Origin of the sequence: Streptomyces sp. NPDC048275, assembly GCF_040652275.1 — a bacterium.
Classification (GTDB): domain Bacteria; phylum Actinomycetota; class Actinomycetes; order Streptomycetales; family Streptomycetaceae; genus Streptomyces.
The window spans coordinates 1-111,210 of sequence record NZ_JBEZLR010000003.1 but is presented as its reverse complement, the minus strand read 5'-3'; the positions used below and the strand labels follow the sequence as shown (position 1 = coordinate 111,210).

Genomic DNA, 111,210 nt, shown 5'->3' with positions numbered 1-111,210 from the left:
CCGCCCCTACCCGTCCCATCCGTACCTGGGGGCTCCGCCCCCAGCCCCCCGTTCGGCCTGAACGGCCTCGTCCTCAAACGCCGGACGGGCTGAGACACCTAGGGGCGCGGGGAACTGCGCGCCCAGCCCCCACCGCCCTGCAGCCAAAGAACCACCTGCCGGGGGTCCGGGGGCGGAGCCCCCGGGGGACGGGACGGGTAGGGGCGGCGGGGGCGAGAACAGCCGAGGCCCGCCGGAGGCCGGGCGCAGACTACCCTTGAGGGTCGATCGTCCCCCTTGTCAGGAGAGAAATGGCCGTCAACCTGGTCAATGTCGAGTCCGTCAGCAAGGTGTACGGCACCCGTGCCCTGCTCGACGGAGTCTCCCTCGGCGTCAGCGAGGGCGACCGCATCGGCGTGGTGGGCCGCAACGGCGACGGCAAGACCACCCTCATCCGGATGCTCGCCAAGCTGGAGGAGGCCGACACCGGAAGGGTCACGCACTCCGGCGGCCTGCACCTCGGCGTACTCACCCAGCACGACTCGCTCGACCCCACGGCCACCGTCCGCCACGAGGTCATCCGCGACCTGGCCGACCACGAGTGGGCGGGCAACGCCAAGATCAGGGACGTACTGACGGGCTTGTTCGGAGGGCTGGACCTCCCCGGGTTCCCGCAGGGCCTCGACACCGTCATCGGCCCCCTCTCCGGCGGCGAACGCCGCCGCATCGCCCTCGCCAAACTGCTCATCGAGGAGCAGGACCTGATCATCCTCGACGAGCCCACCAACCACCTGGACGTCGAGGGCATCGCCTGGCTCGCCCAGCACCTGCGCGAACGCCGCTCCGCCCTGGTGTGCGTCACCCACGACCGCTGGTTCCTCGACCAGGTCTGCACCCGCATGTGGGACGTGCAGAAGGGCGATGTGTACGAGTACGAGGGCGGCTACTCCGACTACGTGTTCGCCCGTGCCGAGCGCGAGCGCATCGCCGCCACCGAAGAGGTCAAGCGGCAGAACCTGGTCCGCAAGGAGCTGGCGTGGCTGCGCCGCGGCGCCCCCGCCCGCACCTCCAAGCCCCGCTTCCGCGTCGAGGCCGCCAACGAGCTCATCGCGGACGTACCGCCGCCCCGCGACAAGAGCGAGCTGATGAAGTTCGCCAGCTCCCGGCTCGGCAAGACCGTCTTCGACCTCGAGGACGTGACCGTCCAGGCGGGCCCGAAGGTGCTGCTCAAGCACCTCACCTGGCAGCTCGGCCCCGGCGACCGGGTCGGCCTCGTGGGCGTGAACGGCGCCGGCAAGACCTCCCTCCTGCGCGCCATGGCCGAGGCCGCCCGCAGCGAGGGCGAGCAGCAGCCCGCGGCCGGCCGGATCCTCACCGGCAAGACCGTCAAGCTCGCCTACCTCTCCCAGGAAGTAACCGAACTCGACCCGGCCTTGCGGGTGTTGCAGGCCGTCCAGGCCGTGCGCGACCGCGTCGACCTCGGCAAGGGGCGGGAGATGACCGCGGGGCAGCTCTGCGAGACGTTCGGCTTCAACAAGGAGAAGCAGTGGACGCCGGTAGGAGACCTGTCCGGTGGTGAGCGTCGGCGGCTCCAGCTGCTGCGTCTGCTGATGGACGAGCCCAACGTCCTCTTCCTCGACGAGCCGACCAACGACCTCGACATCGAGACGCTGACCCAGCTGGAGGACCTGCTCGACGGCTGGCCCGGTTCGATGGTCGTGATCTCCCACGACCGGTTCTTCGTCGAGCGCACGACGGACAACGTGTTCGCGCTGCTCGGCGACGGCGCGCTGCGGATGCTGCCGCGCGGGATCGACGAGTACCTGGAGCGGCGCAAGCGGATGGAGGAGGTCGCCGCGGCCGCCGTACTCGCCGCCGCGCCGGCGTCCGCCAAGACCGCGTCCGCCGTGTCCGCCGCGGACGCGCGCGCCGCGAAGAAGGAACTGCAGAGGATCGAGCGGCAGCTCGACAAGATCTCCGAGAAGGAGACCAAGCTGCACGCCCAAATCGCCGACAACGCCACGGACTTCGGGAAGGTGGCCAAACTCGACGCCGAGCTGCGGGAGTTGGCCGGCGAGCGCGAGGATCTGGAGCTGCGCTGGCTGGAGCTCGCCGAGGACGCTTAAGACCGAAGACCGACCGGTGCGCGCACGTCCCGTGGAGGGGGTGTGAAAGCGCATAAAGAGGGCATCGCGGGCCGGTCCTCCCTTGGGGACAGGGGGAGGATCGGCCCGGGTCGTGCGCTTACCTCTCATCACACCCGTATGCGAGGAATTTTGATATTCCGGGGCACTTCTCTCCAGTAGGGGAAGCGCAACGTCGAACAAGCGTGTAGCTTCCGGGGATGGAGAGCCGGGGGGCTTCTAATCCGCGGGGAACCAGTGGGGATGTCTGGGGGGACTGGGGGGTTGCTCGATGGGAGTGCGGCTCATGGTGGTCGACGACCACCGATTGCTCGCCGAGGCGCTTGCCTCGGCGTTGAAGCTGCGGGGGCACCGGGTGCTCGCCGCGGCGGCGCCCGCCGCGGGTGCGGCGGAGCTGGTGATCACGAGGGCACCCGAGGTGTGCCTGATCGGTACGGCGACACCGGCCGAGCCGGGAATCTTCGACCCGGTGATCAAGATCAAACGGGAGCGTCCGCAGGTGGCGATCCTGGTCCTGGGCCCGGTCCCGAACCCACGCGGTATCGCCGCCGCGTTCGCGGCCGGCGCCTCGGGCTACGTACGCCATGACGAGCGCATAGAGGGTGTCGAGCGCGCGATCATGAAGGCGAGGTCGGGCGAGGCGGCGGTGGCCCCGGCTCTGCTCCAGGGCGCCTTCAGCGAGCTCCTCAACCCCGCCGCCCAGCCGGACGACGAGGGTCAGCGCCTGCTCCAGATGCTGACGCCGAGGGAGGTGGAGGTCCTGGTGCGGGTGGCCGACGGCGAGGACACCCGCCTGATCGCGGCCGGCATGGGCATCGCCCCGTCCACGGCACGGACCCACGTCCAGCGGGTCCTGATGAAACTGGGGGTGGGCTCGCGGCTGGAGGCGGCGGCGCTGGCGGCGCGTACGGGGCTGCTGGACCGGGCGGGGCCGGTGGCGCCGTCGCCCGCGCAACCGTGAACACCCTGGCGGAAAGTGTTCACGGTTTCCGGCACTCATGGGGTGGGGCGCACGTGTTACTGCGACGGTGGCCGCTCCTCCTCGGGCGCCGGCACCGGTACCGGCGCAGCCAGCGGGCGTAGCCACAGCCACACCAGGAAGAACAGGCCCAGGGCGAGCATGCCCAGGCCCGTCCAGAGGTTGATGTTGACGCCCTCCGCCTTGTCGAGGTCGGCGTCGGAGACGGTGAGGCCGGCGATCGTGACGATGATGCCGTAGACGACGAACAGGCCGCCGATGATGGTGCGGATGTCGAAGAGGCGGGCGGCGGTCGCGGACTGGTGCTCCAGCTCCGTGACCTCGCGCTGGAGGTCGCGGTCCGAGTAATGGTCGTGATGGTCGGACATGGTTTCTTAATCCTCCCTCGTCAGAATGAGATCGAACGAGACGAACGAGACGAACGAGATCAGAACGAGAACGGGATGTAGCAGGCCGCGGCCAGGATGATCGCGCCCCAGCCCAGCAGGGCCGGCTTGCGGTACCAGGCGTCGTCGCCGACGGCGGGCGGCTCGGCCATGCCGGGGGAGCGGGTGCCGTAGACCAAGCCCTGGAGGTCCTCCGTCGGCTTGGGAGCGGTGAAGAGCGAGACCGCCACCATCACCACCGCGCCGGCCACGAAGCCCGCGATCGCCGAGACGAAGTTGGCGCCCTGGTCGGAGGGGATGCCGATGATTCCCTGCTTGTAGATGACGAAGTAGTTGATCATCGCTGCCGTCGTGCCCGCCAGCAGGCCCCAGAAGCCCGACTTCACCGACGCCCGCTTCCAGAACATGCCGACGATGAAGACCACGAACATCGGCACGTTGAAGAAGGAGAAGAGGGTCTGGAGGTAGCTCATGATGTTGGAGAAGGACGAGGCCAGGAACGCCGTGCCGATCGAGGCCAGGACGCCGATCACGGTGATGAGGCGGCCGAAGCGGACGTAGTAGGTGTCCTCCCGGTCCTGCACCACATACCTCGCCCAGATGTCCGTCGTGAACACCGTGTTGAAGGACGAGACGTTGGCCGCCATGCCCGCCATGAAGGCCGCCAGCAGGCCGGTCACCGCGATGCCGAGCACGCCGTTGGGCAGGAGCTCCTGCATCAGGTAGGGAACCGCGTCGTTGTACTGGAGGCCCGAGCCCGCCGTGCCGATCTTCGGGACCAGGACCGCCGCCACCAGGCCCGGGATCATCACCAGGAAAACGACGAAGATCTTCGGGAACGCCGCGATCAGGGGCGTCCGCTGGGCCGCGGAGAGGTTCCTGGCCGACAGCGCGCGCTGGACCTCGGCGTAGTTCGTCGTCCAGTAGCCGAAGGAGAGGACGAAGCCGAGGCCCAGGACGATGGTCAGCCAGTTGGCGCCCAGCGGGTTGTCGCTGCCGATGCCCGTACCGCCCCACGCCGTCATGAAGTTAGCGCCGTGGCTCGCTTCGAGTGAGTCCTCCAGGCCGCCCCAGCCGCCCACCCGCTTCAGACCGAGTACGGCGATCGGGATCAGCGCGGCGAGGATGACGAAGAACTGCAGCACCTCGTTGTAGATCGCGGACGACAGACCGCCCAGCGTGATGTAGGCGAGGACGAAGAAGCCCGCGACGACGATCGCCACCCACTGCGGCCAGCCGAGCAGCGCCTCGACCACGATCGCCAGCGAGTAGAGATTGACGCCCGCGATGAGGATCGCGGCGAAGGCGAACAGGATCGAGCTCAGCAGATGCGCCGCTTTGTCGAAGCGGAGGAGCAGGAACTCCGGGACCGAACGGACCTTCGAGCCGTAGTAGAACGGCATCATCACCAGGCCGAGGAAGACCATGGCGGGAATGGCGCCGATCCAGTACCAGTGCACGGTGTAGACGCCGTACTGCGCGCTGTTCGCGGCCATGCCCAGGATCTCGGTGGCGCCCAGGTTGGCCGAGATGAACGCGAGGCCGGTGATCCAGGCGGGCAGCGAGCGCCCGGAGAGGAAGAAGTCGAGGCTGGTCTTGACCGAGCGCTTGGCGGCGAAGCCGATGCCGAGCACGACGACGAAGTAGATGCCGAGGATCGCGTAGTCGAGTCCGTTCGTGGGGAGCCGGAGCTCGGCAGCCAGGTGGGTCCCGGCTCCGTCGGCCAGGTAGGTGGAGGTGGGGGTAGGCATGCCGGTATCTATGCCCCATACGCCTCATAACGCTGCCCAAGCTTCACAGACACCCCCCCAAACCCCCAGGGCCATTGACGTTGCTGTTGCTTTGTGGTTTGTTGTGTTTGGTTATGTTGGGTGGTTTGGTGCGGTGTGGATGAGGAGTCCAGCGGTGAAGAAGACCTCGACCCGGTTGGCCGACGGTCGTGAGCTGATCTACTACGACTCACGCGACGACGTGGTGCGCGACGCCGTCGACCGACGTCCGCTCGATCGGACCGTCACCACCTCCCAGGTGCGCCGGGACCCCCTGCTCGGCGACTCGGTGGCGATCGCCTCGCACCGCCAGGGGCGCACCTATCACCCCCCGGCGAACGAGTGCCCCCTGTGCCCGTCCCAGGGCGACCGGCTCAGCGAGATCCCCGACTCCTCGTACGACGTCGCGGTCTTCGAGAACCGTTTCCCGTCCCTGGCCGGTGACTCCGGCCGCTGCGAGGTCGTCTGCTTCACCTCCGACCACGACTCGTCCTTCGCCGACCTGACCGAGGAGCAGGCGGGGCTCGTCCTGGAAGCGTGGACCGACCGGACCGCCGAGTTGTCCCACCTCCCCGCCGTCGAACAGGTCTTCTGCTTCGAGAACCGCGGTGCCGAGATCGGCGTCACCCTCGGCCACCCGCACGGGCAGATCTACGCCTACCCCTTCACCACCCCGCGTACGGCGCTGATGCTGCGCTCCGTCGCTGCGCACAAGGAGGCCACCGGCGGCGAGAACCTCTTCGACGAGGTCGTCGCGCGCGAGCTCGCGGAGGGCGAGCGGGTCGTCCTGGCGACCGAGCACTGGGTGGCCTTCGTGCCGTACGCGGCCCACTGGCCGTACGAGGTCCACCTCTACCCGCGCCGTCGCGTGCCCGACCTGCTCGGGCTCGACGAGGACGCACGCAAAGAATTCCCTCAGGTGTATCTGGAACTCTTGAGGCGCTTCGACCGGATCTTCGATGGGCCGGGTGGAAAGAAGGAAGGGGCGGGCGAACCTCCGACGCCGTACATCGCCGCCTGGCACCAGGCACCCTTCGGCGCGCTGGAGGAGTTCGAAGGCGTCAACCGGGACGACTTCGCGCTCCACCTCGAGCTTTTCACCATCCGCCGCACTTCCGGCAAGCTGAAGTTCCTCGCGGGCTCAGAGTCCGGCATGAGCGTGTTCATCAACGACGTGCCGCCGGAGTCCGCGGCCCAGCGACTGCGAGAGGTAGCGAGTTCATGAGTGGGAAGTACCTGGTCACCGGTGGCGCGGGCTATGTCGGCAGCGTCGTCGCGCAGCATCTGATCGAGGCCGGCCACGAGGTCACCGTCCTCGACAACCTTTCCACCGGCTTCCGCGAGGGCGTCCCGGCCGGGGCCTCCTTCATCGAGGGCGACATCCGCGACGCCGCCAAATGGCTGGACTCGTCGTACGACGCCGTGCTCCACTTCGCCGCGTTCTCACAGGTCGGCGAGTCCGTCGTCAAGCCCGAGAAGTACTGGGACAACAACGTCGGCGGCACGATGGCGCTGCTCGCCGCGATGCGCGAGGCGGGCGTCCGCAAGCTGGTCTTCTCGTCCACCGCGGCGACGTACGGCGAGCCGGAGCAGACCCCGATCGTCGAGTCCGCGCCGACCAGGCCGACCAACCCGTACGGCGCCTCCAAGCTCGCCGTCGACCACATGATCTCCGGTGAGGCGGCGGCGCACGGGCTGGGCGCGGTCTCCCTGCGCTACTTCAACGTGGCGGGCGCGTACGGGGAGTGCGGCGAGCGGCACGACCCCGAGTCGCACCTCATTCCGCTGGTGCTCCAGGTCGCGCAGGGCCGTCGGGACGCGATCTCCGTCTTCGGCGACGACTACCCGACGCCGGACGGCACCTGCATCCGCGACTACATCCACGTCGCGGACCTGGCCGAGGCCCACCTGCTCGCGGTCGAGGCCGCCACCTCCGGCGAACACCTCATCTGCAACCTCGGCAACGGCAACGGCTTCTCCGTCCGCGAGGTCATCGAGACCGTCCGCCAGGTGACCGGGCACCCGATTCCCGAGGTCATGGCCGCGCGCCGGGCCGGTGACCCGGCGGTGCTGGTCGCCTCGGCGGCGACCGCGCGCGAGCGGCTCGGCTGGAACCCGTCCCGCGCGGATCTCGCGGGGATCGTCGCGGACGCGTGGGCGTTCGCTCAGAACAGGGAGCAGTAATTCGGTGGGCGTACGCGAGGGCTTCGAAGAGCTGTACGGGGTGGAGCCGGAGGGCGTCTGGGCGGCGCCCGGCCGGGTCAACCTGATCGGCGAGTACACGGACTTCAACGAGGGGTTCGTGATGCCGCTCGCCCTGCCGCACACGGCGGTCGCGGCGGTGTCCCGCCGGGATGACGGCGTGCTGCGGCTGCACTCGGCCGACATCGAGGGGCCGGTCGTCGAGCTGCATGTCGACGAGCTGGCGCCGCTGACGAACACCAGCTGGGCCGCGTACCCGGCGGGTGTCGTCTGGGCGCTGCGCGAGGCGGGGCACACGATCACCGGTGCCGACGTGCATCTCGCGTCGACCGTGCCGACGGGCGCGGGCCTGTCCTCTTCCGCCGCCCTCGAGGTCGTGATGGCGCTCGCCCTCAACGATCTGTACGAACTCGGCCTCACCCGGCCCGAGTTGGCCCGGCTCGCGCAGCACGCCGAGAACGACTTCGTCGGGGTGCCCTGCGGAATCATGGACCAGACGGCGTCGGCGTGCTGCGTCGAGGGGCAGGCCCTGCACCTCGACTGCCGCGACCTGTCCATCCGCCAGGTCCCCTTCGACCTGGCCTCCCACGGGCTGGAGTTGCTGGTCGTCGACAGCCGCGTCAAGCACGCGCTGGGCGACGGCGAGTACGCCGAGCGGCGCGAAGGGTGCGAGGAGGGCGCACGGTTGCTCGGCGTCTCGCACCTGCGGGATGTCGCGTACGACGAGCTCGACGCGGCCCTCGCACGCCTCGACGACGAGCGCGTACGCCGTTACGTACGCCATGTCGTCTCGGACGATCACCGGGTGGAGCGCGTCATCGCGCTGCTGGACGCCGGTGACGTCCGGGCGATCGGCCCCGTACTGACGGACGGGCACGCCTCCCTCCGCGACGACCTGCGCATCTCCTGCGACGAGCTGGACCTGGTCGTCGCCACCGCCAACACCGCCGGCGCCCTGGGCGCCCGCATGACGGGCGGCGGCTTCGGCGGCTCGGCGATCGTGCTGGCCGAGTCCGCCGACGTGGACACGATCACCAAGGCCGTGACAGAGGCCTTCGCCGCCGCGGGCTACACGGCACCCCGGGTCTTCCCGGCGGTGCCTTCGGCGGGGGCGCGACGGGTGAGCTGAACCCCCGGGATCAGACCCCATCCACCCGCGCCCAGAGATTCAGCGCAGATATTTGGTCAATGTGTACTCGGTGATCCCCGGCGGATAGTCGGGGATCACGCACACGACCTCATACCCCTGCTTCTTGTAGAACTCGGGCGCCTGGAAGTCCCATGTCTCCAGGCGGGAGCCCGTGCAGCCGCGCTCCTCACGCGCCACGCGCTCCCCCTCGGCCAGCAGCCGGGAGCCGAGCCCCGCGCCCCGGTGCCGCTCGTCGACCCACAGATACGTCACGTGCAGCCACGTCGTCCAGGTGTGCCCGACCAGTCCGCCCGCGAGGGCGCCGGTGGCGTCCAAGAGCCAGATGTGGAGCGGAAGTTCCCGTTCACCAGGGCTTCCCCGCAGGGCACGGAGGACCGGAGATGCCTGTGTGTTGGTGTCGAGCAGCCGTCGGCGGAGCAGTTCACGCCGTTCTTTGTCGACTCCTGTCTCCATACGAAACATACGTCTCACCTTAAACGTGCTGGCCAATCAGTTCTGCAAATTGCCTTCCCCTCCCGGCCCCCGGCCTTACTCTGTGAACAGCGCCGGTGGGGGCCGGTGCTGATCAGGGGGCGAGACAGTCGGGTACGACGCCCGAAGTGGGGGTAGCAGTTCCGGTACGGCGGCGGCCGTGCGGCTGCGGTACCCCGTTTCCCGGCCCGGAGTTCGGGCTCGGAACACTTCGGGTGTCGTACCTGCGCCGGTCGTCCCCCGACCAGTGGGGGTTTCAGTGGTTCGCATTCGTGTCCTGGTCGTCGACGATCACCGCATCTTCGCCGAGTCGCTCGCCGCGGCCCTTGCCGCCGAGCCCGACGTCGATGTGTCCGCGGCCGGCAGTGGCCCCGCCGCGCTGCGCTGCCTGGACCGGGCGGCAGCGGAGGGCCGCAGATTCGACGTGCTGCTCGTGGACGCCGACCTGGGCGGAAATCTGCCCGGCGCCCGGCCCGCCGTACCTGTCCGGGAGGGCAATGAGGACGGGCTCGTCGACGGGATCTCACTGGTCGCGGGCGTCCGCGCCGGTCAGTCGAGCGTCCGCACCGTGGTCCTCGCCGAGAAGGACGATCCGCGACGGGCGGCCCTCGCCCTGCAGGCCGGTGCCTCGGGGTGGGTCGCCAAGGACTGCTCCCTCTCGCGACTCCTCACCGTCATACGAGGTGTGCTGCGCGACGAGACACATCTGCCGCCCGCCCTGCTCACGGGGGTCCTCAGGGAACTCACCGCCGCGCGCAAGCACCGCACCGAGAGCGAGCGGCTCGTCGAGTCGCTCACGCCCCGGGAGCGGGAAGTGCTGCGGTGCATGGTCGCGGGGCTGGGAAGGAAGGCCGTGGCCGAGCGGTTGTTCCTCTCCCCGCACACCGTCCGCACGCATATGCAGAACGTCCTGGGGAAGTTGGGCGTGCATTCCACTCTCGCCGCCGTCGCCCTTGCGCGCCGGGCCGGGGTCGGGCCCGTCGACCTAGCCGGGGATGTTGTCGAACGGGGCGGTCAACTGGCGTAGCAGCGCCGCCAGTTCCGCGCGCTGGGCGCCGCTGAGCTCTGCCAGGATCGCGCGCTCCTGTTCGAGGAGTCCGGCCAGTGCCTGGTCGGCGCGGTCGCGGCCCTCGTCGGTGAGGCGGACGAGCACGCCGCGACGGTCGCTCGGGTCGGGGAGGCGCTCCACCAGACCCTTCTTCGTCAGCCGGTCGATGCGGTTGGTCATCGTGCCGGAGGTGACGAGCGTCTGCGTGAGCAGTTGGCCGGGCGAGAGCTGATACGGCGATCCCGCGCGCCGCAGCGCGGTCAGGACGTCGAACTCCCAGGGCTCCAGGCTGTGTTCTGAGAACGCCAGCCGACGGGCGCGGTCCAGATGCCGGGCCAGCCTGCTCACGCGACTGAGCACCTCGAGCGGTTCCACGTCGAGGTCGGGGCGCTCCCGGCGCCATGCTGCGACCAGCCGATCGACCTCGTCCTCCATGACGATCAGTGTAATGGTTGTGTCGACGTGAAGTCTCTTGATGTGGAGTCTCTTGACGTCGAGATAATGCGGGTGTGACTGTGGAGGCGTTCAGATGTGAATGTGTGAACGCGAGGAGGCCCACCCATGTCCACGCCCACCTGGGACCCGAACCAGTACCTGCGCCACGCGGACCACCGCGCCCGCCCCTTCGCCGACCTCCTCTCCCGCGTCCCGGCCCTGCCCGCGGACCTGGCCCGCATCGCCGACCTCGGCTGCGGCCCCGGAAACGTCACCGTCCGGCTCGCCGAACGCTGGCCCACCGCCCACATCACCGGCTACGACAACTCCCCGGAGATGCTCGCCAGGACCGAGGAGCACGAGGGTCGCACGCCGGGCGGTGGCCGGCTCGACTTCGCCCACGCCGACCTCACGAACTGGGTGCCCCCGGAGACGTACGACCTGATCGTCTCGAACGCGGCGCTCCAGTGGGTGCCGGGCCACCTGGACGCCTTCCCCCGCTGGCTCGACGCGCTCGCCCCCGGCGGCACCTTCGCCTTCCAGGTCCCCCACAACATCGACGCACCCCTGCACGCCCTGATGCGCGAACTCGCCGCCTCCGCCCGCTGGAAGGACCTCCTCGGCGACGTCCTGCGGCGCGAGGACTCCGTCCACGACCCGCTCGTCTACCTGGACCGGCTGACCCGCCTCGGCTGCGCGGTGGACGTCTGGGAGACGACGTACCTGCAGGTCCTGGCGGGCGAGGACCCGGTGCTGGACTGGGTGAAGGGCACCGGCCTGCGCCCCGCCCTCACCGCGCTGGCGGACGAGCCGGAGGCCCGGGACGCCTTCGTGACCGAGTACCGGGACCTGCTCCGGGACGCCTATCCGGCGGCCCCGTACGGCACGGTGCTGCCGTTTCGCCGACTGTTCGCCGTGGCACGGAAGGGGGCCTGAGACCCGATGCTCAGCGCCGTCGACCATGTCCGACTCGCCACCCTGCCCGGTAGTTGGAACCGGTCCTCAGGGTGTACGGCCCAGGTGAGTGACGAGGATGTGGATCACGTCGTTGTCGATGACATACAGAACTCGGTAGTCACCGATGCGCAGGCGGCGGAGGTCGGCTGATCCGTACGGAGTCGAACCTGCCGGGCGAGGATCGGTGGCCAGCTTGTCGATGGTGTCCAGGACCAGCGCGAGGCCGCTTGGGTCCTCCCGAAGGAACCGGGCCGCAGAGTCGAGGGCGTGCGGCTCAAAGATGATCTCGTAGGTCACTGTTGCTCGAGCCCCAGTCGCCTGCGCACCTCGTCCATGGGGATGCCGGGCTCAAGCGTGCCCTCCGCCTTGCGCCGCTGGTAATCGGCGAATACGAGGGCGTCCTCGAGATCCTCTATCACGTGCGGAGATACGAGAAGCGCCGCCACGTGCCCGTGGTCGGTGAGGGCGATGGTCTCGCGGCCGTGGGCCGCGCGGCGGACCAGGTCACCGAGCTGGGAGCGGGCCGCGCTGATCGCAATCTCAGTCATGGACACATGGTTCCACAAGGTGAACCTTTGCGTCTATTGCGTCCACTGATTCAGCTCTTCCGGCGCCCTATCAAGTGCGGCTTCGCCTCCAGCCCGTCCAGCCCGTGCCACGCCAGATTCACCAGATGCGCCGCGACCTCCGCCTTGCGGGGCTTGCGGACGTCGAGCCACCACTGGCCGGTCAGAGCGACCATGCCGACCAGGGCCTGGGCGTACAGCGGGGCCAGCTTCGGGTCGAAGCCGCGGCTCTTGAACTCGCGGCCCAGGATGTCCTCCACCTGGGTGGCGATGTCCGAGATGAGAGACGCGAAGGAACCCGTCGACTGGGGGATGGGGGAGTCGCGGACCAGGATGCGGAAGCCGTCCGTGTACTCCTCGATGTAGTCCAGGAGAGCGAACGCGGCCTGCTCGCACAGCTCGCGGGGGTGCCCGGCGGTGAGGGAGCTGGTCACCATGTCCAGCAGGCGCCGCATCTCGCGGTCCACCACCACCGCGTACAGGCCCTCCTTGCCGCCGAAGTGCTCGTAGACCACCGGCTTGGAGACCCCGGCCTTCGCCGCGATCTCCTCCACCGACGTGCCCTCGAAGCCCTTGGCCGCGAACAGGGTGCGGCCGATCTCCAGCAGCTGCTGACGGCGCTCGGCGCCGGTCATGCGGGTGCGGCGCGCACGCCGCGGCTTTTCACTGCTGCTCGGGGTGCTACTGGAGTCGGTCGCCACGCTGTCAATCATGCCGCGTCAGCGGTTTCCGTCTTGCGGCGGGAGTCCGACCCGTCCGTGTTGCGACGGGAATCGATACGCGAGCGTGACGGCCAGCGCACGTCGTACGCCCAGCCGAGCTGCTCGCACCAGCGGATGATCCGGGCCGAGGAGTCGATCTGGCCGCGCTCCACGCCGTGCCGCGCCGAGGTCGGGTCGGCGTGGTGCAGGTTGTGCCAGGACTCACCACAGGACAGCACAGCCAGCCACCACACGTTGCCCGAGCGGTCGCGCGACTTGAAGGGACGCTTGCCCACCGCGTGACAGATCGAGTTGATCGACCAGGTGACGTGATGGAGCAGCGCCACTCGAACGAGTGAGCCCCAGAAGAAACCGGTGAACGCACCCCACCAGGACATCGTCACCAGACCGCCGATCAGCGCCGGGAGGGCGAGCGACAGCATGGTCCAGTAGATGAAGTGGCGGGAGATCGCGCGGATCACCGGATCCTTGATCAGATCGGGGGCGTACTTCTCCTGCGACGTCCGCTCCTCGTCGAACATCCAGCCGATGTGGGCCCACCACAGGCCCTTCATCAGCGCCGGAACCGTCTCGCCGTAACGCCACGGCGAATGCGGGTCGCCCTCCGCGTCGGAGAACTTGTGGTGCTTGCGGTGGTCGGCGACCCAGCGGACCAGGGGGCCCTCGACGGCCATCGACCCCGCGATCGCGACCGCGATCCGCAGCGGGCGTTTCGCCTTGAAGGACCCGTGCGTGAAGTAGCGGTGGTAGCCGATCGTGACGCCGTGGCAACCCAGGTAGTAGAAGAACACCAGCAGGCCGATGTCCAGCCAGCTCACACCCCAGCCCCAGGCCAGCGGCACCGCCGCGAGCAGGGCGAGGAACGGGACGGCGATAAAGAGGAGAAGCGTGACCTGTTCGAGTGACCCCTTCTTCTCGCCGCCCAGGGTGGCGGAGGGGAGAGAGGCGGCGTTGTTCGCCTGCGGGGCATCGTCGATCACATCGGAGCTCGTGGGCATGGGCGTCCCCTGTGGGTTCGAGGGTGGGGAGAGGCGGAGACAAGTGAAGCGGAGCGAAGCGAAGGGGAGACGAGGGCCGGATGTCGGTCCCAGGGTCCTCCCGGTGTCCGAAGGGAGACCCTACGCTTCCGTAACCTACGGCATCGTAAGTATGGCAGCGCGTTGCTGGGCGGCAAGAGCCCGTGAGCCTGCGCGTCCACACGGAGACCTATCCTTGGAGTCGGTCGGACAGCGCGGTCCGTTCTGTTTTCTTCCCGGATGCCACGTCCCTAAGCGGCACCCGCCGCGCGGTCGCCACCCGGGTTCCCTCCCAGAAGAGCTTCAGACGAGCTTCCACACTCTTCAGACGAGCTTCAACACTGCAAGGAGCCGCACCTGTGAGCAGTGCCGACGACCAGACCACGACGACCAGCAGCGAGCTGCGCGCCGACATCAGGCGCCTGGGTGATCTGCTGGGTGAGACCCTCGTTCGACAGGAGGGACCCGAGCTTCTGGAACTGGTCGAGAAGGTCCGCCGCCTGACCCGCGAGGACGGTGAGGCCGCCGCCGAGCTGCTGCGCGGCACAGAGCTGGAGACCGCGGCCAAGCTGGTCCGCGCCTTCTCCACGTACTTCCATCTGGCGAATGTCACCGAGCAGGTGCACCGCGGCCGCGAACTGCGCGCCAAGCGGGCCGCCGAGGGCGGACTCCTCGCCCGTACGGCCGACCGGCTCAAGGACGCCGACCCCGAGCATCTGCGCGAGACGGTCAAGAACCTCAATGTGCGCCCGGTGTTCACGGCGCACCCGACGGAGGCCGCCCGCCGCTCGGTCCTCAACAAGCTGCGCCGCATCGCCGCGCTGCTGGAGACCCCGGTCATCGAGTCCGACCGCCGCCGCTACGACACCCGGCTGGCCGAGAACATCGACCTCGTGTGGCAGACCGACGAGCTGCGGGTCGTACGCCCCGAGCCCGCCGACGAGGCCCGCAACGCCATCTACTACCTGGACGAGCTGCACGCCGGCGCGGTCGGGGACGTACTCGAGGACCTCACCGCCGAGCTGGAGCGCGTCGGCGTGACGCTGCCCGAAGGGACCCGGCCGCTCACCTTCGGCACCTGGATCGGCGGCGACCGCGACGGCAACCCGAACGTCACCCCGGCCGTCACCTGGGACGTCCTGATCCTCCAGCACGAGCACGGCATCAACGACGCGCTCGACCTCATCGACGAACTGCGCGGCTTCCTGTCGAACTCGATCCGCTACACCGGCGCCACCGAAGAACTCCTCGACTCCCTCCGGACCGACCTGGAGCGCCTCCCCGAGATCAGCCCCCGCTACAAGCGACTCAACGCCGAGGAGCCCTACCGGCTGAAGGCGACGGCGATCCGGCAGAAGCTGGAGAACACCAAGCAGCGCCTCGCCAAGGGCACCCCGTACGAGCCCGGCCGCGACTACCTCGGCACCGCCGAACTCCTGCGCGACCTCACCCTGATCCAGACCTCGCTGCGCGCACACCGCGGCGCCCTGTTCGCCGACGGCCGCATGAACCGTACGATCCGTACGCTCGCCGCTTTCGGCCTGCAGCTCGCCACCATGGACGTACGCGAACACGCGGACGCCCACCACCACGCCCTCGGCCAGCTGTTCGACCGCCTCGGCGAGGAGTCGTGGTGCTACGCCGACATGCCCCGCGACTACCGCGCCAAGCTCCTCGCCAAGGAACTGCGCTCCCGCCGGCCGCTGGCCCCGTCCCCGGCACCGGTCGACGCCGCCGGCGAGAAGACCATCGGCGTCTTCCAGACGGTCAAGCGGGCCCTGGAGGTCTTCGGACCCGAGGTCATCGAGTCCTACATCATCTCGATGTGCCAGGGCGCCGACGACGTGTTCGCCGCCGCCGTCCTCGCCCGCGAGGCCGGGCTGCTCGACCTGCACGGCGGCTGGGCGAAGATCGGCATCGTGCCGCTCCTGGAAACGACGGACGAGCTCAAGGCCGCCGACACCATCCTGGAGGACATGCTCTCCGACCCCTCCTACCGGCGGCTCGTGGCGCTGCGCGGGGACGTCCAGGAGGTCATGCTCGGCTACTCCGACTCCTCCAAGTTCGGCGGCATCACCACCTCGCAGTGGGAGATCCACCGCGCCCAGCGGCGCCTGCGCGACGTCGCCCACCGCTACGGCGTACGCCTCAGGCTCTTCCACGGCCGCGGCGGCACGGTCGGCCGCGGCGGCGGCCCCTCCCACGACGCGATCCTCGCGCAGCCCTGGGGCACGCTGGAGGGCGAGATCAAGGTGACCGAGCAGGGCGAGGTCATCTCCGACAAGTACCTGGTGCCCTCGCTGGCCAGGGAGAACCTCGAGCTCACGGTCGCCGCCACGCTCCAGGCATCCGCCCTGCACACCTCCCCGCGCCAGTCCGACGAGGCGCTGGCCCGCTGGGACGCGGCGATGGACCTGGTGTCCGACGCGGCGCACTCCACCTACCGCCGACTGGTCGAGGACCCGGACCTCCCGGCGTACTTCTTCGCCGCCACCCCCGTGGACCAGCTCGCCGACCTGCACCTGGGCTCGCGGCCTTCGCGCCGCCCCGACTCCGGCGCCGGCCTGGACGGACTGCGGGCCATCCCGTGGGTGTTCGGCTGGACCCAGTCGCGGCAGATCGTGCCCGGCTGGTTCGGCGTCGGCTCCGGCCTCAAGGCGCTGCGCGAAGCCGGTCTCGACACCGTGCTCGACGAGATGCACGAACAGTGGCACTTCTTCCGCAACTTCCTCTCCAACGTCGAGATGACGCTGGCCAAGACGGACCTGCGGATCGCCACCCACTACGTCGACACCCTCGTCCCGGACGAGCTCAAGCACGTGTTCGACACGATCCGCGCCGAGCACGAGCTGACCGTCCGTGAGGTGCTGCGGGTCACGGGCGGCGAGAAGCTCCTGGACACCAACCCCGTGCTCCAGCAGACCTTCTCGATCCGCGACGCCTACCTGGACCCGATCTCCTACCTCCAGGTCGCGCTGCTCAAGCGCCAGCGCGACGAGGCGGCCGCCGGTGCGGAGCCCGACCCGCTGCTGTCGCGCGCGCTGCTCCTGACGGTCAACGGTGTGGCGGCGGGACTGCGCAACACCGGCTGAGCAGGTGCGAAGGCGCCCCCGTTGCCCGGGGGCGCCTTCGCTTCTTGCAGGTCACAAGGCCACGAACGTCGCCGTCAGCAGGGCGATCCCCGCCCCCGCCAGCACCCACGCCGCCCGCGTGAGCCGCAGGCCGCCCGCGACCACCACCGAGGCGAGCAACAGGGCGCCGCCGAGGGGAACCCAGGCATAGAGGACCCCGGCGGGGCCGGTGCGGACGACGTCACTGCTGCCGGGCTTCACGGCGACCGTGTACGTCTGCCCCTTCTTCACCGCGACCGGCTCCTCGATGGTGACCCGGGCCCGCGCCCGCGAACCCTCCGAGGTCGGCGCGTACGGCCCCGTGCAGATGTCACCGGAGCACGCCCGCACGGTCATCGTCCCCTGCTCCCGGCCCTTGCTCAGCATCACGTGCTGGGCGGTGCCCCAGGAACCCCAGACACCCGCGATCAGGATCAGCACCACGACCGCACCCATCGCCGCGAGCCGCCCGAACCGCAGCGCCGTGCGCGTGCTCTTGGCGCTCTTGGGGGAGGCACGACGGGAACCGGTGGCAGGCATGGCGGGGATCATTGGCCATGGCCGTACGCCCGGTCAACCCCGGGCAGGTTCCGGCGGGGGACAAGTCGGCAGTTGTACGAGTACATCGACCGCCTATGAGTTGTACGTGCCCTGCGCCCGCTCCAGTCCCTCGATGACGAGGCACTCCACGGCGTCCGACGCCCGGTCCACGAAGTAGTTCAGCTCCTTGCGCTCCGCCGACGCGAAGTCCTTGAGCACGAAGTCGGCGACCTGCATACGCCCCGGAGGGCGCCCGATACCGAAGCGCACCCGGTGGTAGTCCGGGCCCATCGCCTTCGTCATCGACTTGAGCCCGTTGTGCCCGTTGTCGCCACCGCCGAGCTTCAGACGCAGCACGCCGTAGTCGATGTCCAGCTCGTCGTGGATCGCGACGATGTTCGCCGTCGGCACCTTGTAGAAGTCCCGCAGCGCGGTCACCGGGCCGCCGGACAGGTTCATGTACGACATCGGCTTGGCCAGGATCACGCGGCGGTTCGCCGGACCGGGCGGGCCGATGCGTCCCTCGATCACCTGCGCCTGCGCCTTCCCGGCCCGCTTGAACTTGCCGCCGATCCGCTCCGCCAGCAGGTCGGCGACCATGAAGCCCACGTTGTGCCGGTTCATGGCGTACTCGGGGCCGGGATTGCCGAGGCCCACGATCAGCCAGGGGGCGGCTGCGTCGGTAGTCGTCACGCCCGTGTCTCCCATCTCTGCGTAGTACGCTTTTCGTCTGCCTCGGCAGCGGTCAGGGCTTGGCCGTCATGAGACCCGTGGGGTCGAGTGAGAAGCCGCCTCGTTCACGAGGGGGAGGAGTCACGTGTCCTTGATACGCGCAGGATAGGACAGCACAGCAGTACAGCAGCAGCCGCCGCTCCCCCGGGAGCGGCGGCGCGCAAATGATGACCCGGTGAGGGATCAGGCCTCGGTGGTCTCGGCCTCGCCCGTGGAGGCCTCCTCCGCCTGGGCGGCCAGGACCTGGAGGACGACAGCGTCCTCGTCGATCGCCAGCGTGGTGCCCTCGGGGAGCGGGATGTCCTTGGCGAGGATGGCGGCGCCGGCCTCGAGGCCCGCGATGGAGACGGTGACCGACTCGGGGATGTGGGTGGCCTCGGCCTCGACGGTCAGCGTGCTCAGCACGTGCTCGAGCAGGTAGGCACCCGGGGCCAGCTCGCCCTCGGTGTGGACGTAGACCTCGACGTTGACCTTCTCGCCACGCTTCACGAGGAGCAGGTCGACGTGCTCGAGGAAGCCCTTGATCGCGTCGCGCTGCACGGCCTTCGGGATGGCCAGCTGGGTCTTGCCCTCGATGTCCAGGGTGAGCAGGACGTTCGGGGTACGCAGGGCGAGCTGCAGCTCGTGGCCCGGCAGCGTGATGTGGACGGGCTCCGAGCCGTGGCCGTAGACGACCGCGGGAACCTTGCTGTCACGGCGGATGCGGCGGGCGGCACCCTTGCCGAACTCGGTGCGGGTCTCGGCGGCGAGCTTGACCTCGGACATGTTCACTCCTCGTAGAAATACTCTGGGGAAGGTGGTCACCCGGCCAAAACCATCGGCCTGCTACGAAGAGCGCGTCGATAACGGACCGCCGCACACGCTCCTTAAAGCGGTACGGCCTCCCTCGCCGAGCAACTTGGGCAGTCTACTCGGCAGGAAGGCCACACCCAAAAGGATCTCTACTGCAGGATCTCTACTGCTCGGTGCCTAGTGCTCCTCGAAGAGGCTCGTCACCGAACCGTCCTCGAAGACCTCGCGCACCGCGTTGGCGATCGTCGGCGCGATCGACAGCACCGTGATCTTGTCGAGCTCCAGCTCGCCCGGGGTCGGCAGGCTGTTCGTGAAGATGAACTCGCTGACCTTGGAGTTCTTCAGACGGTCGGCGGCCGGGCCGGAGAGCACACCGTGCGTGGCGGTGACGATGACGTCCTCGGCGCCGTGCGCGAACAGGGCGTCGGCGGCGGCGCAGATCGTGCCACCGGTGTCGATCATGTCGTCGACCAGGACACAGACGCGGCCCTTCACATCACCGACGACCTCGTGGACGGTGACCTGGTTGGCGATGTCCTTGTCGCGGCGCTTGTGCACGATCGCGAGCGGGGCGTCGAGACGGTCGCACCAGCGGTCGGCGACGCGCACGCGGCCGGCGTCGGGGGAGACGACGGTGAGCTTCGCCCTGTCGACCTTCGCACCCACGTAGTCCGCGAGGATGGGCAGGGCGAAGAGGTGGTCGACCGGGCCGTCGAAGAAGCCCTGGATCTGGTCGGTGTGCAGGTCGACCGTGAGGATGCGGTCCGCGCCCGCCGTCTTCATCAGGTCGGCGATCAGACGCGCCGAGATCGGTTCACGTCCGCGGTGCTTCTTGTCCTGCCGCGCGTAACCGTAGAAGGGCACGATCACGGTGATGCTCCGCGCGGAGGCCCGCTTCAGAGCGTCGATCATGATCAACTGCTCCATGATCCACTTGTTGATCGGGGCCGTGTGGCTCTGCATCAGGAAGCAGTCGGCGCCGCGGGCGGACTCCTCGTAGCGAATGTAGATCTCGCCGTTCGCGAAGTCGAAGGCCTTCGTCGGGACGACCCCGACACCCAGCTGGTGGGCGACCTCCTCGGCAAGCTCGGGGTGGGCGCGGCCGGAGAAGAACATCATCTTCTTCACGCCGGTCGTCTTGATCCCGGTCACAGCACTGTCTCCTCAGAGGTGTCTCAGCTGGGGTGCGAGAGGACGCTCTCGGCCGCATGCGGCTGCCTGCGCTGACTTGCTGCGCAGCCTGCCGTGCAACGTGCTGTGAGAGGTCGTCTCAGCTGGGGGTGCGGGTGTGCATCTATCACGGTACGCCGTGTCGGACGCACCTGTTTTTGGTCAGGCTTCGCCTTCCGGTTCCCGGGACGCCACTTCCGCCGCCTTCGCGGCCGCGCTCCCCGGGCGCTTGCGGGCCACCCAACCCTCGATATTCCGCTGCTGGCCACGGGCCACGGCCAGTGAACCGGGCGGCACGTCCTTGGTGATGACCGAGCCCGCGGCGGTGTACGCGCCGTCCCCGATCGTGACAGGAGCCACAAACATGTTGTCCGAACCGGTACGGCAGTGCGAGCCGACCGTGGTGTGGTGCTTGTCCTGTCCGTCGTAGTTCACGAAGACGCTGGCGGCACCGATGTTGGAGTACTCGCCGATCGTCGCGTCTCCCACGTAGGACAGATGCGGGACCTTGGTCCCCTCGCCGATCGTCGCGTTCTTCGTCTCGACGTACGTGCCGACCTTGGCCTTGAGACCGAGGCGGGTGCCGGGACGGAGGTAGGCGTACGGGCCGACGTTGGCCTGCGGGCCGACCTCGGCGCTGTCGGCGACGGTGTTGTCGATCCGGGCGCCGGCGCCGACCTTCGTGTCCTTGAGCCGCGAGTTGGGGCCGACCTCGGCGCCCTCGCCGATGTGCGTGGCACCCTGCAACTGGGTCCCCGGGTGCACGATCGCGTCCTGCTCGAAGCTGACGGCGACGTCGATCCAGGTGGTGGCCGGATCGACGACGGTGACGCCGGCGAGCATGGCCTGATTCAGCAGCCGGTCGTTCAGAATCCGACGGGCCTCGGAGAGCTGCACGCGGTTGTTGATGCCGGCGATCTCACGGTGGTCGGCAGCGACGGAGGCGCCCACGCGATGCCCGGCCTCGCGCAGGATCCCCAGCACGTCCGTGAGGTACTCCTCGCCCTGACTGTTGTCCGTACGCACCTTGCCGAGCGCGTCGGAGAGCAGTTGCCCGTCGAAGGCGAAGACCCCGGAGTTGATCTCGCGGATCGCGCGCTGCGTCTCGTCGGCGTCCTTGTGCTCGACGATCGCGGTGACCGCGCCGCTGGTGGCGTCCCGCACGATACGGCCGTACCCGGTCGCGTCCGGGACCTCGGCGGTGAGGACGGTGACGGCGTTGCCGTCGGCGGTGTGGGTGGCGGCGAGATGCTTGAGCGTCTCGCCGCTGAGCAGCGGCGTGTCGCCGCAGACCACGACGACGGTCCCGTCGACGCGCCCGCCCAGCTCCTCCAGGCCCATCCGTACGGCGTGCCCGGTCCCGTTCTGCTCGGCCTGCACGGCTGTCCGTACGCCGGGGTCGATCTCGGCGAGGTGCGCGGTGACCTTCTCGCGGGCGTGACCCACCACGACGACCAGGTTCTCGGGCTCCAACTCGCGCGCGGCGGCGAGCACATGGCCGACGAGGGAGCGGCCGCAGATGTCGTGCAGGACCTTGGGTGTGGCCGATTTCATACGGGTGCCCTCACCCGCTGCGAGTACGACGACGGCTGCCGGGCGATTGGCGCTCACGGGTATGCCCTTCGGCTTCGGATGGCTGGGGTGTGGACATCCGCAGGATACCGGGGGGTTCCAGGGGGGGGCATGAGAGCGGGCCCTGACTGAGCTGTCAGGGCCCGAACGTGAGCAGCTCCCCCATCAGGATTTGAACCTGAACATACGGTACCAAAAACCGCAGTGCTGCCTGATTACACCATGGGGGAATAAACTCGACTAAACCGGACATTCGGTCAGGTCGCCGAGTCGGCACCCAACACTATGCCGTACCAAGCGCCTTCCACGCGACGGTACAACTCCGCGCTCTGCAGAACGTAGATCACGAGGCAGCCTCTGTAGGCGTCGCCGACGTTCTTGCGGACCGTCTTCGGGTTGTGCTTCTTGAGCGTGGTCTTGTTGAAGGCGTGGCTGTCGGCCCCGACGTGATTCGCCCAGTAATGCTCGGCGGCGGCCACGTCGGCGGACTCGTGGATCATCACGCGGAAGCGCAGGCGGTCCCGTTCGACTTGCAGGAGGTCGAGCCAGGCGAGGAACACGGAGATCATCCCCGGGTCGCTGTTGACGAAGAGGATTTGCTCTCGCCGGCTGTAGGGCTTGTCCTTGGCGCCCTCGGCCCAGTACAAGCCAACGCCGACGAGGAACAGCTCGCGATCGGAGAGTTCCCCGACCGCTGCGGCTGCTGCCCGCTTGATTTCCTCGCGCTCGCGGTCCTGGGAAGCGCGTAGCCGTGCCAGCCCCGCGTTCATGCGCGCTCGCTGTTCTTCCGGGGTGCATCGGGGTTCCGGGTGGGTCAGGTCCCGTACCCACAGCGATACCGAACTCTTGGAGCAGTCCAACTCCGCCTGGATCTGGTTGTACGTCCAGCCCTGTCGGCGTAGCTCGCGAGCCCTCTCGCGGAGGTCGTCCTTTGCGCGGGGGCGCTTTGTCCACTCCGGGGGCGGCTCGCCCTCGACGAGGCGCTGAAGGATCTCCTTGTTGTGGACCTGAAGCTCGTCCCGGATCTGCCGAAGGCTCAGCCCCGCCCGCCGCAGCGCCACCGCCCGCTCCCGCAGCCCCTCGAAATCCGCGTACTTGCTCTGTGGATGTGCCATAGGCATACCGTCACCCCGGAATGTGATCTTCCGGGGTCGAACGGTGATCGATTCAACAGTTCGAGGGATATCGGCAGGTTTCGCTTCTGTTCGATGGCAGGGTGTGGTGTAGGCCAGTACCCGAAACTCACCGGAAATGGGGCGGCCGGCGACCGTAGGCTGGAGGCATGACCACGACGGGGGAAGAGCACATCGCGGCCGGGATCGGGCCGTGGTGGTGGGTCAGGCGGCGCGGCGCGGTACTCGACGCGAGCCTCGCACTGGTGTCGGCGACCGAGTGCGCGACGGAGGGGATCCGGTTCGCGCAGGACGCGGGGCTGCCGGTTCCGGTGGGGATGGGGTTCGGGCTGTTCGCCGGGTCCGCGCTGCTGTTGCGGCGGCGCTGGCCGATCGCCGTCGTACTGGTGTCGATCGCCATCACCCCTGCTCAGATGGGCTTCGTGATGGGGCTCGTCGGGCTGTACACGCTCGCCGCGTCCGAGCTGCCGCGGCGGATCATCGGGGCGCTCGCGGGGATGTCCTTCGCCGGGATGCTCATCGTGACGTTCGTGCGGGCGCATCAGGGAGTGGTGCGCGGGGACGTGCCGATGGGGGACTGGTTGGTCCCCTTCGCCTCCATCACGACCGCCATCGGCATGACCGCTCCGCCCGTCCTGCTCGGGCTGTACGTGGGGGCGCGGCGGCGGCTGATGGAGAGCCTGCGGGAGCGGGCGGACTCGTTGGAGCGGGAGTTGCAGTTGCTCGCCGAGCGGGCCGAGGAGCGGGCGGAGTGGGCGCGGAACGAGGAGCGGACGAGGATCGCTCGAGAGATGCATGACGTGGTCGCGCACCGGGTGTCGTTGATGGTCGTGCATGCGGCGGCTCTTCAGGCGGTGGCCCGGAAGGATCCCGAGAAGGCCGTGAAGAACGCGGCGCTGGTGGGGGACATGGGCCGCCAGGCACTGACCGAGCTGCGCGAGATGCTGGGAGTGCTGCGGACGGGGGAGGGGCGGGCCGTGCGGGTGCAGCCGGTGCCGCTGGCCGCCGTGGGTGTGGCCGCGGCCGCCGCGGCGTCGCGGGCGGCCGAGGATCCGGCGGACGGGCCCAGCCTCGCCGAGCTGGACGAGCTTGTCGGGCAGTCGGCGGCGGCGGGGATGGTGGTCGAGCTGTCGGTGGACGGTGATGTGCGGATGTACGCGCCGGAGATCGAGCAGACGGCGTACCGGGTCGTCCAGGAAGCGCTGACCAACGTGCACAAGCACGCGGCCGGAGCGAAGACGCATGTGCGGCTCGCGCACCGGGTCGCGGAGATCGCGATGCAGGTCGAGAACGAGTCCCCGCCCGAGCCGGGTTCGGCGTCCGATGTGCATCTGCCCAGCGGCGGCAACGGGCTGCTGGGCATGAAGGAGCGGGTGGCCGCGCTGGGGGGCGTTTTTGTGTCCGGGCCCACGGACGCGGGTGGGTTCCGGGTGTCGGCGGTGATTCCGGCGCAGGCGTGAGCGGGGTGGGGGCCGGGCCTTTTCTTCGCCCCCGCCGCCCCTACCCGTCCCATCCCGTTCCTGGGGGCTGCCGCCCCCAGACCCCCGCTTCGGCCTGGACGGCCTCGTCCTCAAACGCCGGACGGGCTGGGATACCTGGCGGGGGTCTGGGGGCGCTGCATCCATCAGCGGCTCCGCCGCGGGCCCCAGGGATGGGACGGGTAGGGGCGGCGGGGGCGAGACTCACCCAGCCGTGAGACGCACCGGCTCGATCCCCGACAGCAACGTCGTCAGCGCCGAGTCGATGTCCGACCCCAGATACCAGTCCCCGGTGTGATCCAGCGTATAAACGCGCCCCTCCGCATCGATGGCCAGCAACGCCCGCGAGTCGGACTCCTCGCCCAGCGGGCAGACCTCGGTGTCCAGGGCGCGCCCGAGGTCACCGAGGGTGCGGGCCATGTGCAGACCGTGCAGCGGGTCGAAGTGGAGCGCGGCCGGCGCGAGCTGCCGCCCCGGCCCCGTCGCCGCGACGAGCAACCCGCCGAACTCGGCCCACGCCTCCACCGCCGCGGGGAACACGACGTGCCGGTGCCCCGCGGGTGACTCGTGTTCCCGCAGCGCGTCGGCCCAGTACTCGGCCTGCTGTATGTCCCAGCGCCCGGGCTGCCAGCCCGCGGAGCGCAGCGCGGCGTCCACGGGGACGGAGAAGCGTGTGGTGGAGGTGCGGTCGGGGTGCATCTGCCCTTCGATCGTCGAGTGACATGGAGTTGAGAGACCTGGCCCGGCGCTGTCACCGTAGTGAGCGAGTCAGGCTGAGGGGTGGGGGAGTTCAGACGCCGGGTGTCTCGGCCGGGTCGACGACGAGGACGCCGAAGTGGTCGCTGAGTGCCACGCAGGCGCGGCAGGGTGCGGCGAAGCTGCCGTGCAGCGGGTCGCCGTCCTCGCGGATGCGGCGGGCGGTGAGCTTGGCCTGTTTGAGCGCTCTGCGGGCCTCGCCGTTGGTCATCGGCTTGCGCGCGGCGCGTTTGCTGCGGGTGGCGTCGATGGAGGCGATGTGCCGGGAGATGAGGATCGCCTCCGCGCAGCGGCCGGTGAAGCGGTCGCGCTGGGCGCTGGTGAGGGTGTCGAGGAAGTCCTGTACGAGGGGGTGGAGGGCGGGGGGCTGGTCGCCGCGCGCCGCCGTGCCGGTGAGGGTCGCGCCGCGTACGGAGAGAGCGGCGGCGACGGTGGGAAGTATGCCGTCGCGACGGTGCAGGAGGGTGGGGGCGTGGGGCGCCTCGGCGCTGCTCCAGCCGACGCGCGGGTCCCCGGACGTGCCTGTATGTGTCTCTGTATGCGTCGCGTTCATGATCGTTCTTCCCTCCCGTGCATCCCCCGGTGCGGAGACAGACTGCCAAATGGCGTGGCGGATGCGGAAGCTGGGGCGGTGCGACACGCCCGGGCTTAGTCGCACCGTCACGGCCGGGTGACGGCAGGTCACGGAACCGGAGGCCCGGTGACCGGTGTCTTCCAACCGCATAGGCTGTCGACATCCGCGATCCATACAGCTATTGAGAACGCCGCAGGGGGCAACCGCCATGAGGACAGGTCGGCTCGGGCAGCAAGCCGCGCCGCCGAACGCGGCCTACGCCGGGCAGGTCGTGCACTTCCCGGACCCGGTCCGGGCGGCTCGCCATCCCAGGGGCGTACGGGTCGACGCGCACGGCTACCCCGACTTCTCGGCGTACGCGCGCGGTGCCGCGGAGATTGCCGAGCCCCCGGACGGCTTCGGCGTGGACGAACTGCGGCTCACGGACTACGTTTCCGCGAACGCCGCGCTCGCCGCGTCCGGCCATGACCTGTGGGACACGATCCCGCCGGTGACGACTCCGCACGGCTGGACCTGGCACCACGTGCCGGGCACCCGGCGGCTGGAGCTCGTTCCGGTCGAGGTCAAGGCGCTGCTGCGGCATCACGGCGGTATAGCGACGGCTGCCGTCGACCAGAACAAGCGGGGGACGCGGCCGTTGCAGGAGACGCGGCCCGCGCACTTCGGGCTGCCGAAGTCGTCGGTCGCGGTGACCGAGCAGCAGGTGCAGGGTGTGGAGGAGGACCTCGGCTACCGCCTTCCGGGTGCGTACCGGTCCTTCCTCAAGGCGGCCGGCGGCTGCGCGCCGATCGGTGCCGCGCTCGACGCGGAGCTCGGACTCCTGGTCGACCAGCCGTTCTTCACGGTGCGTGAAGAGGCCGCCGTCAACGATCTCGTCTACATCAACAAGTGTCTGCGCGACCATCTGACCAAGGATTACCTGTGTGTCGGGTTCGTGCAGGGCGGTCTGCTCGCCGTGAAGGTGAAGGGCGACGCGATCGGGTCGGTCTGGTTCTGCGCGTACGACGACGCCCGTGACCAGGATGCCTGGCCGCCGGCCGAGCGGGTGCAGCGGCTGTTGCTGCCCTGCGGCGCCGACTTCGACCAGTTCCTGTCCCGGCTGGCGGGCAATCCGCCGGAGCTGGAGACGGTGGCGAACCTGATGGTGGACGGCGGTTTCGCGCGTGCCGTGCCCGTCTCTCCGATGTCTTCGGCGTCTTCGGTGGGGGAGTGAACGTCCGATGGTGACCTTCGCGCAGGCGCAGGAGCGCGCGGAAGAGTGGATCAACGGCGATGTGGCCGGATACCAGCACCGTGAGGTGCGGGTGAGGGAGTTCGAACTCGGCTTCGTCGTCTGGGCGGAGGACCGCGCCGACGGCCCGCGTTCCGACGGGGGCGCGCAGCGGCTCGTCATCGCGCGGGACAGCGGCGAGGCGACGCTCTGGCCCGGGCTGCCGGTGGGTGAGGTGATTCGCCGGTACGAGGAGGAGTACGGGGTCCGGGACACGTCCCCGGAACCGGCGCCGGCGCCTCAGGCTCGGGTCGACCTGAACCAGACGTCCTTCTTGCTGACCCCTCCGGAGTGGTTGCAGGAGGCCGCGGACAAGCTGGGGATTCCGGACCGGCGGGCGGGGGCGTCCGGCGGTCCGCCCGGTGGTACGTCCGGTGGTCCGGGGCCCGGCGCGACGCCGTCCGACGGGGGTTGGATTCGCCCGGCTCCGGCTGGGGCTACAGCGGCTGGGGCCGCCGGTCCGGCTTCCCTGGGCGGCGGCTCCGCCAACGGGGTTTCCGGGAGGGGCGGTTCGACGGCTCCGTCGTCGGGGTCGCACACCACGCCTCCGCCCGCGGTTCCCGGCGGAGCCACACCGTGGCCTGCCGCGGCCGGTGACGAACAGGACTCGGGTCCGCAGGACGTCGTAGGAGCGCCGGGCGTGCCGAGCGATGTGACGCCGTGGGCGGGGACGGACATCACCGCGGACGCGGGCGAGGACCGTTCCGTACCGCTTCCGGCGACGGTGTTCGCGCCGCCGCTGACCGACGTGGACGACGACGGTACGCCGCCGGGTGCGATCCCGGACGCCAAGACGGCCCTGATGTCCGGCGGCAGCCAACTCCCGCGCACGGCGCAGACTCCCGCGATCGACGACGCCGCCCCGGCACCCCGGTCCGGCTTCCCGCAGGATGCGGCCGCAGCCGGCCCCGGCGCACCGCAGACTCCCGTCGCGCCGCCCGCGGCCCCGCCGCGGGGCCCCGGCGCCCCCCAGGGCCCACCGTCGTACGGCTACCCGCAGGGTCCGGGCGCGCCCGGCACTCCGCCCTCCGCTGCTCCTGCTCCCAACGGCCCGCAGGGTGCGGCTGTTTCGGGTGCGTCGGGTTACGGCTTCCCGCAGGGTCCGGGCGGTGTTCCCGCGGCTCCGCCTCCGCCCCCGGGCGCTCCTGCTCCTGCTGGCCCGCAGGGTGCGCCTGTTTCGGGTGCGTCGGGTTACGGCTTTCCGCAGGGTCCGGGCGGTGTTCCCGCGGCTCCGCCTCCGCCCCCGGGCGCTCCTGCTCCTGCTGGCCCGCAGGGTGCGGCTGTTTCGGGTGCGTCGGGTTATGGCTTTCCGCAGGGTCCGGGCGGTGTTCCCGCGGCTCCGCCGCCCGGTGTGCCGGGTACTCCGCCTCCCGGTGCGCCTGCGTATGGGTTCCCGCAGGGGCCCGGTGGCGCTTCCGCGACTCCGCCTCCGTTCCCGGGTACTCCTGCTCCCGTCGGTCCGCAGAGCACGCCTCCTCCGGGTGCGTCCGGGTACGGCTACCCGCAGGGGCCGGGTGGCGTTCCGAACTCCCCGCAGCCGCCCGCAGGTTCGAGTGCCCCCGGGGCGCCCCCGCGACGGCTGCCCCCGAACGCCGGTGACATCGCCGACGCCGCGACGAGCAAGGCGCAGGCGCCTCCGCGGGGCGCGCGGGGCGGTGGCCCGAGCGCGCCGCCTCCGCCGAGCGCCCCGGGCGTGCCGGGTGTGCGGCCGGGGAGTACGCCTCCGTCGTCCGGGCCCGGTGCTCCGGGCACCCCGGCGGGCGGGTACGTACCGACGCAGTTCGTCTCGCAGCTCGGTTCGGACGGGCCCGAGAGTCCGGCAGCGCCTGGTGGGCCTGGCGCACCCGGCGCCCCGAACTCTCCGGGCACGCCGCCTCCCCCTGGTGTCCATCACGCCGCGACGGTGCTGTCCGGCCCGCCGGTCGGCGGCCCCGGCGCACCCCAGCCCCCGGCGGCCCCGGGAATTCCGGGCGCCCCCAAGCCCCCCGGCGCGCCCGGTGCTCCGGGCACGCCGCCTCCCCCTGGTGTCCATCACGCCGCGACGATGCTGTCCGGCCCGCCGGTCGGCGCCCCCGGCGCACCGCTGCCCCCACAGGCCCCCGGTGCCCCCCATGGCGCCCCGCAGCCGATGCCGGGTCAGCCGCCGATGCCGGGCCAGCCCATGCCCTCCGGCCAGCCCATGCCCCCGGGTCAGCCCATGCCCCCCGGCTCGCAGCCCCCGGCGTACGGTTACCCCCCGACCGGTCAGCCGACCGTCGGCCCCGGCTACCAGGCCGTACTGCGCTACCGCGCGCAGGACGGCTCGGAGCAGCAGCTGATCCGGCGTTCGGCGCCGGGCGCCCCGCACCCGGAGTGGCAGATCCTGCACGAGCTGCGCGCGATGAACGTGCCGCCGCAGCAAGTGCTGGAGCTGCACACGGAGTTGGAGTCGTGCGAGCTGCCGGGTGCGTACTGCGCGCGGATGATCCGGGAGACGTGGCCGCAGGCGCGGATCACGAGCATCGCGCCGTACGGCACGGATCAGGCGAGCCGGCAGCAGGGAATGCGCCAACTCCTCGAGCATCAGGGCGAGTTGCACCAGGTGGCGGACGGCCCGGCACGCCCGGCGCCGGTGCGTGCGCCGATTCCGCCGGTGCAGCCGGCGCCGCCGATCCCGCCGGAGGCGATCGGGCAGGAGTTGGCGGCGGCGTTCGGGCCGGGCCTGTTCCGGTTCGACCAGGGCGCGGTCTCCCGGCAGGGGGTGCCCAACATCGTGGCGCACACCCTGGTGGTGGCCGGGCTCCCGGTGGACATGGGCCCGTTCTTCTGGGCGCAGGCCCAGCCGGGCCGCCCGGTCCCGACGCTCGCCGAACTGGCGCAGGAGCGCGGGGTGAAGCCCGCCCCCGACGCGGGCTCGTACCTCGTCATGGGCAGCGACTTCGGCAAGGCGATCTGTGTCCAGTACGGCACGGCGAACATCGTGGCCGTGCCGGTGGAGGCGGGTCCCGGCGGTGCCGTGGTGCCGCCGCAGTTCGTCAACTCGAGCCTGCCCGAGTTCGCCCGCTGCCTGGCCCTGCTCGGCCGGATGTGGAGGCTGCGCTACGGGCTGAACCAGGAGCAGGCGGGCCGCTGGACCGTCGACTTCCAGGCGCAGCTCGCCTCCCTCGACGCGGCGGCGCTCGGCTCCCCGGAAAGCTGGTGGTCGGTGCTGCTGGAACAGATGTGGGACGGACTGCTCTGATCCGACGGTAAATCTGACTGCGAAAGGGCCGGGCCTGGTCAATCGACCGGGCCCGGTCCTTTTGTGTCCCAACGTCGACTGAACGAATGGGCGGAGTGTCGCGTTATGAACACTTCAGTCCGATCCGCCAAGATGTGCGCCAAATCATGTTGTACGTCGCATGTCGAAGCATGTCGAGCATGTCGAAGAGGGGTTCGAGGATGAGCAACGCACCGGTGTCCCCGCACGGCTTCGTGGCCGTACGGGGACGCGGTTACCGTCCCGAGCAGGCCGACGCGTACGCCGCGGCCCTCTCGCGGGACCGCGACGCCGCCTGGGAACGGGCGGCCCGGCTGACCGTTTTGGCCAAGGAGATGGACGCGGAGGTGCAGCGGCTGCGCGAGGTCGTGACGCGGCTCGCCCCGCAGACGTACGAGACGCTCGGCGAGCGCGCCCGCCGGCTCTTCGAACTCGGCGAGGAGGAGGCCGCGTCCGTACGGGACACCGCGCGCCGCGAGGCCCGACGCGTCGTCGACGAGGCCCGGGCCGCGGGGCACCAGATGTGCGAGGCCGCCCAGGCCTACGCCGACGAAGTGCGCGCCGAGGCCGAGGAACGCGCCCGTCAGCGGCTCCTCGCCGCCCGCGCCGAGGCCGACGAGATGCGGATCTCGGCCCGCCGCGACATCAAGGAGAACCGCGGGGAGGCGCTGGCCGCGCTGCGCGAGGTGCGGCAGCGCACGGAAGGGCTCCTCGCCGAGCAGGAGAAGGAGCATGCCGAGCGCTGGGAAGAGGAGGAGCGCGCGGCGCTCGAGCGGGAGGCGGCGCTCGACGCGCATCACGTGGAGCGCGCGGCGCACGCCGATACCGCCCTCGCCGAGGCCAAGCGCGCCTTCGCCGAGGTCGAGGAAGCGACCCGGCACGGGCAGGAGGACGCGGCGGCCCGTGCCGCGGAGGTGCTTGCCGAGGCTCGCGTCCGTGAGGACCGCATCGCCCGCGAGACCGAGCGGGTGCTGCGCGAACACGGGGAGCGGTGGGACGACGTACAGGAGCACATGGACCACGTACGCACGAGGCTCACGACCCTGACGGGGCGCGCCCCGGTGGAGTGACGTCACACTCACCGTCGCCCGGCATGAACGTGCAGGTCCTCACCGATCCGTTCGGACGGCTGCTCCGGGCCTCGCCAGCTCTGCCCGGCTCGACTCACGACCTGACGGCCGCCCGACAGCACAGAATCATCGAGGCCCTCACCGCGGCCGGGCTCAAATGCTGGGCAGACAAGGCTTATCAAGGAGCCGGCGGACCCGTCCGGGTTCCGTTCCGGGGCCGCCGCCTCAAGAGATGGAGGCGCCGTCACAACAGCACCCACGCCAAGATCCGGTGCCTCGGCGAGCAGGCCATGGCCACCCTCAAGGGCTGGCGTCTCCTTCGGAAGCTCCGCTGCAGCACCAACCGGATCACCGACATTGTGAAGGCCGTCGTCGTCCTTCACCACGCCTCGGCCTGAGGTTGGAAAAGGCTCAAGGGAAACCTGGACAACTCCCAGGAGTATCAGCAGGTCGACCATGTCGTCGTCAACTCGGGGGGAAATATCATCGGCCGCGACGGCAAACCCGTGGTTGGTAAAAGCAAGGGGAACGACCACAACGCCTACATGGCACACATCCCTCTCGATGAATGGCTGAAGTGGGAGAAATGGGACAGCCCCACCTGATGGCGAGCGACGTGGAGTTCCCGAACGCTCGGATCAACGTAGTAGCGGCGTTGGAGTCCCTCGCTGACCCGGACTACCAACAGCGGGTCTGGCGGGACCGTAGGCCCAGGGCGGACGACGAGGTGGACGACTTCGACCTGGTCGTGCATGTGCTCTTCGACGACACACGAGTCTTGGACGACCCGGAGCCGCCGGTCGGGGAGGTACTGGCGTCCGCGCGCGAGGTGCGCGCCGCCCGTGAACTGGCCGAGGTACTGGGGAGGCTCATCGACGAACTCGGCGACGTGGGCGACGAGGTCTATCTGGCGTCGCCCCGGTGGCCGGCCGTCGTGGCGGCGGCGCAAAACGTGCTCGAGGCGATGCGCGCCGACCGCTGAGGGAAGTGGTCCCCGAGGGGCCAGGCCACCGCACACGGTGGCCTGGCCCCTCGGCGTTCACCGCGGTGCGGGGGCCCGCCGATCGGTCTGCGGCCGACCCTTGACACGGCTCGCGGAAGCACGACACTGACCAAGAAGCGGGCGGCCCAACGGCAACCTCACCAACAGGCGCCCACAGCGCCAACCCCCAGTCCCAACCGGCGTGCAGCTGACCCGCAAGATGGGCTTAGCGCGTGGTTGCGGTGAGCGCGGTGACGAACGCAGTCCAGGCGGGCGCCGAGAAGACGAGGGCGGGACCGGTGGGGTTCTTGCCGTCGTGGACGGGGACGTGGGTGGGGCGAGCCGCGTTGTTCACTTCGAGGCTGCCGCTGCTGCTGCCGCCGCTGTAGCTCGACTTGCGCCAGGCGGGCAGCACCGAGGCGTCAGCGCTCACCACTCGCCAGTTCCTCAGTCCCCAGGGCTGTCGAGCACTGGAAAGCGTCGCGGTGCCACGAGCAGCAGGGCCAGGAAGGCGAGCGCGGCGGCGCCGGCCGCGCCCAGGTACACGGCGTGGACGGCGTCGGCGACCGCGTGCCGTACATGCTCGGTCGGCGTGCCCGTGTCCAGCGTTTGGGTCACCGCGTCCAGGTCCCCGGCGCCGCCGAGCCGCGCGGCCAGCACCCCGTTGGCGACCGCGCCGAACAGTGTCGCGCCCACCGTCTGGCCGGTCTGGCGGCAGAAGAGGATCGACGCCGTCGCCGTGCCGCGTTCGTCCCAGTCGACGGTCGACTGGACGCCGATGATCAGGGGGAGTTGGAAGAGGCCGAGGGCGCCGCCCAGCAACAGCATCAGCAGGGCCGGTTGCCAGGGGGAGCCCGGGTAGGGGAGGAACGGGAAGGCCAGCAGGATCAGGGTCGCCGTGCCGATGCCGAACAGTGCGGTGTTGCGGAAGCCGATCCGGCGGTAGACGTGCTGGCTGAGCGCCGCCGACACCGGCCAGCTCAGCGTCCATACGGAGAGGACGAACCCGGCGGCGACGGGGGCCAGTCCGAGGACCGCCTGCGCGTAGGTGGGGAGGAAGACAGTGGGGGCGACCATCAACAGGCCCAGCGCGCCCAGCGCCAGGTTCACCGCCGCGATCGTGCGGCGCCGCCACACCCACCCGGGGATGATCGGCTCGGCCGCCCGGCGCTCGATCACCACCACGACGCCGACCAGCGCGAGTCCCGTACCGAACAGGGCGAGGGAGGGGGCGGAGAGCCATTCCCACGCCACCCCGCCCTGCACCAGCGCGGTCAGCAGGACACCGCCGCAGGCGAACACGGCGAGCGCGCCCGCCCAGTCGATGCGGGGCCTGGGGCCCGGTTCGCGCCGGGGCTCGTGCAGGTGGCGGACGATCAGCCACAGTGCCAGCGCGCCGATCGGCAGGTTGATCAGGAAGATCCAGCGCCAGTCGGCGTACGCCGCCAGGACCCCGCCGAGTGCCGGGCCCGCGATCGCCGAAGTCGCCCACACGGTGGACAGCTTGGCCTGGATCTTCGGGCGTTCCTTGAGCGGGTAGAGGTCGGCGGCGAGTGTCTGCACCGTGCCCTGGAGGGCGCCGCCGCCCAGGCCCTGGACGATGCGGAAGGCGATGAGCGCGGCCATGTTCCAGGCGGTGGCGCAGAGGAGGGAGCCGAGGAGGAAGAGGACCGCGCCCGTGACGAGGACCGGTTTGCGGCCGAAGGTGTCGGAGAGCTTGCCGTACACCGGGAGTGTGACCGTCACGGCCAGTAGGTATCCCGAGAACAGCCAGGAGAAGACCGAGAAGCCGCCGAGGTCGCCGACGATCTGCGGTACGGCCGTCGACACGATGGTGGAGTCGAGCGCGGCCAGCGCCATGGAGAGCATGAGTGCGGCGACGACGGCACGGCGTCGTCGGATGTCGGTGCGCTTCGTGGTGAGCGCGTCCTCCTGTGCGGCCGGTATCTCGGTGTCTTCCTGGCTGTCTCTCTGACCCACTGGATTCCTTCCCCATGCACCTATCTGCCGCACGACAGCCTCCCACTTGACCCTCACGTCGCGGGAGGGGCGACGCTGGCTGGGCTTGCGGGTGGAGGTGGCCCCGAGGCGGGGTCCACCCAAGGGTGGAGATCCCCTAGGGGTTCCTCCGTACTAGGGCTCGGGGAGGGGTCGTACCGCCGGAGGAGGAGACGGGGTGGTCGCCCTCCTTAACCTGGCTTTACGCCGCGGGGGTGGGGTTTTCCCCAGCAAAAGACTGCGCTGAGCACCAGCGCGCCGGAGCACCCCCCGACGCCAGACTTATCGGCGTAGCCAAGCACGCGGAAGTAGATGCAGAAGCGCACGCACAAGCCATCAACCGGCATAGGAGACATACCGTGACATCGGCTGTGACCATTCCCAGGCACGGGGGCACTGGAGGGCGTACGGCCGTTGCCGCGCGGGCGCGGCAGGTCGTGAAGGCGTACGGGTCCGGTGAGACCCGCGTCGTCGCCCTCGACCACATCGACGTGGACATCGCGCGGGGCCAGTTCACCGCGATCATGGGCCCCTCCGGGTCCGGCAAGTCCACGCTGATGCACTGCCTCGCCGGGCTCGACACCGTGACGAGCGGTCAGATCCACCTCGACGAGACCGAGATCACCGGCCTCAAGGACAAGAAGCTCACGCAGCTGCGCCGGGACCGGATCGGCTTCATCTTCCAGGCGTTCAACCTGCTGCCGACGCTGAACGCCATAGAGAACATCACGCTGCCGATGGACATCGCCGGGCGGAAGCCGGACAAGGGATGGCTGGCCCAGGTCGTCGAGACCGTCGGCCTCGCCGACCGGCTCAAGCACCGGCCGAACCAGCTCTCCGGCGGACAGCAGCAACGTGTCGCCGTGGCACGGGCGTTGGCGGCTCGGCCCGAGATCATCTTCGGTGACGAGCCGACCGGAAACCTGGACTCCCGAGCGGGCGCCGAGGTGTTGGGCTTCCTGCGGCGGTCCGTGACCGACCTCGGGCAGACCATCGTGATGGTCACGCACGACCCGAACGCCGCCTCGTACGCGGACCGTGTGCTGTATCTCGCCGACGGCCGGATCGTCGACGAGATGTACCAGCCGACGGCCGATCAGGTCCTGGACCGCATGAAGGACTTCGACGCCCGGGGGCGTACGTCATGACCGTCCTGAAGACCTCGATGCGCAACTTCTTCGCGCACAAGGGGCGGATGGCTCTGTCGGCGGTGGCGGTGATGCTGTCGGTGGCCTTCGTCTGCGGCACGCTGGTGTTCACGGACACCATGAACACGACGTTCGACAAGCTCTTCGCCGCCACCTCGTCCGACGTCACGGTCAGCACGAAGGACGCGTCGGACACCGGTGAGACGCAGGCCGACAACGGCAAGCCGCCGGTCATGCCCGCCTCCGTGCTCGGCCGGGTGCAGGGGGCCGACGGGGTCAAGTCGGCCGAGGGCACCGTCTTTACGACCTCGGTGACCGTCATCGACGCCGACAAGGACAGCCTCTCGCCCACCAGCGGCGCCCCGACCATCGTCGGCAACTGGAACACCAACGACGCCCGGACGATGAAGATCTCCTCCGGGAACGCGCCGCGCGGCCCGGACCAGATCATGGTCGACGCGGACACCGCCGACAAGCACGACCTCAAGCTCGGTGACGAGATCGGTGTCATCACGGCGGTCGGTACGCACAAGGCGAAGATCTCCGGCATCGCGGACTTCACCGTCACCAACCCCGGTGCCGCGATCTTCTACCTCGACACGAAGACCGCCCAGCAGGCCCTGGTCGGCGAGTCCGACGTCTACACCAACATCAACGTCACCGCGGCGGCCGGGGTCAGCGACGCGCAGCTGAAGAAGAACGTCGCGGCCGGCCTCGACGGTGCCTACAAGGTGCAGACCGCCAAGGAGGTCGCGGACGCCAACTCCGAGGACGTCCAGGACCTCATGGGCGTCTTGAAGTACGCGATGCTCGGTTTCGCCGGGATCGCCTTCCTCGTCGGCATCTTCCTCATCATCAACACCTTCTCGATGCTGGTCGCCCAGCGCACCCGCGAGATCGGCCTGATGCGGGCCATCGGGTCCAGCCGCAGGCAGGTCAACCGTTCGGTCCTGGTCGAGGCGCTGCTGCTCGGTGTCCTCGGCTCGGTGCTCGGCGTGGGCGCCGGTGTGGGGATCGCGATCGGGCTGATGAAGCTCATGAGCTCCATGGGGATGAATCTGTCCACGGACGACCTGACCGTCGTCTGGTCCACCCCGGTGGCCGGCCTGGTGCTCGGCGTCGTGGTCACCGTGCTCGCCGCGTACCTGCCCGCCCGCCGCGCGGGCAAGGTCTCCCCGATGGCCGCCCTGCGGGACGCCGGCGCTCCGGCGGACGCCAAGGCCGGTGTCGTACGGGCTGTGCTGGGGCTCGTCCTCACGGGCGCCGGCGGCTACGCCCTGTACCTGGCGGCCGCGGCCGACAAGGCGAGCGAGGGCGCGATGTGGCTGGGCGGCGGCGTGGTGCTGAGCCTGATCGGCTTCGTCGTCATCGGCCCGCTGCTCGCGGGCGGCGTGGTCCGCGTCCTGAGCGCCGTACTCCTGCGGGTCTTCGGCCCGGTCGGGCGGATGGCCGAGCGCAACGCGCTGCGCAACCCGCGCCGCACGGGTGCCACGGGGGCGGCCCTGATGATCGGTCTCGCGCTCGTCGCCTGCCTGTCCGTGGTGGGCTCCTCGATGGTCGCCTCGGCGACGGACCAGCTGGACAAAACCGTCGGCACCGACTTCATCATCCAGTCCGACAGCGGCCAGCTGATCACCCCGCAGGCGGTCGAGGCCGCGAAGTCGGCGGAGGGCATGGAGCGGTTCACCGAGTACAAGCTGCTGGACGCCGCGCTGTCCACGCCGGACGGCAAGACGTCCAAGGGCGAGACCATCAACGCCGCCGACCCGTCGTACGCGACGGACCTGCGCACCAAGACGGTCGCAGGGAACCTCGCGGACGCCTACCGGCCCGACTCGATGTCGGTCTTCGACGGCTTCGCGAAGGAGCACGGGCTCGAGCTCGGCTCGAAGGTCGAGGTCGACTTCAAGGACGGTACGACGGCCGCGCTGACGGTCCGCGCGATCACCAGCGACGACGTCGTCATCGACAAGGGCGCGATGTACGTGTCGATAGCGACCGTGGCCAAGTACGTCCCCGCCGACAAGATGCCGCTCGACGCCCTGCTCTTCGGCTCGGCGAAGGACGGCCAGGAGGCGGCCGCGTACAAGTCGCTGAAGACGGCACTGGACGACTACCCGCAGTACGCCGTCCGTGACCAGACCGACTACAAGGAAGCCCTGAAGGACCAGATCGGCCAGCTCCTGAACATGATCTACGGGCTGCTGGCCCTCGCGATCATCGTGGCGGTCCTGGGTGTGGTGAACACCCTGGCCCTGTCGGTCGTCGAGCGGACCCGGGAGATCGGCCTCATGCGGGCCATCGGTCTGTCGCGCCGTCAGATGCGTCGCATGATCCGCCTGGAGTCGGTCGTCATCGCCCTCTTCGGCGCCCTGCTGGGCCTCGGCCTGGGCATGGGCTGGGGCGCCACCGCCCAGCAGCTGCTCGCCCTGGAGGGGCTGAAGGTGCTGGAGATCCCCTGGCCGACCATCATCGGCGTCTTCATCGGCTCCGCGTTCGTGGGCCTGTTCGCCGCCCTGATCCCGGCGTTCCGGGCGGGCCGGATGAACGTACTGAACGCGATCGCCACCGAATAGCCACCGCGCACGGGGGTCGTGGGGGCGGGCCCGGTAGGGGAGGTGATCACCTCCCCTACCGGGCCCTACGTCATGTGCGTCGCTCCAGGAGTACGTAGCCGTGGGCGGCGCCCGTGATGTCGTACGCGGCGTGCGGGTGCAGTCGACGGGCGTACGCCTGGACGTCCCGGATCGAGTGGTCGGAGGTGTTGAGGGCGATGAAGTCCGGGGTGATGCCGCCCGTGGCGCCGGTCCAGAAGACCCGGCAGCGCGAGGTCAGTCGGCTGCTCGGGCCGATGTTCGCCTCGACGCTCGCCCCGTCCGGGACGCGCTCCAGCATCCGCTCGACGGCGCTCACCCGGGCGGGCTTCCGGTAGGCGTCGGGGTCGGTCAGCATGGACAGCGGGAGCGTGGTCGTCAGCGCGAGGGCGGCTGCGGCGACGGCGGAGGGCAGATGGCGCGCGTACGAGCGCATCCATGGGCGCGGGCTCCACCGGGCGTGGGAGAGCGCGTCGGCGAGGGCGAGTGAGAGGACCGGCATCAGGACGGCGCTGTAGTGCCAGTCCGTGCCCCAGTAGTGCGGGTCGGAGGCGGCGAAACGCCAGCCCAGGGTCGGCAGGGCGACCAGGAGCAGCGGGGAGCGCAGGGCGAGCAGGCCGGTGGTGGGGATCAACAGCCAGGCGAGGGTGCGGAGTTTGGTACCGAGGCCGTCGAAGAGGGCACTGTGGAAGGCTCCGGTCGCGGCGTCGGCCTTGTCCCAGTAGTCGTATGTGCCGGCGGTGTTGAAGGACGGGATCACGACGGTGAAGGTGAGCACTGCGGCGAGTACGCCGAAGGCCGCGGCCCCGAGCGCGTGGACGGCCGTACGCGGGGCCGGGCGGCGCGCCCGCGCCGCGACGACCAGGGCGATAGCCGCCACCGTCAGCCCGAGGTCCTCCTTGACGAGCACCAGGGGGAGCGCCCACAGCAGGGCCGCGCGCCATCGGTGGGCGAGGACCGCTTCGAGGGCGAAGGCGATCAGTGGGACGGCGAAGCAGATCTCGTGGAAGTCGAAGTCGACGGCGCGCTGTATGCCCCAGGACAGCCCGTACGCGATGCCGAGCGCGAGTCCGCGGCGGCGGCCGAGGAGCCGGGCGGCGGCGCGGGTGACCGGCACGGCGGACAGCGCGAGCAGCGCCGCCTGGGCGACGAGGAGGGTGACCGGGGTGGGGAAGAGGCGGTAGGCGGGGGCGAGGAGGGCGGTGATCGGGCTGAAGTGGTCGCCGAGGACGTTCGTGCCGGGTCCCTTGAGGTCCACGATCGGTGCCCGCAGGTGGGCGTAGCCGCGGACGGCCTGCTCGAAGATGCCGAGGTCCCAGGATCGGGTCGCGAGATACCGGTAGCGGCCGATGGAGAGGGCGGCGTAGGCGGTGAAGAGCGCGGTGGCCAGGAGCCGGGCGTCGCGGGGGCGCCGGTCACGGGTGGGGGCGGCCGTGACCGGCGGGGGTATGGGGGTGGTTCTGGGCGGGCTGTCGAGAACTCCGGGCACGGTGGTCCTTGGGGTGTGTCAGCGGGAGGCGGCCGACGCCGAGCCCGTGGGGGTGATCGGCACCACGAGGTCGGTGGGGGTCGGGCTGCCGGGGAGGTCGGAGGCCGACAGCTCGGGGGAGGGCGTGAGCATGGCCGAGGGTGTTGTGGGGACGCTGTGCGAGGGCTCGGGGGGCGGCGCGGCGGGGGAGTCGTCCGAGGGGATCGTCACCCGCGCCCTTCCGGACGGGGTGGGTGAGGAGAACGGGGAGAGCGGGGACGAGGACGAAGATGCGGACGACGAGGTCGGTGGGGGCGACGGGCGCAGGCCGTACGGGTCCGGCGTCGGCGGTACGACGGGTCCCGCGGGCTGCGGTTCGGGCTGTCCGAGCCGCACCGCGGCGACCGCCGCCGCCCCGCCCAGCAGGCACACCACGCAGGCGGCAGCGGCGGCCAGCGTCCGGCGTCTGCGCCGGGTGCCGAGGGCCTCGACGCGGGCGACGGGCGCGGGCGCGTCCATCAGGCGTACGCCGGTGTCGGCGGCCCGCTTGAGCGCGGCCGCGAGGGCCTGGTCGCGGTCGTCGTGGGCGGGCTGCTTGGGGGGCTCAGACACCGTGGTCCTCCTCGAACGCACTGGTTGACTCGTCGAGGTGGGGCGCGAGCGCGGCCCTCGCCCGGGACAGGTGGGTCTTGACGGTCCCGGGCGCGATGCCGGTCTCGGCGGCCACCTGCTCGACGGTGAGATCGCAGACGTAGTGCAGGACGGCGACCAGGCGCTGCCGCTCCGACAGCCGCCGCAGCGCCGTCACCAGCGCGACCGTGTCCGGGTCCGGCCCGGCCGCGCTGTCCCGCAGGCCGCCGTCGCGCAGCCGCCATGCCTCCAGGGAGCGGCCCCGACGGCGCCACCGGCTGACGGCGAGCCGCCAGGCGACGGTCCGGATCCAGGCCTCGGGTCCGACCGCGCGGTCGAGCCGGCTCCGGCGCCCCCAGGCCCGTACGAACGCCTCCTGCACCACGTCCTGCGCCTCGTGCAGGTCCCCGGTCATCAGATAGAGCTGCCCCACCAGCTGGGGCAGGGAGCGCGCATAGAACTCCTCGAACTCCTCGACGGTCATGCGGCTCCCGGTACGTGATCACGTGTCGAGGGGTATACGCCGGGTGCGCGGGGTGCGGTTTACAGCCGGAGGCCAAGTGTGGGGTGGGTCACTTCGGGCCGCTTCCGGCGGCCGGCCGGGGCGGGGCCGGTACCGGGAGACCTCTTGCGCCCCACAGGGAGCGCGACGCCGACGTAGGCTGGAAACCCCCGGCCCGTTCCACGTGTCGGGCGGTTCGCGTTGCCCACTCCCCGGGATGGAAGCCCTTCATGAGCCTGCACGGTCTGCTCGACGCCGTCGTCAAGGACGCCGCCCTCGCGGAGGCGGTGAGGGCCGCCACCGACGGCAACCGGATGCACGTCGACCTGGTCGGTCCGCCCGCCGCCCGCCCCTTCGCCGTGGCGGCGCTGGCCCGCGAGGCGCGTCGCACCGTACTGGCGGTGACGGCGACGGGCCGCGAGGCCGAGGACCTGGCCGCGGCGCTCAGGTCTCTCCTGCCGCCCGACACCGTCGCGGAGTACCCCTCCTGGGAGACGCTCCCGCACGAGCGGCTGTCGCCCCGGTCGGACACCGTCGGCCGCCGCCTCGCCGTCCTGCGCCGCCTGGCCCACCCGCGCCCCGACGACCCCGAGACCGGCCCGGTCTCCGTCGTCGTGGCCCCCGTACGCTCCGTGCTCCAGCCGCAGGTCAAGGGCCTGGGCGACCTGGAGCCGGTGGCGTTGCGCACGGGGCAGACGGCCGACCTGGGTGCGATCGTCGAGGCGCTCGCGGCAGCCGCGTACTCCCGGGTCGAGCTGGTCGAGAAGCGCGGCGAGTTCGCGGTCCGCGGTGGCATCCTCGACGTGTTCCCGCCCACCGAGGAGCACCCCCTTCGGGTGGAGTTCTGGGGCGACGACGTCGAGGAGATCCGTTACTTCAAGGTCGCAGACCAGCGGTCCCTGGAGGTCGCCGAGCACGGAGTGTGGGCGCCGCCGTGCCGTGAACTGCTGCTCACGGACGAGGTACGGGAGCGGGCGGCCCGGCTGGCCGAGGCCCACCCCGAGCTGGGCGAACTGCTCGGAAAGATCGCCGAGGGGATCGCCGTAGAGGGAATGGAATCCCTGGCTCCGGTCCTGGTCGACGACATGGAGCTGCTGCTCGACGTGCTGCCCAAGGGCTCGATGGCCGTCGTCTGCGACCCGGAGCGGGTGCGGACGCGGGCCGCGGACCTGGTGGCGACCTCGCAGGAGTTCCTGCAGGCGTCCTGGGCGGCGACGGCCGGGGGCGGCGAGGCCCCGATCGACGTCGGCGCGGCGTCCCTGTGGTCCATCGCGGACGTACGGGACCGGGCGCGCGAGCTGGACATGATGTGGTGGTCGGTGTCGCCGTTCGCGGCGGACGAGACGTTCGCATCTGCCGCTGACGCGGCGGGGAGCGCGGACACGTTGAAGCTCGGCATGCACGCTCCCGAGACCTACCGCGGCGACACGGCCAGGGCGCTGGCGGACACCAAGGGCTGGCTGGCCGACGGCTGGCGCACGGTCTACGTCACCGAGGCGCACGGCCCGGCCGCCCGTACGGTGGAGGTGCTGGGCGGCGAGGGCATCGCGGCGCGCCTCGACGCGGACCTCGCCGGGATCGGCCCCTCCGTCGTCCATGTGGCGTGCGGTTCCATCGACTACGGCTTCGTGGACGCTTCGTTGAAGCTCGCGGTCCTGACGGAGACCGACCTCTCCGGCCAGAAGGCGGCCGGCAAGGACGGCGCGCGCATGCCGGCCCGCCGCCGCAAGACCATCGATCCGCTGACCCTCGAAGCGGGCGACTACATCGTGCACGAGCAGCACGGCGTCGGCCGCTACATCGAGATGGTGCAGCGGACCGTGCAGGGCGCGACCCGCGAGTACCTGGTGGTGGAGTACGCCCCGGCCAAGCGCGGCCAGCCCGGCGACCGCCTCTACATCCCCACCGACCAGCTGGAACAGATCACCAAGTACGTGGGCGGCGAGGCCCCGACCCTGCACCGCCTCGGCGGCGCCGACTGGACGAAGACCAAGGCGCGCGCCAAGAAAGCGGTCAAGGAGATCGCGGCGGATCTGATCAAGCTGTACTCGGCCCGGATGGCGGCCCCCGGACACGCGTTCGGCTCCGACACCCCGTGGCAGCGCGAGCTGGAGGACGCGTTCCCGTATGCGGAGACCCCCGACCAGCTCACCACCATCGCCGAGGTCAAGGACGACATGGAGAAGACGGTCCCGATGGACCGCCTGATCTGCGGCGACGTGGGCTACGGCAAGACGGAGATCGCGGTGCGCGCGGCCTTCAAGGCGGTGCAGGACGGCAAGCAGGTGGCGGTGCTGGTGCCGACCACGCTGCTGGTGCAGCAGCACTTCGGGACGTTCAGCGAGCGCTACTCGCAGTTCCCGGTGAACGTCCGCGCCCTGTCCCGATTCCAGACCGACACGGAGGCGAAAGGGGTCCTGGAAGGCCTGCGGGAAGGCGCCGTGGACGTCGTCATCGGCACCCACCGCCTGTTCTCCTCCGAGACGAAGTTCAAGGACCTGGGCCTGGTCATCGTCGACGAGGAGCAGCGCTTCGGCGTCGAGCACAAGGAGCAGCTGAAGAAGCTGCGGGCGAACGTGGATGTGCTGACGATGTCCGCGACCCCCATCCCCAGGACGCTCGAGATGGCGGTGACCGGCATCCGCGAGATGTCGACGATCACCACCCCGCCGGAGGAGCGGCACCCGGTGCTGACCTTCGTCGGCCCGTACGAGGAGAAGCAGATCGGCGCGGCCGTCCGCCGCGAACTGCTGCGCGAGGGCCAGGTCTTCTACATCCACAACCGGGTCGAGTCCATCGACCGGGCGGCGGCGCGGCTGCGTGAGATCGTCCCCGAGGCGCGTATCGCGACGGCGCACGGCCAGATGGGGGAGCAGGCTCTGGAGCAGGTGGTCGTCGACTTCTGGGAGAAGAGGTTCGACGTGCTCGTGTCGACCACGATCGTCGAATCCGGCATCGACATCTCGAACGCCAACACGCTGATCGTGGAGCGCGGCGACAACTTCGGCCTCTCGCAGCTGCATCAGCTGCGGGGCCGGGTAGGGCGAGGCAGGGAGCGCGGCTACGCGTACTTCCTCTACCCGCCGGAGAAGCCCCTGACCGAGACCGCTCACGAGCGGCTCGCGACCATCGCCCAGCACACGGAGATGGGCGCGGGCATGTACGTGGCGATGAAGGACCTGGAGATCCGCGGCGCGGGCAATCTGCTCGGCGGCGAGCAGTCGGGTCACATCGCGGGCGTCGGCTTCGATCTGTACGTGCGCATGGTGGGCGAGGCGGTCGCCGACTACCGGGCGTCGCTGGAGGGCGGGGTGGAGGAGGAGCCGCCGCTCGAGGTCAAGATCGAGCTTCCGGTCGACGCCCACGTCCCGCACGACTACGCCCCCGGCGAGCGGCTGCGCCTGCAGGCCTACCGCGCCATCGCCTCCGCCAACACGGAGGAGGACGTCAAGGCGGTACGGGAGGAACTCGTCGACCGCTACGGCAAGCTCCCGGAGCCGGTCGAGAACCTGCTCCTGGTGGCGGGCCTGCGGATGCTCGCGCGGGCGTGCGGCGTCGGTGAGATCGTGCTCCAGGGCAACAACATCCGCTTCGCGCCGGTGGAGTTGCGGGAGTCGCAGGAGCTGCGCCTGAAGCGGCTCTACCCGGGGACGGTCATCAAGCCGGCCGCCCACCAGCTCCTGGTCCCCCGCCCGAAGACGGCGAAGGTGGGCGGGAAGCCGTTGGTGGGGCGGGAGTTGCTGGGCTGGACGGGGGAGTTCCTGGCGACGATCCTTGGGTCGTAGCCGGTTGCCGTCGGGCCGACGGTGACGGGAACGGTGGGGCGGGTGTGCCATGTCGAAGAGCGTCAGCGGGATCAGTGAGGTCGACGAGATGGTTCAGGGTGACGGCGGTAGCGAGGCGGGCGGCGGTACCGAGGCGCGCAGCGGTACCGAGGCGCGCAGCGGTACCGAGGCGGACGGCGATACCGAGGCGGTCGTCGAGCTGGGCGAAGTGCGTCGGCTGTGGCACCTGCTGGAGCCTCTGCACGCGGTGCTCTACTACGCGCCGGAGGTCTTCGCGCAGGCGTCCGCGCTCGGGTACGAAACGGGGGAGCGCTGGCCGACGTACTTCCCCTTGCGCGCCGCTCCGTTGGGGGCGGTCGGGAGCGGGCGCGTCACGTCCGCCTTCTACAGCTTCAGCCCGCGGATGGTCGCCGAGCACATGGACTCCGCGTGGCAGAAGGCGAGCCCCGCGGACGTCCTGAGCGCGAGGGAACGGGGCATCGACGGGGCGTACCGCGCGATGTTCGGCGACCGGGCGACGAGCCCCGAGCTGGTCGAGGCCGCCGGACTGCTGCGCCGGGCAGCCGAGGCCGCGAACACCGCGGGTCGTCCCCTGGCCGCGGCCAACGCGGAGTTGGCGTGGCCCGATGCTCCACACCTGCGGTTGTGGCACGCGGCGACGATCCTGCGTGAGCACCGGGGAGACGGTCACCTCGCGGCGCTGCTCGTCGCCGGGCTCGACCCGGTGGAGGCCCTCGTCTCGTTCGCGGCGATCGGTGCGGCCTCCGTCGAGCGCTTCGAGAGCCGCGGCTGGAGCCTGGAGGAGTGGAGCGCCGCCCGTCAACGCCTCGTCGCGCGCGGCCTCGTGACCGCATCCGGCACCGCCACACCGGCCGGCCGCGCCCTCCGCGCCGAGATCGAACACCACACGGACCAACTGGCCGCAGCCCCCTGGCGCGCCCTCACCCCGGCCGACCGCACCCGCCTCACCGAACTGCTCGGTGAGTTCTGGGTCGCGGTGCTGGGCTCGGGACTGCTGCCCTCGGAAACGACGCTCGGGATCGGGAAGGTGTGACACGCGGGCCCATGAAATGGTCCGGCGCGGAACACACGTGAAGCCGCCCGCGGGAATTGCGATGCGCGGACGGCCTCTGCGTTCACGTGGTGTGGGTGGGCCGCCCCTCCGTGCGTCTCCGGGTCACGGCTGTTCGCGGCTCCGGGTTACGGCTGGTCGGGCCGGTCGGGTCGGTCGGACCGGTCGCGGTCCATGCCCATCGCGCCTTCGGCCCTCTGCTGCGCGTCGTCGACCTTGTCGGCGTACTTCCCGCCCGTCCTCTCGTTGATCTCCTGTTCCGCGGCGTCGGACATGTCCTTGCCCTTGGACTTCGAGTGGCTCTTGAACTTGTCGAAGATGCCCATCCAGGAGCTCCTTCCGGAGGTATGTCACCACCGACGATACGCCCGGCGTGCACCTATTGCCCGTTGGGTGCGGGTATGGACGGCGCCCTCCGGCCACTACCGTGAGGACCGGGGAAACACGCCCGCACAGGGCGGACCCGGGGAGGTAAGGGGAGGGACGTCGTGGTGAGTCGGAGGGGTGGGGCGGCCGCGGCCGCACTGGTGCTGTTCGCCGTCGGCGCCGGTGCCGGCGGCTGCACGAAGGACACCGAGGGCTTCGAGGGCTCCGAAGGTGCGCAGGGGACGACGGCCGGCGGCGCCGCCCTCACCGCCATGGAATCGCTCACCGTCAAGGGGCGCGCGCCCAAGACGGGCTACGACAGGGCGAGGTTCGGCACGGCCTGGGCCGACACGGACTCGAATCGGTGTGACACCCGCGACGACATCCTCAAACGGGACCTGGAGAACGTGAAGTTCACCGGTGGGACCTGCAAGGTCGCCTCCGGAACGCTCGCCCCGGACCCCTACTCCAGCAAGGACGTGACGTTCGTGCGGGGCCGCAGCCTGGTGGACATAGATCACGTCGTCGCGCTCTCGGACGCCTGGCAGAAGGGGGCGAAGTACTGGGACGCGAGCAAGCGGATAGCGCTGGCCAATGACCCGCTCAACCTCCTGGCCGTCGATTCGAGCACCAACCGCAGCAAGGGTGACGGTGACACGGCGACCTGGCTTCCGCCCAACAAGGCGTACCGCTGTGCGTATGTGGCCTCGCAGGTGGCCGTGAAGAGGAAGTACGGGCTGTGGGTCACCCGTGGCGAGAAGGCCGCGATGAAGAAGGTGCTCTCCGGCTGCCCCGGCCAGAAGCTTCCCTCGGGCGGCAACCCGACACGGGCGCCGGAGCGGTTCCATGCGGGCTGACGCCTATCGTGTGCGGCATGGAGTTGAAGGTGTCGTGTCTCGCGGAACGTCCTGAGATGCTCGGCCGGGTGGTCGGGATGGCCACCACCTGGCCCGAGTTCCTGCTCCATGACCCCGTGGGTGACGCGCACTACGGCCGGATCGCCGCCGAGTTGCCGGAATACGTGCTGTTCGCCGAGGACGAGCCCGGTCATGTGGTCGCCCACGCGTACAGCGTCCCCTTCGCCCTCGCGGAGATGGATCGGGGCGAGCTGCCCGCGCGGGGCTGGGACGAGGTACTGGCCTGGGCGTTCGCCGATCTGCGCCGCGGCACCCCGCCCGACACCGTGAGCGCCATCTCGATCGTCGTCGCCCCGCAGGCCCAGGGCAGCGGGCTGTCGGCCTGGATGCTCTCCGCGATGCGCGACAACGCGCGGGCGCGCGGCTTCGACGAGGTCGTCGCCCCCGTACGTCCCAGCGCCAAGCACCTGGAGCCGTGGACACCGATGGAGGAGTACGCGTTCCGGCAGCGCGCCGACGGCCTGCCGTACGACCCGTGGCTGCGCGTCCATGTCCGTGCGGGCGGCGCCATCGAGGCGGTGGCCCCGGCCTCCATGACCGTGGCCGCCTCGGTGGAGGAGTGGCGCGACTGGACCGGCCTGCCCTTCACTGCGCAGGGCCCCGTCGAGGTGCCCGGCGCCCTGAGCCCGGTGCACTGCGAACCCGAGCGCGGTTACGCGGTGTACGTCGAGCCCAACGTGTGGGTGCGACACCGGCTCTGAGTCCGTGCTGCGCCACCGGCTCGACTCGGAGCCCGGCCCGGTCGTACGGCGATCGGCTCCAGTGCCCGGGGGCATCCTGGAGCCGATGGTCGTGGTGAGACGTCGTCGTCAATGCGGGTGGCGTCAGCCCGTCTTCTTCCAGTCCTTGCAGCCCACGGTCTTGAAGTAGCCGTCGCCGGCGCTGATGGTGACGACGGCCGTGCCGGTCACGTTGTTGTTGGCGATGATCGAGTCCATCGACTGGGTGGCGTCCTTGGCGCGCTCCCAGTAGCACATGTCGTCGCTGTTGCCGGTGGACTTGTAGGTGCCGGGGGCGATGTCGAAGCCGACTCTGTGCATGCCGCCGTCGCCCTTCATCTGCGTGGCCGGGGTACCGGACGCCTTGGCGTCGACGGCCTCCCAGTCCTTGCAGCCGCTCGACTTGAAGAGCTTGTCGCCCGCCGCGATCGTCACGTAACTGGTGCCGCTGACGTTGTCGTTGGCGAGGATCGATTCCATGTCGCCCGAGGAGTCCTTGGCGCGCTCCCAGTAGCACATGTCGTCGGTGTTGCCCGTCGTGCGGTAGGTGCCGGGCTTGATGTCCGTGCCGACCTCGAAGTCGCCGTCCCCCTCGAACGCGGCCTTCTTCTCGGTCTTTTCGGCGTTGGAGTCCGCTTTCTTTGCGGACCCGGACCCGGAACCAGTCCCCGACTCGCGCTCGGCGGAGGCGGACGTGTCCTTGCCCTTGTCGCCCGAGCCCCCGTCGCCGCTGCCCGCGTTGGCCGACACCGCACCGATGACGACGATGCCCACGACGGCCCCCAGCGCGACCTTGCCCTTCGTGCCCATGACTGTTCCCTCCCCAGGGTGGCAACCGCCTCTTTCCGGCGATTGCTCGTTCGGTGGGTCAATAACAACAGAGCTTGTGAACCGAGTCAACACTGTTCACAGGGAAGGTTATGTACACGCCCGTGAAGGTGTAGATCTTGCATACGTCGGTATGCTCGACGCCACAGACCAGCGCCAGGGTCGGAGTCATGGCCGGAGTCATGGCCGAGGCCAGGGCCAGGCGCAGGCCAGGACGAGGGGAGCCGGGCAGGTGCAGGACAACGCGACAGAGGTGACCGCCGCCGGGATCGCGCGGCTCGCCGGGGTCGGCCGCGCGGCCGTCAGCAACTGGCGCCGCCGCCATGCCGACTTCCCCAAGCCGGTCGGCGGCACCGAGACCAGCCCGGCCTTCGCCCTCGACGAAGTCGAAACATGGTTGCGTGACCAGGGGAAACTCGCCGAAGTTCCGCTGCGTGAACGCGTCTGGCAGCAGCTCGCCGGACACCCCGAGGGCCCGGTCACCGCCCTCGTGCACGCCGGCTGCGCGCTCCTGCTCATTCACGACCGCCCCACCGTGTGGCTGGAGCTGAGCGCCGGCTCCGACGAACGCCTCGCCGCGAGGCTGCCCGCCGCGCTCGACCAGGTGCTCACCCCCCGCTTCGGCCCACCCCGCGAGCGCGCTGTGAACACCCCCTCCGCCCCCGGCCAGGCTGTGAACGCCCCCTCGGCTCCGGGACCGGCTGTGAACATCCCCGCCCCCGGGCAGGCTGTGAACCCCCGTTCAGCCCTCGACCAGGCTGTGAACGCTCTCTCGGCCCCCACCCGGGCTGTGAACACCCCGACCGGCCCCCAGCTGCTCCCCTCCGCCCCGCTCCTGCGTGGCGCCGCTGAGCTCGCCGCAGAGCTGGGCGCCCGGCAGACGTACGAGTTCCTGCTCGGCCGGCACCTCGACGCCAACCCGCGTCAGTACACGCTCACCCCGGCCGGTCTCGCCGCGCTGATGGCCGACCTCGCCGGCCCCGCCCGGACGATCCTCGACCCGGCGTGCGGCACCGGCGCCCTGCTGCGCGCCGTGACTCCCAAGCCCGCCCAGGAGCTGTACGCCCAGGACAGCGCCCCCGAACTGGCCGCGCTCAGCGGGCTGCGGCTCGCCCTGAACGCCAAGGCCGTCACCGTCCGCACCGCCGCCGGGGACAGCCTGCGCGCCGACGCCTACGACGGCGTCAGGGCGGACGCCGTGCTGTGCCACCCGCCGTTCAACGAGCGCAACTGGGGCCACGACGAACTCGCCTACGACGCCCGCTGGGAGTACGGCTTCCCGGCCCGCACCGAGTCCGAACTGGCCTGGGTGCAACACGCGCTGGCCCATCTCAAAGAGGGCGGCAGCGCCGTCGTCCTCATGCCGCCCGCCGCCGCCTCCCGCCGCTCGGGCCGCCGCATCCGCGCCGACCTGCTGCGCCGCGGTGCCCTGCGGGCCGTGATCGCCCTGCCCGTCGGCGCGGCACCCCCGTACAACATCCCGCTCCACCTCTGGGTGCTGCGTCGCCCCGAGAAGGCCCCGGCGCAGCCCGAGTTGCTGCTCGTGGACACCGGTGAGGCGGCCACCGAAGGCCGCGGCGGGCTCGACTGGCAGGCCGTGCGGACCGCGGTGCTGGACGCCTGGCGGCCCTTCGAACGCACCGGTACGGCACCGGAGCAGCCGGGGCGCAGCCGGGCGGTGCCGGTCATCGAACTCCTCGATGACGACGTCGACCTGGCCCCCGCCCGTCATCTGCCGCCGGCCGCCGCGGGCTCCGGCTCCGAGGAGCTGGCGACCGTACGCGAACGCCTCGGCGAGACCCTCCGGCTGACGGCTGCCCTCACGCCTCCGGCGGCCGATCACACACAACTCGCCCGCTGGCCGCTGATCACGGTCGGCGAACTCGCGCGCGGGGGCGCGCTGGTGCTGCGTACGGGCACACATGTGGCCCCCGCGCGCGTGCCCGTGCTCACCGACCAAGACGTGCTCGCCGGAACCGCTCCGTCCGGCACGCTCCCCGAAGGGGACGAGGAGCCGGTGCTGGTCGAGCCGGGCGATGTCGTCGTCCCCGTGGTCGGCGGCGGCTCCACCGCGCGCGTGGTCGACGAGAGGACCGCGGGCGCCGCGCTCGGCCGCAACCTCACGCTCCTGCGACCCGATCCGGCGTCCCTGGATCCGTGGTTCCTCGCCGGTTTCCTGCGCGGCACCGCCAACAACCGTCAGGCCAGCAGTTACGCGTCCACCGCCACCCGGCTCGACGTGCGCCGCCTCCAACTGCCCCGACTGCCGCTCGACCAACAGCGCCACTACGGGGAACGGTTCCGCGCACTCGCCGAGTTCGAGGAGGCTCTCAGGCGTGCGGGGCGCCTCGGCGAGCAGTTGGTGCGCGGCATGTACGACGGCCTCACGGACGGGACGGTCGCGCCCGGCTGAGCCACGGTTGAGTCACTGCGGAAGTCACTGCCGGGCCGCTGCTGTGCCGCTGTTGGGCAGGCGAAGTGATCAGTACGACAATCATTCGGGACAACCGGGGACCGGTTGTCCTTGTCGGCCTATACGCTCGGACTTCGAACTCGGCCGTCTCATCCGTCGGTCTCAACCGTCCGTCCTCATCAGGCCTCCAGGAGCAGCCATGCAAGGCCACGGCTACGCGCAGCCGGTGAAGCAGCCGCCCCCGACCGGGTGGCTGGTCTTCCTGCGCGTGTTCTTCGTGGTGATCTCGGTGTTCAGCATCGGCCTCCTCTCCTGGACGATGCTGTTGCGCCTGGCCATCGTGACCCGCAAGACGCTGGACTGGAGTCTGATGGTGGCCGCGCTCGCGGCCGAGGTGCTCGGCCTCGTCCTGCTCGGTTCGGAGCCGGGCGACGAGATCCACACCGTGGGGGGATGGACGGGCATGGCCCTGCTCCTGGGCACGCTCGTGATCGTGATGTCGTACTACCTGGCGGCGGACGTACGGCACTTCCACCAGCTCCGCTTCGCGGCGTACGCACCGCGGCAGCAGCCCCCGGCGCCCGCGTACGGCTACCCGCAGCCCCAGCAGCTGCCGTACACCGCCACGACGGTCCCGCAGACCATGGCCCCCGCGCCCCCAATACCCCAGCCCCAGCCCCGGATGCCCCAGCCCCAGGTGCCCCAGCCTCAGCCCCGGATGCCTCAGCACCCGGTGCCCGCCGAGCCGCCGCAGCAGCGCCCCGCGCCCGCGCGGATCGACCAGGTGCGCGCCGAGCTCGACGAGCTCAGTGACTATCTGCGCAAGCGCGAGAGCAATCATGAGGGCAACCCCGAGGGCGGCAGGTGACCGGGTCGACGGGGGCGACGGGGGTGACAGGGCGCATGATCGCCGACCGCTACGAACTGTCCACGCTCATCGGGCAGGGCGGCATGGGTCAGGTCTGGACGGCGTACGACCAGCGCCTCGACCGGCGCGTGGCCGTCAAGCTCCTGCGCCCCGACAAGGTCGCGGGCCAGGAGGCCGACGAGCTGCGCCGCCGCTTCGTGCGCGAGTGCCGCGTCACCGCGCAGGTCGACCACCCCGGCCTGGTCACGGTCCATGACGCGGGCAGCGAGGGCGAGGAGCTGTTCCTCGTCATGCAGTACGTCGACGGGGCCGACCTCTCCGACCACCTCGCCGAGCACGACCCCTACCCCTGGCAGTGGTCCGTCGCCGTGGCCGCGCAACTGTGTGCCGTGCTCTCCGCGGTGCACGCCGTCCCCATCGTGCACCGCGACCTGAAACCGCGGAACGTGATGGTCAAGCAGGACGGCACGGTCACCGTCCTGGACCTGGGTGTCGCGTCGGTGATGGACACGGACACCACCCGCCTCACGCACACCGGCTCACCCATCGGCAGCCCCGCCTACATGGCCCCCGAGCAGGCAATGGGCGGCGCGGTCGGCCCGTACACGGACCTGTACGCACTCGGCGTACTGCTCCATGAACTCCTCAGCGGAGACGTGCCGTTCTCGGGCTCGACGGCCCTCGGCGTGCTCCACCGCCACCTCTACGAACCGCCGCTCCCCGTGCGGCGGCTGCGCCCCGAGGTGCCGCCGGCCTTGGAGAGCCTGGTCCTGCGGCTGCTCTCCAAGGACCCGCAGCACCGCCCGGCCTCCGCGCAGGAGACGTACGAGGAGCTGCTCCCGCTGCTGCCCGCGCGCGGTATGCCCTCCGGCGCCCCGCTCGACCCCACGCGCCCCTTCCTGCGCCCGCACGCCCCCTGGCCGGACCGGGCCCGCACGCCCGCGCCCCAACCGCAGGCCGCCCCGGCCGTGGCGAAGCCCGATGTCGCCGGCGCGGTCGACGAGGTCAAGCGGCTGCTCGGCGAGGGCCGCATCACGCAGGCCGTCGACATCCTCGGCTCGATCCTCCCGGCGGCGGCCGCCGAGCACGGCGAGCACTCACCCGTCGTACGCACCCTGCGCAAGCAGTACGCGGCCACGCTCATGGACGACGGCCAGTACCGGCGCGCGCTGCCCGAACTGCGCCGCCTGGCCGACGAGCGCGCCGCCGAGGCCGGCCAGTCCGACCCGCAGTCCCTGCGCTTCCGCTACGAGGCCGCGCAGTGCCTGGAGCAGCTCGGCGAAGCCGCCGCCGCGCTCGCGGAATACCGCGCACTGCTGCCGTACTACGAGAACCAGTACGTCGCCGGGGACCCCGAGCTCTCACTCGAAGTCCGGCAACGCATGGGCCACTTGCTGCTCGCCCTCGGCGACCGCGGCGCCGCCCACGACACGCTGGGCCGGCTGCTGCACGACGTGGAGCGGCTGCGCGGGCCCGGCCATCCGATGGCGGGGGAGATCCGACGGACGCTGCAGTGGCTGGGGCAGGTGCGGGGCTAGGGCCTGTCCGGCGGATCAGGTCGCAGACGCGGGGTCTGGTGCGCCCATCTGCGGCGTTGTCGTCGGTTGCCGACTCCCCCAAGTTCTCGGCTTCGCTCGAACAGGGGGGACCCCCATCGCGTCGTCGCCCTCCTCCGCCTTGCAGCTGGATGCACCAGACCCCGCTCACCTGGGCTATCAGGCGCCGTTGCTTCCCTGCGACCTGATCCGCCGGACAGGCCCTAGCCCTCCGCCGTGTCCTGGAAGGCGGAGACCGCGGCCTTCGCGGCCGCCTCGACGAGCGAAATGCCCTTCGCCTTCGACGTGTTGCCGCCGGACAGCGTCGCCACCAGGTAGTCGTGCCCGTCGGCGCTCACCCGCCCGATGCTGTTGATGTCCCACAGCCCGGTCGTGCTGCGCGCCAGCCACCCGTTCTTCAAGGCCCACTCGGTGCCGTCGGCGGCCGCCGACACCCCCCAGAGCTGGTCGGCGGCGATCTCGCCCATGAGCCCCTGGATGTACGTCCGCGAGGCCTCGCCGAGTTCGGAGTCGTCCCCGAACACCTGCTGGAGCAGGGTCAGCTGATCGGCCGCGGTGGTCTGGGTCAGTCCCCACAGCGCACCGTCCCCGCCCTCGGTCCCGGTCAGGCCGAAGCGCTTGTTCGCGGCATCGAGGCCGTCCGCCTGCCCGATGACGTCCCACAGGGCGGACGCGGACACGTTGTCGCTGTTCGTGATCATCGCGGTGGCGTACGTCTTCTCCTGCGCCGTCAGCTGCCGGTCCGCGTCCTGCGCCTGGAGCAGCAGCGTCGCGAGGATGTCGACCTTGACGATGCTCGCCGTGTCGAAGGCCGCATCGCCGTACCCGGCGCTCTCCCCGGAGTCGAGGTCGAGTACCGCGACCGACACCTCGGCGCCGTCCTCCACCGTCACGGACGTCATCGCCCTGGTGAGCAGCGCGTCCCGGTCCACCGCGGGCTGGGCCACAGATTCCACCGATGCCTCCTGGGTCGCCGACGCCGACGCCGTGGGTGACGCGGTGGGCGATGCCGAGGACGATACGAGACCGGCACGGTCGTGCGCCTGTGCCTTCACATACACGGTCCCGACCGCCGTACCGCCCACGAGGACGGTCGAGGCCACCACGGCGTAGATCAGGTGCCTGCGCCGATGGGGGGCGGGTACGCGCCGACGAGCTCTGTGAGGGGCCATCCCGCGATGGTGGGGGCCTCACCTGTGCTCGGCGTTAGACGAATGTTAGAGGCTTGTCAGCGAAAGCTGAGAATCCCATGAAAACTGTCACGGTCGGGTTTCCGGGCCCGCACAAGCGCAGCAGCATCCCCCCGATAGGGTCGGGGACCGTGGCGAACAAGAACATTCCCGACTCCGGCTTCCCCGACGACGACGGCTCCGCCGATCCCCGGCTGAGCGCGGCGCTCGCGGCCTGGGCCGAGGACCGCACCGCGGTGCGGCCGGTCCTGGAGGCGCTCAAGGGCGCCCGGCTCCTGGTGCCCGTCGTGGCCGTCCTCGGTGAGGTCGAGGAGGACGAGAACGGGCTGCGCCACGAGAAGACCAGCGACATGGCGGTGCCGACCCTGAAGGCCGGCGACCGCACCGCGCTGCCCGCCTTCACGTCCACCGAGTCGCTGGCCCGGTGGGACCCCGAGGCCCGCCCCGTCGCCGTACCCCTGCACCAGGCCCTGCAGGCCGCCGCGCACGAGAAGGCCGACACCGTCGTCCTCGATCTGGCCGGTCCCGTCCCCTACGAGCTGACCGGCCCGGCGCTGCTCGCCCTCGCCGAAGGGCGTACGACCGCGGACCCGCTCGCGGATCCCGCCGTGGTCGAGGCCGTACGCGCCGCCGTGGCCGCCGAGCCCGCCGTGCTCCGAGCCCACCTCGGCCCCGGCAGGGCCGACGGCACCCTCGCCCTCGTACTGGACCCTTCGGCCGTCCCGGCCGAAGCCGCCCGCACGGTCGCCGAGCGGCTCGCCGCCGACGAAACACTGAGGGCCCGCCTGGTGCGCGGTCTCGACCTGGCATTGCTGCCGGCCGGGACGACGCCGCCGGGCGAGCCCCTGTACGTACGCTCCTGAGGACCGTGATCGGCCGGACAGGTCCTAGCCGTAGATCGGACCGGTGTACTTCTCGCCCGGGCCCTGGCCCGGCTCGTCCGGGACGATCGACGCCTCGCGGAACGCCAGCTGCAACGACTTCAGCCCGTCGCGCAGCGGAGCCGCGTGGAAGGAGCTGATCTCCGTGGTGCTCGCGTCGAGCAGCCCGGCCAGCGCGTGCACCAGCTTGCGGGCCTCGTCCAGGTCCTTGTGCTCGTCGCCCTCCCCTTCTTGTGGGGCCAGGCCGAGCTTCACGGCGGCGGCGCTCATCAGGTTGACGGCGACCGTCACGATCACCTCGACCGCGGGGACCTCGGCGATGTCGCGGGTCATGGTGTCGAAGTCGGGGTTCTGGGGAGGGGTGTCACTCATGTCCCACACGATAGGCCCCGGCGCTCGTGCCCCTGACTGCGGGAGCCGGGCGACACCTGGTTAGCGCAGGCACCGGGGAACTGCTAACCTTGTGTAACGACCGGCCGGATGCGCCATGCGACCAGCAAGCGTGCTCGGCCCACAAGTGGAGGCTCCGATCTCCCACCCGACCGTCCTCCGGGATGGCGGGTCACCCGGTCAGGCGGCCGCCACCGTTCCGTACGGACGGTGGAGTCGCCCGATGTGCGCCCCGCGGTTGACCGCGGCGGTGCTCCGGTATTCCTTGGAGCCCCGCCTGTGTCCCGTCCGGGGCATTTTTCATGTGCCGCGGTGGTTGGTCCACGTGTCATCAAAGACATACGCGGCTGTCCTCCAGACAGTCGTGTGGTGCTACCGAGGAGGATCCATCAGCGCCGAGCCCCGCATCAACGACCGGATTCGCGTTCCCGAAGTGCGACTTGTCGGTCCCAGCGGCGAGCAGGTCGGGATTGTTCCGCTTGCCAAGGCCCTGGAGCTTGCGCAGGAGTACGACCTGGACCTGGTCGAGGTCGCGGCGAACGCCCGTCCGCCCGTGTGCAAGCTCATGGACTACGGGAAGTTCAAGTACGAGTCGGCCATGAAGGCCCGTGAGGCGCGTAAGAACCAGGCGCACACGGTCATCAAGGAGATGAAGCTCCGGCCGAAGATCGACCCGCACGACTATGACACCAAGAAGGGTCACGTCGTCCGGTTCCTCAAGCAGGGCGACAAGGTCAAGATCACGATCATGTTCCGTGGTCGCGAGCAGTCCCGGCCGGAGCTCGGCTACCGACTGCTGCAGCGTCTCGCGTCGGACGTCGAGGACCTCGGCTTCATCGAGTCGAACCCGAAGCAGGACGGCCGGAACATGATCATGGTTCTCGGCCCGCACAAGAAGAAGACCGAGGCGATGGCCGAAGCCCGTGAGGCCCAGGCGGCCCGCAAGGCGGAGGCGAAGGCCAACCCGGGCAAGTCGCAGAACGCCGCGGAGACCGACATCGCCGATGAGGACGTCGCCGACGAAGGTGTCACCGACGGCGAGACCACCGAGGCCCCGGCCGAGGCTTCCACCGAGGTCTGATCCCAGGGCGAAGGCCCCGGGAAGCCGCGGACGAGAGTCCGTGGAGTCCCGGGACACGAGTCCAGGGATGTCAATCGATACATCCATGACGTTCCACCGTGCCCGGTTTCACGACCGGGCACCGGAACGCCACTGACGAGGAGAGAACGGCGCTATGCCGAAGAACAAGTCGCACAGCGGTGCCAGCAAGCGCTTCAAGGTCACCGGCTCCGGCAAGGTGCTCCGCGAGCGCGCCGGCAAGCGCCACCTGCTCGAGCACAAGTCGTCCCGTCTGACGCGTCGCCTCACCGGCAACGCCGAGATGGCCCCGGGCGACGCCAAGAAGATCAAGAAGCTTCTCGGCAAGTGACGCATCGGCGCCTCGGCGCCGTACGTCAGGACCGGGACCCAATCGATTTCGGGCCGTGTGACCACATCCACGGCCCCGCTACAAGGAGTTAACAAGTGGCACGCGTCAAGCGGGCAGTCAACGCCCACAAGAAGCGCCGGGCGATCCTCGAGGCGGCCTCCGGCTACCGCGGTCAGCGTTCGCGCCTGTACCGCAAGGCCAAGGAGCAGGTCACCCACTCGCTGGTCTACAACTACAACGACCGCAAGAAGCGCAAGGGCGACTTCCGTCAGCTGTGGATCCAGCGCATCAACGCCGCTGCCCGCGCCAACGGCATCACCTACAACCGCTTCATCCAGGGTCTGAAGGCCGCGAACATCGAGGTCGACCGCAAGATCCTGGCCGAGCTGGCCGTCAACGACGCCACCGCGTTCGCGGCGCTCGTCGAGGTCGCCCAGAAGGCGCTGCCGGCGGACGTGAACGCGCCCAAGGCTGCGTGACGCTCGCGCCGGCTTGAGCCGGACGTAGCTGTGGACCCGCTTGCCTCGCGGCTTGCGGGTCCCTGTGCGTTTGCGCTCCGCCGGGTTGAGCGGGGGTGACGTGCCCTGCGGGGCGGGCGCGGTGCCCACCGCCTGCTTTCGCCGCGCGCTCCTCCGGCTGGTTCCGCACCGCCGGGCGCCGGCGCGCCTGCTGAGCGACGTCGCGGCGGGGAGAAGGCCCTTCGTGCCCGCCGACCCGGCTCGGTGGCTGTGAGACGGACACATCCCGGCTGGACCGAGCCGCGTGGCCGCCGGGCATTGCCCGGCGGAGGCCCCGTCGCACCAAGGTGTCGGCTCGGCCGAGGCCGCAGCCCGCCCGCGCTCCGAAGCCGTAGTTCGCGAACTCGCTCACAGCTCACACAGCCCGCAGCCGTAATCCATCCGCAGCCGCACCCGCCCAGGCTCGCAATCCGCAGTCGCCGCCCGCCCACAGCGGGGGACAGATGTCTGGTGTTGTCGGTGCGGGGGCGGCGTAGCGGGTCCGAAGTAGTCCTCCGCAACCCACTGAGGTGACCCCATGTCCGCCGCCCCCGAGCTGATCTCATCGCGCTCGCCTCGCGTCGCCGCCGCGCGGCGGCTGGCCAGGCGGAATTTCCGGGGCAAGGAGCGGCTGTTCCTCGCCGAGGGACCGCAGGCCGTGCGCGAGGCGGCGGGCCATCGCGTCGACGGGGCCGCCACGCTCGTGGAGCTGTTCGCGACCGTCGAAGCCGCGGAGCGGTACGCCGACATCGTCGGGGACGTCCGGGCCACCGGAGCCCGCGTGCACCTCGCCGCCGACGACGTGATCGCCGACATCTCGACGACCGTCACCCCGCAGGGGCTGGTCGGGATCTGCCGGTTCCTCGACACCCCGTTCGACGGCATCCTCGCGGCGCGGCCCAAGCTCGTCGCCGTACTCGCGCATGTGCGCGACCCCGGCAACGCCGGCACCGTGCTGCGGTGCGCGGACGCCGCCGGCGCCGAGGCCGTCGTACTCACCGACGCGTCCGTCGATCTCTACAACCCCAAGGCCGTACGCGCCTCGGTGGGGTCCCTGTTCCATCTGCCCGTCGCCGTCGGTGTGCCCGTCGAGCGGGCCGTGCAAGGGCTCAAGGACGCGGGTGTCCGTATCCTCGCCGCCGACGGCGCGGGCGAGGACGACCTCGACGACGAGCTCGACAAGGGGACCATGGGCGGGCCCACCGCCTGGGTGTTCGGGAACGAGGCGTGGGGGCTCCCGGAGGAGACCCGCGCGCTGGCGGACGCCGTCGTGCGCGTCCCGATCCACGGAAAAGCCGAAAGCCTGAACCTCGCGACGGCCGCCGCCGTATGTCTCTACGCGTCCGCCCGTGCACAGCGCGCCTCCGGAGGGTGCCGTTCCGTCACCGACAGCTAGTAGGGTGACGGGCTCGGGGGCCCACTGCGCCAGACGAGAGGTGGGATACGGGGATGGGTGTCGGCACGAGCGGTGCGAAGAGCGCACTGCGCGCACGGGACGTGCGCGGCACATCCGCGTCGCGCCCCGGTGACCTCGCCGAACCGGGAACCGAGCCCGGAGCCGGTGCGGGAGCCGATCCCGGTATCGGCCCCGACGACCTGCCCGACGGACTCGTCGTCGCCGACGAGGACGGCCGGGTGATCTGCTTCAACGCCGCCGCCGCCCGCATCACCGCCGTCCCCGCCGCCGCCGCGCTGGGGCGGCAACTGGAAGCGGCCCTCCCCTTAGAAGACCTCGAAGGCCGCCGCTGGTGGCAGCTGACCGACCCGTACGGCGGGCTCGCGATCCGGGTCGGGCAGCCCGAGCGCAACCTCCTGCTCCCCGGGGGACGGGAGGTGCTCGTGTCCGCGAGGTACGTGCGCACCGCGCCCACCGGCCCCGTCCGCCGCGTCGTCGTCTCACTGCGCGACACTGAGGCCCGCCGCCGCACCGAGCGCAGCCACGCCGAGCTGATCGCCACCGTCGCCCACGAACTGCGCTCCCCGCTCACCTCGGTGAAGGGCTTCACGGCCACCCTGCTCGCCAAGTGGGAACGCTTCACCGACGACCAGAAGAAGCTCATGCTGGAGACCGTCGACGCCGACGCCGACCGGGTCACCCGGCTCATCACCGAGCTGCTCGACATCTCCCGTATCGATTCCGGCCGCCTCGAAGTCCGCCGCCAGCCCGTCGACATCGGCGCCGCCGTCGGCCGTCACATCCAGGCCTATGTCGCCGCCGGCCAGTCCGCCGACCGCTTCCTGCTGCGCATCGAGCACCCGTTGCCCGCCCTGTGGGCCGACCCTGACAAGATCGACCAGGTGCTCAGCAACCTGATCGAAAATGCGGTGCGCCACGGAGAGGGAACCGTCACGATTGCCATCACGCCCTCGGCGTCCCCGCGCGAGCGGGAACACGCAGAGAGCGCGGAGGGCGTTGCGAACGCAGCCACGTCGGTCACCGTGAGCGACGAGGGCACCGGCATCCCGGAGGAGTCCATGAACCGCGTCTTCACCCGCTTCTGGCGGGGCAGCAAGCGCGGCGGCACGGGCCTTGGGCTGTACATCGTCAAGGGTATCGTCGAGGCCCACGGCGGCACCATCACGGTCGGCCGCGCCCCCGGCGGCGGCGCAGAGTTCCGATTTACGTTGCCCGTGAGCACCCCGGCGTACCTGCTCTGACGCCGAAGAGGTCCCACGGGCGCATTTGCACACCTCACCCCCGTTAGACTCGGCCTTTGGCACCTTTGCGTCCCCGTTTCAGGGACAAGGCGTCCCCCGAGTCGGGACGGGGACCATCCGCCAGCCAACCGGAAGCACGGGAAGAGATGTCGGCACCGAATAAGTCGTACGACCCTGTAGAGGTCGAGGCCTTGAAACCGGAAGAGATCGAGCGCATGCGGGACGAGGCGCTCGCCGCCTTCGCCGCCGCCGGCGACCTCGACGCGCTCCAGGAGGCCAAGGTCGCCCACACCGGCGGCACCTCGCCGCTGGCCCTCGCCAACCGCGAGATCGGCGCCCTGCCCCCGCAGGCCAAGGCCGCGGCCGGCAAGTTGGTCGGCCAGGCCCGCGGCGCCGTGAACAAGGCCCTCGGCGCCCGCCAGGCCGAGCTGGAGGCCGAGCGCGACGCGCGTGTGCTGGTCGAGGAGGCGGTGGACGTCACGCTGCCGTACGACCGCGTGCCGGCCGGCGCCCGCCACCCGCTGACCACGTTCATGGAGCGGGTCGCGGACGTCTTCGTCTCCATGGGGTACGAGATCGCCGAGGGCCCCGAGGTCGAGGCGGAGTGGTTCAACTTCGACGCGCTCAACTTCACGCCCGACCACCCGGCCCGGCAGATGCAGGACACCTTCTTCGTCGAGGGCCCGAAGGGCGATCACGGAGAGTCCGGTGTCGTGCTGCGCACGCACACCTCGCCCGTGCAGGCCCGCGCCATGCTCGACCGTGAGCCGCCCGTCTACATCGTGTGCCCCGGCCGCGTGTACCGCACGGACGAACTGGACGCCACGCACACCCCGGTCTTCCACCAGATCGAGCTCCTCGCCATCGACGAGGGCCTGACCATGGCCGATCTCAAGGGCACCCTGGACCACATGGTCCAGGCGCTCTTCGGGCCGGAGATGAAGACCCGGCTGCGGCCGAACTACTTCCCCTTCACCGAGCCGTCCGCCGAGATGGACATGCTCTGCTACGTCTGCAAGGGCGAGTCCGTCGGCAACCCCGACCGCCCCTGCCGGACCTGCTCCTCCGAGGGCTGGATCGAGCTGGGCGGCTGCGGCATGGTCAACCCCCGGGTGCTGGTCGCCTGTGGCGTGGACCCGGAGAAGTACAGCGGATTCGCCTTCGGGTTCGGCATCGAGCGGATGCTGATGTTCCGCCACAACGTCGAAGACATGCGAGACATGGTCGAGGGTGACGTCCGGTTCACCCGGCCGTTCGGGATGGAGATCTGATGCGGGTCCCGCTTTCTTGGCTGCGGGAGTACGTCGACCTGCCGGCGACGCAGACCGGCCGGGACGTCCAGGAGAAGCTCATTTCGGTGGGCCTCGAGGTCGAGACCGTCGAGCAGCTCGGCGCCGACCTCAAGGGTCCCCTGGTCGTCGGCCAGGTGCTGACCATCGAGGAGCTCGAGGGCTTCAAGAAGCCGATCCGCTTCTGCACGGTCGACGTCGGCACCGCCAACGGCACCGGTGAGCCCCAGGAGATCGTCTGCGGCGCCACCAACTTCGCCGTCGGCGACAAGGTCGTCGTGGTCCTGCCGGGCGCCGTCCTGCCCGGCAACTTCGCGATCGCCGCGCGCAAGACGTACGGCAAGACCTCGCACGGCATGATCTGCTCCGGCGACGAGCTGGGGATGGGCGACGACGGCTCCGGCGGCATCATCGTGCTCCCGCCGGAGTACGAGGTCGGCACCGACGCCATCGAGCTGCTCCAGCTCGTCGACGAGGTCCTCGACATCGCCGTCACGCCCGACCGCGGCTACGCGCTGTCGCTGCGCGGTGTGGCCCGCGAGGCCGCCATCGCGTACGGGATGCCGCTGCGCGACCCGGCTCTGCTCGACGTACCGGCCCCGAACGCCTTCGGCTACCCGGTGCAGATCTCCGAGCCGCTCGGCTGCGACCGCTTCACCGCCCGTACGGTGACGGGCCTCGACGCCGAGGCGCGCTCCCCGATCTGGCTGCGGCGCCGACTGCAGAAGGCGGGCATGCGCCCGATCTCGCTCGCCGTCGACATCACCAACTACGTGATGCTCGAGCTCGGACAGCCCCTGCACGCGTACGACCGCTCCCGCGTCCAGGGCGCGATCGGCGTGCGCCGGGCCGCGCAGGGCGAGAAACTCACCACCCTCGACGGTGTCACGCGCACGCTGGACGCCGAGGACCTGGTGATCACCGACGACCGTGGCCCGATCGGCCTCGCGGGCGTCATGGGCGGCGCCCACACGGAGATCGACGACACCGAGGGCACGACCACCGAGGTCGTCATCGAGGCCGCGCACTTCGACTCCCTCTCCATCGCCCGCACCGCCCGCCGCCACAAGCTGGCCTCCGAGGCGTCCAAGCGCTTCGAGCGCGGAGTCGACCCGCAGGCCGCGTCCGCCGCGGCCCAGCGGACCGTGGACCTCCTCGTGCTCCTCGCGGGCGGCACCGCCGACGCCGGGGTCACCGAGGTCATCGCGCCGTCCGCGCCGCACACCATCACCATCCCGGCGAACCACCCGGACAAGGTGGCCGGTGTCGACTACGGCCGCGAGACCGTCGTACGCCGTCTCCAGCAGGTCGGCTGCGACGTCTACGGGCAGGACGACCTGATCGTCACCGTGCCGTCCTGGCGGCCCGACCTGACCGACCCGAACGACCTGGCCGAAGAGGTCATCCGGCTCGAGGGCTACGAGAACCTGCCCTCGACCCTGCCCAAGCCCCCCGCGGGCCTGGGCCTGACCGACCGGCAGCGGCTGCACCGCCGTATCGGCCGTGCGCTGGCCGGTGCCGGATACGTCGAGGCGCTGAACTACCCGTTCATCGGCGAGCAGGTCTTCGACCAGTTCGGCCTGGCCGCCGACGACCCGAAGCGCAAGGTCGTCAAGCTGGTCAACCCGCTCTCCGACGAGGAGCCCGCGCTCCGTACGACGCTGCTGCCGGGCCTCCTCGGCGCGCTGCGCCGCAACGACGGGCGGGGCTCGCACGACCTGGCGCTCTTCGAGACCGGGCTGGTCTTCCACCCGCAGAGCGAGCTGCGCATCGCCGGGCGCCTGCCCGTCGACCGCCGTCCCACCGATGAGGAGATCGCGTCCCTCACGGCCGCGCTGCCCGTCCAGCCCCGGCACGCCGCCGTCGTCCTCGCGGGCGCCCGCGAGCAGGCCGGCTGGTGGGGCAAGGGCCGGCCGGGCGACTGGGCCGACGCCATCGAGGCCGCGCGCTCCCTGGCCCGCGAGGCGGGGACCGAACTCCTCGTCCGCTCCGGCCAGTACGGGCCGTGGCACCCGGGCCGCTGCGCCGAGCTCGCCGTCGTCATCGACGGCACGGAGACGGTCATCGGGTACGCCGGTGAGCTGCACCCCGGTGTTCTGAAGACCCTGGGCCTGCCCGCCCGCAGCTGCGCGATGGAGCTGGACCTGGAGGCGCTGGAGCGGGCGAGCGCGGGCCACCCCAAGGGGCCGAAGATCTCGACCTTCCCGGTCGCCACGCAGGATGTCGCGCTCGTCGTCGACCGGTCCGTCCCGCACGCGGACGTCGAGGCGGCGCTGCGTGAGGGTGCGGGTGAACTCCTCGAGTCCATCCGGCTGTTCGACGTCTACGAGAGCGAGCAGCTCGGCGAGGACAAGAAGTCCCTGGCCTACGCGCTGCGGTTCCGCGCGGCCGACCGCACCCTGACTGTCGACGAGGCCTCCGCGGCCCGCGACGCGGCGGTGGCCCTCGCGGGCGAGCGGACGGGAGCGGTGTTGCGGAGCTAGCTCCGCCGGGTCAGCTCTGCTGGGTGCCGGGGAACTGTGCGTTGTTTGTAGGCCGCGGGTGATTCGTGGCTGGGCGCGCGGTTCCCCGCGCCCCTTTGGGGCGCTTCCCCCGCGCCCCTCATGGGGCGCCCCCTGCGCCTACCTGCATAAATGCAGGTGTCCGACGGTGGATCACTCATTTGGGTGACAAGTTCGGGTGATCTGCCCGATCGGGGCATGCGGTCGCAAGAATCGGACCGGCCTCTCGAAGGTCATCTGCGCAGTCAGGGCCTATTGGGGGGGCCGATCGGCATGATCCGTATCAAGGCTGGGGCTCCCCGCGAGGTGACGCCCCGGACGAATTCGCGGGAGCCGGCCCGGAAGTTGATCCGGACGGTACGCCGGGCCGAACGGAAGCCGTGGCGGTGGGCGTTGAGCCTGGGGCTGCCCACCGTCTGGGGCGTGAGCGCGATCATGTTCAAGATGACCTGCCCGCTCGCCCGGCAGGACGGGCTCGGGGCCCGGATCATCACCAGCGCCGTGTTCTTCGCGGTCGGCACGGGGCTGGTACTCCACGTCAGAGGGCCGCTGCTGCGGGAGCTCAGACAGATCCGCAAGGTTGCGGGCGCCGCCCAGAGCGTGCTGCTGCGGCCGCTGCCCCCGCGGATCGACGGACTGAACATCGCGGCGGCCCAGCTCTCCGCGGATCGCGGCGCGTGTGTCGGCGGTGATCTGTACGAGGTGATCGCCACCGAGCACGGCGTCCGGATCGTCATGGGCGACGTCCGCGGGCACGGCCTCAGTGCCATCGGGACCGTCGCCGCCGTCCTCGGCAGCTTCCGCGAGGCCGTGCACGACGAGCCGGAACTCGGCTCTGTGCTCCGGAGGCTGGAGCGTGCCCTGGCCCGGCATCTGCGCGAGCGGGCACGGGCCGAGCATCCCTCGACGGGCCCGGACTCCGAGAGCCCGGTCGCCGAGGAGTTCGTCACGATGCTGCTCCTGGAGATCGGCCGCGACGACGAGGTGCACGCCCTCAACTGTGGTCACCCGTGGCCGTATCTGCTGCGCAGTCGTGTCGGACCGGACGGCGTGCAGGGTCATGTCGAGCGGCTGTCGACCGGTGAACCCCTGCCTCCGCTGGGGCCGTTCCCGCTCCCCGCGGAGCTGCCCCTCGTGCACTGCGGTCAACTGCTGCCGGGCGAGGGGCTGTTCCTGCACACCGATGGCGTGGAGGACGCGCGCGACGGCCACGGCCGGTTCTTCCCGCTGCCGGCCGAGCTCAGCAAAGCCGTCCGAGACCACCCTGTCTCACCCCAGACCGTCCTTCGCACCGTGTTCACCGACCTGCTCCAGCACACCGGCGGACGACCGTCGGACGACGTGGCAGTCCTGGTCCTCCGCAACGACCGCAGGCCCACCGGGGCATGCGAGTACAGCGCGCCCGTCTCCAGGGGCGCGGGGCAGTGACATCATGCGGCTCCGCCGCGTAGGCGCGACCAGCCACACCCGACCCGCGGCCGACTGACTACCCGCCAGTTCCTTGTTCTCCCAGCGGAGCGCGCCGTCCGCCCCGCCACGGAGTGTCGGGCAGGCAGCCGGGCGGACGGCGCGGAATCGGGCCGCCGCACTGTGTGAGGGGGAGCCGGCGGCCCGGCCGGCCTCTTGCGAGGCATTTCAGTCAACCGGCCTGAAACTCTCTGCGACAGCGCGCGTACCGCCCGGATTCGGGCACTCCGTTCACACCCCGTGTGAAGAGGGACGCACGACGTGGCGCGGACGCATTACTCTGACCGCACCGTCGGCACCGAGCCACCCGGGGGCCTGTATGCAGCCCAACACGCTGCTCGACGCGATTCTCGACGAGGCCGGCATCTCGCACGCGGGACTCGCCGCCCACGTCAACCAGGCGGGCAGAGCGCGCGGCCTCGCGCTCAGATACGAACACACGGCCGTGGCACGGTGGTTGAAGGGCCAGCGCCCGCGCGGCCAGGTGCCCGACCTGATCTGCGAAGTGCTCGCGGGACGTTTGCACCGGCCCGTCACGCTCGACGACATCGGACTCGGCGTGCCCGGCGAGCCGTCCACCCCGCACGGCACCTCGCTCTCCGGCTTCGTCGAGCGCGCCACCGCTCTGTGGCGCTCCGACGAACAGCAGCGCCCGCACATCCTCGGCGCCCCGGCCGTCACCGGTACGCCCGCCGTGATGCCCGTGTGGGAGTGGGAGAACCCGCCCGAGGACGTGGATGTCTCGCGCGGCGGACGCCACCACGTCAGCATGGCCGACATCGAGATGCTGCGCGCGGCCCGTGCCCACTACGAGCAGATGTACCGCAAGGCCGGCGGTATCGCGACCCGCAGCCGGATCGTCGGCTTCCTCAACGCGGAGACCGCGCCGTTGCTGCGCGGCGGCTACACCGACGCCACCGGCCGCCAACTCCACCGTGCGACGGGCGGATTGGTCGCCGTCGCGGGCATCTGCGCCTACGACTCCGACGCGCACGGACTGGCCCAGCGCTACTTTCACCAGGCGTTGCGGCTGGCGAAGGCCAGTGGGGACCGGGGACTTGGGGCGTATGTCATAGCCCTGCTCGTCAACCAGTCCCTGTTCATGCGCGAGTACCGGCAGGCCGTCGCCTTCGCCGAGGCCGCGCTGCGGGCCGCCGGTCGGCACATCACTCCGGCTCTCGCCTCCGACCTCTACGCGATGCAGGCCAAGGCGTACGCCCATCTCGGCGACGGCAGCAGCGCGCTGTCCTGCATCCGGCGTGCCGAACAGGCGGCCGAGCGCATCCGGCGCGGTTACGAGCCCGACGAGACCGGCTATGTCCAGCCCGGCCTGGTCAACGTACAGGTGGCGGAGGCACTGCTGAGCCTCGGTGACCTGGTGGCCGCGGCCGCGCACGCCACGGCGGCCGTGGACACCCCGGCGCACGACCGGGGACGGGTGCACCGGCTCGCCATGCTCAGCCAGATCGAGCTGCGCCAGGGCAATGCCGACAAAGCGGTGGCCACCGCGGTCCAAATGGCCGAGCAGGCACGGGGGATGGAGTCCCAGCGACTGCGTGACAGACTCCGCGCGGTACGCGAACACCTGGTGCGCAGCGGCTGCGCCGGCACGGCCGAGGCAGCCGAACTCATCGACGGGGCACTGCGCGTACCGCTCTAGGCCGTTGAGCTGCCGCCGCACGGCGGGGGCACATTGCGGGCGCACTGCGGGCCGACCGCTGTGCGCCTGCTGTCAGGACGCTCCTGCTGCGATATTGCCATCTACTCGGCGGAAGGTGGCAGAACCGTGCAGTGGACGAAACTGAACGAACAAACTGTGTATGCAAACCGCTGGTTCAGCGTCAATCTCGCAGATGTCGAGCTGCCGGACGGTCGGCACCTCGATCACTTTTTAATCCGGCTGCGGCCCGTGGCGGTGGCCACGGTGGTGAATGAGGCCAATGAAGTGCTGCTCCTGTGGCGGCACCGCTTCATCACCGACAGCTGGGGGTGGGAGCTCGCGGCGGGCGTCGTCGAGGACGGTGAGGACGTGGCCGTCGCGGCGGCCCGCGAACTCGAGGAGGAGACCGGCTGGCGACCGGGACCCCTGCGCCATCTGATGAGCGTCGAGCCCTCCAACGGGCTCACCGACGCCCGGCACCACATCTTCTGGGCCGGCGAAGGCACGTACGTCGGACACCCCGTGGACGACTTCGAGTCCGACCGTCGGGAATGGGTTCCCCTCAAGCTCGTCCCCGACATGGTCGCCCGCGGCGAGGTCCCGGCCGCCAACATGGCTGCCGCGCTACTCCTCCTGCATCACCTCAGGCTCGGGCAGGACGCGTTGCCCTGATGTTCCCCTAGTGCCCCAGTGCCTGCCAGACCGCCACGGCGAGTGCGCCCACGGCCGTGATGGCCGCGACCGCGGGCAGTGGCCAGCGGGTGTGTTCCAGTGCGACGACCCGCGTGCTCAGGTCGTCGAGCTCCTTGGCGGTCTGTTCGGCACGGTGACTGTGCAGAGCCAGCCCACCCTCGACGCGGGCCTGCGCCACGTCGAGGCGACGGCGTAACTCTGCGAGTTCCCCTTGGACCACGCGATGCTCCGGGTCGGCGGTCACGAGTCCGCTCCTTTCCGTAGTCGTCACATCGCTTGCATGCGCACGGAAAGTCAACCCGCCTCGTGGACGCGTGGGGAGAGTGTGCGAGGGGCATATGCGGGCCCGGCGCGCACACGGTGTGTGAATGGCGTGGGCCCGGCACCGCATCAGGTGCCGGGCCCACGCCTGCCCAAGACTTACGACGCGTAATCAGGCGTACGTGTAGAAGCCCGAGCCCGACTTCCGGCCGAGCCGTCCGGCGTCCACCATGCGCTGCAGCAGCGGGGGAGCGGCGTACAGCGGCTCCCTGTACTCCTCGTACACGTTGCCAGTGTGAGCGATTACCGCTTTCACCAGCGATTTCATGGCCTGTTCTGGGCCTGTGCGGCGCCCAGGGACTTCTCAGGGACATTCGGTTGTGGATCTTGATCGAACCACTCGTCCATGGTGGCGAGGCCCCGCTTGCCCGCCCCGGGTATGAAGTGAGCGTAGTGCTTCAGCGTGGTCTGCGGCGAGGCATGCCCGAGCCACTCCGACACGCTCACGATCGACTCGCCGGCCTCAAGCTGGGCACTCGCGTACGTGTGCCGGAGGACGTGGAACATGTCCTCGCGCGCCCTTCCAGCTCGGTCGTCGGCGGCTCAGGGTTGCGCCACGGGAGCGTGCAGGGGGAGAGGGGAACGTCTCGCGTTTTGCCGCCCTTGGGCAGGCAAAAGTACGGCCTTCCTCGTCACGGCGCAGTTGCCGCCCCAAGCATCTCCGTGGATGACACACTCCGGGTGGTCGGCGGGTAGACGGTCCCACTCTTGCCGGAGGGCCTCGAGTCGGCGCAGGGGCCATTCCCGATCGTCGTCGCTAGCCGATCGAGCCGCCGAGAGGCGGTCGGTGATCCGTACGAAGGATCCAGCTTCTCAATGTTGAAGGGGGGCTTCGGCAGATCGTGTAGTCGACGTAGCAAGGGGGCGAGATCGACCTCCGTACCGTGCCGGTGCGGAGGAAGCTCGTCCCAGAACGTCGCAGCCCGCCCACCGGCATGTACGGGTTGCTCCATCGGCAACGGGCGGAGAGCCTGGACGTCGTGCTCGGCGAGCCATCGCGTCGCAGCGACCTCGCGCGCAGCCGCGGCCTCCTGTCCGGCGCGGGCGATCCGGACAACGATGCCGGGCCGGTAGCCGCCATAGATCGTTCTCCGCGAGCCGTATTGGCTGCGCTCCCTCTGCCGACAGGCCCGCAGCGGCGACAACCTCACGCAGGCCGGTGAAAGACTCCTCGGTACGCGTCGTCGTCATGCCTGGACGCTAGCCCTGATCTGCTCGCGCAGTTCCGCTACCTCTGGCTTCCGGGCGTATAGGTCTCGCCGTGCCGGCCATGCGGTCGCGCATTGCCAGATGGGTGTAGCTCTGATGCAGGGATTTGTTGATCAAGCTCCGAGTCTGAGGTTGTCCTGGTAGCGGGCTTGGTGGACGCGCCGGTGTTCCTGCTCGGCGTGGTAGGCGAAGTAGTCGTCGAGGTCGCCGTTGCTGTGCAGGGCGCGGAGCTTGAGTACGGCCTCGGCGCCGGCCACGCCCCACCGTGATCCAGTGATATCGAGACGATCACCGACGAGATGCCTGCACGCCCCCTCGATGATCCTCGTTGCGATCGGCCAGCCCTTGGTCAGCGCGGTGTCGTTGCCAAGGAACTTGCGTTTCGTGGTGAGGTAGTTGACGCAGGTCTCGGCTCCCTTGCGTTGTTCGGGAGTGAGCTCGGCCTCTCGGCCTGGGTGATGATCTCGGCAGCGGTGTCCTGGCTCCGGCCCTGAAGGATCAACAGAGCCTTCTCGACGACCCACCGCTCGGCACCAATGTCACCGCTGGTATGAAACGCCCAGGTCGCACGCCATAAGTACTCGACGGCATGGATGGAAAGCTGACCGCCCGGCTGTGCAAGGACACCGGGGCTGCCGGGATGTTCGCGCAGCACCACCTCGCCCGGCTCCTCCTCGACCGCGATCGGGCTGAAAGTCTGCCGCCGATCGGCTGAAAGTCCGCCGCTTCAAAGGCAGCGACCCGGTGCAGGCCGCACCGTTGGCAGGTGCGGCCTCCATTCGGCCGGTACTGCCTGCGACGTGGGGAAGACACCGGCAAACAGCCGGATACGGAGCCTCGCCCCCGTCAGCGATCGCGCCACCAAGCCGTACCGACCGGATCAGAAGCAGGTACGCATCAGGAGCCGCGCCGGTCGGCTTCGCTGGTGAGCCGTCTCCAGGAGGTCGATCAGCGCGAGTCATGACTTCACTCGGGGTGACGGCCGACAAATACGGATCTTGTGGCCGTCATGCTGTCGTCGTCAGCAGACTCTTCTGTCCCGTCGCTCCCCTGATGCCCTGCCCACTGCCCATGCCGGATTTCGTGGGAACTCTCGTGCTGGTCGAGGGCGGCCAGCAGGCCCGCCACGGTGAGACCGGCGTCGGCCGGATGGCGGAGGATGGTTCCCTGTTCGATGCGGTACAGATTCGAGCGGCCCTGCCGGGTGTGGGTGAGATAGCCGCTCTGCTCAAGATCGGAAATGATCTTCTGGACAGCGCGCTCGGTGAGCCGGCACCGTGCGGCGATGTCACGGATACGGGTGCCGGGATCGTCGGCGATCGAGGCCAGTACCCGGGCGTGGTTGGTCAGGAAGGTCCAGCCGCTGTGTCCTTCAGGTACTCCACCCATGCCCTCAGCGTAGTGCCAACGTTCACGCATTCAAAAGGGTGAAAATGGGTTCATGTAACGCTTGACGTGCGAGGTGGGGAGGTCGAGCCTGGAGGAGGCGAAGACCGGTGGATGCCCCGGGAGCGACTCCATGCCAGAACATCTTTCTTCCCAGGCGAGAAGCGGTGACGAAGCCGTCCACGAAACGCTGGCGGATGGCAGGGTTGGAGCCCACGCCTCGCCGTTCCTGAAGGTCGCCGCATACCCCGCCGGTGAGCGGACGGTTGTGGTGGTCGCGGGTGAACTCGACATCGACATGGAGCAGGCACTGCAGCACGCCCTGCGCGAAGCACTGGCCCATTCCGTCCACGGCCTCGACCTCGACCTCGCCGGGGTCGACTTCTGTGACTGCTCCGGCCTCAACGTCCTGCTGCGCATCCGTCGCCTGGCTCTGGTGGAGGCCAAGACGGTCTGCATCCAGACCGCGGGGATCGCGGTCGAGCGCCTGCTCACGCTCACCCGCACATGGCCGCTCTTCGCGCACCCGGATGGCGCCGGTCCCGGCGTGGCCGCCATCGGCCAGGGCATACGTATCGGTGCCACCCCCAGCCCTGTGGGGGAGGGCGGGTTGCCCGAGGAAGTCGAGGAGAACCTGCGCATCGAAATCGGCCAGCTCAAAAGGGCCATGCAGACCCGGCCGGCCATCGATCTGGCCCGCGGAGTCCTGATGGCCTCCTTCGGTCTGAATTCCGAGGACGCCTGGAGCGTCCTGGTCGAGGCCTCCCAGCGCACCAACACCAAACTTCACCACCTGGCCCAGGAGCTGGTCGGGGCGGTCAACGGCGCTCCGCTGCCCGACCGATTGCAGCAGCAGGTCTCCGCGGCGGTCACCGAAACACGCAACCCGCTCTCCCTGAACCACCGACGCCATGACTGGACCTCTCCCACCCGCAGATTCGCGCCGCCGGACAGCGACAGCCCCGCGCCGTGACTCTTCCTCGAGACGTGCACTGTCGGCACAGGAGGATGTGACCCGCATCTGGACCCGGAGCGCCGTGCCGGGGCGGCAGCGGAGCGTGCGAGAGACACAGGCGACGCGGATCTGTTCCGAAAGGCCCAGGCCGACAGCCGCCAGGGCGCCGCAAGGGGCAAGCAACTGCCGCACCCGCGACTGGGCGGCAGTTGACGAGGCGGCTGTGGATGGCCTGGGCCCGCGTGCCCCGACACGGAGTGCTGGCGGCCACGGCTCCATCGCTGTCGACAGGTGAACCGTCGTCGAGACGCTTCGGCGGGGTACTCGGCAGCTGCTCAGGTGGTGCAGGCGGCCCGGACGCCGTACGTGCGTTTGCGGCTGCCCCCGGCGCCGCACAGGGTGAGCAAGGCGCCCCAACAGCCATTCAGGGAGTGATCATGCCTCGTGGGTCGAGCCCCAAGCGGGAACGTCAGTACGAACACATCAAGGAAAGCGCCGAGCAGCGCGGCGAGAGCACGAAGCGGGCCAAGGAGATCGCCTCCCGCACGGTCAACAAGGAGCGGGCCCGCACCGGCGAGTCGAAGACCGCGAGCAGGACGTCCACGCAGGACAAGTCGTCGTCCCAGCGGGGCGGTCAGCGCTCGCACAGCGGCTCTCAAGGCCCCACCTATGACCAGCTGTACGAGGAGGCCAAGCGTCGCAACATCGAAGGGCGCTCATCCATGAACAAGGCGCAGCTCAAGCAGAAACTCGGCAAGTAGAGCGGGGACCTGCCGTCTCCGGGTGTGGGTGTCGTCCGGGCCTTCGTCGGCCGTCGGGATTAGGTACCACCAGTCGGGGAACGCGCGCTTTGACCCGGAATGTTCGGAACGTTCGGATGCAAGGAGGATGCCGTGAGCACCGTGAAGGAATCCATCGACGTCGATGTCCCGCTGGACCGTGCGTACAACCAGTGGACGCAGTTCGAGGAGTTCCCGCTCTTCATGGACGGCGTCGAGGAGGTCCGTCAGATTGACGACGAGCACTGCCACTGGACGACGAAGGTTGCTGGTGCCCGGCGCGAGTTCGACACCGAGATCGTCGATCAGCTGCCCGACGAGCGGATCTCCTGGCGCACTGTGGGTGGCGAGGCCGAGCAGATGGGCGTCGTCACGTTCCAGAGGCTCGACGACGCACACACCCGCATCAGCCTGGCCATGGAGTTCGAACCCCATGGCATGGCGGAGAAGGCGGGTGCCATGCTCGGTATGCTCGACCGGCAGGTGAAGGGTGACCTGAGGCGGTTCAAGGGCTTCATCGAAGAGCGCGGGCAGGAGAGCGGCGGCTGGCGCGGCCGGATCAACCCCGCCGGCACCGACACCGGCGACGCCCCGATCAGGGAGACGCCGCAGTCCCGGATGACCGGTGAAGGGGCGCCGGTCGGTCCCGAGGACACGGGCCAGGACACCTCGCAAGGTTTCCCGGGCTCGCTTCCGGCTGATCCGGACGACATGCGGCACGGCTGACCAGTACCCGGCCCGGGGTACCCGCAGCCGCGGGTACCCCGGCACCGCCACTGTCTCTTGTCCCTGCCGCCCTGAAAGGATCCGGGAGCCGTGACCACCTTCGGCTACTTCCTGTCCTGCGAGGAGTTCACCCCCGCCCAGTTGCTCGACCAGGCCGGACGGGCCGCGGACGCGGGCTTCACGCGCCTGGCGATTTCCGACCATTTCCACCCCTGGAACGACGCCCAGGGCAACAGTCCCTTGGTCTGGTCGGTGATCGGCGCGCTCTCCCGGACCGTGGACCTGCCGATCACCACGCTGGTGACCTGCCCGACCGTGCGCATGCACCCGGTGCTCACAGCTCAGGCCGCCGCCACCTCCAGCGTGCTGCTTAACGGCTGCTTCACGCTGGGCGTCGGCACCGGCGAGGCCCTCAACGAGCACGTGCTCGGGGACCCTTGGCCGCCGTTCGCCGAGCGGGCCGAAATGCTGGAGGAGGCCGTGGAGGTGATGCGCGAGCTGTTCACCGGCCGCCTGGTCTCCCACCGCGGCCCGCACTACACCGTCGAAAACGCCCGCCTCTACACCACCCCGCCCGAGGCACCGCCGGTCTACGTCTCCGGTTTCGGACCGAACGCCGCCGCCCTCGCCGGCCGGATCGGCGACGGGCTCGTCACGATGACCCCCGACTCCGGCCTGATCGAGGCGTTCCGCTCGGCGGGCGGAGCGGGCAAGCCGGTGATCGGCGGGGTGAAGGTCTGCTGGAGCGATGACCGGGACAAGGCCGTGGACCTGGTGCACCGGCTGTGGCCGACCGAGCTGCTGCCCGGCGAGCTCGCCCAGATCCTGCCGACACCCGCGCATTTCGAGCAGGCTAGCGAACTCGTCACTGTCGACATGGTCCGCTCCACCGTGACCTGCGGCAACGACAGCGAACAGCACATCGCCGCGCTGCGCGCGTATGTGGAAACCGGGTTCGACGAGGTCTACGTCGGACAGATCGGCCCCGACCACAAGGAATTCTTCGGCCACTACCGGGACACCGTCCTGCCCGCCCTTACCGGCTGACCGGGGCCCCGCCTCCGCCGGAGCCCCGGGCGGGAAGCCGATGTGCATCCGAGGTTCTTCCGAGACGAACGCCGGCGCGCGGTCCGCCGGCTCGTGCACCTCCTGGTCGGAAACCTCCGCCCCGTCGCGGAGGGGTTCCGGTCATGTGCGCGGTTCTGGATCGGCGTACCGGAGCAGTACGCCCACACCCTCGTGCAGTCGCAGATGCTGCTGGGGCACGACGACGAGTTCGGCCTAGGTGCCGACCAGGGCGCGGGTGAGGGCCGCGTCGGCCCGCTCTCTGCGGACGTCCTGGATGCCGTAGGAACGGAGCTCCTGCTCGGTGAGGGCGAGTCGGCTCGGTTCCGGGCCGATCCACAGGGAAGAGGGCTTTGACCTGACCGTGTTGCAGGGCCGACACGGTTGCGGCAAGGCCCTCGGCCGAAGCCCCGTCGCGGGTGCGCTGGACGAGGAAGTCGGTCAGCAGGGACCGGTCGTGCTCGGCCACGCGTCCGCTGAAGAGGCTTTCGAGCCGGTGCTCCAGCAGCGCCCGTCGCGGCTGGGACCCACCGGCGCCCTCGACGGTGGTGACCCGCCCGCGCAGGGGAGCGGGGAGCCGGCGGACGAGAATGCCGCGGGCCCAGACGTCCCCCGCGACGACCACCGCTTCGGCTTTGATACGCCGCGCGTGGCCCTCCAGCTCCCGGCCTGTCACCTCGGCGGCGTTCAGCCAGTCGGTCACCGGGATTTCCTCGTGGAGGCGGTGCCCCGGCGTGACCTTGGTCAGGGGCCGAACGCCGACCTCGGCCTCGATCCGCACGGTGCCGGTGGCGTCCGTGGAGTGACGGCCGCTGTAGTGGACGTGCGCAGCCAGGTAGGTCCGGTCACCTCATGTGAGGGCGTCGAGGCGCCGTTCCGCTCCGCTGAGGGAGCGCCGACAGTGGCTCAGTCCCTTCCATGCGTCCCCGTACTTGTCGAGACGTTCCGGGAGGGTGCGCAGCGTCCACCGGCGCGGGCCCAGTTCCGGGTCGTCGAGTTCGTCCCACTCCAGCGGTGTGGCGATCGGGGCGTGCGGGCGGGCGCGTACGGCGTAGGGGGCGACCGAGGTCTGGGCGTAGGCGTTGCGCTGGGTGTCCAGGTAGAGCCGGCCCCGGCGCTTGTTCTTGCGTGGCTCAGTGGTCAGCCGGTCGCTGTGGCGGGCGGCGAGCACGTCGGTGACGCGCCGGGCGAAGTGCCGTGCGGTGTCGAAGTCGGTGCGCCGGTCGAGCAGGACCAGCAGATGCAGGCCACGAGACCCGGTCGTCATCAGGGCCGGGCGAAGGCCGAGTTCGGTCAGCAGGTCGCCCAACTGGCGGGCGCTCCACCGTACGGTCTCGAAGCCGTCGCCGTCGCCTTCGGACGGGTCGAGGTCGAAGACCAGCCGGTCGGGGCAGTCCAGGCAGTCCGCGGGGCTCAGCCACGGATGCGGGGTGATGCACGCCTGGTTGGCGAGGTAGACGAGGGTGGCCGTGTCGTCGCAGACGGCCATGCTGAGGCTGCCGCCCTCCTTGGGCACCCGTACGGTACGGATCCATTCGGGGAAGTAGTCGGGAACGTCCTTGTGGAAGAAGGACTTTCCCCGGTATCCGTCGGGATAGCGCTCCATCACCAGTGGCCGGTCCTTGAGGTGGGTGAGCATGGGGCGCGCGACGGACCGGTAGTAGTCGATCAGTTCGGCCTTGGTGATCCCGTCGTCCGGGAACAGCTCCTTGTCGGGGTTGGACAACGCCACCTTTCGGTCGCCGACGCGTATCTCGTCCTTGGTTTTCGCCTTGGCACTCATGAGTTCTTCCTCGCCTTCTCGCCGGGCCGCTTCCGCACCACCTTCTGTGTGGGTTTGTCGGTCCGCAGCCCCATGAACCGCGCGGGTGGCGAAGCTTCCCGTCCTCCGTCCACTCCGTGAACCCGACCTCGGCGACGAGCTGCGGCCGGATCCAGTGGGCGCCATGCCCACGGGGGCTGACGGCGAACGGGCAGCGCCGGCGCTCCAGGCGGTCCATGCGTGCCCGCAGTTCCTCAAGGGTCGTGCGGTCATAGCCGGTACCGACCTTGCCCGCGTACACGAGACGTCGTCCCTCGCAGTAACCGACCAGCAGCGCATCGAAGCCGGTGCGACTGGACGCGGAGACGGACATGCGCATCCACCCCTTCCATGGGTCGGACAGCCAGTCGCCTCCTCTGTGAGTGCCCCTTGGATGTGATCGCATGCAGACAGCGTCGAGGAGGTGCGGCACCGCGGCCGGGCGAACGCCCGCGCACCGATAAAGGATCAACGCCGATAAAATGGAGGAGAGGTGTGATCATGACGAAGCAGATCAAGTGCCGCAGAGTCTATGAGGAGACCTCGCCGCGAGACGGCAGGCGGGTGCTCGTCGATCGTGTCTGGCCGCGGGGGATGCGCAGGGAGGAGGCGCAGGTCGACGAGTGGCTGCGCGACGTAGCGCCGTCGACCGAACTGCGCAAGTGGTACGGCCACGAGCCGAGCCGCTTCACGGAGTTCCGCCGCCGCTACCTCGACGAACTGGGCGACTCCGGTCACCGCGAGGCGGCCGGGCATCTGCGGGACCTCGCCGACCACGACAAGCTGACGCTGCTGACCGCCACCAAGGACGTGGACCACAGCCAGGCCGCCGTCCTCGCCGAGTGGCTGACCGGCGGTACGCGGCGAGCCACCTGAGGCACTACGCCGCCATGACGACGAAGAGCACTGCCATACCGACGACGAGCCAGGTGACGTAGTCGCCGAGGTGGCCCGACTGCAGTCGGCGCAGCGGCAGAATGACGCCGCGCCGGACCGCTCGGCCCACGGTGCCGGCACGGCGGAGATGATCCCGGCCCGGCGCATGGGCTCGGTGTCCGCGTCGAACTTCAGGACCGCGTGTTGGTGGCCAGTGGGGCTGGACGGTGGCTGCGCGGGCGAGGTGCGGGGGCTGCCGGTCGTCCGGCGTACGGTTCAGCAACACCTCGGTCAGGGGCGTCGTCAGTTCCGCCAGGCGCCGCAGGTTCTTCTCCTCTGGCATCAACTCGGGCGCGTCGGCCCGGAAGACGAGGGTGCCGGAGGACTCCAGGGCGACGATCGGGGTGCCGGCCTCCAGCCGCGGCCGAAGCGAGCGCAGCGTCCGCCGCAGCACGCGGCGTGCGATGCCGAGCTGCCCGGTGGAAATACAGGTCAGGCCGCAGCACAGCGGTTCGGCGGGGACGGCGATGCGGAATCCCGTGTCCTGCAGGACACGCACCGCGGCCTGGATAGTTACTGAACGTGTCGGGCCAAAGGACGAGGGCACGCGGATCCGTCGGCCGCGGCTGTGGCATGCGGTACTTCTCCAACGAGTGACCGGATGTGAATTTCCGGCTCTTACCGCTGTTACCAGCCATACTGCCCGTGTTCCCGAGACCGCAGGTGACAAACGGCCGCATCGATCGGACCTGGACGGGTACACGGAGTACGCGGGACACGCCGCACTTTGGAAAACCGGTGAAACGTTGAATCGGTGACTGAGCCATGGCTACGAAGACCGATAGGAAGTCCGGTAAGAAGACGACCGGCGCGAAGGACAAAGCAGTGGTGCGCGCACTGCTCGACCGACAGCAGCGCACATATACGGCGCAGGCCGGCATCCGACTGCGCAATACCCCGGCGCCGCTGTACCAGACGCTCGTGCTCGCGACACTCCTCAGCGCCCGTATCAAGGCCGACATCGCGGTGGCGGCTGCCCGGGCGCTGTTCGATGCCGGGCTGCGCGACCCGCGGTCGATGGCGGACACATCCTGGCAAGAACGCGTCGACGCGCTCAGCGAGGGCGGCTACCGGCGCTACGACGAGCGGACCGCCACGATCCTCGGCAAGGGAGCCGAGCTGCTGCTGGAGCGCTACGACGGCGATCTGCGCCGGCTGCGCGAGGAACCCGACCCGAAGAAGGCCCTGTTGGACCTACCCGGGATCGGGCCCACAGGGGCCGACATCTTCCTGCGTGATGTGCAGGGCGTGTGGCCGGAGTTCGCGCCGTACATCGACCGCAAGGCCCTGGACGGTGCCAAGCGGCTCGGACTGCCGGCCTCATCCGAAAAGCTGAGCGGCCTCGTCCCCGGCCGCGAGATGCCCCGGTTGGCGGACGGCCTGGTCCACGCGGCCCTCGACAAGCCGCTGGCCGACGAGGTGCTCGCCGCCGCCAAGGCAGCGTGACAGACCCTCCGGGAAACCACGATCCACGGAAGCGCTCCGATGTCTCTCCGACTCTTGATTTTCGACCGCCCCCGAATGCCGTTGCTCCTGTGGCACCCCGTCATCGCACTCGTCATGACGTACAAAAGTGAGCCGAATTCCGCCGGTCCCGTTCCGCGGGACCCGCCGCCCACTGAGGATATGCCGGAAGAGGTGAAAGAGCCGTCCCCTAAGCAGGTAGAGCAGGTAGAGCAGGTAGAGCAGGTAGAGCAGGGAGAAGATGACGGCGAAACGGACGGGGTAATACAGGAACCACCGGATTAGGCCAAGGTCAGGCGGCCGTCTCCTTCCGTCGGCGCCCGGTCTGCGCGAGGGCGTCGATCAGTTGCTGGCGGCTCACCTTCGAGCGGCTGGGTATGTCGTGGTCTGTGGCCCGCTGGTACAGCTCCGCCTTGCTCATCTGCCGAAGATCTTCTTTCTTCCCGCTCCGCCGTCGCGTAGTCGCCCACGTGCGGCCGTCTTAAGCGGGGCCTTCTTGGCCACCGTCTTCTTCGCGGGTTTGCGCACCGTATTCCGGGCAGCGGCGGTCTTCTTCTGCCGCGGCGCGGTCGGCTGCTTGCCGCCGGAGGCGCGGGCCTGGTCGAGGCTGCCCTGCAGGACCTGCATCAGATCAATGACGTTGGTGGCCTGCGGCGCCTCCTCGGCGAGGGCGATTTTCCTCGCCCTCGGCCTTCGCGTGCACCAACTCGCGGACCTTCTCCTCGGAGGAAAGGAGGGAGCAGACGATGGTGCGGATCCTCGCCGAGGGCGACGACCTTGTCGTGCGCCTGTCGTGGTGGGAGAAGGCGGCCGCGCGCCGTGGCAACGTGCGCGTGCCACTGGCGGCGGTGTGCCGGGTGACGTGTGAACCCGACTGGTGGCGTGCCCTGCGCGGAGTTGCCCAGCACGGCGTCTGGATTCCCGGTGGGATGTGCGTCGGCACGCGGGGCCACCACGGCGGAATCGATTTCGCGGCGGTGCGCCCCGGCAGGCCCGTGGTGTGCATCGAACTGTGGCCCACGGCTCATTTCAGTCTCCTCGCGCTCTCCGTGCGGGACGACGCCGAGGCCACGGCACGATGGCTCCGTCATCTCGCACCGAAGATCGACTCGTCCACCCGCTGGCGGCAGGCGATTCCCGTCCCTGAGGAGACAGACCTTTCCTGAAGAGAACCAGCGGACTGAGCCGTCCAGTCCGCGAGGTTGGTGAAGGTTGAATGATCTTGGAATGTGTGATCGTTCCTGCTTCCGCCGACCGCCCCCTACTCGGGACGGAGGAAGCGGAGCTCGTCCCATGTCATGGCGCGGAACTCAATCCTGGTCCTCCGCCGGCGCTCGCTGCAGACCGGCGGTCCTCCGACAATGGTGCGTGCTTGGCGCATCACCTCCGGGCCGCAGGTTCTTGCACCCCCAGTCGGTCGTCTTTGCTCGTCTCTGTTTTCTGGGCGTTTGCCGGTGTGTGAGCCCTCCCCCTGCTGGTCCTCGGCAGCAGGGAAACCTGACCCCCCCGCTCACGACAACAACCCCCACACCACCCCGGCCGAAACCTCTGGGCGCGACCAGGTGAGTGAACGGGCACGCCGATGCCGCCGGTTGCCTTGCGTCGCAGCAACACTCGGCTCAGGCTCGTGACGTTCTGCAAGAGCTCTCAGGAAGCGCGAGGAGTGATCACCCATGGCGGTGTGCGACGTATGCGGCAATGACTACGAGATGGCGTTCGAGGTGCGAGTTGCCGGGTCCGTCCATATCTTCGACAGCCTGGAGTGCGCGGCACAGCGGATGGCTCCGGTGTGTGCGAACTGTCAGTGCCGGATCCTGGGCCACGGCCTCCAGTCGGACGGGCAGTTCTTCTGCTGTGGTCACTGCGCCCGCCAGCAGGGCCAGCCGCAACTCGTCGACCACGCCTGAGCGCCATCCGGTTCCGCGGCGACCTGGACCCCCCTCCTGCAGCCGACCGGTCACCCGGCATCGGATGCAGGGGCGCCCGGGGCCCCTGCGAGAGCTGCGTCGATGTTGCGGGTGTCGCCAGGGCGCGCAGCATCCACACCCCGTCAGGCGGGGTCAGCTGTCACCCGACGCCGAGATGCTCAGCAGCGGGCATTGGCCGGGTGCAGGATCGACACCACGGACCGGACTCACACGGCAGTCGCCGACTGGCCTGTCGCAGGGCCAGGTACGCCGACACCCACCCATAGATGTCCCGGCCCGAGAAGGGATAGGGGGCAGCGGACAACTGGACCCGGCGCTGCCACAATGTACCTGGTGCCGCCACAACGTGCTGACGTCCTGTCTCCCGTCGCCGGCCGCTTGGTCGGCGAGGCGAGGCGGCCATCGCGTGAGTCCGCGGTTCAACAGCACCCCTGGGCGACAGGTCGCCCAGGCCGCCATCACCCCACCTGGCAGGGGAAGACCCCCCGTCGAGCGCGCCGCCGTAATGCCGCGCGGCATCGGGGCGGCTACCGCGGCCGGTGCACGCTCCGGATGACCGCCGCTCGGCCGTCAGGTCCGCATTGCCTCAGTGAGGCAACGGCCGCCGCGACTATCGGCGACGTCCAGGGCACAACATGCCGGCCGCCACCATGGGACAAGTCCGCACCGCTGTCCACGCCACCGCTGGCGCCCCCCCGGCGAAGTGCTCGCCCGCACCAACCGTCTGCTCACCGACCTCGACCCCGGCCTGTTCACCAGCTGCCTCTACATCGACCTCGACCTGGCCCACCACCGCGCCTGCCTGGCCACTGCCGGACACCCCCCACCGATCCTGCGCCACCCCGACGGCCACACCGAAATCGTCGACCTGCCGCCCGGACTCCTGCTCGGCATCGACCCCGCGGCCGACTACCCCACGACCGGCATTCCCCTGCCGCCCGGCGCCGTGCTCACCCTGTACACCGACGGACTCATCGAAGCCCCCGGCACCGACATCGAGGACGCGATCGCCTCCCTGGCCAACCAGCTCGCACACGCCCAAAGCCAGACCATGGACGCCCTCGCCGACAGTCTCATCAGCCACGCCCAGCGATCCGCACCCCGCAGCGACGACATCGCCCTGCTCCTCATCAACCCCCAAGCACAGGGCTTGGTCATGGTCCTCGATCAGTTCGCGAAGTAGCTGCTTGACCATGTCTGTGGCGAGGACGGTAGGGGGATGGAGCGACAGGCAGTTGAGGAACTGAACGCGGACCTCGCCGAGTTCACGGACGATGTCTTCACGTACCTGGCCTATGCAGGCCAGCGTGGTTACGGTCGGCAGTACCTGCGCGGGCTGATATTGGACGGCAGGCGCAAGTCGGTGGAACCGATGGCTGAGCGCCTGGGCATCCCCCGGCGAGAACCTGGGTCACTTCGTCGCCCAGTCCCCCTGGGACTACCGCGAGGTGATGCGGCGTGTGGCGGCCCGCGCCCACCAGGTGCTGCGGCCGTCGGCCTGGCTGATCGACGATCACCCTTCGTCCGCTACGGGCATGGCAGCGCCGGCGCGATCGTGCAGCACTGCGGCGAGCGCGACCAGCACTTATGCCAGGTCGCGGTGTCCGTGCACGCCGTCTCGCGCCGGGGGTCGTCGCCGTTGCACTGGCGATTATTCCTGCCGCAGAGCTGGGCCGAGGATCGTGCACGCTGTGCGAAGGCGGGAGTCCCGCCGCAGATCGCGCACCGCACCAAACAGCAGACCGCCCTGGACCTGCTCGACGAACTCGACCAGTGGGTCCTGGCACCACCGCTCGTCGTCGCGGACAGCGACTACGGCACCAACGTCGCCTTGCGCATCGGGCTGAGTGCACGGGGCATCCGCTGGCTGCTGGCGGTCACGGGCCACACCGTGGTCCTGCCCGTCACCGGAGCCCCTGTCACCGCCTGGGCGCGCAGGCGCCCCAGCATCACCGTCGACCAGGTCGCCGCGGATCACCGCTACCGGGCCCGCAGGTTCGTCTACCGGGCCAGGACCGCCGATCACCCCGCCCGGTCCGGCTGGTTCGTCGCCATCCCGGTGCACATCGCCGGGATCATCGAGCGCGAGCACGTCGCGTCCACCGCCAACCGGCGCCTGCCCCAACGCACCCTGCTGATCCAGTGGAAGCGCAAGCGCGGCGGGGACGTCTTCCGGTCCTGGATCACCGACCTGCCCGCGGACACCCCGCTCGCCGTCCTGGTCAGGCACGCGACGAGTCGCTGGTGCATCGAGACCGACTACCGCGAGATGGAACAGGCCCTCGGTCTGGGCGACTACGAGGGCCGCACCTACCGAGGTTTCCACCACCACGTGGCGCTCGTCTCCGCAGCCCACCTGTTCTGCACAGAGCATCACCTCAACCCAAAGGGCGGGGCCACGGCCTCAGTCTGTACAAGATCGTGATCCTGTTCCAGACAGCGTTGATCGCCTCCCTGTACCGCTGCCCCTCATGCCACCGCGAGCCCAATGACCTCACCAGTCTTGATCGAGGACCATGACCAAGCCCTGAAGCAGCCAACTGACACGACGCTTGCCCGGCAGCTCGGCGTTGGTGTGACCGCGCCGGGCGTGGTCGAGACGCCCGTCACCACCAGCCCCATCACCCACAGATCGCCTCCCGCGCCGGGCGAGCGGTAGGCGCTGTTCAGCGGTGCGTAGGCGAATCAGCCGAAGGCCGCGGCGCCACCGGGAACCAGGAACCCAGCCACGACCATCAAGCCGCCGAACAAGTACATCCAGTACGACAGGGCGTTGAGACGTGGGAAGGCCACGTCGGGGGCGCCGATCTGCAGTGGCATCACCGCGTTCGCGAACCCCGCGAACATGGGGGTGGCGAACAGCAGCATCATCTGGTCCGGCGCCATTAGCTTTGGTTTGGTCACTTCTCTGAACCAGTAATTGCGGTCCGTTGAGGCAGTCGGCAAACCTGTGGCGCATGCGTACCGTCCCGGGCCAGGATGCGGCTATGCGTCATGTCCAGAGCGATCCCGAGTTGCAGGATCTGGTTCGGCGGTTCGTCACGCCTGATCGCCGATACCTTCGGTTGGGCGGGGGCCTTCTGCGGCTGGACCCGATCGAGCGTTCTGCGTTCGTGCGGGATCTGGCTCAGGCTGCCTACGAGATCACTCCCGCAGAACTGGGCATCCTCTTCGAGGGTGGCTGGCGCGAGCGCAAGACTGCCGCCTGGCTAGTTGCTGTGGCCCACAGGACCGAGTTCCGCGACCTCCAGGTGGCGGCGAACCGTACAAGCTACTGGCCCAGGCCCTCGGGCGGTCATCGAAGGTGGCCGTAGCCAAGTTCGCCTGGTCCGGCCGCGAGCGGCTGGGTCTGCTGAGGGTCCGCGACGACGCCATCGTCCTGCATGCGATGCGGTGGGACGACGAGATCCGCGACCCGTCCGAGCTGGCGCCCGACGCGGTGGAGCTCACCGGAGTCGAGATCGCCGAGGCGCAGCTGCTGATCGACCGCCTGACCCGCGACGACCTCGACGGGACGGAGTTCGCCGACCGGTACACCGAGGCGGTGGAGCAGCTCATCGAGGCCAAGCGCCAACACGAAGAACCACGCAAGGCGGCTGAGGAGCCGGAGGCGCCGGCGGGCCAGGTCGTCGACCTGGTGGCCGCACTCCAGGAGTCCGTGGTGAAGGCGCGGGCGGGTCGCGGCGAGGACGCAACAGTCCACGAAATGCCGAAGGTCGCCAAGAAGACGGCGAAGAAGGCGCCCGCCAAGAAGACCGCAGCGAAGAAGACGGCCAAAGAAACGGCCGGGCGGAAGCCGCGCACCGCCTGACGTCACCCCTCGATAAACCCCAGCTCCGAGTCCGGCCTACAGTGCAGGCACGCATCAGCCCCTTCTGCGAGTGCCCGCAGCATCTGGTCTTGCGCAACCCCCTTGGCTACGTTTCCCCAGCATGTGGCAGCCGCCGACGTGGACGTACACGGCGGCCCGCCCGCCGAGCCCCTGCTCGTCGATAAAGACGTCTGCCTGGCAATTGGACAGCTCCAGCGGGAGACGGTGCTGTCGGGCGAGGCCGGCCCAGGGGCGCCACCGACCGGCCCGCGGCATTCTGACGGCTGTGGACGGTCGGCATCTCGGCACCTGGCCCGGGCGGCGCCGGGACGGTGGGTCCTGGGGGTCAACGCCGGTCACCGCGGAGGTGTCCTTGGTGCCGCTGGGGCGCTGGGAGCGACCCTTGCGTCCCGCTGGCCTTTCTCGTCCTCGCCGGCGTACTCCTCGCCGCGTGCACTGTCGCTTTTGGCCGTGTTGCCCGGTACGGATTTTCTCTCTTCCTTGGACTTCGTCCGTCCTGGGCCTTTCCCGCCGCCGTGCTCGGCGGTGTGGAAGGAGCGACGGCCGCTGGGGTTTTCCTCCTGGCGGGTCTCGTCTACATCGGGAGACCAGCCGTGCTGTCCAGTGCCCTGGTGACGGCTCGGGCCCTTACCGTGGCGTGGCTCCGACGCATGTGGTCTCTTCGCCATGGGTCGACCTACCTTCGACGAGGGCGATGCTTGTGCGTCGCCGCGCGGGGAATTGTCCCTCTTTGGGCATTAAGTGCATGTTGCATCTATATCGCGCTGCGCTTTTCCGGGATGTCGCGCTTCTCCAGAGGGTGCACGGCGGGACCTTGAAGGATCCGTCCGTCCGGGGCGAAGCGGGAGCCGTGGCAGGGGCACTCCCATGCCTGTTCCGCGTGGTTGAAGGAGACGATGCAGCCGAGGTGGGTGCAGCGGGCTGAGACTGCCTGGAGTGTGCCGTCCTCGTCCCGGTGGATGGCGTATTGCCGTGCGCCCAGGCGTACCACGGCGCCGTGGCCTGGAGGGATGCCGTCCGTTGCGGGGCCCGTTACGGCCGGCAGCCGGTCCCCGACGAAGTGCCGGGTGACCTGAGCCTGGTGCTTCAGGAACGACGCTCCCTCGCGGACCACGGAAGCCAGGCGGCGAGGGTCGTAGAGGCCGCTCCAGGCGGCCGGGCGACCGTTGATCAGGTCGCTGAGCAGACGGCCCGCCATGACGCCGCCGCTCAGGCCCCAGCCGCCGAAGCCAGTGGCCACGTAGGCGTGTCGGCTGCCGGGGTGGAGGTGGCCGACCAGGGGGACGGAGTCGGTGGAGTCGTTGTCCTGCGTGGCCCATCGGTAGGTGAACGTGAGCCCGGCGAACCGGTCGTCGGCCCAGGCGGACAGCCGGGCGAACCGCTCCTCGACGTCGGCGGTGCCGGGCGTGAAGTGTTCCCCGGTGACGATCAGCAGGCGTTTGCCGTCACGGTACGGCGCGCTGCGCACGGAGCGCGTGGCCTGTTCCGGTGTGATGTACATGTCGCGCGGGGCGCGGTCTTCGTCGATGGTGGCGGCGACGACGAGTTCACGGCGTGAGCTGAGGCGGGTGAACAGCAGGGCCCGGTCGAAGACGGGGTAGTGCGTGGCGATCACGACGTCGCCGGCGTGGACCGAGACTCCGGTGTCGGTCCGCAGCACGCAGGGTTCGCCCTGGGTGAGGCCGACGACGCGTGTTCCCTCGTACACCGTGCCGCCGCGTCGGCGCAGGTCGTCGGTGAGCGCCAGCAGGTACTTACGGGGATGGAACTGGGCCTGGCCGCTCACCCGGACCGCGCCGGCGATGGCGAAGGGCAGTTCGGTCTCGGTGGCGAACTCCGCCGGAAGCCCCGCCTCGCGCGCCGCTTCGGCCTCCGCCCGCAGTTCGTCGAGGCGCCGCGGATCCTCGGCGTACGTGCAGGCCGCCGCCTCCTCCCACTCGCAGTCGATGCCGAGCTCGTCGACGATCTCGGAGGCGTGCTCGATCGACTCGGTCTGCGAGCGCGCGTACAGGCGTGCGCCCTCCGGGCCGCGGGTGCGGCGCAGGTGGTCGTAGACCAGGGTGTGCAGGGCGGTCAGTTTGGCCGTGGTGTGGCCGGTGACGCCGGCGGCGATGCGGTCGGCCTCCAGGACGGCGACCTCGCGCCCCTGCCGGACCAGTTCCCAGGCCGTGCTGAGTCCGGCGATGCCGGCGCCGACCACGGCGACGTCGACGGTGAGGTCGCCCGAGGGTGGGGGAGCGGGGTCGCCGGGCGGTGCGGTCTCCAGCCAGTAGGACCCCTGGGTTCCTGTCTGAGCGTTCATGACGACCGAGTGCCCGCCGTGGTGAGTGATACGCCCCGGTATGGCGGTCTTCATGCCTCTGTATCCGGTACCCGGCGTCGTGCGAAACGACCATCAGCGAGGAGGAAACAATGAGCACGGTGAAGGAAGCAGTGGACCTCGAGGTCCCCGTCCACACCGCGTACCACCAGTGGACGCAATTGACAGGTGTTCAGGGGTGCCGTCGCGCGGTGGGCGCGAGGCCCGCCGCCCGACGGCGTGGTGGTGGCGAAGAGCAGTCCGATCGAGTCGGGCCTCCAGGAATCGAACCACCCTCATATGGGCGAGGACGCGTTACTGGTTGGGCCTTGCAGCGCTGATGTCGCCGAGCGCCGACTCGGGGTCGCGCTCGATGGCCAGGTCGCCGATGGAGACGATGCCCACCGCGTGCTGCCCTTCGTCGACGACCGGAACTCGGCGGACCGAATGCTCGCGCATCACTTCCACCGCGCGGCCCACGTCGTCGTCGGGCGTCACCGTCACCAGATCGTCGCTGCACGCGTCCGCCACGGTCGTGCGGTTCGGATCGCCGCCCTCAGCCATCGCGCGAACCACCAGGTCGCGGTCACTGACCAGCCCGCGCAGCCGCTCGCCCTCGGCGACCAGAACGGCACCGATGTCCTCATCCCTCATCATCCGGGCCACGACCGTCACCGAGGTCTGCGGTTCGACTGTCACCGGGCTCCTCGTCATGACGTCGCTGACATGCTGAGTCATGGAACCATCCCTCCGTGAAGTGGGCGGTGCTTTCATTGCCGCTCAGCCTCCCGAGTACCCGTGGGCGACCGGTTCAATACGCCGTCACCAGCGACGTGCCGACAGGCGTTCCGGGCGCCGTACCGTCGACGCTTTCTGCCGCCTGCATCACTCACGCAGCATCCGCCCGCTGCCCCAGGGAGCCTCCAAGTCGCGCCGTACCCCCTTCAGCGACCGGCCGGTGGTCCAGGACGATCCGCGGAGCGGGTTCCGCAACCGCACAGGGCTCGTCGTCGGCAACATTGTTCGCTCCAGTGCCGCATCACACGCGGCACCTCCCGTGTGCCCAGAGCCCTCGAGGTATCTCGTGCGCCGATGAACCTGCGGGTTCATGAGCCGGCGCGATCTCGGGCGGTGTTACAGGAGCGGGGCAGGGGGTACCGAGGAGAAGGCGTCGGATGCCGTCGGTGTGCGCTGGGAGGCAGACATGGACGCTTCGGTCGACCGGATCGCACGCCTCGTCCCAGGTCAGGGTCGGTTTGCTGTCGGTCGATGCCGCTCAACAGGCCGTGTCCCGTGCAGTCCACGTGGGCTGGGCGAGGACGCGCGGATGAGGATCTGGCGGGCGCCGCGAGAGCCACCCGACGGTAGCGCCGCCGTGGGCGCTGTTCCGGGTGAATTCGCCCTTGAACAGCGCCACTTGGTGGCGTTGCCGCACTCGCTAGTACGAGTAGAAGCCGGAGCCGGTCTTCCGGCCGAGCCGTCCGGCGTCCACCATGCGCTGCAGCAGCGGGGGAGCGGCGTACAGCGGCTCCTTGTACTCCTCGTACATGCTGAACGCGACCGAGGCCACGGTGTCCAGGCCGATGAGGTCGGAGAGCTTGAGCGGGCCCATCGGGTGGGCGCAGCCCAGCTCCATGCCGTTGTCGATGTCCTCGCGGCTGGCGATGCCCGACTCGAACATCCGGATCGCGGAGAGGAGGTAGGGGATCAGCAGCGCGTTGACCACGAAACCGGAGCGGTCCTGGGCGCGGATCGCGTGCTTGCCGAGGGCCTTCTCGGCGAACAGCTGGGCGCGGCTGAGGGTGCCCTCGGACGTGGTCAGCGCCGGGATCAGCTCGACGAGCTGCTGCACCGGGGCCGGGTTGAAGAAGTGGATGCCGATGACCTGGTCCGGCCGCGAGGTGGCGACGGCGAGCCGGACCAGCGGAATCGAGGAGGTGTTGGAGGCGAGAATGGCGTCCTGCCGGGTCACCACCTGGTCGAGCACCTGGAAGATCTCGGTCTTCACCTGCTCGTTCTCGACGACGGCCTCGATCACCAGGTCGCGGTCGGCGAACTCGCCGAGGTCGGTGGTGAAGCTGAGCCGGTTCTGGGTGGCCGTGAGCTCGTCCGCGGAGATCTTGCCGCGCTCGGCCGCCTTGGAGAGGGAGTTGAACAGCCGGGTACGGCCGATCTCCAACGCCTCGCCAGTGGTCTCGGCGACCTTGACGTCGAGACCGGCACGGGCGCACACCTCGGCGATGCCCGCTCCCATCTGGCCGCAGCCCACCACTCCGACGCGTTCGATGTCGGTCACATCGTCCCCTTCGCTGATCTACGGCTGTGGCAGGACCTCCGTTGTCCGGCGCCTGCTCCGATCGTGCACGTTACTCCCAAGTATCGATGATCGATCGTCCGGGTCGTGCATGCTGGGCGGAGAAACGGTCCGTGAGCGTACGGATCCGCAGCGTGCGGCGTGGAGGGGTGTGCACATGGGGCGGGTGTCACGGCGGGCGTTCGGGGTGGCGGCGGCGACTACTCTCTCGGGTCTTGTCACGGCAGGGGACTCGGTGGCCGTGCCCGGCGCCAGGAGGGTCGCCGGCGGGCCCGGCGGGGAGCGGGCCGCCGACGGGCCGGGTCGGGAGCGCGCCGGTGACGGGCCTGGCCGGGAGCGGGCGACCTCGGAGCTGCGGGGCATGTGGCTGGCGACCGTCTCCAACCGCGACTGGCCCTCGCGGACCGGCCTCACTGCCACCCAGCAACGCGCCGAACTGCTCAAGCATCTCGACACGGCGGTCCGCCGCCGTCTCAACGCGGTGATCTTCCAGGTGCGCCCCACGGCCGACGCGCTCTGGCCCTCGCCGTACGAGCCGTGGTCGCAGTACCTGACCGGCGTCCAGGGCAAGGACCCCGGGTGGGACCCGCTCGGCACCGCGGTCGAGGAAGCCCACGCGCGCGGTCTGGAACTGCACGCCTGGTTCAATCCGTACCGGATCGCGACCCACAGCGACCCGACCCGGCTGGTGGCGACCCACCCGGCCCGCAAGCACCCCGACTGGGTCGTCCCCTACGGCGGGAAGCTGTACTACAACCCCGGACTGCCCGTGGTGCGGGCGTTCGTGCAGGACGCGATGCTCGACGCGGTACGCACGTACGACATCGACGCGGTGCACTGGGACGACTACTTCTACCCCTACCCGGTCGCCGGGCAGGTCTTCGACGACGAAGCGGCGTACGCGGCGCACGGCGCGGGCTTCCCGAGCAGGGCCGCCTGGCGGCGCGACAACATCGACCGGCTCGTGCGGGAGACGGCGGCCCGCATCCACGAGATCCGGCCCGCCACCCGCTTCGGGATCAGCCCCTTCGCGGTGTGGCGCAACGCCGCGACCGACTCGCGCGGCTCGGACACCGAGACCGGTGTGCAGACGTACGACGATCTGTACGCCGACACCAGGAAATGGGTCCGGGAGCGCTGGATCGACTACATCGTCCCGCAGGTCTACTGGAACCTCGGCTTCGCCGCTGCCGACTACGCCAAGCTCGTACCGTGGTGGGCGGCGGTCACCAAGGGCACAGGTGTGCGGCTGTACGTGGGGGAGGCGCTCTACAAGGCGGGCGACCCGGCGCAGCCCCCGGCCTGGCAGGACCCGGCGGAGCTCTCCCGGCATCTCACCTTCGGCCGGAACCACGCGGAAGTGCGCGGGCACGTCTTCTTCTCCGCCAAGGAGGTCGGGGCCGACCGCCTCGGTGCGATGGCACGGGTCGTGGCCGACCACTACCAGCGGCCGGCGACACCCGTGCGCTGAACTAGTACATGCAGAACTACCGCATGTTGTCCTTGTGGCGAATTTCGGAGTCGGGGCCCGGTGAGCAGACGGCCTCGTGCCCGTCCGAGAACCGGACGCGGTACGGGGGAGTGCCTTCCTTCCCCATGACTTCGGTGATTTCCGCGACCTTGTCGTGCTGCCCGACGATCCTGCCGTGCTGCACCAGCTTGTCGCCCACGTCTGCATGCATCTGAAGCGCCTCCTCGTCCTGTGCGGGAGCAGCGGTCCGTGCCCGCAAGTCTACGGCTGGTGGCGCCGGTTGGCCCGGCCCCTGCATGCCCGCTCAGCCCCGCGCTCGTTGGGTGAGTGCGATGCAGACCAGCACGGCCGCCGCCGTCAGAGGTGCGGCCGGTGTGAGCTGCTCGCCGAGGAGCAGTACCGACCACACCAGTGTGAGCAGCGGCTGCGCCAGCTGCAACTGGCTGGCCCGCGGAATGCCGATCGCCGCCATGCCGCGGTACCAGACGACCAGTCCCAGGAACTGGGATCCGGCCGCCACCCACAGCAGGCCCGCCACACTGTGTGCCGACAACTGGACCGGCTCGTACGACAGTGCCACCAGCGCGCCCGGCAGTGACAACGGCAGAGACAGGACCAGTGCCCAGCCGACGACCTGCCAGCCCGGCATGACTCGGGCGAGCCGGCCGCCCTCGGTGTAGCCCGCCGCGCAGACCAGCAGCGCACCGAAGAGATAGGCGTCCGCGCTGGTCACGGCGCCACCGCTCTGCCACACGGTGAACGCGATCACCGCGGCCGCGCCTGCCAGGGCGGCACCCCAGAACATCCGCGAGGGCCGCGCCCCGGTGCGCAGCGCCGACAGCAGCGCGGTCGTCAGTGGCAGCAGACCGACGACCACGGCGGCGTGGGCGGTGCTGGACGTCTCCAGCGCGAGCGTCGTCAGCAGCGGGTAGCCGAACACGACGCCCGCGGCGACGACGGCGAGCCCGCCCCAGTGCCGCCGTCCCGGCACGGGAACGCGCAGCGCCAGCAGGCAGCCGCCCGCGATGACCGCGGCCAGCGCACTGCGCACGGCCACCAGGGACCAGGGGCCGAAGCCCTCCAGGCCCCAGGCGGTCGCGGGGAAGGTGAGCGAGAAGGCGATGACGCCGAGGGCGGCCTGGAGGGTGCCGAAGCGGCGCTCCGCGCCGGATACGCGGTCCGGTTCGGTGCCGCCGCCCGCTTCGGTGGCGAGGCCGGTCTGGGTGTTGACCGCTATCCCCGTTTGGGCAGTAGCGCTACTGTCTAGTCTCATGCATGAGCGTAGCAGCGCGGGAGAGCTGGTGAATCAGCTGCGTCGGGAGGTGGACCGCTACTCGCCCGGTGGAAAGCTGCCGTCGAGCCGGGCGCTCGTCGAGCGCTTCCGGGTGAGCCCGGTGACCGTGTCGCGGGCGCTGGCGCAGCTCGCCGCCGAGGGGCTGGTGGTCACCCGCCCCGGGGCCGGCGCGTTCCGGGCGCAGCCCCGCACCACCACTGCCCCCGCCGGTGACACCTCCTGGCAGGAGGTCACGCTGAGCGCGGATGCCGCGACGGAGCTCGTACCGCGCACGGTGGACGCCTCCGGGGTCCTGGTCTCGCTCGCCGCCCCGCCACCCGGTGTCGTCGAGTTCAACGGCGGCTATCTGCACCCCTCGCTCCAGCCCGAGCGCGCGATGGGCGCGGCCCTGTCCCGGGCCGGGCGTCGCCCGGGCGCCTGGTCGCGACCGCCCATGGAAGGGCTGGTGGACCTGCGGGAGTGGTTCGCGCGGGGGATCGGCGGCGCGATCACCGCGGCCGAGGTGCTCATCGCGGCGGGCGGGCAGTCGGCGCTCACCACCGCGTTGCGGGCGCTCGCCCCGCCGGGTGCCCCGGTCCTGGTCGAGTCGCCGACCTACCCCGGCATGGTGGCGATCGCCCGCGCGGCCGGCCTCAGGCCCGTACCCGTGCCGGTCGACGCGGACGGGGTGAAACCCGCCCTGCTCGCCGACGCCTTCAAGGCGACCGGAGCCCGGGTCTTCGTCTGCCAGCCGCTGTTCCAGAACCCGACCGGCGCCGTGCTCGCCCCCGAGCGACGGGGCGAGGTGCTGCGCATCGCGCGCGACGCCGGCGCGTTCGTGATCGAGGACGACTTCGTACGCCGTCTCGTGCACGAGGACGCTGGCCCGCTGCCGCGGCCGTTGGCAGCCGAGGATCCCGACGGTGTCGTCGTGCATGTCGGCTCGCTGACCAAGGCGACCTCGCCGAGCTTCCGGGTGAGCGCGCTGGCCGCGCGCGGTCCGGTCCTGGAGCGACTGCGCGCCATCCAGGTCGTCGACACCTTCTTCGTGCCGCGCCCGCTCCAGGAGGCCGCGCTCGAACTCGTCGGCTCGCCCGCCTGGCCCCGCCATCTGCGGGCCGTCTCGGCCGAGTTGAGGATCCGCCGCGACACGATGACCGCTGCGCTGCGGCTCCGCCTCCCCGAACTCGCCCTGCCCCACATCCCGTCCGGCGGCTATCACCTGTGGCTCCGCCTCCCCGACGGCACCGACGAGTCCGTCCTGGTGGCAGGTGCCCTGCGCGCGGGTGTGGCCGTCACCCCCGGCCGCCCCTACTTCAGCGCCGAACCCCCCGCCGCCCACCTGCGGTTGAGCTTCGCGGCGGTCGCGGGGACGGAGGAAATCACCGAGGGGGTACGGAGACTGCGCACGGCTTGCGACGAGGTGTTGGGCTGACATACCCAGCCCCGTCATGGGGGTCCCCCTGCTCGAGCGAAGCCGAGAGCTTGGGGGAGTTTGAGGACGAGGCCGTTGAGGCCGATGCGGGGGTCTGGGGGCGGAGCCCCCAGGGGGACGGGACAGGGTAGGGGCGGCGGGGGCGAATACCGTTCGACCAGTGGAGGGCGCTCATCCTCCAGTGAGCCCGCATATACCCTCAGTAACATCTCTTGACCTGCGGAGTTCCGCGCTCCACGATCTCCGCATGCATCTTCGGGTCACATTCGTCGCCGCCGCACGCAGTTCCTCGCTGCTCGCGGAACGCTTCGAGGACGACCGGCCACTGGACCAGGCCGGCTGGGACGAAGTGCAGCACGCCGCCCCCGACCTGGTGCCGCTGGCGGCGGCCGAGCTGCGCTACTGCTCACCGACCCCGCGCAGCCGTGCCACCGGCGACGCCCTCGGCTACGCGCCGCTCGCCCAGCCGGCGCTGCGCGACTGCGACATGGGCCGCTGGCGCGGCTTCACGCTGGGCGAGGCGATGGCCCGCGAACCCTCGGCCGTCGATGCCTGGCTGGCCGACCCGCTCTCCTCCCCGCACGGCGGCGAGTCCCTCATGTCCTTCATCACCCGTATCGGCGGCTGGCTTGACACCCGCCCGGCCGACGACGGCAGCCGGATCGTCGCGGTGGCGGAACCCTCGGTGGTACGGGCGGCGCTCGTCTACGCGTTGAAGGCCCAGCCGTCGACGTACTGGAACATCGACGTGCGCCCCTTGTCGACGGTCACCCTCACCGGCACCCACGGCCGCTGGAACCTGCGCCTCGAAGCGGCCCTGCGGCGCGTCTAGCGCGTCCGCGAGCGCATCCGCGTGCAGTCGGTCGTGAGGACCAACTCCTTGGCGGGCCCGCCCACCCGCCATACCGTGCGCCAGCGGTCCTCCTCGTACGCCGTGAACTCGCCCCGGTAGAGGTCCGCCGCGCACGGGTGGTCGGTGACGTACCGGCCGGTGGTCAGGTCCAGGTCGTGGAAGGGGCGGCCGTCGGAGAACCGGACGGCCGCGGTGCCCGGTGCAGCCCCCGGCAGATATCGCAGCGTGCGCTCGGCGGGCCGTGCGGCGCCCTGCCAGGTGAACGTGCCGGATTCGTGGGACAGGAGACCGGGCTCATCCAGGGGGCCGAAAACCGTCGTCCCCGTGAACCGCCCCTCCGCGCCGCTCGCGAGATCCCGCACCACGCGCTCCACGTGCCAGGTCCCGGCCAGATACGCCAGCACGTCGGCCACTGGCCAGAACTCACCCATCCCGTACCACTTCCGTCACATCCGATGCTGCGCAACCCATTGACGCGCTCCGACCCCCTCCCTATCTTGCCGTTCGAAGTATTGACCGTTGTCCGATATGTCGAACAGATCGAGAAGCTCGCGCAACTCCATACAACTCCACACACCACAGAGCCGCGGAGTATCCATGTCACGCACCCGCACCCGCTGGAGACTCGGACTCACGGCCGCCGCACTCCTGGTGGCCTCCGCCGTCGTTCCCGCGCCTGCCCACGCCGCCGCCGATGTCACCGACTACGCGATCACCGTCGACCCGAAGGGTTCGGGCGCGAAGATCGACGACACCATGTACGGCGTCTTCTTCGAGGACATCAACCGGGCCGCGGACGGCGGCCTGTATGCGGAACTCGTGCAGAACCGGTCGTTCGAGTACAGCACCGCCGACAACCGCTCCTACACGCCGCTCACCTCGTGGGCCACCACGGGCACCGCGACGACGCCGAACGACGACGGACGCCTCAACGCCCGTAACCGCACCTACCTCGCCCTGGGCGGCGGCTCGTCCGTGACCAACTCCGGTTACAACACCGGCATCAGGGTCGAGAGCGGCAAGGCGTACGACTTCTCGGTCTGGGCTCGCGCCGACGCGACGGCGCCGCTCACCGTGACGCTGCACGACGCCGACGGCGCGCTCGCCGAGGCCCGCCAGGTCACCGCGCGGGGCGGCTGGGCCAAGTACCGGGCCAGGTTCACCGCGACCCGCAGCAGTACGACCGGACGCCTCACGGCCGCCGCCGAGGGCCCCGTCGCGCTCGACATGATCTCTCTGCTGCCTCGGGACACGTACAAGGGCCACGGTCTGCGCAAGGACCTCGCGGAGAAGATCGCCGCCCTGGACCCGGGCTTCGTGCGCTTCCCCGGTGGCTGCCTGGTCAACACCGGCAGCATGCAGGGCTACGACGAGGCGTCGGGCTACGCACGCCAGCGCTCGTACCAGTGGAAGGACACCATCGGCCCGGTCGAGCAGCGTGCCACCAACTCCAACTTCTGGGGCTACAACCAGAGTTACGGCCTCGGCTACTACGAGTACTTCCAGTTCTCCGAGGACATCGGCGCGATGCCGCTGCCCGTCGTGCCCGCGCTCGTCACGGGCTGCGGCCAGAACAGGGCCACCGACGACGACGCGCTGCTGAAGCGGCACATCCAGGACACCCTCGACCTCATCGAGTTCGCCAACGGTCCCGTGACGAGCGAGTGGGGCGCGAAGCGGGCGGCCATGGGCCACCCCAAGCCCTTCCATCTCACCCACCTGGAAGTCGGCAACGAGGAGAACCTGCCAGGCGAGTTCTTCGCCCGCTTCACGCAGTTCCGCACCGCCATCGAGGCCGAGTACCCGGACATCACCGTCATCTCCAACTCCGGTCCGGACGACAGTGGTTCGACCTTCGACACGGCCTGGAAGCTCAACAAGGACGCGAACGTCGACATGGTCGACGAGCACTACTACAACAGCCCGCAGTGGTTCCTGCAGAACAACGACCGCTACGACTCGTACGACAGGAACGGTCCCAAGGTCTTCCTCGGCGAGTACGCCTCCGGTGGCAACATCTTCAAGAACGCCCTCGCCGAAGCCGCCTACATGACCGGCCTCGAGCGCAACGCGGACGTCGTGAAACTCGCCTCGTACGCCCCGCTGCTCGCCAACGAGGATTACGTCCAGTGGCGTCCGGACATGATCTGGTTCAACGACCACGCCTCATGGGGATCGGCCTCCTACGAGGTGCAGAAGCTCTTCATGACCAACGTCGGCGACCGGGTCCTGCCGTCGAGCGCCACCAGCACACCCTCGGTGAGCGGCCCGATCTCCGGCGCCGTCGGCCTGTCGACATGGGCGACCACGGCGGCGTACGACGATGTCAAGGTGACCGGCGCGGACGGCGGCACCCTGCTCAGCGACGACTTCAGCGGCGACGCCTCCCAGTGGACCCATACGGGCAGCGGCAGTTGGAGCATCGAGGACGGGCAGTACGTGCAGACCGACGAGGCCGCGACCAACACCATGGTCTCGGCCGGAGACCCGGCCTGGCACGACTACGACCTGCATGTGAAGGCCACCAAGAAATCCGGCAAGGAGGGCTTCCTCGTCGCCTTCGGCGTCAAGGACACCGGCAACTACTTCTGGTGGAACCTCGGCGGCTGGAACAACACCAGCTCCGCGGTCGAACAGGCCGTGGACGGCGGCAAGTCGACGCTCATCTCCAAGGCCGGCACGATCGAGACGGGCAAGGCGTACGACGTCGACATCAAGGTGCGGGGCCGGCAGGTGACCCTGTACCTGGACGGCCAGGAGTGGGGGAGCTTCACGGACGACAAGCCCGCGGAGCCGTTCCGTCAGGTCGTCACGCGGGACGCGAAGACCGGTGACCTGATCGTCAAGGTCGTCAACGCCCAGTCCGCGGACGCCCGTACGGCGATCGACCTGGGCCGGGCGAAGGTGAGCCGCAAGGCCGCCGTCACCACGCTCCAGGCCGCGCCGGACGCGGTGAACTCGGAGACGGCCACGCCGGTCGCACCCGTGAAGTCCACCTTCGTGGGGGTCGCCGACACGTTCACGTACACCTTCCCGGCGAACTCCGTGACGTTCCTCAGGATCAAGCAGAGGTAGGAGAGGTAGGAGAGGTAGGGGAAGCGGTAGGGGCTGTGGGCTGCTGTCCGACCGGCAGCAGCCCACGCTCGGCGAACACCTTCTTCGCGGCGAACGTGGCGTTCAGCGCCTTGGGCATGCCGCAGTACACGGCCGAGTGCAGCAGAGCCTCGACGATCTCCTCCGGTGAGAGGCCCACGTTCAGGGCCGCGTTCACGTGCACGTCGAGCTGGGCCTCGCAGCCGCCGAGCGCGGTGAGCATGCCGAGCGTCACCAACTGGCGGTCGCGCGGGGCGAGTCCGGGCCGGTCGTAGAGGTCGCCGAAGGCCCAGGCGACGATCTGGTGGCCGAGTTCCGGGTTGACGTCCGAGAGCGCGTCGACGACCCGCTGCCCGGCCTCGCCGTCGACGCGCCTGAGCACCTCCAGGCCGTGCTCGAAGCGGTCCTCGCGGGTGGTGGCATCCGTCATGAGTGTCATGAGAGGTCGTCCGATCCCGGCTGGTCGAGCAGCCGTTCGTAATGGTCGATCTTGTCGTCCAGAGCGGTGGCGTTGCGGCGCAGCGCGCGGATGCGGTCCGCCAGCTCGGCGCGGTGCTCGCGGAGCGTCGCCAGCCGGTCGGGGACCGTGGAGTCGCCGTGCGCCCGAAGCCGCGCGAACCGCTGCATGTCGGCGATCGACATGCCCGTCTCGCGCAGCCGGAGCAGGAACTCGAGCCAGGCCAGGTCGGCCGCCTCGTAACGGCGCTGGTTGCCGGTGGTCCGGCCGACCCGTTCGATCAGGCCGGCCTTCTCGTAGTACCGAAGCGTGTCGTGTGAGAGGCCGGTGCGCTCGGCGACCTGGGCGATCGTGAGCGACGGCTCCTGCGGGAGGGGCTGTCCGCTGGCCATGGGTAAACCGTAGAACCTGGAGTGTGCTCCAGGTCAAGCTTTGCCCGCACGGGAATCGCGGGGGAACCGCGCGGGAATTCCCTCCCGGATCCCGCACCCGGGGTCAGGACGGGGACGGGATCGGCCGGACAGGTTCTGGCTAGGACCGGCGGCGGGGCTTGCCGCGCTTGGCGCCGCCCTTGGCGCCACTCTTGGAGCCGCCGGAACCGGCCCGGGGGCTCTTGCCGCTCGCCTTCCCCGTCGACTTCCCGGCCGTGGGCTTCCGCGGTACGCCGCCCGCGTCGGGGCGCTTGCCCTTCGGCTGGGCCGGTGCCGCGGCCGGAGCCTGCGAGCGGCCCCGTGAGCTGTTGACCGTCCGCCCCCGGACGATCCCGATGAAGTCCTCCACCAGGTCGGTGGTCGCGTCCTGCGGCCAGGACAGTGCGACCCGGGACTCGGGGGCGTCCGTGACCGGCCGGTAGGTGAGGTCCTTGCGGTGGTGCAGGCGCGCGAGCGATTGCGGGACGACGAGCAGGCCCACTCCCGCCGCCACGAGTTCGACGGCGTCCTCCGTGGTGGCGGGGCGCTCGAACGCGGGTTGTCCCGGGGGGCGCTCCCAGCCGAGGGTGTCGTCGAGCGGATGCAGCACGATGTCGTCGGCCAGATCGTCGGCGGTCACCTCGTCGACCGCCGCCACGACGTGATCCTTCGGGACCACGACCACCGTCGTCTCGGTGTAGAGGGGGATCGCGCTGAGGTCCTCCCCGTCGACCGGCAGCCGTACGAATCCCGCGTCGGCGCCGCCGCCCCGCAGCAGGTCCAGCGCGTCGGCGGTGGACACCGCGACGAGGGTCAGCGGGACGTCGGGCAGCCGCTCGTTCCAGATCCGCACCCACTTCGTGGGCGTCACTCCCGGGACGTAGGCGAGCCGGAACGAAGGGGACACATCATCCGAGCCTGTCACTTCACCAGGTTACCGGCCGTGGTCAGCGGTAGCGCACATGCTCGATACCCTTGAACCATGACGTCGCACCAGACCACCCAGACCATGAAGCCCGCGACCGCGGCGAAGAAGCTGGGTGTGTACCTCGAGGCCACCCCCGCCGAGTTCCAGGAGGGCGTCGTCTCGCGCGCGGAGCTGACCGCGCTGCAGGCCGACCCGCCCGCCTGGCTCCAGGAGCTGCGCCGCAACGGCCCGCACCCCCGCCCCGTGGTCGCCGCCAGGCTCGGCATCTCCATCGCCGGGCTCGCGCGCGGCGGGGTCACCGAGGCACTCACCACGGAGCAGATCGACGCGCTGAAGCAGGACGACCCCGAGTGGCTGCGGCGAGAGCGCGCCACCCAGGCCGAGGTCCGCAAGGAAGCGGTACGCATCAAGGAGAAGAACGCGGAGCGGTCGGCTCAGTCCCCCGGCCCGCGCTCCTGACCTCCCGCCGACCGGCGGTCTCCTTGCCCATCCCTCCGAAGTGCTCGGATTCGCCATCGGTCACATGATCGGCGGCGCGAGCCCCTGCCGCGGAGGTGCCGTTCGCGCCGAGGGGAGTGCCGAAGGGCGTCGCGGCCGCGGCAATGGATTGCATAAAACTGCAGCGAAACGTATAGTCATGCCATCCAAGAGGAGGGTTCCATGGCGGTACGCGCAGCAGTGGCGGGAGCGAGTGGGTACGCGGGCGGCGAAGCGCTGCGTCTGCTCCTGGCGCACCCCGAGGTCGAGATCGGAGCCCTGACCGGCAACTCCAACGCGGGCCAGCGACTCGGCGCGCTGCAGCCGCACCTGCTGCCACTGGCCGACCGCGTCCTGGAGCCGACGACCGCCGAGGTGCTCGCCGGCCACGATGTCGTCTTCCTGGCGCTGCCCCACGGCCAGTCCGCCGCCGTCGCCGAGCAGCTAGGCCCGGACGTCCTCGTCGTCGACATGGGGGCCGACTTCCGGCTCAAGGACCCGGCCGACTGGGAGAAGTTCTACGGTTCCGCACACGCCGGCACCTGGCCGTACGGCCTTCCCGAACTGCCGGGCGGCCGCGCCGCGCTGGAGGGGTCCAAGCGCATCGCGGTGCCCGGTTGCTACCCGACGGCCGTCTCCCTCGCGCTCTTCCCGGCCTACGCGGCCGGAATCGCCGAGACCGAGGCCGTGGTCGTCGCCGCGTCCGGGACGTCCGGCGCGGGCAAGGCCGCCAAGCCCCACCTGCTGGGCAGTGAGGTCATGGGCTCCATGTCGCCGTACGGCGTCGGCGGCGGCCACCGGCACACCCCCGAGATGATCCAGAACCTCGGCGCCGCAGCGGGGGAGCCGGTCACCGTCTCCTTCACGCCCACCCTCGCGCCCATGCCCCGCGGCATCCTCGCCACCTGCAGCGCCAAGGCGAAGGCGGGGGTCACCGCCGAGTCCGTACGAGCCGCGTACGAGAAGGCCTTCGCGGACGAGCCGTTCGTGCGTCTGCTGCCCGAGGGGCAGTGGCCCGCCACGGCGTCCGTCTACGGTTCCAACGCCGTTCAGATCCAGGTCGCGTACGACGCCGCCACGCACCGGATCATCGCGATCAGCGCCATCGACAACCTGACCAAGGGCACGGCCGGCGGGGCCGTCCAGAGCATGAACATCGCCCTCGGGCTACCCGAGGAAACGGGTCTTTCCACGATCGGAGTCGCACCGTGAGTGTCACGGCAGCAAAGGGATTCTCGGCGGCCGGGATCGCCGCCGGAATCAAGGAGAACGGCAATCCGGACCTGGCCCTCGTCGTCAACAACGGCCCCCGGCTGACCGCCGCCGGCGTCTTCACCTCCAACCGTGTGAAGGCCGCACCCGTACTGTGGTCCCAGCAGGTATTGGCAGGCGGACAGGTCTCCGCCGTCGTCCTCAACTCCGGGGGTGCCAACGCCTGTACGGGTCCCAAGGGCTTCCAGGACACGCACGCGACCGCCGAGAAGGTCGCGGACACACTGGGCCTGAACGCCGCCGAGGTCGCCGTCTGCTCCACCGGCCTCATCGGCGTCCTGCTTCCGATGGACAAGCTGCTGCCCGGAGTCGAGACGGCCGCCGCCCAGCTCTCCGAGCACGGCGGTGAGAAGGCCGCCATCGCCATCAAGACCACCGACAGCGTGCACAAGACGGCCGTCGTGACGCAGAACGGCTGGACCGTCGGCGGTATGGCCAAGGGCGCCGGCATGCTCGCGCCGGGCCTGGCCACCATGCTCGTCGTCCTCACCACGGACGCGGCGGTGGAAGGCGAAAGTGTCGACAAGGCGCTGCGCGCCGCCACCCGCACCACCTTCGACCGCGTCGACTCCGATGGCTGCATGTCGACCAACGACACCGTGCTGCTGCTCGCCTCCGGCGCGTCCGGCGTCACCCCGGAGTACGAGGAGTTCGCCGAGGCCGTACGGAAGGTCTGCGACGACCTCGGTCAGCAGCTCATCCGGGACGCCGAGGGTGCCAGCAAGGACATCAAGGTCGAGGTCGTCAACGCCGCGAGTGAACAGGACGCTGTCGAGGTCGGGCGTTCCATCGCCCGCAACAACCTCCTCAAGTGCGCCATCCACGGTGAAGACCCCAACTGGGGACGCGTGTTGTCCGCCATCGGCACGACCGCCGCCGCTTTCGAACCCGACCAGCTGAACGTCGCCATCAACGGCGTCTGGGTCTGCAAGAACGGTGGCGTCGGCGAGGACCGCGACAAGGTGGACATGCGCTACCGCGAGGTCCACATCGTCGCCGACCTCGCCGCCGGCGGCGAGACCGCCACGATCTGGACCAACGACCTCACCGCGGACTACGTCCACGAGAACAGCGCGTACAGCTCATGAGCAATACGACGCGGAAACACACCGCGCTCCCCAAGGCCCAGATCCTCATCGAGGCGCTGCCCTGGCTGACCCGGCACCACGGCAAGACCGTGGTCATCAAGTTCGGCGGCAACGCCATGATCGACGAGGACCTGAAGGCCGCGTTCGCCCAGGACGTCGTCTTCCTGCACCACGCCGGGCTGAAGCCTGTCGTGGTGCACGGCGGCGGCCCCCAGATCAGCGCGGCCCTCGACCAGCACGGCATCGTCAGCGAGTTCAAGGCGGGCCTGAGGGTCACCACCGAGGACGCCATGGACGTCGTACGCATGGTGCTGGCCGGGCAGGTGCAGCGCGAGCTGGTCGGGCTGCTCAACCAGCACGGGCCGCTCGCCGTCGGCATGACCGGCGAGGACGCGCACACCATCACCGCCACCAAGCACCTGCCCGAGATCGACGGCGAGCTCGTCGACATCGGTCGGGTCGGTGAGATCACCGCCATCGACACCGGCGCCATCGAGGCGCTGCTCTCCGACGGCCGGATCCCGGTCGTCTCCTCGATCGCCCGCTCCCAGGACGACGGACATGTCTACAACGTCAATGCTGATACGGCGGCTGCGGCACTCGCTGCGGCGCTGGGCGCCGAAACACTGATGGTCCTGACCGACGTCGAGGGCCTCTACGAGGACTGGCCCAACAGCGACGAGGTGATCAGCCGCCTCACCGCCTCGCAGCTGGAGAAGCTGCTGCCCGACCTGGCCAGCGGCATGGTGCCGAAGATGGAGGGCTGTCTGCACGCCGTACGCAACGGCGTCACCACGGCCCGTGTCATCGACGGCCGGGTCCAGCACTCGATCCTGCTGGAGATCTTCACCGACGAGGGGATCGGCACGATGGTCGTGCCGGACGCACATCCCGAGGAACAGGGGGACGCCGCATGACCGCCAACGAAGAGCTCACCCAGCGCTGGCAGGGCGCGCTCATGGACAACTACGGCACCCCGCGGCTGCCCCTCGTCCGCGGCGCGGGCACCCGGCTGTGGGACGCGGACGGCAAGGAGTACCTCGACTTCGTCGGCGGTATCGCGGTCAACGCGCTCGGCCACGCCCACCCCGCGATCGTCGAGGCCGTCAGCGCGCAGATCGCGTCCCTCGGGCACGTCTCCAACCTGTTCGTCGCCGAGCCGCCCGTCGCGCTCGCCGAACGGCTGCTCCAGCTCTTCGGCCGCGACGGCCGGGTGTACTTCTGCAACTCGGGCGCCGAGGCCAACGAGGGCGCCTTCAAGATCGGCCGGCTGACCGGCCGCAAGCACATGGTGGCGACCCAAGGCGGCTTCCACGGCCGGACCATGGGCGCCCTCGCGCTCACCGGCCAGCCCGGAAAGCAGGAGCCGTTCCTGCCGCTGCCCGGCGACGTCACCCATGTCCCGTACGGCGACGCGCAGGCCCTGGCCGCCGCGGTCACCGAGGACACCGCCCTCGTCGTCATCGAGCCGATCCAGGGCGAGAACGGCGTCGTCGTTCCCCCGGTCGGCTACCTGAAGGCCGCCCGGGCCATCACCGCGGCCACCGGATCCCTCCTCGTCCTCGACGAGGTGCAGACCGGAATCGGCCGGACCGGACACTGGTTCGAGTACCAGGCCCATGAGGGCGTCCTGCCGGACGTCGTCACGCTCGCGAAGGGCCTCGGCGGCGGACTGCCGCTCGGCGCGACCGTCGCGTTCGGACGGGCGGCCGAGCTGCTGAAGCCCGGCCAGCACGGTACGACCTTCGGCGGCAACCCGGTCGTCTGCGCCGCCGGACTCGCCGTACTCGACACGATCGCGTCCGAGGGACTCCTCGAGAACGTGAAGCGCACGAGCGAGAAGCTGCGGGACGGAATCGAGTCACTCGGGCACCCTTTGATCGACCATGTCCGAGGTGCGGGTCTGCTCCTGGGTATCGTGCTCACCGAGCCTCTCGCGCCCCAGGTGCAGCAGGCGGCTCAGGACGCCGGTCTCCTGGTGAACGCGCCCGCCCCCGATGTCGTACGGCTGATGCCGCCGCTGAACCTCGGCGATGACGAAGTGGAGGCGTTTCTCCGGGCCCTTCCCGGTGTTCTCGACGCAGTCAACGGGGATGGACGATCCTGAGAAATGGGACGAAGACGATGAGTCAGGCGCAGGACCATGAGCACGTAGGGCCTGCCGTGCCGCAGACCCGCTCCGCACGCCACCGCCGGATCGTGGACATCCTCAACCGGCAACCGGTGCGCTCGCAGAGCCAGTTGGCGAAGCTCCTCGCCGACGACGGGCTGAGCGTCACCCAGGCGACGCTCTCCCGGGACCTGGACGAGCTGAACGCGGTGAAGATCCGCAACAACGACGGCGACCTCATCTACGCGGTACCGAGTGAGGGCGGCTTCCGCACGCCGCGCGCGCCGCTGGGTGAGTCGGCGAAGGAGGAGCGGATGCGGCGGCTCTCCGCGGAGCTGCTGATCTCCGCCGAGACGTCCGCGAACCTCGTGGTCCTGCGGACCCCTCCGGGGGCTGCGCAGTTTCTTGCGTCGGCGATCGATCAGGCCGAGCTGCACGACATCCTGGGCACGATCGCCGGGGATGACACGGTGTTGCTGATCAGTCGTGATCCGACGGGTGGGCAGGCGCTGGCCGATCATTTGCTGCGGTTGGCTCAGAACCATCACTGAGGTGTACGGCGGTGGAGGCGGCACCCCCGGTCGGGGGGCCGCCTCCACTGTGGTGTTTTGACGGTGCGCTCCAGTCACCCGAGTCGTTGAGCCAAGCCCCCGGTGCATCTGACCTCGTCTCCCGCCGTGATGAGGAGGGCCTCTATGTCCGGAAGGGACTCCAGCCAGGTCAGAGCCTCTCGGGAGCCCATGGCGAAGGCGGCTGTCGCCCAGGCGTCCACCCAGGTCAGGCGGGGGCCCACCACGGTCACGGCGACCAGGTCGGTGACCGCGGAGCGGCCGGTGCGCGGGTCGACGATGTGGGCGCCGCGCTCGGCGGTGCCCGAGGTGGCCACCGCCAGCTCGTCGGCGTCGGCGGCGGAGACCACGGCCGCGAGCGCACCGGGGCGCAACGGGTCCGAGACGCCGATCCGCCACGGGCGTTGCGTTCCGGGCACGCCGAACAACTGGACGTCGCCGCCGCCGTTCACGCTCACCCCGCTCGCCCCGGCCGCGGCGATGTGCCGGGCTGCGCGCTCGGTCGCCCACCCCTTCACCAGACCGGTCGGATCGAGCCGGCCCTCGTACCTCGTGCTGAACCAGCCCTCGCTCAACCGCTCCGCCTCGGCGCACAGGCCGAGCACCTCGGCGACCTCCGGAGCGCACTCCTCGACGCTCAACTCACCGCGTGCGAGGCGCGAGATCTGACTGTCCTCGCGATAGGTGCTGAACACCGCGTCCACTTGGTGGAGTTGGGTCACCGCCTCCTCCAACGCGCGCTGAACGGGATCGGGTTCGCCGCCGCGCACGTCGAACGAGAAGACGGTGCCCATGACTTCCTCCGCGTGCCGCAGCACGGTCGGCTCCGGGGACGCGTCGGACGGGTCAGCCACCGGCCTTGTCCAGGGCCGACTGCAGGGACTGCTTGTATCCGCCGCTGGTGTAGGTGGCGCCGGAGACGGCGTCGATGTCGGCGCTGCCCGCGGCGACGGCCGCCTGGTTGAGCTTGGGAACGGAATCGTTCGTCACCTGCGTACTACGTCCGCCGCTGGGGGCCTGAACGGCCTCGGCCTTGGTGATCTTGTCGCCGCTCAGTGTGAGACGGACCTGGACAGGCCCGTACTCAGTCTGAGCGACGTCTCCGGTGACGGTGCGGGCCTGCGCCGCGGGTGGCTGTGACGCCTCGGCTGCCCCGCCGCCCGAGTCCGCCGCCCCGCCGCCCGAGCCCGTCGCACCGCCGCCCGAGCCCGTCGCCCCGCTGTCCGGGGCCTTGTCGAGGGCCGACTGGAGGGACTCCTTGTAGCCGGCGCTGGTGTAGGTGGCGCCGGAGACGGCGTCGATGTCGGCGCTGCCCGCGGCGACGGCCTCCTGGTTGAGCTTGGGCACGGAGCTGTTGCTGATCTCGGTGCTGCGTCCGCCGCTCGGGATCTGGACGACCTCGGACTTGGTGACCTTGCCGCCGCTGAGCGTGATGCGGACCTGGACGGGCCCGTACTGGGTCTGGGAGACGTCTCCGGTGACGGTCTGCTCGCCTGCCTGCTGCGCGCTGCCGCCCTGGGCCGACTCCTGCGCCCCCACCGTCTGCTGCGGGGCAACCCCGCCCTGCGCCGACGCGGACGCCGGATCGGAGGAGGGCTTCAGCGACAGCAGCAGGACGATCCCGGACACGGTGGCGGCGCCGGCCAGCACGACACGTCGAATGGGGTGGCTTTTCTTCATCGCTCCTGACTCCCGTCGCTCACATCTCGAACGACTCGTGATGGATGCGCCGGGCGGGGACTCCCGCGCCGCGCAGTGCTTCGTAGACCTGCTGCGCGAAGCCGGGCGGCCCGCACATGAAGACGTCGTGGTGATCGATGTCCGGCAGCTTCCCGCGCAGGGTCTCGGCCGAGATGTCCGGGCGCTCCCCTTCGGGGCTGTTCACCGCGTACATCAACCGGGCCCCGCGCTCCTCCGCGATGGCCGCCAGTTCGTCCCACAGGGCCAGGTCCTGGGTGGTGTTGGCCCGGTAGAGCAGGGTCAGGTCGCCCGCCGCGCCGGGCAGCGTCTCGAACAGCGCGCGCATGGGCGTGATACCGACGCCGCCCGCCACCAACAGCACCTTGCCGCGGCTGCGCTTGCCCGCCGTCAGTGCTCCGTAGGGGCCCTCGGCCCAGACCCGGGTGCCGGGCGTCAGGTCGCGCAGCGCGGCGCTGTGGTCGCCGATCGCCTTCACGGTGATGCGCAGCATGTTGGGGCGGGGTGCGGCCGACAGCGAGTACGGGTGGGAGCTGAGCCGCATGCCCGGCGCCAGGAAGCGCCAGCGGAAGAACTGCCCGGCCTCCGCGCCCATGCGGTGCAGCTTCCGCCCGCTGATCAGCACGGAAACGATTCCTGGCGTCTCCTCGATCACGGCCTCGACCCGCATCCGGTGCCGCATGTTCAGCCGGATCGGCGCGACCACCCGGTACCAGAGCACTGCCGCGGTCACCGCCCCGTACAGCCCGTACCAGACCGTTTTCGCGGTGGGTTCGACGGCGAAGTCGTTGCCCGTGGTCAGCTGGTGCCAGAACGACAGGTAGACGGCGGCGTAGGTGAGCAGGTGGATGTGGTACCAGGTGTCGTAGCCCATCCTGCGGCGCACCGGGCCCATCGAGAGCAGGCCGATGAGGAACAGCAGACCGGTGCCGATCGCGGCCTTGCCCATGTCCGGCAGTTGGTTGATCGAGTCGATGGTCTGCTGGACGATGTCGCCGAAGCTCTTGCCCGCCTGGAGCGCCATGCCGTACATGGTCAGCACGAGGTGGGCCAGGACCAGACAGATCGTGTACCGCCCGCTCATGGCGTGCCAGCGCGCGACCCGGTCGGAGCCCACCCGGCGCTCCAGGGCGGGCACCCGGGCCATCTGCAGCACCACCAGCGCCATCAGATACCCGGCGAGCAGGCCGGTGATCCGGCCGGCGTTCAGGATCTTGCTGTTGTTGTCCGCGATGGACGGGGTGTTGCTCCACCACAGCCAGATGACCCCGGCCGCGCCCGCCCAGACGGCGAGCAGCAGTGGGACGGCGGGGGAGCGTCGTGGGCGGATACGGCGCAAGGTCTGGCGCCGCGCGGCGCGGCCACCGGCGATCGTGGACAACGGTTCCTCCGTGGTCGTCCGTTGGGACGGGGTGAGGGGAGAGACCCCCTGGCCCAGAGATACGGTCCGCGACGCCCGTGTGTTCAGAGGCGGGCTAATAGTGAGTGATCGCGGTCGCCCCGCTCTCCGTCCCGATCGCGATGTGCGGCTTTTGGGACGGATCGGCCCAGCGTACGATCCGGCGCATCGCGTCCACCGGCACCGAGACGCAACCAGCCGTTGCCCCACGCCCGTTGACATGCAGGAAGATCCCGGCACCCCGCCCCCGCACCGGCCGTTCATAGTTGAACCCGATGACGAAGGCGTACGCGTACTGCGTGGGGTACGCCTTCAGGCGCTCGGACTGGACGGCGCGGCAGTCGGCGGGGCGGGGCTCGGTCCAGCGGTTGTACGCGCGGGAGCCGTTGTCCTGGCACCACCAGGACTTCTCCCGCACGGGGCGGTAAGGGGCGGTGGTCCCGGCGGGCGCGGCCTTGATCCCGAACGCGTACGGAAGGTCGTACAGCCCGGTGGGTGTCGTGTTCGTGCCCTGCCGCCGCGAGCCACCCTCGGTGAGCCCCTTGGCGCCGAAGCGCGCCGGCGTCGAACCGACCTTCACCCAGCGCCCGTCGCGCCGGTGCCACCATGTGAGCGTCCCGGTCGTCGAGGACGTACGCGGGGCCTGGGCGGTGATCAGCTGGGTGCCGCCACCGGTGTCCGCCATCCGTTCGGGGAGGGTGGGCGGGCCGCTCGGGGCCAGGGCGAGAAGGGGTATGGACGCGAGGGCGGCGGCTCCGGGGCGCATGGCTCAGACGGTACTGGGCGGCAGGGGGAGCGGCAGCCCGGGTAGGCCGTCCAGGCTCGTCGCGATGTGCTCCTTCTTCGCGAAGTACGCGCTCAGGGAGGCGTCGTCCTCGCGTGCGAAGCGCTTGGCGTGCAGGTCGCGGTCCTTGTCGTACGACATGAAGGGCACCGAGTAGCCGCAGCTGTCCCGGACGACCTCGGCCGTCACCACGATGATCGCGCGCAGGCCGTGCAGGGCCGGGTCGATGTCCGGGAAGTGTGTGAGCAGTTCCTGGAAGTGGGGGTCGTCGCGGAAGACCGGCTCGCCGCGACCGTGCACCCGGACGATGTTCGGTGGGCCCTGGAAGGCGCACCACATCAGGGTGATCCTGCCGTTCTCCCGCAGATGCGCGATCGTCTCGGCGCTGCTGCCGGCGAAGTCCAGGTACGCCACGGCTCGGTCGTCCAGCACGACGAACGAGCCGGTGAGGCCCTTGGGGGAGAGGTTGACCGTGCCGTCCCCGGACAGGGGCGCGGTCGCGGTGAAGAAGATCGGCTGCGCCTCGATGAACGTACGCAGTCTGCCGTCTATGCGTTCATAGGTCTTTCCCATGTCTAATGATTATGGAGAAAGACCTTTCGCCTGTCTAATGAATATCTGATTCCGTCTCTGCCGGAACGCGGGTTCCGTGGCCGCCCCGATCGGCGCGTGGGACGGGGCGGCCACGGAGGCTGCTACTGGTTGAGGGCGCAGGTGGCGAGGGAGTCCAGGCCCTGCGGCTTCTCCGCGGTGCGGCCGATGGAGATCGCGATGCGGTCGATGGTCGACGCGCGCTTGTCCGCCAGAGGGCCGAGGATCGCGTTCTGTACGAAGTTCGGTCCGCCCTGGCCGACGGTGTTCGCCAGGCGCGTGTTCGCCTCGGAGATCTGTGTGTCCAGCAGCGCCAGATTGCGGTCGACCTCGGCCTGGGCGGAGGCCGGGATCGCGGGCAGCTGCGACGCGACGTCCGGGCAGGAGATGGTGCCGACGGCGCCGGTGTCACCCGTCTCGCCCGTGTCTCCGGTCTCGCCCGTCTCGCCGGTGTTCCCCGTGTCGTCGCCGGCCTCCTCGGTGGCCGTCGCGCTCGGGTCCGCGGTGGCCGTGGCGTCGCCGTTGCTCACGCCGTTCGCGTTCAGGGTGCACGGCGCGAGCGAGTCCAGGCCCGTGGGCTTGGCGGCGGTGCGGCCGATCGCGGTGGCGATGCGGTTGATCGTCGCCACCCGCTTGTCCTCCAGCGGGCCGAGGATCGCGTTCTGTACGAAGTTGGCCCCGCCCTGGCCGGCCGTGTCGATGAGCCGCTGGTCGGCCTCGGCGATCTGGGTGTCCAGCAGCGTCAGGTTGCGGTCGACCTCGGCCTGGGCGGAAGCGGGGATCGCCGGGAGGCTCGGCGCGACCGCCGGGCAGTTCACCGTGCCGGGGGAGGTCGCGGCCTTCGTCGTGGCGTTCGTGCTGCTCTTGGACGTCTCCCCGGCCAAGGCGTTGCCGGCGATCACCGCTCCGGACAGCACGACCGCGGCGGTGGTGCCGATCATCACGACGCGGCGCTTGTTGTACTTCGGAAGGGCCCTGGACATGCGGAAGCCTCACTCGGGTCGGGGGTTGTCCTCTGTTGTTGAACAAACGCGGCGCCTGCGTTCGGGGAGAGGTACGAGTAAGCGCGTTCTGTCGTTCAAACACCTCCATGAATTTCGATCCGGCTCTTCTCGGGGGGCGGCATCAGGCACTTCCCGGGGCGGTGTCCGGCTCCTCCAGGGCGGCCCGGGATTGACGAATCATGCAGACTCCTGCATACTCATGCATATCAGCGAAGGCACTGTAAGGAGCAAACCGTGACCGAGCGCGTCGTACTCGCCTACTCAGGCGGTCTGGACACCTCCGTCGCCATCGGCTGGATCGCCGAGGAGACGGGCGCCGAGGTCATCGCCGTTGCGGTCGATGTCGGCCAGGGCGGCGAGGACCTGGACGTCATCCGCAAGCGCGCGCTCGCCTGCGGTGCCGTCGAGGCCGAGGTCGCGGACGCCAAGGACGAGTTCGCCGAGGAGTACTGCCTCCCGGCGATCAAGGCCAACGCCCTCTACATGGACCGCTACCCGCTGGTCTCCGCCCTCTCCCGGCCGACCATCGTCAAGCACCTCGTCGCCGCCGCCCAGAAGCACGGCGCCACCACGGTCGCCCACGGCTGCACCGGCAAGGGCAACGACCAGGTGCGGTTCGAGGCCGGCATCGTCGCCCTCGCCCCCGACCTCCGGTGCATCGCCCCGGTCCGTGACTACGCGATGACCCGGGACAAGGCGATCGCCTTCTGCGAGGCCAAGAAGCTCCCGATCGCCACCACCAAGAAGTCCCCGTACTCCATCGACCAGAACGTCTTCGGACGTGCCGTCGAGACGGGCTTCCTGGAGGACATCTGGAACGCCCCGATCGAGGACATCTACGAGTACACCTCGAACCCGGCCGAGGCCCGCGAGGCCGACGAGGTGATCATCTCCTTCAAGGAGGGCGTCCCGGTCGCCATCGACGGCAAGCCCGTCACCGTGCTCCAGGCGATCCAGCAGCTCAACCAGCGCGCCGGCGCCCAGGGCATCGGCCGCATCGACATGGTCGAGGACCGGCTCGTGGGCATCAAGTCCCGCGAGGTGTACGAGGCTCCGGGCGCGATCGCCCTGATCACCGCCCACCAGGAGCTGGAGAACGTCACGGTCGAGCGCGAACTCGCCCGCTACAAGCGCCAGGTCGAGCAGCGCTGGGGCGAGCTGGTCTACGACGGCCAGTGGTTCTCCCCGCTCAAGCGCGCCCTGGACGGCTTCATCAACGAGGCCAACCAGCACGTCAACGGCGACATCCGGATGACCCTGCACGGCGGCCGCGCCGTCGTCACCGGCCGGCGCTCCGAGACCTCGCTGTACGACTTCAACCTCGCGACGTACGACACGGGCGACTCGTTCGACCAGGCCGCGGCCAAGGGCTTCATCGACATCTACAGCCTGTCGTCGAAGATCGCCGCCAAGCGGGACCTCGCGTAAGACCGACCGGCAATGGGAGGGCGGCGTCGCGGGGTCTGGCACGCACATCTGCCGCGTTGTCGTCGGTCGCGATGGCTCCGCCATCACTCCCTCC

At 70.1% G+C, this 111,210-nt stretch carries 106 protein-coding genes, 1 tRNA gene and 8 pseudogenes; 59 read left to right on the top strand and 56 right to left on the bottom strand.

Features of this window, described 5'->3' with window-relative positions; genetic code table 11:
• The first annotated feature begins 290 nt into the window (after window positions 1–290).
• Both AB0D57_RS03200 and AB0D57_RS03195 read left to right on the top strand, forming a co-directional pair.
• Window positions 291–2,105 carry an ABC-F family ATP-binding cassette domain-containing protein gene (locus AB0D57_RS03200; protein WP_362066399.1) on the top strand — a complete coding sequence of 605 codons (1,815 nt, stop codon included), beginning with the start codon at window positions 291–293 and terminating at the stop codon, window positions 2,103–2,105.
• Window positions 2,106–2,394: 289 nt separating this feature from the next.
• Window positions 2,395–3,084 carry a LuxR C-terminal-related transcriptional regulator gene (locus tag AB0D57_RS03195; protein ID WP_362066397.1) on the top strand — a complete coding sequence of 230 codons (690 nt, stop codon included), beginning with the start codon at window positions 2,395–2,397 and terminating at the stop codon, window positions 3,082–3,084.
• 56 nt (window positions 3,085–3,140) lie between these two features.
• Here the strand turns inward: AB0D57_RS03195 and AB0D57_RS03190 are convergent, their stop codons facing one another.
• Together AB0D57_RS03190 and AB0D57_RS03185 are read right to left on the bottom strand one after the other, a co-directional pair.
• Entirely contained in the window at window positions 3,141–3,470 is a 330-nt protein-coding gene (locus AB0D57_RS03190; RefSeq protein ID WP_362066395.1) for a hypothetical protein, read from the bottom strand.
• A gap of 59 nt (window positions 3,471–3,529) precedes the next feature.
• A complete protein-coding gene (locus tag AB0D57_RS03185) occupies window positions 3,530–5,239 on the bottom strand; it encodes a sodium:solute symporter family protein (RefSeq protein ID WP_362066393.1) in 1,710 nt (569 codons plus the stop codon).
• 154 nt (window positions 5,240–5,393) lie between these two features.
• Here AB0D57_RS03185 and galT point away from each other — a divergent pair, with 154 nt between their 5' ends.
• Genes galT through galK form a run of 3 tightly spaced genes read left to right on the top strand, consistent with a single transcriptional unit; the run spans window position 5,394 to window position 8,588 of the window.
• A complete protein-coding gene (gene galT / locus AB0D57_RS03180; protein ID WP_362066391.1) occupies window positions 5,394–6,482 on the top strand; it encodes a galactose-1-phosphate uridylyltransferase in 1,089 nt (362 codons plus the stop codon).
• Window positions 6,479–7,441, top strand: a complete 963-nt coding sequence (gene galE / locus AB0D57_RS03175) for a UDP-glucose 4-epimerase GalE (RefSeq protein ID WP_362066389.1) — start codon at window positions 6,479–6,481, stop codon at window positions 7,439–7,441. Before galT ends, galE begins: the two co-directional genes overlap by 4 nt.
• A 4-nt stretch (window positions 7,442–7,445) precedes the next feature.
• A complete protein-coding gene (galK, locus tag AB0D57_RS03170) occupies window positions 7,446–8,588 on the top strand; it encodes a galactokinase (protein WP_362066387.1) in 1,143 nt (380 codons plus the stop codon).
• A 39-nt stretch (window positions 8,589–8,627) separates the two neighbouring features.
• On the opposite strand, the gene AB0D57_RS03165 is transcribed toward galK, so the two are convergent.
• Entirely contained in the window at window positions 8,628–9,071 is a 444-nt protein-coding gene (locus AB0D57_RS03165) for an N-acetyltransferase (protein ID WP_362066385.1), read from the bottom strand.
• Between the two features lie 268 nt (window positions 9,072–9,339).
• Between AB0D57_RS03165 and AB0D57_RS03160 the strand changes: the two genes are divergently transcribed.
• Window positions 9,340–10,107 (top strand): response regulator transcription factor, encoded by a 768-nt coding sequence (locus tag AB0D57_RS03160; RefSeq protein WP_362066383.1) that lies wholly within the window; start codon window positions 9,340–9,342, stop codon window positions 10,105–10,107.
• On the opposite strand, the gene tamR is transcribed toward AB0D57_RS03160, so the two are convergent.
• Window positions 10,066–10,563 (bottom strand): MarR family transcriptional regulator TamR, encoded by a 498-nt coding sequence (gene tamR / locus AB0D57_RS03155; RefSeq protein ID WP_362066381.1) that lies wholly within the window; start codon window positions 10,561–10,563, stop codon window positions 10,066–10,068. The genes AB0D57_RS03160 and tamR overlap by 42 nt on opposite strands.
• A 126-nt stretch (window positions 10,564–10,689) precedes the next feature.
• Here tamR and AB0D57_RS03150 point away from each other — a divergent pair, with 126 nt between their 5' ends.
• Window positions 10,690–11,499, top strand: coding sequence for a trans-aconitate 2-methyltransferase (locus AB0D57_RS03150; protein ID WP_362066379.1), 810 nt, complete (start codon window positions 10,690–10,692; stop codon window positions 11,497–11,499).
• Between the two features lie 66 nt (window positions 11,500–11,565).
• Here the strand turns inward: AB0D57_RS03150 and AB0D57_RS03145 are convergent, their stop codons facing one another.
• Genes AB0D57_RS03145 through AB0D57_RS03130 form a run of 4 tightly spaced genes read right to left on the bottom strand, consistent with a single transcriptional unit; the run spans window position 11,566 to window position 13,806 of the window.
• Window positions 11,566–11,817 carry a type II toxin-antitoxin system RelE/ParE family toxin gene (locus AB0D57_RS03145; RefSeq protein ID WP_362066377.1) on the bottom strand — a complete coding sequence of 84 codons (252 nt, stop codon included), beginning with the start codon at window positions 11,815–11,817 and terminating at the stop codon, window positions 11,566–11,568.
• A complete protein-coding gene (locus AB0D57_RS03140; RefSeq protein WP_362066375.1) occupies window positions 11,814–12,068 on the bottom strand; it encodes a type II toxin-antitoxin system Phd/YefM family antitoxin in 255 nt (84 codons plus the stop codon). Before AB0D57_RS03140 ends, AB0D57_RS03145 begins: the two co-directional genes overlap by 4 nt.
• Window positions 12,069–12,118: 50 nt before the next feature.
• Window positions 12,119–12,799 (bottom strand): TetR/AcrR family transcriptional regulator, encoded by a 681-nt coding sequence (locus AB0D57_RS03135; RefSeq protein WP_362066372.1) that lies wholly within the window; start codon window positions 12,797–12,799, stop codon window positions 12,119–12,121.
• Complete coding sequence (locus tag AB0D57_RS03130; protein ID WP_362066370.1) at window positions 12,796–13,806, bottom strand: fatty acid desaturase; 1,011 nt, start codon at window positions 13,804–13,806, stop codon at window positions 12,796–12,798. Before AB0D57_RS03130 ends, AB0D57_RS03135 begins: the two co-directional genes overlap by 4 nt.
• 377 nt (window positions 13,807–14,183) lie before the next feature.
• Between AB0D57_RS03130 and ppc the strand changes: the two genes are divergently transcribed.
• Window positions 14,184–16,916: a phosphoenolpyruvate carboxylase gene (gene ppc / locus AB0D57_RS03125; protein WP_362066367.1), complete on the top strand. Its 2,733-nt coding sequence runs from the start codon at window positions 14,184–14,186 to the stop codon at window positions 16,914–16,916.
• A gap of 51 nt (window positions 16,917–16,967) precedes the next feature.
• On the opposite strand, the gene AB0D57_RS03120 is transcribed toward ppc, so the two are convergent.
• The 7 genes from AB0D57_RS03120 to AB0D57_RS03090 form a co-directional block, all read right to left on the bottom strand.
• A complete protein-coding gene (locus AB0D57_RS03120; protein ID WP_362066365.1) occupies window positions 16,968–17,474 on the bottom strand; it encodes a hypothetical protein in 507 nt (168 codons plus the stop codon).
• Window positions 17,475–17,567: 93 nt separating this feature from the next.
• Complete coding sequence (pth, locus tag AB0D57_RS03115) at window positions 17,568–18,182, bottom strand: aminoacyl-tRNA hydrolase (protein ID WP_362066363.1); 615 nt, start codon at window positions 18,180–18,182, stop codon at window positions 17,568–17,570.
• 207 nt (window positions 18,183–18,389) lie between these two features.
• On the bottom strand, window positions 18,390–18,971 hold the full coding sequence (locus AB0D57_RS03110; protein ID WP_362066361.1) for a 50S ribosomal protein L25/general stress protein Ctc: 582 nt from the start codon (window positions 18,969–18,971) through the stop codon (window positions 18,390–18,392).
• A gap of 204 nt (window positions 18,972–19,175) precedes the next feature.
• Window positions 19,176–20,150 carry a ribose-phosphate diphosphokinase gene (locus AB0D57_RS03105; protein WP_362066359.1) on the bottom strand — a complete coding sequence of 325 codons (975 nt, stop codon included), beginning with the start codon at window positions 20,148–20,150 and terminating at the stop codon, window positions 19,176–19,178.
• Between the two features lie 180 nt (window positions 20,151–20,330).
• Entirely contained in the window at window positions 20,331–21,779 is a 1,449-nt protein-coding gene (gene glmU, locus AB0D57_RS03100) for a bifunctional UDP-N-acetylglucosamine diphosphorylase/glucosamine-1-phosphate N-acetyltransferase GlmU (protein WP_362066357.1), read from the bottom strand.
• Window positions 21,780–21,897: 118 nt separating this feature from the next.
• A tRNA-Gln gene (locus AB0D57_RS03095) sits at window positions 21,898–21,970 on the bottom strand.
• A gap of 27 nt (window positions 21,971–21,997) precedes the next feature.
• Complete coding sequence (locus tag AB0D57_RS03090) at window positions 21,998–22,855, bottom strand: hypothetical protein (protein ID WP_362066355.1); 858 nt, start codon at window positions 22,853–22,855, stop codon at window positions 21,998–22,000.
• A gap of 167 nt (window positions 22,856–23,022) precedes the next feature.
• Between AB0D57_RS03090 and AB0D57_RS03085 the strand changes: the two genes are divergently transcribed.
• The gene (locus tag AB0D57_RS03085) at window positions 23,023–24,333 is read left to right on the top strand and encodes a histidine kinase (protein ID WP_362066353.1); all 1,311 of its coding nucleotides are present in this window, start codon (window positions 23,023–23,025) and stop codon (window positions 24,331–24,333) included.
• A 222-nt stretch (window positions 24,334–24,555) separates the two neighbouring features.
• On the opposite strand, the gene AB0D57_RS03080 is transcribed toward AB0D57_RS03085, so the two are convergent.
• Complete coding sequence (locus tag AB0D57_RS03080) at window positions 24,556–25,050, bottom strand: SUKH-3 domain-containing protein (RefSeq protein ID WP_362066351.1); 495 nt, start codon at window positions 25,048–25,050, stop codon at window positions 24,556–24,558.
• 91 nt (window positions 25,051–25,141) lie between these two features.
• Window positions 25,142–25,660 carry a YwqJ-related putative deaminase gene (locus AB0D57_RS03075; RefSeq protein ID WP_362066349.1) on the bottom strand — a complete coding sequence of 173 codons (519 nt, stop codon included), beginning with the start codon at window positions 25,658–25,660 and terminating at the stop codon, window positions 25,142–25,144.
• 229 nt (window positions 25,661–25,889) lie between these two features.
• Between AB0D57_RS03075 and AB0D57_RS03070 the strand changes: the two genes are divergently transcribed.
• From AB0D57_RS03070 to AB0D57_RS03050, 5 genes and pseudogenes are all read left to right on the top strand, one after another.
• Window positions 25,890–26,894 carry an SMI1/KNR4 family protein gene (locus AB0D57_RS03070; protein WP_362066347.1) on the top strand — a complete coding sequence of 335 codons (1,005 nt, stop codon included), beginning with the start codon at window positions 25,890–25,892 and terminating at the stop codon, window positions 26,892–26,894.
• Window positions 26,895–26,901: 7 nt separating this feature from the next.
• Entirely contained in the window at window positions 26,902–30,171 is a 3,270-nt protein-coding gene (locus AB0D57_RS03065; protein WP_362066345.1) for an SUKH-4 family immunity protein, read from the top strand.
• Window positions 30,172–30,371: 200 nt separating this feature from the next.
• The gene (locus tag AB0D57_RS03060; RefSeq protein ID WP_362066343.1) at window positions 30,372–31,259 is read left to right on the top strand and encodes a cellulose-binding protein; all 888 of its coding nucleotides are present in this window, start codon (window positions 30,372–30,374) and stop codon (window positions 31,257–31,259) included.
• A gap of 20 nt (window positions 31,260–31,279) precedes the next feature.
• Window positions 31,280–31,657: pseudogene (locus AB0D57_RS03055) on the top strand (transposase family protein); the annotation flags it as partial.
• A 188-nt stretch (window positions 31,658–31,845) separates the two neighbouring features.
• On the top strand, window positions 31,846–32,241 hold the full coding sequence (locus AB0D57_RS03050) for a hypothetical protein (protein ID WP_362066341.1): 396 nt from the start codon (window positions 31,846–31,848) through the stop codon (window positions 32,239–32,241).
• A gap of 226 nt (window positions 32,242–32,467) precedes the next feature.
• On the opposite strand, the gene AB0D57_RS03045 is transcribed toward AB0D57_RS03050, so the two are convergent.
• Entirely contained in the window at window positions 32,468–32,674 is a 207-nt protein-coding gene (locus AB0D57_RS03045; RefSeq protein ID WP_362066339.1) for a DUF397 domain-containing protein, read from the bottom strand.
• Between the two features lie 14 nt (window positions 32,675–32,688).
• Complete coding sequence (locus AB0D57_RS03040; protein WP_362066673.1) at window positions 32,689–34,188, bottom strand: MFS transporter; 1,500 nt, start codon at window positions 34,186–34,188, stop codon at window positions 32,689–32,691.
• Window positions 34,189–34,598: 410 nt separating this feature from the next.
• Between AB0D57_RS03040 and AB0D57_RS03035 the strand changes: the two genes are divergently transcribed.
• Together AB0D57_RS03035 and AB0D57_RS03030 are read left to right on the top strand one after the other, a co-directional pair.
• Window positions 34,599–35,387, top strand: coding sequence for an ABC transporter ATP-binding protein (locus AB0D57_RS03035; protein ID WP_362066337.1), 789 nt, complete (start codon window positions 34,599–34,601; stop codon window positions 35,385–35,387).
• Complete coding sequence (locus AB0D57_RS03030) at window positions 35,384–37,963, top strand: FtsX-like permease family protein (RefSeq protein WP_362066335.1); 2,580 nt, start codon at window positions 35,384–35,386, stop codon at window positions 37,961–37,963. Before AB0D57_RS03035 ends, AB0D57_RS03030 begins: the two co-directional genes overlap by 4 nt.
• Before the next feature lie 70 nt (window positions 37,964–38,033).
• On the opposite strand, the gene AB0D57_RS03025 is transcribed toward AB0D57_RS03030, so the two are convergent.
• Genes AB0D57_RS03025 through AB0D57_RS03015 form a run of 3 tightly spaced genes read right to left on the bottom strand, consistent with a single transcriptional unit; the run spans window position 38,034 to window position 40,563 of the window.
• Window positions 38,034–39,431, bottom strand: coding sequence for a DUF2079 domain-containing protein (locus AB0D57_RS03025; protein WP_362066671.1), 1,398 nt, complete (start codon window positions 39,429–39,431; stop codon window positions 38,034–38,036).
• 57 nt (window positions 39,432–39,488) lie between these two features.
• The gene (locus tag AB0D57_RS03020; protein WP_362066333.1) at window positions 39,489–40,061 is read right to left on the bottom strand and encodes a hypothetical protein; all 573 of its coding nucleotides are present in this window, start codon (window positions 40,059–40,061) and stop codon (window positions 39,489–39,491) included.
• Window positions 40,054–40,563 (bottom strand): SigE family RNA polymerase sigma factor, encoded by a 510-nt coding sequence (locus AB0D57_RS03015; protein ID WP_362066331.1) that lies wholly within the window; start codon window positions 40,561–40,563, stop codon window positions 40,054–40,056. The genes AB0D57_RS03020 and AB0D57_RS03015 overlap by 8 nt, the downstream gene beginning before the upstream one ends.
• A gap of 248 nt (window positions 40,564–40,811) precedes the next feature.
• Here AB0D57_RS03015 and mfd point away from each other — a divergent pair, with 248 nt between their 5' ends.
• Window positions 40,812–44,366 carry a transcription-repair coupling factor gene (gene mfd / locus AB0D57_RS03010; protein ID WP_362066329.1) on the top strand — a complete coding sequence of 1,185 codons (3,555 nt, stop codon included), beginning with the start codon at window positions 40,812–40,814 and terminating at the stop codon, window positions 44,364–44,366.
• 49 nt (window positions 44,367–44,415) lie between these two features.
• Window positions 44,416–45,420: a hypothetical protein gene (locus AB0D57_RS03005; protein WP_362066327.1), complete on the top strand. Its 1,005-nt coding sequence runs from the start codon at window positions 44,416–44,418 to the stop codon at window positions 45,418–45,420.
• 146 nt (window positions 45,421–45,566) lie between these two features.
• On the opposite strand, the gene AB0D57_RS03000 is transcribed toward AB0D57_RS03005, so the two are convergent.
• Window positions 45,567–45,764, bottom strand: a complete 198-nt coding sequence (locus tag AB0D57_RS03000; protein WP_362066325.1) for an Rv0909 family putative TA system antitoxin — start codon at window positions 45,762–45,764, stop codon at window positions 45,567–45,569.
• Between the two features lie 162 nt (window positions 45,765–45,926).
• Here AB0D57_RS03000 and AB0D57_RS02995 point away from each other — a divergent pair, with 162 nt between their 5' ends.
• Complete coding sequence (locus tag AB0D57_RS02995; RefSeq protein ID WP_362066323.1) at window positions 45,927–46,661, top strand: HNH endonuclease family protein; 735 nt, start codon at window positions 45,927–45,929, stop codon at window positions 46,659–46,661.
• 17 nt (window positions 46,662–46,678) lie between these two features.
• Complete coding sequence (locus AB0D57_RS02990) at window positions 46,679–47,422, top strand: GNAT family N-acetyltransferase (RefSeq protein WP_362066321.1); 744 nt, start codon at window positions 46,679–46,681, stop codon at window positions 47,420–47,422.
• 123 nt (window positions 47,423–47,545) lie between these two features.
• On the opposite strand, the gene AB0D57_RS02985 is transcribed toward AB0D57_RS02990, so the two are convergent.
• Entirely contained in the window at window positions 47,546–48,250 is a 705-nt protein-coding gene (locus AB0D57_RS02985) for a hypothetical protein (protein ID WP_362066319.1), read from the bottom strand.
• Window positions 48,251–48,500: 250 nt separating this feature from the next.
• Between AB0D57_RS02985 and AB0D57_RS02980 the strand changes: the two genes are divergently transcribed.
• The 3 genes from AB0D57_RS02980 to AB0D57_RS02970 all read left to right on the top strand — a co-directional run bounded on the left by AB0D57_RS02980 (window position 48,501) and on the right by AB0D57_RS02970 (window position 53,087).
• Complete coding sequence (locus AB0D57_RS02980; protein ID WP_362066317.1) at window positions 48,501–50,681, top strand: N-6 DNA methylase; 2,181 nt, start codon at window positions 48,501–48,503, stop codon at window positions 50,679–50,681.
• A gap of 199 nt (window positions 50,682–50,880) precedes the next feature.
• Window positions 50,881–51,549 (top strand): hypothetical protein, encoded by a 669-nt coding sequence (locus tag AB0D57_RS02975; RefSeq protein ID WP_362066315.1) that lies wholly within the window; start codon window positions 50,881–50,883, stop codon window positions 51,547–51,549.
• 35 nt (window positions 51,550–51,584) lie between these two features.
• Window positions 51,585–53,087 (top strand): serine/threonine-protein kinase, encoded by a 1,503-nt coding sequence (locus tag AB0D57_RS02970; RefSeq protein ID WP_362066313.1) that lies wholly within the window; start codon window positions 51,585–51,587, stop codon window positions 53,085–53,087.
• 221 nt (window positions 53,088–53,308) lie between these two features.
• Here AB0D57_RS02970 and AB0D57_RS02965 read toward each other — a convergent pair whose 3' ends face one another.
• Entirely contained in the window at window positions 53,309–54,277 is a 969-nt protein-coding gene (locus AB0D57_RS02965) for a serine hydrolase (protein WP_362066311.1), read from the bottom strand.
• A gap of 149 nt (window positions 54,278–54,426) precedes the next feature.
• Between AB0D57_RS02965 and AB0D57_RS02960 the strand changes: the two genes are divergently transcribed.
• Window positions 54,427–55,158: an SseB family protein gene (locus tag AB0D57_RS02960; RefSeq protein ID WP_362066309.1), complete on the top strand. Its 732-nt coding sequence runs from the start codon at window positions 54,427–54,429 to the stop codon at window positions 55,156–55,158.
• Between the two features lie 24 nt (window positions 55,159–55,182).
• On the opposite strand, the gene AB0D57_RS02955 is transcribed toward AB0D57_RS02960, so the two are convergent.
• Window positions 55,183–55,548: a DUF1844 domain-containing protein gene (locus AB0D57_RS02955; protein WP_362066307.1), complete on the bottom strand. Its 366-nt coding sequence runs from the start codon at window positions 55,546–55,548 to the stop codon at window positions 55,183–55,185.
• Window positions 55,549–55,930: 382 nt separating this feature from the next.
• On the opposite strand from AB0D57_RS02955, the gene infC reads away from it, so the two are divergent.
• From infC to AB0D57_RS02905, 10 genes are all read left to right on the top strand, one after another.
• Window positions 55,931–56,647 (top strand): translation initiation factor IF-3, encoded by a 717-nt coding sequence (gene infC, locus AB0D57_RS02950; protein ID WP_362066669.1) that lies wholly within the window; start codon window positions 55,931–55,933, stop codon window positions 56,645–56,647.
• 154 nt (window positions 56,648–56,801) lie between these two features.
• Window positions 56,802–56,996, top strand: a complete 195-nt coding sequence (gene rpmI, locus AB0D57_RS02945) for a 50S ribosomal protein L35 (RefSeq protein WP_007829094.1) — start codon at window positions 56,802–56,804, stop codon at window positions 56,994–56,996.
• Window positions 56,997–57,091: 95 nt separating this feature from the next.
• On the top strand, window positions 57,092–57,475 hold the full coding sequence (gene rplT, locus AB0D57_RS02940; protein ID WP_007380809.1) for a 50S ribosomal protein L20: 384 nt from the start codon (window positions 57,092–57,094) through the stop codon (window positions 57,473–57,475).
• A gap of 556 nt (window positions 57,476–58,031) precedes the next feature.
• On the top strand, window positions 58,032–58,889 hold the full coding sequence (locus AB0D57_RS02935; RefSeq protein WP_362066304.1) for an RNA methyltransferase: 858 nt from the start codon (window positions 58,032–58,034) through the stop codon (window positions 58,887–58,889).
• Between the two features lie 53 nt (window positions 58,890–58,942).
• Window positions 58,943–60,151 carry an ATP-binding protein gene (locus AB0D57_RS02930; protein WP_362066302.1) on the top strand — a complete coding sequence of 403 codons (1,209 nt, stop codon included), beginning with the start codon at window positions 58,943–58,945 and terminating at the stop codon, window positions 60,149–60,151.
• A 146-nt stretch (window positions 60,152–60,297) separates the two neighbouring features.
• Entirely contained in the window at window positions 60,298–61,422 is a 1,125-nt protein-coding gene (pheS, locus tag AB0D57_RS02925) for a phenylalanine--tRNA ligase subunit alpha (protein WP_362066300.1), read from the top strand.
• Window positions 61,422–63,923, top strand: a complete 2,502-nt coding sequence (pheT, locus tag AB0D57_RS02920; protein ID WP_362066298.1) for a phenylalanine--tRNA ligase subunit beta — start codon at window positions 61,422–61,424, stop codon at window positions 63,921–63,923. Before pheS ends, pheT begins: the two co-directional genes overlap by 1 nt.
• A 453-nt stretch (window positions 63,924–64,376) precedes the next feature.
• Window positions 64,377–65,369, top strand: a complete 993-nt coding sequence (locus AB0D57_RS02915) for a PP2C family protein-serine/threonine phosphatase (protein ID WP_362066667.1) — start codon at window positions 64,377–64,379, stop codon at window positions 65,367–65,369.
• Between the two features lie 358 nt (window positions 65,370–65,727).
• Window positions 65,728–67,068, top strand: a complete 1,341-nt coding sequence (locus AB0D57_RS02910; RefSeq protein ID WP_362066296.1) for a transcriptional regulator — start codon at window positions 65,728–65,730, stop codon at window positions 67,066–67,068.
• A 126-nt stretch (window positions 67,069–67,194) separates the two neighbouring features.
• Window positions 67,195–67,740, top strand: a complete 546-nt coding sequence (locus AB0D57_RS02905; RefSeq protein WP_362066293.1) for an NUDIX hydrolase — start codon at window positions 67,195–67,197, stop codon at window positions 67,738–67,740.
• 7 nt (window positions 67,741–67,747) lie between these two features.
• Here AB0D57_RS02905 and AB0D57_RS02900 read toward each other — a convergent pair whose 3' ends face one another.
• From AB0D57_RS02900 to AB0D57_RS02875, 6 genes and pseudogenes are all read right to left on the bottom strand, one after another.
• On the bottom strand, window positions 67,748–68,005 hold the full coding sequence (locus AB0D57_RS02900) for a hypothetical protein (RefSeq protein WP_362066291.1): 258 nt from the start codon (window positions 68,003–68,005) through the stop codon (window positions 67,748–67,750).
• Between the two features lie 189 nt (window positions 68,006–68,194).
• A pseudogene (locus tag AB0D57_RS02895) lies at window positions 68,195–68,311 on the bottom strand (3-hydroxyacyl-CoA dehydrogenase family protein); the annotation flags it as partial.
• 35 nt (window positions 68,312–68,346) lie between these two features.
• Entirely contained in the window at window positions 68,347–68,589 is a 243-nt protein-coding gene (locus tag AB0D57_RS02890; protein ID WP_362066289.1) for a tyrosine-type recombinase/integrase, read from the bottom strand.
• A gap of 36 nt (window positions 68,590–68,625) precedes the next feature.
• Window positions 68,626–68,817, bottom strand: a complete 192-nt coding sequence (locus AB0D57_RS02885) for a hypothetical protein (RefSeq protein ID WP_362066665.1) — start codon at window positions 68,815–68,817, stop codon at window positions 68,626–68,628.
• A gap of 146 nt (window positions 68,818–68,963) precedes the next feature.
• Window positions 68,964–69,233 (bottom strand): annotated as a pseudogene (locus AB0D57_RS02880) (hypothetical protein); the annotation flags it as partial.
• Window positions 69,234–69,404: 171 nt separating this feature from the next.
• A complete protein-coding gene (locus tag AB0D57_RS02875; RefSeq protein WP_362066287.1) occupies window positions 69,405–69,548 on the bottom strand; it encodes a hypothetical protein in 144 nt (47 codons plus the stop codon).
• 332 nt (window positions 69,549–69,880) lie between these two features.
• On the opposite strand from AB0D57_RS02875, the gene AB0D57_RS02870 reads away from it, so the two are divergent.
• Window positions 69,881–70,006, top strand: a complete 126-nt coding sequence (locus tag AB0D57_RS02870; RefSeq protein ID WP_362066285.1) for a hypothetical protein — start codon at window positions 69,881–69,883, stop codon at window positions 70,004–70,006.
• A 251-nt stretch (window positions 70,007–70,257) separates the two neighbouring features.
• On the opposite strand, the gene AB0D57_RS02865 is transcribed toward AB0D57_RS02870, so the two are convergent.
• Entirely contained in the window at window positions 70,258–70,680 is a 423-nt protein-coding gene (locus AB0D57_RS02865; RefSeq protein ID WP_362066283.1) for a helix-turn-helix domain-containing protein, read from the bottom strand.
• Window positions 70,681–70,810: 130 nt separating this feature from the next.
• Here AB0D57_RS02865 and AB0D57_RS02860 point away from each other — a divergent pair, with 130 nt between their 5' ends.
• From AB0D57_RS02860 to AB0D57_RS02840, 5 genes and pseudogenes are all read left to right on the top strand, one after another.
• Window positions 70,811–71,650, top strand: a complete 840-nt coding sequence (locus tag AB0D57_RS02860) for an ANTAR domain-containing protein (RefSeq protein ID WP_362066281.1) — start codon at window positions 70,811–70,813, stop codon at window positions 71,648–71,650.
• Between the two features lie 419 nt (window positions 71,651–72,069).
• The gene (locus tag AB0D57_RS02855) at window positions 72,070–72,393 is read left to right on the top strand and encodes a plasmid stabilization protein (protein ID WP_362066279.1); all 324 of its coding nucleotides are present in this window, start codon (window positions 72,070–72,072) and stop codon (window positions 72,391–72,393) included.
• A 132-nt stretch (window positions 72,394–72,525) separates the two neighbouring features.
• Window positions 72,526–72,978, top strand: a pseudogene (locus AB0D57_RS02850) (SRPBCC family protein); the annotation flags it as partial.
• Window positions 72,979–73,227: 249 nt separating this feature from the next.
• Entirely contained in the window at window positions 73,228–74,184 is a 957-nt protein-coding gene (locus AB0D57_RS02845; RefSeq protein ID WP_362066277.1) for a TIGR03557 family F420-dependent LLM class oxidoreductase, read from the top strand.
• A 93-nt stretch (window positions 74,185–74,277) separates the two neighbouring features.
• Complete coding sequence (locus AB0D57_RS02840) at window positions 74,278–74,559, top strand: hypothetical protein (protein WP_362066275.1); 282 nt, start codon at window positions 74,278–74,280, stop codon at window positions 74,557–74,559.
• Between the two features lie 73 nt (window positions 74,560–74,632).
• Here the strand turns inward: AB0D57_RS02840 and AB0D57_RS02835 are convergent.
• The 3 genes and pseudogenes from AB0D57_RS02835 to AB0D57_RS02825 all read right to left on the bottom strand — a co-directional run.
• Window positions 74,633–75,037, bottom strand: a pseudogene (locus AB0D57_RS02835) (hypothetical protein); the annotation flags it as partial.
• Between the two features lie 15 nt (window positions 75,038–75,052).
• Complete coding sequence (gene ligD / locus AB0D57_RS02830) at window positions 75,053–75,985, bottom strand: non-homologous end-joining DNA ligase (RefSeq protein ID WP_362066273.1); 933 nt, start codon at window positions 75,983–75,985, stop codon at window positions 75,053–75,055.
• Between the two features lie 139 nt (window positions 75,986–76,124).
• Window positions 76,125–76,337, bottom strand: a pseudogene (locus AB0D57_RS02825) (ATP-dependent DNA ligase); the annotation flags it as partial.
• A 167-nt stretch (window positions 76,338–76,504) separates the two neighbouring features.
• On the opposite strand from AB0D57_RS02825, the gene AB0D57_RS02820 reads away from it, so the two are divergent.
• The gene (locus AB0D57_RS02820) at window positions 76,505–76,879 is read left to right on the top strand and encodes a DUF488 family protein (protein ID WP_362066271.1); all 375 of its coding nucleotides are present in this window, start codon (window positions 76,505–76,507) and stop codon (window positions 76,877–76,879) included.
• A gap of 4 nt (window positions 76,880–76,883) precedes the next feature.
• Here the strand turns inward: AB0D57_RS02820 and AB0D57_RS02815 are convergent, their stop codons facing one another.
• Window positions 76,884–77,438: a (Fe-S)-binding protein gene (locus AB0D57_RS02815; protein WP_362066269.1), complete on the bottom strand. Its 555-nt coding sequence runs from the start codon at window positions 77,436–77,438 to the stop codon at window positions 76,884–76,886.
• Between the two features lie 266 nt (window positions 77,439–77,704).
• On the opposite strand from AB0D57_RS02815, the gene AB0D57_RS02810 reads away from it, so the two are divergent.
• On the top strand, window positions 77,705–78,385 hold the full coding sequence (locus tag AB0D57_RS02810; RefSeq protein ID WP_362066267.1) for an endonuclease: 681 nt from the start codon (window positions 77,705–77,707) through the stop codon (window positions 78,383–78,385).
• A 310-nt stretch (window positions 78,386–78,695) separates the two neighbouring features.
• Here AB0D57_RS02810 and AB0D57_RS02805 read toward each other — a convergent pair whose 3' ends face one another.
• Both AB0D57_RS02805 and AB0D57_RS02800 read right to left on the bottom strand, forming a co-directional pair.
• Window positions 78,696–78,824: a hypothetical protein gene (locus AB0D57_RS02805; RefSeq protein WP_362066265.1), complete on the bottom strand. Its 129-nt coding sequence runs from the start codon at window positions 78,822–78,824 to the stop codon at window positions 78,696–78,698.
• Complete coding sequence (locus AB0D57_RS02800) at window positions 78,821–79,030, bottom strand: hypothetical protein (protein ID WP_362066263.1); 210 nt, start codon at window positions 79,028–79,030, stop codon at window positions 78,821–78,823. Before AB0D57_RS02800 ends, AB0D57_RS02805 begins: the two co-directional genes overlap by 4 nt.
• Before the next feature lie 119 nt (window positions 79,031–79,149).
• Between AB0D57_RS02800 and AB0D57_RS02795 the strand changes: the two genes are divergently transcribed.
• The 4 genes and pseudogenes from AB0D57_RS02795 to AB0D57_RS02780 all read left to right on the top strand — a co-directional run bounded on the left by AB0D57_RS02795 (window position 79,150) and on the right by AB0D57_RS02780 (window position 82,756).
• Window positions 79,150–79,569 (top strand): hypothetical protein, encoded by a 420-nt coding sequence (locus AB0D57_RS02795; protein ID WP_362066261.1) that lies wholly within the window; start codon window positions 79,150–79,152, stop codon window positions 79,567–79,569.
• Window positions 79,570–80,076: 507 nt separating this feature from the next.
• Window positions 80,077–80,310 carry a hypothetical protein gene (locus tag AB0D57_RS02790; protein WP_362066259.1) on the top strand — a complete coding sequence of 78 codons (234 nt, stop codon included), beginning with the start codon at window positions 80,077–80,079 and terminating at the stop codon, window positions 80,308–80,310.
• 618 nt (window positions 80,311–80,928) lie between these two features.
• Window positions 80,929–81,514: pseudogene (locus AB0D57_RS02785) on the top strand (PP2C family protein-serine/threonine phosphatase); the annotation flags it as partial.
• A 36-nt stretch (window positions 81,515–81,550) separates the two neighbouring features.
• A complete protein-coding gene (locus AB0D57_RS02780) occupies window positions 81,551–82,756 on the top strand; it encodes an IS701 family transposase (RefSeq protein WP_362066257.1) in 1,206 nt (401 codons plus the stop codon).
• Window positions 82,757–82,908: 152 nt separating this feature from the next.
• Here the strand turns inward: AB0D57_RS02780 and AB0D57_RS02775 are convergent.
• Window positions 82,909–83,202: pseudogene (locus AB0D57_RS02775) on the bottom strand (cbb3-type cytochrome c oxidase subunit I); the annotation flags it as partial.
• Between the two features lie 86 nt (window positions 83,203–83,288).
• Between AB0D57_RS02775 and AB0D57_RS02770 the strand changes: the two are divergent.
• Window positions 83,289–83,645 carry a DUF6000 family protein gene (locus AB0D57_RS02770; protein WP_362066255.1) on the top strand — a complete coding sequence of 119 codons (357 nt, stop codon included), beginning with the start codon at window positions 83,289–83,291 and terminating at the stop codon, window positions 83,643–83,645.
• Window positions 83,636–84,142, top strand: a complete 507-nt coding sequence (locus tag AB0D57_RS02765; protein WP_362066253.1) for a hypothetical protein — start codon at window positions 83,636–83,638, stop codon at window positions 84,140–84,142. Before AB0D57_RS02770 ends, AB0D57_RS02765 begins: the two co-directional genes overlap by 10 nt.
• A gap of 2 nt (window positions 84,143–84,144) precedes the next feature.
• Here the strand turns inward: AB0D57_RS02765 and AB0D57_RS02760 are convergent, their stop codons facing one another.
• The 4 genes from AB0D57_RS02760 to AB0D57_RS02745 all read right to left on the bottom strand — a co-directional run bounded on the left by AB0D57_RS02760 (window position 84,145) and on the right by AB0D57_RS02745 (window position 88,758).
• Window positions 84,145–84,225: a DUF6233 domain-containing protein gene (locus AB0D57_RS02760; RefSeq protein WP_362066663.1), complete on the bottom strand. Its 81-nt coding sequence runs from the start codon at window positions 84,223–84,225 to the stop codon at window positions 84,145–84,147.
• 692 nt (window positions 84,226–84,917) lie between these two features.
• The gene (locus AB0D57_RS02755; RefSeq protein WP_362066251.1) at window positions 84,918–86,465 is read right to left on the bottom strand and encodes an FAD-dependent oxidoreductase; all 1,548 of its coding nucleotides are present in this window, start codon (window positions 86,463–86,465) and stop codon (window positions 84,918–84,920) included.
• A 312-nt stretch (window positions 86,466–86,777) separates the two neighbouring features.
• Window positions 86,778–87,200 (bottom strand): CBS domain-containing protein, encoded by a 423-nt coding sequence (locus AB0D57_RS02750; protein ID WP_362066249.1) that lies wholly within the window; start codon window positions 87,198–87,200, stop codon window positions 86,778–86,780.
• Between the two features lie 700 nt (window positions 87,201–87,900).
• Window positions 87,901–88,758: a 3-hydroxybutyryl-CoA dehydrogenase gene (locus AB0D57_RS02745; RefSeq protein ID WP_362066247.1), complete on the bottom strand. Its 858-nt coding sequence runs from the start codon at window positions 88,756–88,758 to the stop codon at window positions 87,901–87,903.
• A 175-nt stretch (window positions 88,759–88,933) separates the two neighbouring features.
• Between AB0D57_RS02745 and AB0D57_RS02740 the strand changes: the two genes are divergently transcribed.
• Window positions 88,934–90,247 (top strand): family 10 glycosylhydrolase, encoded by a 1,314-nt coding sequence (locus AB0D57_RS02740; RefSeq protein WP_362066245.1) that lies wholly within the window; start codon window positions 88,934–88,936, stop codon window positions 90,245–90,247.
• A gap of 16 nt (window positions 90,248–90,263) precedes the next feature.
• Here the strand turns inward: AB0D57_RS02740 and AB0D57_RS02735 are convergent, their stop codons facing one another.
• Together AB0D57_RS02735 and AB0D57_RS02730 are read right to left on the bottom strand one after the other, a co-directional pair.
• Entirely contained in the window at window positions 90,264–90,458 is a 195-nt protein-coding gene (locus AB0D57_RS02735; protein ID WP_362066243.1) for a DUF1918 domain-containing protein, read from the bottom strand.
• Between the two features lie 93 nt (window positions 90,459–90,551).
• Complete coding sequence (locus tag AB0D57_RS02730) at window positions 90,552–91,520, bottom strand: DMT family transporter (RefSeq protein WP_362066241.1); 969 nt, start codon at window positions 91,518–91,520, stop codon at window positions 90,552–90,554.
• Here AB0D57_RS02730 and AB0D57_RS02725 point away from each other — a divergent pair.
• Together AB0D57_RS02725 and AB0D57_RS02720 are read left to right on the top strand one after the other, a co-directional pair.
• Window positions 91,519–92,955 (top strand): PLP-dependent aminotransferase family protein, encoded by a 1,437-nt coding sequence (locus tag AB0D57_RS02725; protein ID WP_362066239.1) that lies wholly within the window; start codon window positions 91,519–91,521, stop codon window positions 92,953–92,955. The genes AB0D57_RS02730 and AB0D57_RS02725 overlap by 2 nt on opposite strands.
• 247 nt (window positions 92,956–93,202) lie before the next feature.
• Window positions 93,203–93,787, top strand: a complete 585-nt coding sequence (locus AB0D57_RS02720) for a histidine phosphatase family protein (RefSeq protein ID WP_362066236.1) — start codon at window positions 93,203–93,205, stop codon at window positions 93,785–93,787.
• Here AB0D57_RS02720 and AB0D57_RS02715 read toward each other — a convergent pair.
• Entirely contained in the window at window positions 93,784–94,239 is a 456-nt protein-coding gene (locus AB0D57_RS02715; protein WP_362066234.1) for a DUF6314 family protein, read from the bottom strand. The two genes, AB0D57_RS02720 and AB0D57_RS02715, sit on opposite strands and share 4 nt — an antisense overlap.
• A 166-nt stretch (window positions 94,240–94,405) precedes the next feature.
• Between AB0D57_RS02715 and AB0D57_RS02710 the strand changes: the two genes are divergently transcribed.
• Complete coding sequence (locus AB0D57_RS02710) at window positions 94,406–96,883, top strand: alpha-L-arabinofuranosidase C-terminal domain-containing protein (RefSeq protein WP_362066232.1); 2,478 nt, start codon at window positions 94,406–94,408, stop codon at window positions 96,881–96,883.
• Here the strand turns inward: AB0D57_RS02710 and AB0D57_RS02705 are convergent.
• From AB0D57_RS02705 to AB0D57_RS02695, 3 genes are all read right to left on the bottom strand, one after another.
• Window positions 96,870–97,331: a carboxymuconolactone decarboxylase family protein gene (locus tag AB0D57_RS02705; RefSeq protein WP_362066230.1), complete on the bottom strand. Its 462-nt coding sequence runs from the start codon at window positions 97,329–97,331 to the stop codon at window positions 96,870–96,872. The two genes, AB0D57_RS02710 and AB0D57_RS02705, sit on opposite strands and share 14 nt — an antisense overlap.
• Before the next feature lie 5 nt (window positions 97,332–97,336).
• Complete coding sequence (locus AB0D57_RS02700) at window positions 97,337–97,750, bottom strand: MerR family transcriptional regulator (RefSeq protein ID WP_362066228.1); 414 nt, start codon at window positions 97,748–97,750, stop codon at window positions 97,337–97,339.
• Window positions 97,751–97,889: 139 nt separating this feature from the next.
• Entirely contained in the window at window positions 97,890–98,693 is an 804-nt protein-coding gene (locus AB0D57_RS02695; protein ID WP_362066226.1) for a LysR substrate-binding domain-containing protein, read from the bottom strand.
• Window positions 98,694–98,750: 57 nt separating this feature from the next.
• Between AB0D57_RS02695 and AB0D57_RS02690 the strand changes: the two genes are divergently transcribed.
• From AB0D57_RS02690 to AB0D57_RS02665, 6 genes are all read left to right on the top strand, one after another.
• A complete protein-coding gene (locus AB0D57_RS02690; RefSeq protein WP_362066224.1) occupies window positions 98,751–99,155 on the top strand; it encodes a DUF5997 family protein in 405 nt (134 codons plus the stop codon).
• A 201-nt stretch (window positions 99,156–99,356) separates the two neighbouring features.
• Window positions 99,357–100,385 carry an N-acetyl-gamma-glutamyl-phosphate reductase gene (gene argC, locus AB0D57_RS02685; protein WP_362066222.1) on the top strand — a complete coding sequence of 343 codons (1,029 nt, stop codon included), beginning with the start codon at window positions 99,357–99,359 and terminating at the stop codon, window positions 100,383–100,385.
• The gene (gene argJ, locus AB0D57_RS02680; protein ID WP_362066220.1) at window positions 100,382–101,533 is read left to right on the top strand and encodes a bifunctional glutamate N-acetyltransferase/amino-acid acetyltransferase ArgJ; all 1,152 of its coding nucleotides are present in this window, start codon (window positions 100,382–100,384) and stop codon (window positions 101,531–101,533) included. Before argC ends, argJ begins: the two co-directional genes overlap by 4 nt.
• A complete protein-coding gene (argB, locus tag AB0D57_RS02675) occupies window positions 101,530–102,450 on the top strand; it encodes an acetylglutamate kinase (protein WP_362066218.1) in 921 nt (306 codons plus the stop codon). Before argJ ends, argB begins: the two co-directional genes overlap by 4 nt.
• Window positions 102,447–103,640, top strand: coding sequence for an acetylornithine transaminase (locus AB0D57_RS02670; protein ID WP_362066216.1), 1,194 nt, complete (start codon window positions 102,447–102,449; stop codon window positions 103,638–103,640). Before argB ends, AB0D57_RS02670 begins: the two co-directional genes overlap by 4 nt.
• Before the next feature lie 17 nt (window positions 103,641–103,657).
• Window positions 103,658–104,194, top strand: coding sequence for an arginine repressor (locus AB0D57_RS02665; protein WP_362066214.1), 537 nt, complete (start codon window positions 103,658–103,660; stop codon window positions 104,192–104,194).
• A 74-nt stretch (window positions 104,195–104,268) separates the two neighbouring features.
• Here AB0D57_RS02665 and AB0D57_RS02660 read toward each other — a convergent pair whose 3' ends face one another.
• The 6 genes from AB0D57_RS02660 to AB0D57_RS02635 all read right to left on the bottom strand — a co-directional run bounded on the left by AB0D57_RS02660 (window position 104,269) and on the right by AB0D57_RS02635 (window position 109,667).
• On the bottom strand, window positions 104,269–105,066 hold the full coding sequence (locus AB0D57_RS02660; RefSeq protein WP_362066211.1) for an FAD:protein FMN transferase: 798 nt from the start codon (window positions 105,064–105,066) through the stop codon (window positions 104,269–104,271).
• Complete coding sequence (locus AB0D57_RS02655) at window positions 105,059–105,892, bottom strand: FMN-binding protein (RefSeq protein ID WP_362066209.1); 834 nt, start codon at window positions 105,890–105,892, stop codon at window positions 105,059–105,061. The genes AB0D57_RS02660 and AB0D57_RS02655 overlap by 8 nt, the downstream gene beginning before the upstream one ends.
• A gap of 19 nt (window positions 105,893–105,911) precedes the next feature.
• Window positions 105,912–107,291, bottom strand: coding sequence for a ferredoxin reductase family protein (locus AB0D57_RS02650; protein WP_362066207.1), 1,380 nt, complete (start codon window positions 107,289–107,291; stop codon window positions 105,912–105,914).
• Between the two features lie 94 nt (window positions 107,292–107,385).
• On the bottom strand, window positions 107,386–108,075 hold the full coding sequence (locus AB0D57_RS02645) for a L,D-transpeptidase family protein (protein ID WP_362066205.1): 690 nt from the start codon (window positions 108,073–108,075) through the stop codon (window positions 107,386–107,388).
• Window positions 108,076–108,078: 3 nt separating this feature from the next.
• Window positions 108,079–108,666: a pyridoxamine 5'-phosphate oxidase family protein gene (locus tag AB0D57_RS02640; RefSeq protein ID WP_362066203.1), complete on the bottom strand. Its 588-nt coding sequence runs from the start codon at window positions 108,664–108,666 to the stop codon at window positions 108,079–108,081.
• 122 nt (window positions 108,667–108,788) lie between these two features.
• Complete coding sequence (locus tag AB0D57_RS02635) at window positions 108,789–109,667, bottom strand: hypothetical protein (RefSeq protein ID WP_362066201.1); 879 nt, start codon at window positions 109,665–109,667, stop codon at window positions 108,789–108,791.
• A 255-nt stretch (window positions 109,668–109,922) separates the two neighbouring features.
• Between AB0D57_RS02635 and AB0D57_RS02630 the strand changes: the two genes are divergently transcribed.
• Window positions 109,923–111,116 carry an argininosuccinate synthase gene (locus AB0D57_RS02630; protein ID WP_362066199.1) on the top strand — a complete coding sequence of 398 codons (1,194 nt, stop codon included), beginning with the start codon at window positions 109,923–109,925 and terminating at the stop codon, window positions 111,114–111,116.
• Window positions 111,117–111,210 lie beyond the last annotated feature (94 nt).

Excerpts from the sequence above, each read along its gene's own strand:
- AB0D57_RS03200 (WP_362066399.1), top strand. The coding sequence starts at position 291 with ATGGCCGTCAACCTGGTCAATGTCGAGTCCGTCAGCAAGGTGTACGGC.
- AB0D57_RS03195 (WP_362066397.1), top strand. The coding sequence starts at position 2,395 with ATGGGAGTGCGGCTCATGGTGGTCGACGACCACCGATTGCTCGCCGAG.
- AB0D57_RS03190 (WP_362066395.1), bottom strand. The coding sequence starts at position 3,470 with ATGTCCGACCATCACGACCATTACTCGGACCGCGACCTCCAGCGCGAG.
- AB0D57_RS03185 (WP_362066393.1), bottom strand. The coding sequence starts at position 5,239 with ATGCCTACCCCCACCTCCACCTACCTGGCCGACGGAGCCGGGACCCAC.
- galE (WP_362066389.1), top strand. The coding sequence starts at position 6,479 with ATGAGTGGGAAGTACCTGGTCACCGGTGGCGCGGGCTATGTCGGCAGC.
- AB0D57_RS03165 (WP_362066385.1), bottom strand. The coding sequence starts at position 9,071 with ATGTTTCGTATGGAGACAGGAGTCGACAAAGAACGGCGTGAACTGCTC.
- tamR (WP_362066381.1), bottom strand. The coding sequence starts at position 10,563 with ATGGAGGACGAGGTCGATCGGCTGGTCGCAGCATGGCGCCGGGAGCGC.
- AB0D57_RS03150 (WP_362066379.1), top strand. The coding sequence starts at position 10,690 with ATGTCCACGCCCACCTGGGACCCGAACCAGTACCTGCGCCACGCGGAC.
- AB0D57_RS03140 (WP_362066375.1), bottom strand. The coding sequence starts at position 12,068 with ATGACTGAGATTGCGATCAGCGCGGCCCGCTCCCAGCTCGGTGACCTG.
- AB0D57_RS03135 (WP_362066372.1), bottom strand. The coding sequence starts at position 12,799 with ATGATTGACAGCGTGGCGACCGACTCCAGTAGCACCCCGAGCAGCAGT.
- AB0D57_RS03130 (WP_362066370.1), bottom strand. The coding sequence starts at position 13,806 with ATGCCCACGAGCTCCGATGTGATCGACGATGCCCCGCAGGCGAACAAC.
- AB0D57_RS03120 (WP_362066365.1), bottom strand. The coding sequence starts at position 17,474 with ATGCCTGCCACCGGTTCCCGTCGTGCCTCCCCCAAGAGCGCCAAGAGC.
- pth (WP_362066363.1), bottom strand. The coding sequence starts at position 18,182 with ATGGGAGACACGGGCGTGACGACTACCGACGCAGCCGCCCCCTGGCTG.
- AB0D57_RS03110 (WP_362066361.1), bottom strand. The coding sequence starts at position 18,971 with ATGTCCGAGGTCAAGCTCGCCGCCGAGACCCGCACCGAGTTCGGCAAG.
- AB0D57_RS03090 (WP_362066355.1), bottom strand. The coding sequence starts at position 22,855 with ATGGCACATCCACAGAGCAAGTACGCGGATTTCGAGGGGCTGCGGGAG.
- AB0D57_RS03085 (WP_362066353.1), top strand. The coding sequence starts at position 23,023 with ATGACCACGACGGGGGAAGAGCACATCGCGGCCGGGATCGGGCCGTGG.
- AB0D57_RS03080 (WP_362066351.1), bottom strand. The coding sequence starts at position 25,050 with ATGCACCCCGACCGCACCTCCACCACACGCTTCTCCGTCCCCGTGGAC.
- AB0D57_RS03075 (WP_362066349.1), bottom strand. The coding sequence starts at position 25,660 with ATGAACGCGACGCATACAGAGACACATACAGGCACGTCCGGGGACCCG.
- AB0D57_RS03070 (WP_362066347.1), top strand. The coding sequence starts at position 25,890 with ATGAGGACAGGTCGGCTCGGGCAGCAAGCCGCGCCGCCGAACGCGGCC.
- AB0D57_RS03065 (WP_362066345.1), top strand. The coding sequence starts at position 26,902 with ATGGTGACCTTCGCGCAGGCGCAGGAGCGCGCGGAAGAGTGGATCAAC.
- AB0D57_RS03060 (WP_362066343.1), top strand. The coding sequence starts at position 30,372 with ATGAGCAACGCACCGGTGTCCCCGCACGGCTTCGTGGCCGTACGGGGA.
- AB0D57_RS03050 (WP_362066341.1), top strand. The coding sequence starts at position 31,846 with ATGGGACAGCCCCACCTGATGGCGAGCGACGTGGAGTTCCCGAACGCT.
- AB0D57_RS03030 (WP_362066335.1), top strand. The coding sequence starts at position 35,384 with ATGACCGTCCTGAAGACCTCGATGCGCAACTTCTTCGCGCACAAGGGG.
- AB0D57_RS03015 (WP_362066331.1), bottom strand. The coding sequence starts at position 40,563 with ATGACCGTCGAGGAGTTCGAGGAGTTCTATGCGCGCTCCCTGCCCCAG.
- mfd (WP_362066329.1), top strand. The coding sequence starts at position 40,812 with ATGAGCCTGCACGGTCTGCTCGACGCCGTCGTCAAGGACGCCGCCCTC.
- AB0D57_RS03005 (WP_362066327.1), top strand. The coding sequence starts at position 44,416 with ATGTCGAAGAGCGTCAGCGGGATCAGTGAGGTCGACGAGATGGTTCAG.
- AB0D57_RS03000 (WP_362066325.1), bottom strand. The coding sequence starts at position 45,764 with ATGGGCATCTTCGACAAGTTCAAGAGCCACTCGAAGTCCAAGGGCAAG.
- AB0D57_RS02990 (WP_362066321.1), top strand. The coding sequence starts at position 46,679 with ATGGAGTTGAAGGTGTCGTGTCTCGCGGAACGTCCTGAGATGCTCGGC.
- AB0D57_RS02985 (WP_362066319.1), bottom strand. The coding sequence starts at position 48,250 with ATGGGCACGAAGGGCAAGGTCGCGCTGGGGGCCGTCGTGGGCATCGTC.
- AB0D57_RS02975 (WP_362066315.1), top strand. The coding sequence starts at position 50,881 with ATGCAAGGCCACGGCTACGCGCAGCCGGTGAAGCAGCCGCCCCCGACC.
- AB0D57_RS02970 (WP_362066313.1), top strand. The coding sequence starts at position 51,585 with ATGATCGCCGACCGCTACGAACTGTCCACGCTCATCGGGCAGGGCGGC.
- AB0D57_RS02965 (WP_362066311.1), bottom strand. The coding sequence starts at position 54,277 with ATGGCCCCTCACAGAGCTCGTCGGCGCGTACCCGCCCCCCATCGGCGC.
- AB0D57_RS02955 (WP_362066307.1), bottom strand. The coding sequence starts at position 55,548 with ATGAGTGACACCCCTCCCCAGAACCCCGACTTCGACACCATGACCCGC.
- rpmI (WP_007829094.1), top strand. The coding sequence starts at position 56,802 with ATGCCGAAGAACAAGTCGCACAGCGGTGCCAGCAAGCGCTTCAAGGTC.
- AB0D57_RS02935 (WP_362066304.1), top strand. The coding sequence starts at position 58,032 with ATGTCCGCCGCCCCCGAGCTGATCTCATCGCGCTCGCCTCGCGTCGCC.
- AB0D57_RS02930 (WP_362066302.1), top strand. The coding sequence starts at position 58,943 with ATGGGTGTCGGCACGAGCGGTGCGAAGAGCGCACTGCGCGCACGGGAC.
- pheS (WP_362066300.1), top strand. The coding sequence starts at position 60,298 with ATGTCGGCACCGAATAAGTCGTACGACCCTGTAGAGGTCGAGGCCTTG.
- pheT (WP_362066298.1), top strand. The coding sequence starts at position 61,422 with ATGCGGGTCCCGCTTTCTTGGCTGCGGGAGTACGTCGACCTGCCGGCG.
- AB0D57_RS02915 (WP_362066667.1), top strand. The coding sequence starts at position 64,377 with ATGTTCAAGATGACCTGCCCGCTCGCCCGGCAGGACGGGCTCGGGGCC.
- AB0D57_RS02910 (WP_362066296.1), top strand. The coding sequence starts at position 65,728 with ATGCAGCCCAACACGCTGCTCGACGCGATTCTCGACGAGGCCGGCATC.
- AB0D57_RS02890 (WP_362066289.1), bottom strand. The coding sequence starts at position 68,589 with ATGTTCCACGTCCTCCGGCACACGTACGCGAGTGCCCAGCTTGAGGCC.
- AB0D57_RS02870 (WP_362066285.1), top strand. The coding sequence starts at position 69,881 with ATGGATGGAAAGCTGACCGCCCGGCTGTGCAAGGACACCGGGGCTGCC.
- AB0D57_RS02865 (WP_362066283.1), bottom strand. The coding sequence starts at position 70,680 with ATGGGTGGAGTACCTGAAGGACACAGCGGCTGGACCTTCCTGACCAAC.
- AB0D57_RS02860 (WP_362066281.1), top strand. The coding sequence starts at position 70,811 with ATGCCAGAACATCTTTCTTCCCAGGCGAGAAGCGGTGACGAAGCCGTC.
- AB0D57_RS02855 (WP_362066279.1), top strand. The coding sequence starts at position 72,070 with ATGCCTCGTGGGTCGAGCCCCAAGCGGGAACGTCAGTACGAACACATC.
- ligD (WP_362066273.1), bottom strand. The coding sequence starts at position 75,985 with ATGAGTGCCAAGGCGAAAACCAAGGACGAGATACGCGTCGGCGACCGA.
- AB0D57_RS02820 (WP_362066271.1), top strand. The coding sequence starts at position 76,505 with ATGACGAAGCAGATCAAGTGCCGCAGAGTCTATGAGGAGACCTCGCCG.
- AB0D57_RS02810 (WP_362066267.1), top strand. The coding sequence starts at position 77,705 with ATGGCTACGAAGACCGATAGGAAGTCCGGTAAGAAGACGACCGGCGCG.
- AB0D57_RS02805 (WP_362066265.1), bottom strand. The coding sequence starts at position 78,824 with ATGAGCAAGGCGGAGCTGTACCAGCGGGCCACAGACCACGACATACCC.
- AB0D57_RS02800 (WP_362066263.1), bottom strand. The coding sequence starts at position 79,030 with ATGCAGGTCCTGCAGGGCAGCCTCGACCAGGCCCGCGCCTCCGGCGGC.
- AB0D57_RS02795 (WP_362066261.1), top strand. The coding sequence starts at position 79,150 with ATGGTGCGGATCCTCGCCGAGGGCGACGACCTTGTCGTGCGCCTGTCG.
- AB0D57_RS02790 (WP_362066259.1), top strand. The coding sequence starts at position 80,077 with ATGGCGGTGTGCGACGTATGCGGCAATGACTACGAGATGGCGTTCGAG.
- AB0D57_RS02780 (WP_362066257.1), top strand. The coding sequence starts at position 81,551 with ATGGAGCGACAGGCAGTTGAGGAACTGAACGCGGACCTCGCCGAGTTC.
- AB0D57_RS02770 (WP_362066255.1), top strand. The coding sequence starts at position 83,289 with ATGCGTACCGTCCCGGGCCAGGATGCGGCTATGCGTCATGTCCAGAGC.
- AB0D57_RS02760 (WP_362066663.1), bottom strand. The coding sequence starts at position 84,225 with ATGCTGCGGGCACTCGCAGAAGGGGCTGATGCGTGCCTGCACTGTAGG.
- AB0D57_RS02755 (WP_362066251.1), bottom strand. The coding sequence starts at position 86,465 with ATGAACGCTCAGACAGGAACCCAGGGGTCCTACTGGCTGGAGACCGCA.
- AB0D57_RS02750 (WP_362066249.1), bottom strand. The coding sequence starts at position 87,200 with ATGACTCAGCATGTCAGCGACGTCATGACGAGGAGCCCGGTGACAGTC.
- AB0D57_RS02740 (WP_362066245.1), top strand. The coding sequence starts at position 88,934 with ATGGGGCGGGTGTCACGGCGGGCGTTCGGGGTGGCGGCGGCGACTACT.
- AB0D57_RS02735 (WP_362066243.1), bottom strand. The coding sequence starts at position 90,458 with ATGCATGCAGACGTGGGCGACAAGCTGGTGCAGCACGGCAGGATCGTC.
- AB0D57_RS02725 (WP_362066239.1), top strand. The coding sequence starts at position 91,519 with ATGCATGAGCGTAGCAGCGCGGGAGAGCTGGTGAATCAGCTGCGTCGG.
- AB0D57_RS02730 (WP_362066241.1), bottom strand. The coding sequence starts at position 91,520 with ATGAGACTAGACAGTAGCGCTACTGCCCAAACGGGGATAGCGGTCAAC.
- AB0D57_RS02720 (WP_362066236.1), top strand. The coding sequence starts at position 93,203 with ATGCATCTTCGGGTCACATTCGTCGCCGCCGCACGCAGTTCCTCGCTG.
- AB0D57_RS02715 (WP_362066234.1), bottom strand. The coding sequence starts at position 94,239 with ATGGGTGAGTTCTGGCCAGTGGCCGACGTGCTGGCGTATCTGGCCGGG.
- AB0D57_RS02710 (WP_362066232.1), top strand. The coding sequence starts at position 94,406 with ATGTCACGCACCCGCACCCGCTGGAGACTCGGACTCACGGCCGCCGCA.
- AB0D57_RS02705 (WP_362066230.1), bottom strand. The coding sequence starts at position 97,331 with ATGACGGATGCCACCACCCGCGAGGACCGCTTCGAGCACGGCCTGGAG.
- AB0D57_RS02700 (WP_362066228.1), bottom strand. The coding sequence starts at position 97,750 with ATGGCCAGCGGACAGCCCCTCCCGCAGGAGCCGTCGCTCACGATCGCC.
- AB0D57_RS02690 (WP_362066224.1), top strand. The coding sequence starts at position 98,751 with ATGACGTCGCACCAGACCACCCAGACCATGAAGCCCGCGACCGCGGCG.
- argC (WP_362066222.1), top strand. The coding sequence starts at position 99,357 with ATGGCGGTACGCGCAGCAGTGGCGGGAGCGAGTGGGTACGCGGGCGGC.
- argB (WP_362066218.1), top strand. The coding sequence starts at position 101,530 with ATGAGCAATACGACGCGGAAACACACCGCGCTCCCCAAGGCCCAGATC.
- AB0D57_RS02670 (WP_362066216.1), top strand. The coding sequence starts at position 102,447 with ATGACCGCCAACGAAGAGCTCACCCAGCGCTGGCAGGGCGCGCTCATG.
- AB0D57_RS02665 (WP_362066214.1), top strand. The coding sequence starts at position 103,658 with ATGAGTCAGGCGCAGGACCATGAGCACGTAGGGCCTGCCGTGCCGCAG.
- AB0D57_RS02655 (WP_362066209.1), bottom strand. The coding sequence starts at position 105,892 with ATGAAGAAAAGCCACCCCATTCGACGTGTCGTGCTGGCCGGCGCCGCC.
- AB0D57_RS02645 (WP_362066205.1), bottom strand. The coding sequence starts at position 108,075 with ATGCGCCCCGGAGCCGCCGCCCTCGCGTCCATACCCCTTCTCGCCCTG.
- AB0D57_RS02640 (WP_362066203.1), bottom strand. The coding sequence starts at position 108,666 with ATGGGAAAGACCTATGAACGCATAGACGGCAGACTGCGTACGTTCATC.
- AB0D57_RS02635 (WP_362066201.1), bottom strand. The coding sequence starts at position 109,667 with ATGTCCAGGGCCCTTCCGAAGTACAACAAGCGCCGCGTCGTGATGATC.